Consider the following 112,700-nt stretch of genomic DNA (forward strand, 5'->3'; position numbering starts at 1 on the left):
CGTCAGGGTCTCTGCCTTCGAGTTGTCGTGCTTGCCCGAGGTCGTGGAGACCGTCTGGTTGGCGTTGGTCGCGGTGGAGTACTGGGCAGCGGCTCCGGCGGCCGGTGCGACGAGGAGGCTGATCGCTGCGGTTCCGGTGAGGAGTGCGGTGGCGACTGCAGAGACTCGCACGGTCGCGGCGCGGGAGAACCGCGTGGAGGTGGGCTCGGCAGCTCGGGTGGCCAAAATGGTGCGCACGATGGGGTCCTTTTGTCTGTGGACGGGCCGCGCGGTGACGGGGGGAGATCGTCTCGTCGCGGGTAGCGCTTCGCTAGACATGAACTCTTGCCGGACGGCGAGTCGCAGATTTCACCCGCCCGCATTTTTAACCCTCTGTTTCACCCTCTCCACGGTCTGCAGGGTTCCTCAAGCTGTGCTAGCCGTAACAATCTGGTCACAAGTGCGCAGGTCAGGACATCGCGCGACAGGCCCGCTGCGCTGGTCGTAGAGTCGGTTCGTGCCCTCCAGACGCCTGCGCATTGCACTTCCGGGGTCGACCGTGCCTGAGCGGATCCGGTCCGCCTTCGCCCACCTGCGGGACGAGATGGACATACCGGACGACTTTCCGCCCGGTGTGCTCCTCGAGGCGCAGGGGGCTGCCGACCGTGGTGCGGGTGGCACCGACGCCCACGATCGCGAGCTCCTCGACATCCCCTTCGTGACGATCGACCCACCCGGCTCCATGGACCTCGACCAGGCGGTCCACATCGAGCGCGGGCTCGCACCTCAGGGCGAGGCCGCAGGATTCGTCGTCCGATACGCGATCGCCGACGTCGCGCACTTCGTCGTCGCCGGAGGCGCCGTCGATCAGGAGGCGGGCGCCCGGGGGATGACGTTCTACGCACCGGACGGGCGGACGCCCCTGCACCCGCCGGTCCTCTCTGAAGGCGCAGCGAGCCTCCTCCCGGACGCCGAACGGCCGGCCGTCGTCTGGCGCATCGAGCTCGCCGCAGGAGGAGAGATCTCCTCCGTCCACGTGAGCCGCGGGATGGTCCGCTCCCGCGCCCGCTTCACGTACGACGAGGCGCAGCAGGCGATCGACGGTGGCTCCGCGGGCGAGGTGCTCGACCTCTTGCGCGTCGTCGGGCTCTTGCGCGAGGAGATCGAGCGCGTGCGCGGCGGGGTCTCGCTCGACGTCCCCGAGCAGGACGTCACGGTCGAGTCCGACGGCGCGTACGGGCTCGAGCTGCGCTCGGTCCTGCCTGTCGAGGGGTGGAACGCTCAGATCTCCCTGCTCACCGGCATCGCCGCCGCCCGGGTCATGCGCGCCGGGAAGATGGGCATCTTCCGCACGCTCCCGCAGAGCGACGAGCGAGACGTCGAGCGGCTGCGACGGACCTCCCTCGCCCTGCACATCCCGTGGCCGGCGCGGGAGCCGTACGCCGATCTCCTGGCACGCCTCGACTCGTCTGAGCCGGCGCACGCAGCCTTTCTCAACGAGGCGACCTCGTTGTTCCGTGGCGCCGGCTACCTCCCGTTCGAGGGAGACGTCCCCGAGGGGGCAGAACACGCGGCGATCGCGGCCGAGTACGCCCACGTGACAGCCCCGCTGCGTCGCCTCGTCGACCGGTACGGCACCGAGATCTGCCTGACCCTGTGCGCCGGAGGGTCTGCAGCCGACGTGCCGGACTGGGTCCGCGAGGCGATGGGAGCGCTGCCCAAGACCATGTCTCGCAGCGGCCAGCGCGCGGGCGGCTTCGAACGAGCAGCGATCGACATCGTGGAGGCCGCTCTCCTCGACGGTCGCGTCGGCGAGGTCTTCGCGGGCGTCGTCGTCGACCTCGACGGGAAGGACCCGACCAAGGGACAGGTCGTCATCGACGATCCGACGGTCCGGGGTGTCGTGCGCAGCGCGACCTCGCCGCTCCCGCTCGGGGAGGCCGTCGAGGTGCGCCTCGTCGAAGCCTCGATCGAGCAGCGCAGGATCGTGTTCGACCTGCCCGGGCAGGGCTAGGTGCCGCCGAGGCGCAGAACCGATCCGGCCGACGGGCGGGCGGCACTGGCAGCCTGGAGGTCCGGCGGGGCGAGCCGGGCAGCGGTGACCACAGCGGTCCGGTTCACGCTCGAAGAGCTCGCGGACGTCGCGCCGGGCCACGCCGTCGAGGTCAGGGTGCCGCCGTGGGGGGCCGTGCAGTGCGTGGAAGGACCGCGCCATACACGGGGGACGCCGCCGAACGTCGTCGAGACCGACCCAGAGACGTGGCTCGGCCTCGCTACCGGTGCGATCGGCTGGTCCGGCGCGGTGCACGACGGGCGAGTCAGCGCGTCGGGCGAGCGCTCCGACATCTCTGCGCTCTTGCCGCTCCAGGCGACCCGAGCGCGCTAGCCAGCCGCGGAACGACTCCACGTCAAAGTGGTACGCCCGATTGTTACCGCTTGGTAACTTGTGGCGCTCAAGTGTTCCTTCTGACGAAGTGTGTCATTACCGTCGAGCGAGTTCAATGGGATTTGCCTTGGTTGTCACCAGGCGTTCATGAGCCTCAGGTTGGATGCGAGCGACGGTCAACGGTGACCGGGCAGCTCGTGCCGACTGTGCGCGCTGACGTCGCACCGAAGAAGGAGCAAGCGTGTTATCTGGTATCAAGCTGCACAGCTTACGACGGAGGGGTGCCGTTGCTGCGGCGCTCTCCGGCGTACTCGTCCTCGGCCCGGCGGTGACGGCGCAAGCCCTCGTCCCTGCGGCCCTTCCCGGATCGGTCGCCACGGCGGTCGACGGCTCGTCGGTCGTCATCAACGAGGCCTACCTCAGCGGGGGGAGCGCCAACGCGCTCTTCTCGACGAAGTTCGTCGAGCTCTACAACCCCACGAGCGCACCGATCGACCTGAGCGGCTGGTCGCTCCAGTACCGGTCCGCGACCGGGACCGCAGCGTCGAGCAGCACCGCGGCGCTGTCCGGGACGATCGCTGCCGGCGGGTACTTCCTCGTCTCCGGCGGCTCCAACGGCACGAACGGTGCCGCGCTGCCGACGCCTGACCTCGTCGCGCCGGCACTCAACACCTCGGGCACGACAGGCACGCTCGCGCTCGTCGCGGCTCCTGCCGCCATCACGCTGCCGACCGGGTCGGTCGTCGGTGACGCCCTCGTGGTCGACCTCCTCGGATACGGGACGTCCAACACCTTCGAGACCGCGCCAGCCACGGCGCCGTCCGCGAACAACGTCCCGCTCTCGCTCAACCGCACCGGGTTCGTCGACACCGACGACAACGCGGCGGACTTCACGCTGCTGGAGACCGTCACCCCGCAGAACGCGGCCGGCGTCGACCCCGATCCTGAGCCGACGACAGACCCGACCACCGACCCCACCACGGACCCGACCACGGATCCGACGACAGACCCGACGACGGACCCGACCGTCGAGCCGACCGACCCGCCCGCGGGGACCGTCACACCGATCGCCGACATCCAGGGCGCAGGCGACGCGAGCCCCCTCGTCGGGCAGACGGTGACCACGCGAGGCGTCGTCACCGCGACGTTCCCGACCGGAGGCTACAACGGCCTCTACATCCAGACCCCCGGGACCGGCGGTGACATCGACCTCTCGACGCACGCGCAGTCCGACGGGATCTTCGTCTACTCCGCCGATGCCGCGGCAGGCCTCCAGGTCGGCCAGTATGTCGAGATCACCGGGACCGTGAGCGAGTACTACTCCCTCACGCAGATCTCTGCCACGGCGTTCGCCGTCGTCGACGAGGCCGTCGAGGTCGCGAAGCCTGCGAACGTCGCGTTCCCCGCGGCCGACGCCGAGCGCGAGTCGCTCGAGGGCATGCTCGTCCAGCCCGCCGGCGACTACGTCGTCGCGGACAACTACTCCACGAACTACTACGGCTCGCTCTCCCTCGCGTCCGGGACCACGCCGTTCCTCCAGCCGACCGACGTCGGACGCCCGGGGAGCGCCGAGGCCACCGCCGCAGAGACCGACCGCGACGCACGCGAGGTCGTCCTCGACGACGGTGCGACGACGAACTTCAACTCGACGGCCAACAAGTCGCTGGCCCTCCCGTACCTCACGGGCGGCGCGCCGGTGCGCGTCGGGGCTGCGACCACGTTCGTCACCCCGGTCGTCCTCGACTACCGGTACTCGGCATGGTCCTTCCAGCCGCTCACGCAGCTGACCCCGGACGTGGCCGCATCGGTCCAGCCGACGACCTTCGCCGACACCCGCACCCCCGCGCCGGAAGACGTCGGCGGTGACGTCCGCCTGGGAACGTTCAACGTCCTCAACTACTTCACGACGACCGGCGATGAGCTCACCGGCTGCACCTACTACACCGACCGCTCGGGAGCACCCCTCACGGTCAGCGGTGGCTGCGACGCTCGCGGCGCCGCGACGCAGGAGAACCTCGACCGTCAGGAGACGAAGATCGTCGCGGCGATCAACGCTCTGGACGCCGACGTGGTGTCCCTCGAGGAGATCGAGAACTCGGCCGTCTTCGGCAAGGACCGGGACGACGCGCTCTCTAACCTCGTGACCGCCCTCAACGCGGCCTCCGGCTCCGACGTCTGGGCCTACGTCCCGTCGCCGGCCGTGCTGCCTGCCGACGAGGACGTCATCCGGACCGCGTTCATCTACCGGACCGCTAGTGTGCAGACGCTCGGCGACTCGGAGATCTTCGACGACCCGGCGTTCGTCAACGCCCGCCAGCCGCTCGCGCAGACCTTCACCCCGGTCGGCTCGGACGTCTCGCGTGCCTTCACGGTCATCGCGAACCACTTCAAGTCGAAGGGCTCCGGCACGGGCGACGACGCCGACCAGGGCGACGGCCAGGGAGCGTCCAACGCTTCCCGCGTCGCTCAGGCCACTGCGCTCGTCTCCTTCGCCGACGCCCAGGTCGCGGCCTCCGGCACGGACCGCGTCTTCCTCGTCGGAGACTTCAACTCCTACACCCAGGAGGACCCGCTCGTCGTCCTCGCGGACGCGGGGTATACCAACCTCACGGCCACGACCGGTGAGCACACCTACCTCTTCAGCGGCTATGTCGGATCGCTCGACCACGTCTTCGGGTCAGCAGCCGCGACGGAGGTCGTCACCGGTGTCGACATCTGGAACATCAACTCGGTCGAGCCCATCGCGAACGAGTACAGCCGCTACAACTACAACGCGTCGATCCTCTACGACGAGACGCCGTTCCGGTCGAGCGACCACGACCCCGCGGTCGTCGGCATCGCGACCACCCCGGAGTCGATCGAGCTCAACCTGCTCGGCATCAACGACTTCCACGGCCGGATCGACAGCAACACGGTGAACTTTGCCGGGACCGTCGAAGAGCTCCGCGCAGCAAACCCTGACGGCACGGCGTTCCTCTCGGTCGGCGACAACATCGGCGCATCGGTCTTCGCGTCCGCGTCGCAGGACGACCAGCCGACGATCGACGTGCTCAACGCGCTCGAGCTCGCGTCCTCGGCCGCGGGCAACCACGAGTTCGACAAGGGCTTCGCGGACCTCACCGGTCGCGTCACCGACGCAGCCGACTGGGCTTACCTCGGCGCCAACGTCTACGACAAGGGGACGACGAACGCGGCGCTGCCCGAGTACGACGTCCTCACGGTCGACGGCGTGCGCGTCGGTGTCATCGGTACCCTCACCGAAGAGACCCCCGCGCTCGTGACCCCTGCCGGGATCGCCGACCTCGACTTCGGAGACCCCGTCGAGGCCATCAACCGCGTCACCGCCCAGCTGTCTGACGGTGACGAGAGCAACGGCGAGGCCGAGGTCATCGTCGCGCTCCTCCACGAGGGCGCGTCTCTCGGCACACCGGACGGCGCGACGATCGAGGAAGAGGTCGCCGCAGGCGGCACCTTCGCCCACATCGTCAACGACACCGACGCTCGCGTCGACGCCATCTTCACGGGCCACACCCACAAGCAGTACGCCTGGGACGCACCTGTCCCGGGAGAGCCCGGCGAGACCCGCCCGATCATCCAGACGGGCAGCTACGGCGCGAACATCGGCCAGGTCACCCTGACCGTCGACCCCGAGTCGTTCGACGTCCTCGCCTACACGGTCCAGAACGTCGCCCGCACGGCGACCCCGGCCGCCGACCTCGTCGCCGCGTACCCGCGCGTCGCAGAGGTCAAGACGATCGTCGACCAGGCGATCGCTGACGCGGCCGTCATCGGCAACGAGCCGGTCGGCTCTGTCACCGCGGACATCACCACCGCGTACCTCGACGGCAGCCGTGACGACCGCTCGTCGGAGTCCACCCTCGGCAACCTCGTGGCGAACTCGCTCCGGGACACCCTCGAGCCCGCCGAACGTGGCGGTGCCGAGATCGGCGTGGTGAACCCAGGCGGCCTGCGCGCCGACCTGCTCGAGGGCGACGACGGCGTCATCACGTACGCCGAGGCGAACGCGGTCCTGCCGTTCGTCAACAACCTCTGGTCCCTGACGCTCACGGGTGCGCAGTTCACGACGCTCCTCGAGCAGCAGTGGCAGCCCGAGGGCAGCTCGCGTCCGTTCCTCAACCTCGGGCTCTCCGACAACGTGTCGTACACCTACGACCCGGCGCTGGCGACCGGCGAGCGCATCACGTCGGTCACCGTGAACGGTGAGGCGATCGACCCGGCGCAGGAGTACCGGATCGCGACGTTCTCCTTCCTCGCGACCGGCGGCGACAACTTCACGGCGTTCGTCGACGGCACGGACGCTCGGGACTCTGGTCTCATCGACCGTGACGCGTGGATCTCCTACATCGAGGACAACTCGCCGCTCACGCCGAGCTTTGCTCGCCGTGGCGTGCAGGCTGGTGCTCTCCCGGGCACCGTCGATGCGGGAGCATCGGTCACGGTCGACGTCGCGAAGCTCGACCTCACGTCGCTCGGGGCTCCGGCCAACACCACGCTCTCCGCGTACCTCGTGCCGGCCGGGACGGTGTTCGACCCGACAGCCAACCCCCTTGCCGCCACGGCCGTGAGCGCCGGGGCGGCATCGATCACGGTCACCGTGCCTGCCGGGACCGTTGCCGGCGAGTACGGCGTCTATCTCGTCGGTGCGCCGTCGGGGACGACGGTCCGGGTGCCTCTCACCGTCAACGCGGTGGCACCCGTCCAGGGCGTGAAGATGATCACCCACGCGGTGTCGTTCAAGCTCTTCTCGACGACGCACGTCATCGTGACGGCGACGAACCTCGAGCGGGCGACCGTCAAGGTGGCAGTGAGCACCCCGGTGGGGAACGCGACGTTCAACTCCGTCCGCTCTCGTCAGACGGCTGTCGCGCACTTCACCCAGCGAGGCAGCATCGCAGCGGGCACAGCGACGATCACCGCCACGGCGACGATCAACGAGATGCCTGCGTCGCAGGAGTACCGCTCGAGCTACAGCAAGACGTCCGGGAACTTCTGGCCGTGGTTCTTCTGAGGCCTTGAGGCCTTGAGCACCTGACAGCTCGATCACGCGCCGTCCAGGCTCGCCGGTGATACCGGCAGCCTGGGCGGCGCGTGGCGTCTCAGGACACGATCTGAGCGGTCCGGGCGGCGCGCAGCCAGTCCGGGAACTCCCCGAGCAGCCGGGCATACAGCTCGGCGTCGGACACCGAGTCGATGTCGTCGAGCTCGAAGAAGCCGACGTTGTCGACGACCCGGCCCTCGAGCTCGTCGAGGGCCGTGAGGAGCCCGTAGTTCGCCCGGCCGACGCCGACGAACTGCCAGAACGCGGGCAGGCTCGACGCCTCGCGGACGAGCGCGGTGATCTCCTTGCGCTTGGAGAACCCGCCGTCGGTGAAGAACAGGACGAGCGTGGGCACCGGGTCGCCGTGGCGGAGCGTCCGGAGGATCTCCGAGATGATCGGAGGTTCGTCGTTGCCGTGACCGATCGAGTCGTAGTCCATGCCCCCGTGCGTCCCCGCAAGGTGCAGGTACGTCTGCGGCCAGGTGTCGAGCTCGTCGGCCGTGAGGTCCGGGAGCCGCAGGAAGGACCGCGCGTAGAGGTAGGTCTCGAGCGTGCCGTCGTCATCGAGCTGCAGGGCGACGGGCACCATGCGCTCGACCACCCGGTGGACCACGCGGAGGTTGTACTGCTTGCGCATCGACCCGGTCTTGTCGAGGACGAGCACCACGCGCGCACGGACGCTCTCCGCGCGTTTCGTGAGGAGGACCTTGTGCACCTCCTTCTTGCGGAGGTCGAGCACCTGGCGCTTCTCGAGCGAGAGGCGGCTCCCAGGCACGGGCGCAGCCGCAGCGGCGGCAGGAGCGACGGCAGGAGCGACGGCGGCAGCGGGCGCGGGCTCGTCGTCGACGCTCACCCCGTGCTCCCGCACGAGGTCGTCGAGACCGCCGTCCCAGCCCGCACCGACGTTGCGCACCTTCCAGGCGCCGGCGCGCCGGTAGACCTCGAGCAGCACGACCGCGCGCTCGGTCGTCAGGCCCGCCACGGGGCAGTCGATCGTCGCCTCGCCCACCTGCTCGACCTGCACGCTCAGCGCGCTGATGCCCGCGAGCGGTCCGTCGATCGACGCGTCGAGAGCGACCGCGACGGCGATGGTCGTGACCTCTGGCGGGACGGCGCGCAGGTCGAGCGCGAGCGCGTCCCCGGCAGTGAGCCGGACCCCGCCCTCGACCGACTGCGGCTGGTTGAAGAAGACGAAGTCGTGACCGCCGCGCACCCGCCCGTCGTCGGTGAGCTGGAAGGCCATGAGGTCGACCGTGCCGGTGCGGGCCCCGGACACGGTGATCGTCAGTGCCGGGCTGGTGAGCGGGCCGTTCGCGCCCCGTACGAGCTGCATGTGGTCTCCTCCGTCGTCGTCCCGGCGAATGTAGCGGACACGACGCGGACCGGCTCCGGTGCGGGGTCCTCGGCCCGCCGATAGACTCCGCTCGTGACCATCCCTGAGCCCGACGTCCCAGCGAGCGGCACCGACTCCGTCGCCCCCGCCCCGACCGACGCCCGACCCGCGGACGTCGCAGATCTCGCGGCGCTCGAGTCCAGCGCTCGGCCGGCACGCCTGCGCCGTGCTCCGCGGTACGGGGCATTCTTCTGGACGGGCGCCCTCGTCGGGATCGTCGTGGGCATCGCCCTCGGGGTGTGGGTCTCCGACCCCGGCATGATCAACCGGTGGATCTACGTGCTCGTCGTCGTCCTGAGCACCACGCTCGTCACGACGCTCGTCGCCGGGCTGCTGGCGATCCTCGCGGACCGTCGCTCCACCGGTCGCTCCACCCGCTGATCCTGGCCCCGGCGGCCTGCGCCGCGGGCCGGTGCGTCGCGCGACGTCCGTCCTCCGGATCCCCGCGCGAGCCCCCGGACGCCCTGTGCCACACTTGAGGGGTGGCCCCCCGTGGAGATGGACTTCTCAATCACGACCTCATGGCCGGTGAAAAGGGACCGCAAGACGCCTGTGGCGTCTTCGGTGTCTGGGCACCTGGCGAAGAGGTCGCAAAACTCGCATACTTCGGTCTGTACGCGCTGCAGCACCGAGGTCAAGAATCGGCAGGTATCGCCACCAGCAACGGTGAGCAGATCCTCGTCTACAAGGACATGGGACTCGTCTCCCAGGTCTTCAACGAGACCGCGCTCAACGCCCTCACCGGGCACATCGCGGTCGGGCACTGCCGGTACTCGACGACCGGTGGCGTGACCTGGGAGAACGCTCAGCCGACGCTCGGTGCGACCTCGTCCGGCACCATCGCGCTCGGGCACAACGGCAACCTCGTGAACTCCGCCGAGCTCGTCGACCTCGTCGCCGAGCGGTACGGCGCACAGCGTCGCGGTGAGCTGGCCCGTGGCAACACGACCGACACCGCGCTCGTCACCGCGCTCCTTGCCGGCGACCCGGACCACACGCTCGAGCAGACCGCGATGGAGGTCCTCCCGAAGCTGCGAGGAGCCTTCAGCCTCGTCTTCATGGACGAGCGCACGCTCTACGCCGCACGCGACCCGCAAGGAGTCCGCCCGCTCGTCCTCGGCCGTCTCGACCGCGGCTGGGTCGTCGCGAGCGAGACGCCCGCCCTCGACATCGTCGGTGCGAGCTTCGTCCGTGAGATCGAGCCGGGCGAGCTCGTCGCCATCGATGCCGACGGTCTGCGGTCGCAGAAGTTCGCCGAGCCGAAGCGTGCCGGCTGCGTGTTCGAGTACGTGTATCTCGCGCGCCCCGACACCTCGATCAACGGACGGTCCGTCCACTCCGCACGCCTGGAGATGGGACGCCAGCTCGCCCGCGAGCACCCGGTCGAGGCCGACCTCGTCATCCCGGTCCCGGAGTCAGGCACACCGGCGGCGGTCGGCTTCGCTCAGGAGTCCGGCATCCCGTTCGGCCAGGGGCTCACGAAGAACGCGTACGTCGGTCGGACGTTCATCCAGCCGTCGGACACCTTGCGCCAGCTCGGTATCCGGCTCAAGCTCAACCCGCTCCGCGAGGTCATCAAGGGCAAGCGGCTCGTCGTCGTCGACGACTCGATCGTGCGCGGCAACACGCAGCGCGCGCTCATCCGCATGCTGCGCGAGGCAGGCGCCGCAGAGATCCACGTCCGCATCAGCTCGCCGCCCGTCCGGTGGCCCTGCTACTACGGGATCGACTTCGCGTCGCGCGCCGAGCTCATCGCGAACGGCCTCGGCCCGGACGAGGTCGGCAAGTCGCTCGGAGCAGACTCCCTCGGCTACATCTCCGAGGAGGGCATGATCGCCGCGACGGAGCAGCCAGCGTCTCAGCTGTGCAGCGCCTGCTTCACCGGCGCGTACCCGATCGACCTGCCGGATGCCGACCAGCTCGGCAAGCACCTCCTCGAGCAGGCCGAGCTGCCCCTCGGCGCACCGGAGGACGGACTCACGTCGCTCACGGTGGCGGCCGGCGGCTCGACGGCGCTCGCCCAGCCCTGACCGCACGCCCACCTGCTCGATCTCTCAACCTGGAGTGAACTCACGTGTCTGATGGCCTCACCTACGCCGCCGCTGGAGTGGACACCGCAGCGGGCGACCGTGCCGTCGAGCTCATGAAGACGGCGGTCGCGCGGACGCACGGCCCCAACGTCCTCGGGGGCGTCGGCGGGTTCGCCGGGCTGTTCGACGTGAGCATGCTCAAGGCCTACGAGCGCCCGTTGCTCGCCTCGTCCACCGACGGCGTCGGTACCAAGGTCGCGATCGCCCAGGCGCTCGACATCCACGACACCATCGGGTTCGACCTCGTCGGCATGGTCGTCGACGACATCGTCGTGTGCGGTGCGCAGCCGCTCGTCATGACGGACTACATCGCCACCGGGAAGGTCGTGCCCGAGCGGATCGCGGACATCGTCCGGGGGATCGCTGCAGCGTGCGAGGTCGCAGGGACCGCTCTCGTCGGCGGCGAGACCGCAGAGCACCCTGGCCTTCTTGCGCCGGGCGAGTACGACGTGGCAGGTGCCGCCGTCGGTGTCGTCGAGGCGTCTGCGCTCCTCGGCCCCGACAAGGTGGTCGACGGCGACGTCGTCATCGCGCTGGGATCTTCTGGCCTGCACTCGAACGGGTACTCGCTCGTGCGGGCGGTCGTCGCGCGCGCCGGCTGGGCCCTCGACCGAGACGTGCCGGAGTTCTCGCGCACGCTCGGCGAAGAGCTCCTCGAGCCGACGCGCGTCTATGCGAGCGACTGCCTCGCTCTCGCGCGCGACGAGTCGGCTCAGGTGCACGCCTTCTCGCACGTCACCGGTGGTGGGCTGGCCGCGAACCTCGCACGGGTCCTGCCCGTCGGCCTCAGCGCGACCGTCGATCGTGGCAGCTGGGCCGTCCCGGCCGTCTTCGACGTGGTCAGGGGGCTCGGCGGGGTGCCGTGGAGCGACCTGGAGAACACGCTCAACCTGGGCGTCGGCATGGTGGCTGTCGTCGGTGCGGCCGGTGCGGACGCGGCTCTCGCGCGTCTCGCCGCGCTCGGCCTGCCCGCCTGGGTGCTCGGCACGGTGGCGGTGGACGACGGTGCCCAGGGCGCCGGGATCGTCCGTGGCTCGAAGGGCGTCGACGGGGGAGCAGTCTGCCTCGTCGGCGAGTACCGGGTCTGATCCTGGAGCGTGCGGGGCGCGGTCCGGGTGCCGTGCGGGCGCTGAGAAGCGAGCCGTCCCGCGCACGCTGAAGACTCTTGACCCTTCAGACCAGCTTGCCCTCAGACCTGCTCAGGCTCAGAGGTGCTCGGCCTGACACGACTCAGCGCACCAGACCGGTGGTCGGGTGCGCTGAGTCGTCAGAGAGGTGTCTCAAGAGAGCGTCGGCGAGGACTCGTCAACGCTCGTCGGGCCGGTCCGCATAGCGGTCCCAGTCATCCGTGTCGTCGGATCTGCTCGCAACGTGGCGAGTGTCCGTCACTACATCGGTTTGGCTATGACCAGTGAGCTCTTGCTCGAGAGCCTTGTAGTTCGTGTCAGGACTCCAGTACTTCAGATCCCGAGCGACCTTGGTCTGCTTTGCCTTTTGACGGCCGCGGCCCATGGCTCCGACCCCCCTCAACGTAGAAGCGGGGCGGCAACGTTCTCAGACGCGCGGCCCCGGGGTAAGTTTCGTCTGTTCGTGGGTCAACGGTACATGCTCCGCGCGGCCTAGGACTACTCAGACGGTGCAAGGACTGGTCATCTACGCCCCTTGCGGGGGTGATCTACGTCTCCTGGGCAGAGTCTGGGTGTCCCCTGAGTGAAACATGTGCCGTTTTCACCCGCTTTTCACCCCGGTTTTGGCTGTGTACGAATCGCCCGTACTGGGATAATGGATGAAAGCGCAACGATCTGATCGCACAGTTCCGACCCCCCCGGAACCAGGCAGTTGCCAGAAAGAGGTACATCATGACAGTCAACCGTGGAGAGCCCGAAGTCCTGCTGACCCCCGCAGAGGTGGCCAGCCTGTTCCGCGTGGACCCGAAGACGGTCACCCGCTGGGCCAAGGCCGGGAAGCTCTCCTCCATCCGTACGCTCGGTGGACACCGCCGTTACCGCGAGGTCGAGGTCAAGGGCCTCCTCGCGAACTCCGGTGTCGTCGTCGAGGACGAGCTGAGCGCGCGCCGAGGCGCGTGACCCTCCCGCACGACGCACCACCCCACGACAGAAGGGGCCGACCCGAACGGGTCGGCCCCTTCTGTCGTTCATGACTAGCGGCGCTTGACGATGACCAGGGCGACGATGACGACCACGCCCGCCACCGCCCCCAGGAGGACCTTGGCGTTGCGTGCACGGCTCGCGGGGCCGACGGGGAGCCCGTTGCCCGTGAGGAACGCTCCTGCGTCGTTCGCGGCCTGCTTGGTGGTCGACCTGGCCTCGGCGGCGAGGGCCTTGGGGCTCAGTCGAGCGGCGAGCTCGTCGACGGTCGCTGCGAGCTGTGCTCGTGCGACGGTGATCTCGGCCTCGAGCTCTGAACGGTCGGTCGTGCTCATGAGGAGATCCCCTCCTTGACTGCGGCGATGTCACGCTGGACGCTCTTCACCGCGTGGGTGGGCTGCGGAGGCAGGCCGCGCGCCAGCAGCTTCTTGCCGACGAGCGCGAGCGTCGCCGCAAGGATCATGAGGACCAGGCCCACGATGAGCGCCGCGAGCCACATCGGGACGACGTTCGCCAACCCTTCCATCGCGGAGTGCAGCAGGAACCCGAGCCCGTAGAGGGCCAAGAGGCCCGCGCCGACGAACAGTCCGATGCCGATGCCGGCGTTCTTCGCCTTCTCGGTCATCTCTGCCTTGGCCGACGCGATCTCGGCCTTGATCAGCCGCGTGGCAGAGTCCGTCATCTGGCTGATGAGCGTGCCGATCGACGGCCCGCCCTTCTGGCCGTCAGGGAGCCCTTCGTTCCGGTCGGTCATCCTCATCACACCTTTCCATGGTCGTTGCACACGTCGTCAGATGTGATCCACGTGCAGTGTGCTCGACGGTCCGCGTGATGCGTCCGCCGGCACGGCGTCGATGGTGCGCTGCCCCGTGCCGCACCGTAGGGCTGTTCCTTGTGGTCCCGCGCACGCGGGGCCGGTCCCTGGGGACCACTCAACCGTCAGGAGGCCCAGGTGGCAATCGGAGAGCCCTGTGGTGTGCACTCCGCACCGTCCGTCGGGGGAGCACAAGAGCCCTGTTCGGCTGACCGAACAGGGCTCTTGTGTGGTGAATCATGTGGTGCTGGTGGTGGCTCCGACCGGCGTCGATCCGGTGACCTTTCGATTTTCAGTCGAACGCTCTACCAACTGAGCTACAGAGCCTTGCGACGAACGCCCGGCCAGATTCTGACCGGGCATCCGTTGACAAGCGACCCCGACGGGACTTGAACCCGCGACCTCCGCCGTGACAGGGCGGCGCGCTAACCAACTGCGCTACGGGGCCTTGAGTCACACTGTGACCAAGGATCAAACATTTTCTTCACGATTCAGTCCTTGCGGCGAACCTGGAAGAGCGTACCCCACTTTGTTCGACACCCAGACATCGTCCGGCTGCCCGTACCCCCAACGGGATTCGAACCCGTGCTACCGCCGTGAAAGGGCGGCGTCCTAGGCCGCTAAACGATGGGGGCCCGGTCTAGGACGGATCGAGCTGTCAAAGACCTCGCACATCATATGGTCTGGGCCGCGGAGTTGGCAAAACTCCAGGTCACGCGCCCGTGTGGTGATGCACGAGCAGGGGTGCCGGTAGAGGAGGATGGGCTCATGGTGGACATGTCTCGCGAGGACTTCGAGGACGCGGTGGGCGACGCGCTCGACCGTGTGCCGCCAGAGCTCGCAGCGACGATGGACAACGTCGTGATCCTCGTCGAGGACGACGCACCGGAGGACGACCCGGAGCTCCTCGGCCTCTACGAGGGCGTCCCGCTCACCGAACGTGACGGCGGATGGGCGGCGGGCGCGCTCCCGGACCGCATCACCATCTTCCGCAACCCGACGCTCGCGATCTGCGAGACGACCGACGAGGTGGTCGACGAGGTCGCCGTCACCGTGATCCACGAGATCGCCCACCACTTCGGGATCGACGACGACCGGCTGCACGAGCTCGGCTGGGCCTAGGCCCCTCTCGTCTGGCAGGCCCGCGTGTCGCCCGGCAGCCCGCCCGATCGGTGCGATCCGAGTAGCCTCGGGTCATGACGATTCTTGTGACAGGTGGAGCTGGGTACATCGGTGCGCACGTGGTGCGGTTGCTGCAGCAGCGGGGGGACACGGTCGTCGTCGTCGACGATCTGAGCACGGGAGCAGCGGGCCGGATCGGCGACGCCACGCTCATCGAGCTGGACGTCGCGGGCGAGGGAGCGCAGGCACGGATCGCGGAAGCGCTCCGCGAGCACCAGGTCGACGCGGTGATCCACTTCGCGGCACGCAAGCAGGTGGGCGAGTCGGTCGCACGGCCCGTGTACTACTACCAGCAGAACGTCACCGGGCTCGCGAACGTCGTCGGAGCGATGGAGGACGCGGGCGTCGACCGCCTCGTCTTCTCGTCGTCGGCGGCCACGTACGGCATGCCGCCCGTCTCGGTCGTCGACGAGAAGCTCCATGCCGAGCCGATCAACCCGTACGGCGAGACCAAGCTCATCGGCGAGTGGCTCGGACGCGCAGCCGCCCACGCGTGGGGCCTGAAGTTCGTCGCCCTGCGCTACTTCAACGTCGCGGGCTCGGGATGGGACGACCTCGGTGACCCCGCCGTGCTCAACCTCGTCCCGATGGTCCTCGACCGCATCGAGCGCGGCGACGCACCGAAGATCTTCGGAGACGACTACCCGACCGCCGACGGCACGTGCATCCGCGACTACATCCACGTCCTCGATCTCGCGAAGGCGCACATCGCTGCGCTCGAGTACCTCGTCGGCACCGAGCGCCCGTTCGACGTGTTCAACGTCGGCACCGGGACCGGCTCGTCGGTCAAGGAGGTCCTCGACGGGCTGGCCCGTGTGAGCGGGCTGACGGTCGTGCCCGAGATCGAGGCACGCCGTGCCGGCGACCCGCCCCAGCTCGTCGGGTCCCCCGAGCGGATCAACACCGTCTTCGGATGGCACGCGGAGGCAGGCCTCGACGAGATCCTCCAGTCTGCCTGGGACGCCTGGCAGGCCGGGCCGCGCCGCATCGACGTCTGAGCCGTGCGGACGGCCTGCCCGTCGGAGCGAGCGCCGAGCCGGTGAGCGACGACCGCTCGCGCGGGCGCCTCCGCCACGGTGCGTCGGGTGCGAGCATCGTGGTCCCTCCCGGCTGGCAGGTCGTCGACGACGTCGGTGCCGTCGCCTGCGAGGGGCCTGTCGCGCGCGCCGACGTCACCGGGCGTGCCGTCGCAGCGCGGTTGAGCATCGAGACTGTCGAGCGCCACGGCCTGGTGGCGCACCGCTCGCTCGATGCCGTGGTCCGCGACCTGGTCGCCGACGCGCGCGCCGACGACCCGCACGCGTGGCTCCTCGACTGCGTCCCGTGGGCCTCACGGAATGCGGAGGGGGCGGTCGACGGGATCCGGGTAGACGTCGCGCACCACGACGTGTCGACCCCGCTCGTGGTGTCGACGGTCCTCGTCTCGCTCGGGTCTGGCCTGCTCCGGGTGACCGCGTCCGTCCCGGTCGCGCACCAACAGGCGCTCGGCGCGGACGTGGACGCCGCCCTCGGCTCCTTGACCGCACCCGCGCAGCCTGTGCCAGGCTCCGGGACGGTCGAGCCGCAGCCACCAGACACGGCGTCGCCGCGGGCGACGGCTCGTGCCATGGCTGAGCTCCCGCTCGCCTACGTGCTGCCACGCACGTGGATCGCGGCCGACGTGCTCGACGTGTTCATCACCGGCTCCTACAAGATCGCGGCGCGCTGGCGACCTGAGCCGCTGGCGGCCGGTCTCGTCGACGAGCGCGGGGTGGCGACGCCGCTCGGTGGGTACGTCCGCCGGGCCGTCTCGCGCCCCGACGCCCGCGCAGCGTTGACCGTCTGGCCCGTCGAGACGGTGCAGCACGTCGGCCCGCGGGGTGGCTCTGGGGCGCTCGCGGTGATGACGATCGACAGGCTCGACGGGTGGGCCGTCGTGCGGGCGACCCTGCCGCCGCTGCAGAGCGTGATGTACGGGTCGGCCGAGCACGGCCACGGTCACGTCAGCCTCGAGGTCGTCGATTTCGCTGCGGCACCGGCGCGGGCTGCAGCGTGGCTGGGGACCGGGCCGGGGCGTGCTGCTCGGCTCCCCGAGGGGACGCTCGCGGTGCTCGGGACGGCCCGCTCCGGGGCGCCGGGAGCCCGTGCGGAGCACGCGGGCTCGATCGTCTCCGCGCTCCCAGGGCCGCGCGACGTGTGGGCTCGGCTGCTCGACGCCGTGGGCTGACCGCCCCGTGGGGTCGCCCGGTCGGCGCAGCGTGTCGCTACCGGGCCTGGTCGTGAGCGCTACCGCATGAAGCGGTTCACCGCCCAGCAGGCAAGGACGCCCACCGTGAAGCCCGCGAGGATGAAGAGCCTCTCGGCCCGCGCGAGCGAGAGAGCGAGGCCCGCGGCGGTAGACACGACGAGCAGCGTCCCCCCGAGGAACCAGTTGGCCTGCTGACGTCGTACGTCGTCGTCGTTCACCCACCCAGGGTGCGCCCGGCGCGCCTGCGGGTCAAAGCGAGACTCCGCAGGAGCACCAGGCGCGAGACACGACGGCTCAGCTCGTGCGGTCCAGCGTGAAGGCCGAGAGGCCACCGGTGTTCGTGATGATGTAGTGGTTCCCGGAGACATCGCCGGCCATGGCTTCTCCGGTCGGTCCGGGCTCGAGCGTCTCACCGTCTACGGTGGCGGCCCCGAAGCCGCCGGAGAAGCTCACGTGGGCCCCGGCGTCGGCAGGAAGGTGCACGGCGAACTCCGAGAGGCCGCCGGACTGGGTGATCGCGACCTCGGACTCGGGCTCGGGGAGCGTGAGGTCGAACGTGGCGACACCAGTCTGCAGGTCGATCGAGGCGACGCGGGCGTCCGAGAGGTCAGCCGTGAGCGTGTTGGCACCGCCGCTGAGGTCGAGGTCCCACAGGATGTCGGGGTCGAGGTAGACGGTCACCTCGCTGTCGGTGGCGCTGTCACCGAAGGAGAAGTCGAGGTCGTACCGGCCCGGGCCCAGCTCGGTCGGGGCAGTCTCGAGCCCGTCTGTGGGGGACTCGACGCGGAAGAGCTCGCCCTCGGTGTCACCGGTCAGGATCGTGAGCGCGTAGGCACCACCGGTGATCTCCAGCGAGGCTTCCGTGAGGTCGCCTGCTGCAGCGACACCGGGGTCCGGCTCGTCGGCTGAGCAGGACGTGAGTGCCAGTGCGGCGGCGAACGTGACGACGGTGAGGCGCAGGTGCGCTGGGCGCGGGTGAGTCAGCATGGCGACGACCGTACGGGCAGAGCGGGTGAAGTCCAAGTCCCTAATCGATTCACCCCGTGCCTGCCTGCAGGCATGCCCGAGGGGGAGCCGCGCACGTCGAGCATCTCCCAGGCTCCCGGAGCCTGGGGAGACCTCCCCATGATCTGCCGACCTTCTCCCCCTTCCCGCAGGGGTCTGGCGCGTTATAGTCGGGCCGTTGCCTCATCGCAGCAGACCATCGAAACCGGCGGGAGCGCGAGCTCTCGTCCTGAGCCTATGGAGTACTCGTGGGAGTCAGTCTGACCAAGGGCGGAAACGTCTCGCTCACCAAAGAGGCGCCGGGCCTGACCGCCGTCACCGTCGGCCTCGGGTGGGACATCCGTTCCACGACCGGAGCCGACTTCGACCTCGACGCCAGCGCGATCCTCGCCGGCGCCGACGGACGCGTCCTCTCGGACGGTCACTTCGTCTTCTTCAACAACCTCACCAGCGCCGACGGTTCCGTCCAGCACACGGGTGACAACACGACCGGCGAGGGCGACGGCGACGACGAGCAGATCACCGTCAACCTCGCGGCTGTCCCGGCCGAGGTCGACAAGATCGTCTTCCCCGTCTCGATCTACGACGCGGCCACGCGCCAGCAGAGCTTCGGCCAGGTCCGCAACGCGTTCATCCGCGTCATCAACCAGGCCGGCGGCGCAGAGCTCGCGCGCTACGACCTCAGCGAGGACGCCTCGACCGAGACCGCCATGGTCTTCGGCGAGCTCTACCGCAACGGCGCAGACTGGAAGTTCCGCGCTGTGGGTCAGGGCTATGCAGAGGGTCTCACCGGTATCGCTCGCGACTTCGGCGTGAACGTCTGATCAGTCTCACATCGTCATCGGCGGCCCGGGGGAAGAACGATCACCCCTGGGCCGTCGTGCTGCACCTCTGTTCCGCTCTCCGCCGGCTCAGCATCACCTAGACAAGGAACCGCATGTTTCTCCGCACGTTCGGCTGGTCGCTCGGCGTCACCGCCGTCGCACTGATCACCGCTTTCCTCTATGGCGGATGGACTGCGTTCGTCCTGTGCCTGATCCTCGGGGTCCTCGAGGTCTCGCTCTCCTTCGACAACGCCGTGGTCAACGCCAAGATCCTCGAGAAGATGTCTGCGTACTGGCAGAAGATCTTCCTCACGGTCGGCATCCTCATCGCTGTCTTCGGCATGCGGCTCGTGTTCCCGCTCGTGATCGTCAGCATCACGGCGGACCTCGGCCCGATCGAGGCGCTCCAGCTCGCGATGGAGAAGGGCGACCCTGACGTCCCCGGCACGTACGGCTACGCGCTCACCGCAGCGCACCCGCAGATCGCGGCATTCGGTGGGCTGTTCCTGCTCATGCTGTTCCTCGACTTCATCTTCGAGACGCGTGAGATCAGCTGGCTCTCGTGGATCGAGCGACCGCTCGCCCGCGTGGGCAAGCTCGACAACCTCTCCGTCGTCGTCGCCGGCGTGATGCTCCTGCTCGCTGCCGAGCTGCTCGCAGACGACCCGCACATCGTGCTGCTCTCCGGCGTGCTCGGCATGCTCACCTATATCGCGGTCAACGGGCTGGGCAGCCTCTTCAGCGTGCCCAGCGACGATGACGAGAGCGTCACCGACGGCGTCGCGGCGAAGGCGGGCTCCAGCGGACCGACCGAGCTGGCCAAGGCCACCGGTAAGGCCGGCTTCTTCCTCTTCCTCTACCTCGAGGTCCTCGACGCATCCTTCTCGTTCGACGGAGTGATCGGGGCGTTCGCGATCACGCCGGACCCCGTGATCATCGCGCTCGGCCTCGGCTTCATCGGCGCGATGTTCGTCCGGTCCATCACCGTCTTCCTCGTGAAGAAGGGCACCCTCGCGGAGTACGTCTTCCTCGAGCACGGCGCCCACTGGGCGATCGGTGCGCTGGCCGCGATCCTCCTCGTCTCGATCAGGGTGCACATCGACGAGATCATCACCGGTCTCGTCGGCGTGGTCTTCATCGGCGCGTCGTTCTTGTCGTCGCTGCGCTACCGCAAGCTCCACGGGCTCGACGAGCAGGGAGAGCGCGACGACGCTCTTCCCGCAGGTACGACGGAGACCGTCGAGGTCTGACGCTCGCAGCGCCCCACCATGCACCACCGTGACGCCCGGGCACCGGGCGACGTCGAAAGGACCACCGCATGTCAGTGAACCTGTCCAAGGGTCAGAAGCTCTCTCTCACGAAGTCCAGCGGACCGACGCTCACCCGTGTCCGCATGGGTCTGGGCTGGGACGCGATGAAGAAGAAGGGCTTCTTCGGCAAGAAGGAGCAGGAGATCGACCTCGACGCGTCGGGGCTCCTGTTCGACGCGACCAACGCCCTCGTCGACGTCGTGTGGTTCAACCAGCTGGCGAGCCATGACGGATCGGTGCTGCACACCGGCGACAACCGGACGGGCGCGGGCGACGGCGACGACGAGTCGATCATCGTCGACCTCACCCGGGTCCCGGCAGCGGTGACGACCCTCGTCTTCACGGTGAACTCGTTCACCGGTCAGGACTTCACGCAGATCGAGAGCGCGTTCTGCCGTCTCGTCGACGAGTCGGACAACAGCGAGATCGCTCGCTACGACCTCTCGGGCTCCGGGACGCACAACGCTCAGATCATGGCGAAGGTGACCCGCGAAGGCTCGGGGTGGGCGATGACCGCCATCGGTGCAGCCGCGACGGGCAGGACGTTCGAGCAGCTCCTGCCTGCGGTGCTCCCGCACCTGTAGGCATCGCCGCTCTGCGGTCCGCACGGCCGCACCAAGCGCGACGGCCCGGGCACGAAGGTGACAACCTTCGTGCCCGGGCCGTCGTGCGTCCGGGAGCGGTCAGTAGCCGCCGCTGGACACGAACTGCGCGGAGGAGCCGACCATCGCCTTGACGGTCTTTCCGTCGTGGAACTCGCCGAGCCCCTCCATCTCCCACACGTCGGCGGAGCCGCGACGCAGCACGCACATGAACACTCCGGTGCTCGCCTTCGACTCGGTGAGGTCGAAGCGGACGAGCTCGGCCCCCGTGGTGCTGTCGAGCAGGCGGCAGTACGCGTTCTTCACCTCGGTGAACTTGTGGCCCGCGAACGAGTTGATGGTGAAGACCACGGCAGCGACCGTCTTCGGCATGGCCGAGAGGTCCACCTGGATGACCTCGTCGTCGCCGTCTCCCTGGCCGGTGAGGTTGTCGCCCATGTGGCGGATCGCGCCACCACAGGCCTTCTTGCTCATGAACCAGGCCTTGTCGACATCCTTGCCGTTCGCGCCGAGGGCGATGGCCGACGCGTCGAGGTCGATGTTGCGACCGCCCTGCGCAGGGTCCCACCCGAGGCCGAGCTGCACCCGCGACAGGGCAGGGGCGCCCGTCTTGGCGAGGCTGACCCGCTGACGCTTCTGGAGGCTCACCCGGCCCTTGTCGAGGTTGACCGGCGTGCCGGCGCCTGCCGGGACAGCAGGCGGGCCCGAGGGCGGCGGGGCATAGCCGGGGATCGGGGCCGCGGTCCCGTAGGCCGGGGCAGGCGGAGCCGGAGGCGTGAGCGGGGCGCCGTAGACGGGCGCGGACGGCGGCAGCGAGGGTGGCGGCGTGGCACGGACGTACGACGGCGCAGGAGCAGCAGGAGCAGCAGGAACTGCCGGTGGGGTAGCGCGTGCGGGTCGGACGTAGGACGTCGGGGTGCTCGCGGCGCTGGCGACAGGGGCGGGCGGTGGCGGCGGCGCGGGTGCGTCGTCCACAGTGATGCCGAAGTCGGTCGCGAGGCCGGCGAGCCCGGAGGCGTAGCCCTGGCCCACGGCCCGGAACTTCCACTGCCCTGCCCGGCGGTACAGCTCGCCGGAGAGAAACGCGGTCTCGGTCGTGGCGTCGGTGACGTCGTAGCGGGCGAGCACCTGGTTCGAGGCGAGGTCGGTGAGGACGACGTGCAGCCCGCGCACGGCCCCGAAGGTGCCGCCGTCGGCAGATGCCCCGAGGACGATCCGCTCGATACCGGGCTCCACCCGGGAGAGATCCACCTCGAGCGAGTCGCGCACGCCGCCGGCCGAGGGCTGCTTGGGCAGCTTGCGGACGGCTCCCGAGGCATGGTTCGGTTGGTTGAAGAACACGAAGTCATCGTCGGAGCGGACCGTGCCGTCGGGAGTCAGCAGCAGCGCTGAAGCATCGACGTCCGGGGTCCCTGCGCTGGTGTCCCACACGAGGTCTGCTCGGATATGTGTCGCGGTCAGAGGGATGTTCGAGCCCTTGGTCATCTGCGTCATGGACCCATAGTTCCAGAGCCGTCGCGCCCGGCCGTCTCGACCGGCGTGGCGGGGACAACTACCCATCCGTGCAGTGCACCAAACGGGCACCGTGTCCGTTATCTTGAACTGCGCCCCGACGGAGTGAGCGCCAGGAAGTCTCGTCCCCCACGAGAGTCCTCTTCTGCAGGGAGCCCCGGAAAGATGCGTCATTTCGACTATCTGAGCGACGCCGAGATCGATCGGCTGTTCTTCCGTGCGCCTGAGCACTTCACGGTCGACAGCGATCCGCGTGTGCTCGCGATGGCGCTCGGTGCAACCTTGTACAGCCCCGCGACCCGGCCGAACCTCGCGCAGGACATCGCCAAGCGCGCCGCGCACGGAGTCATCTCGTTCGTCGTCTGCCTCGAGGACTCGATCGCCGACCACGAGGTGCCGTTCGCCGAGCGCAACGCCGTCGCCCAGCTGCGCGCGTACGCCAAGTCCGGCGCCAACGGCCCGCTCGTCTTCGTCCGCGTGCGTAACGCCGGCCAGATCGCCTTCATCACCGAAGGCCTCGGAGAGCACCTGCGCGTGCTCTCCGGCTTCGTCATCCCGAAGTTCCTCGAGGAGACCGCGGTCGAGTACCTCGAGGCGATCGAGGCAGCGAGCGTCCTCGCTGGTCGGCGCCTCTACGCGATGCCCGTGCTCGAGTCGCCGGAGCTCGCGTTCCGCGAGACCCGGACGGGCGCGCTCCAGGGGATCCAGACGGTGCTCCAGAAGTATCGGGAGTCGATCCTCGCGGTCCGGATCGGCGCGACCGACCTCTCCTCCGCGTACGGGCTCCGGCGCACCCGCGAGCTGACGATCTACCACGTCCACGTCATCGCCGAGGTGATCTCGGACATCGTCAACGTCCTCGGACGAGCAGACGAGTCAGGCTTCGTCATCACCGGACCGGTGTGGGAGTACTTCGCCCAGCACGAGCGCATCTTCAAGCCGCAGCTGCGCGAGACGCCCTTCGCGGAGCACGACGAGCGCCCGCTGCGCCTGCGCATGATCGACGCCGACCTCGACGGGCTCATCCGCGAGATCGTCCTCGACCAGGCGAACGGTCTGACCGGCAAGACTGTCATCCACCCGTCGCACGTGACCGCGGTGCACGCGCTGTCTGTCGTGTCCCACGAGGAGTACGTCGACGCGTGCGACATCCTCGAGGCCGAGCGCGGCGGTGCCAAGGCGTCGGGGTACCGGAACAAGATGAACGAGAGCAAGCCGCACCGCGCATGGGCCGAGCAGCTGGTCCGCCGCGCGAAGGTCTTCGGTGTGGCCCGCGAGGAGACGAGCTACGTCGACGTGCTCAGCGCGAGCGACATCGCGTGAGCCCCGCGACACTCGGCACACCGTCTCCCTGGACCGGCACGTGGGTGACCGACAGGCTCGGCGTGAGCGTGCGGACCACCGCCTCGACCATCGGGATCGAGCTCGACGAGCTTGTCGGTCTCGCGATCCGGCGCAACCCCCGTCGCGCGCACCTGCTCGTCTCGACCGTGCTCGGCAAGCACGTGCCGACCGATCCACGGATTGTCTACGGCGCAGGGCTGCTCCTCGGGTTCCTCGTGTCGGACGCGCTCGCAGACGTCCGGTGCGTCGGGACGAGCGCCCGCGCAGCCGGGGTCGCCGACTCCTTGCGTGCGGCGCTGGCAGCCGTCGACGGGGTCGCCCCCGCAGCCTTCCTCGACGCTGTCGGGTCCCTCCGGGCGTCCGCGGACGTGACCGGGCCGTCGACGGTCGTCGTCGGGTACGCCGAGACCGCGACGGCTCTGGGCCACTGCGTCGCCGCTGCGCTCGACGTCCCTTCCCTGCACTCCACGCGCCGTGCTGTCGACGGGGTCGCCCCGGCCGCTGGGTTCGCCGAGGAGCACTCCCACGCGACGGAGCACCTCCTCCTCCCGCAGGACCCGCACTTTCTCGACGACGCCGACACGCTCGTGCTCGTGGACGACGAGATCTCGACAGGCAGGACCGTGCTCAACACCGTCCGGGCCCTCCACGAGGCGCACCCGCGCAGCAGGTACGTCGTCGCCGCGCTCATCGACCTGCGCTCCGACGCCGACCGTGCGCTGTTCGCCGACCTCGCGGTCGAGCTCGGGACGCAGATCGACGTCGTGGCGCTCGCATCGGGGACGATCGCGCTGCCGGACGACGTCCTCGTGCGGGCGGAGCGCGTGCTCACCGAGGTCCCGGTCCTGGTTCCCGCTGCGGCAGGCTCTGAAGCCACGCAGACGCCTGCTGCCGACGACCAGGCCTCGCGTCCCGTGCGGCGTGCCGCCGGGTGGGGAGACGGCGTGCGTGACGGTGCCAGGCACGGTTTCAGCCCGTCCGACGAGGGGCCGCTCGCGGCCGCAGCCGACCGGGTGGCGCTCGACATCGTGCCTGCGCTCCGCGGCGACAACGTCCTCGTGCTCGGCTTCGAAGAGCTCATGTACGCACCGCTGCAGGTCGGGCTCGCGCTCACCGAGCGGCTGCGTCCGGCTGGTGGCGGCGTCGCGAGCGTCCGCTACTCGACGACCACGCGGTCGCCCGTCCTCGCGGTCGACGACCCGGGGTACGCGATCCGGACGACGCTCACGTTCCCGGCCCACGACGCCCCGAGCGACGGTCCAGGGCTGCGTCACGCGCACAACGTCGCGGCCGGGATTGAGGGTTCGCGGCGTTTCACCGATATCGTCGTGGTCATCGACGCGCCCGCCGACACGGCGGAGCTGTCCATGCCCGGCGGCCTTCTCGACCGCGTCGCCGGTGGGTGCGACCAGGTTCACCTGGTCGTCGTCCCCTCGCACATCCCCTAGGAGCCCCCACTGTGACCGTCGACACCGGCACGCTCACCGACCCTGCCCAGGACGACGGGCCCGGCGTCGCCGCAGCCTCTCCTGCGGTCCCGCTCCACGGGCCGACCTTCGGGTCGTACGCGGCCCACGAGGTCGCCTGGTTGCTCAGCGACCTGTCTGACGTCGAGCTCGAGGCCCCGACCGAGGAGCGCGAGGAGGCCATCCAGTCGGGTGGCGCGCACTACGCCGAGTCGCTGCCGGTCGAGTACCAGCCGACCGCGGAGTATCAAGATCTCTTCCACACCGCGCTGCGAGAGTCCGCAGAGCGGCTGGCGCACGCCGTCGGCGTCGTGACCGACCTCGTCGTCGCGGAGCGGGGCGAGCGGGTCGTGCTCGTGTCGCTCGCCCGTGCCGGGACGCCGATCGGCATCCTCATGAAGCGCTGGGCGAGCTACGCCCACGGGCTGAACCTCTCGCACTACGCGGCGAGCATCGTCCGCGGCCGGGGGATCGACCAGGTCGCGCTGCAGTACCTCGCCGAGCACCACGACCCGGCAGACATCGTGTTCGTCGACGGCTGGACCGGCAAGGGTGCGATCGCGCGCGAGCTCACGGTCGCCGTCGAGCAGGCGAACGAGGCGCTGGGACTGGCCGGCCGGACGTCCCGCTTCAACCCGGACCTCGCGGTGCTGGCCGACCCGGGCCACTGCGTGCGTCTCTTCGGCACGCGGGACGACTACCTCATCCCCTCGGCGTGCCTCAACTCGACCGTCTCGGGCCTCGTCTCACGGACGGTCCTCAACGACGACCTCATCAAGCCAGGCATGTTCCACGGGGCGAAGTTCTACGCGGACCTCGCCCCGACCGACGTGTCGGCAGAGTTCCTCGACGTCGTGAGCATGACGTTCTCGCACGTCGCGGACAGCGTGCGCGAGGCGGTCGCCGAGCGCACAGGCCAGCCGGATCCTGAGGTGACGTGGGCCGGGTGGCAGGCCGTGGAGAAGATCAGCACGGAGTACGGGCTCGGTGACGTCAACCTCGTCAAGCCGGGTGTCGGCGAGACGTCTCGCGTGCTGCTGCGCCGCGTCCCGTGGAAGATCCTCGTCCGCACCGACGCCGCCGCCGAACTGGGGCACGTGCGCCTGCTCGCCGAGCAGCGCGGGGTCGAGATCGTCGAGGTCGACGACCTGCCGTACAGCTGCGTCGGACTCATCCACCCTCGGTTCACGCGCGGGGCGACCGGCGCAGACGGGACGGCCGCACGATGAGCGTGACGCCCGGAGACCATCCCGACCGCACCGTCGGCGAGTCCGTCAGTGACCTTCCGGTCATCGCCGCGAGCGACCTGGACCGGACGCTCATCTACTCGGGCAAGGCTGCGCGCCTGGGCCTGGAGCCCGATGCCGACCCGACCGAGCTGCTCCGGAACCTCTCGTGCGTCGAGATCTACGAGAGCAAGCCGCTGTCCCACGTGACGCAGGCAGCACACCGCAGCATCGAGTCCCTGGCCAGGCTGGGCGTCCTCGTCCCGGCGACGACGCGCACGCGCGCACAGTACAAGCGCATCACGCTGCCGGGGCCGCCGGCGCACTTCGCCGTGACGGCGAACGGCGGGTTCATCCTCGTCGACGGCCACGCGGACAAGACGTGGTCGAAGCAGGTCGCCGGGGTGCTCGCGGCCAGCTCCCACCCGTACTCCGAGGTCGAGGGGTACATGGAGTCCGTGTTCAAGCCGGAGTGGACCCGCAAGCTGCGCGGCGCCGAGGGCCTGTTCTGCTACGCCGTGGTGCACCGCAGCGACGTCCCGGACGGGTTCGTGGACGAGGTCACCGGGTGGGCCGAGGCCCGCGGCTGGCGTGCGTCGCTCCAGGGCCGCAAGTTCTATCTCGTCCCGGACGAGCTGCGCAAGGGCTCGGCGGTGGCCGAGGTCGCACGCCGGGTCGGTGCAGAGACGATCCTCGCTGCGGGCGACTCCCTCTTGGACGCGGAGATGCTCGAGTCTGCGACGCACGCGATCCGACCGTCGCACGGTGAGCTGCACGACGTCGGGTGGTCGACGCCAGGCCTCGTGATCACCGAGTCTGCCGGCGCAGCGGGTGGCGAGGAGATCGCGGCGTGGCTCCTAGCGACGGCCACCGAGCACCTGGTCGCCTAGCGGGGCCCAGCACGTTGACGAACGTTCAGGATCGTGTGACGCACGACGACAGAGGGCACGTGAACTTCCTCTCGGACGACATCGACATCGATGTGGCCCAAGCACCGGTCGAGCGGCAGCTCATGCGGCTCGCCTCGATCGGCATGCTCGCGGTCGGCGGGCTCACGTGCCTCATCGGTGTGTGGACCACACAGGCGACGGCTGCGTCGCAGGTCGCGCAAGCAGCGATCGCGCTCGGCTTCCTCGTGCCTGCGCTCGCTCTCGTGCTCGTGAAGCATCCTCGGTGCCTGCTCGTCGAAGGTGGGGCGCTCTGGAGCATCCTCTTGCTCAGCCTCCTGACGGCGCTCTCCGACCCGTTGGGCACGGCACCGTTCTTCTTCGTCTGGCCCGTCATCGTCACGGCCTACTTCTTCCGACCGCGTGAGCTCGCGCTCACGTACGGGTGGATGCTGCTCGGGCTCGCGGTGGGCCTCGGGTTCAACGAGAGCTGTGACCTCAAGGTCGACATGTTCATCGGGACTGCGGCGACGGTCGGGATGCTCGCGGGACTCGTCTCGATGATGACCCATCAGCAGAGACGATTGCGGCGCGCGCTGGCTGAAGCAGCAGAGACCGACCCGCTCACCGGGCTCCTCAACCGCCGTGCCTTCAACCCACGCCTCGACGTCCTCGTCGAGGAGGCCGGCACGAACAGCTCCGGGCTCTCTGTCGTCATGGTCGATCTTGATCGCTTCAAGGACGTCAACGACCAGCACGGCCACCTGGTCGGCGACCGTGCTCTGTCGACAGTTGCCGAGCTGCTGCAGTCCCTCACACGCTCTGGCGACCTCGTCTCTCGATTCGGCGGCGAGGAGTTCGCGGTCGCTCTTCCCGGAGCCGATGCGCGGGCTGCGGTCGCCTTCACGTCGCGGCTGGCGCGCTCTCTGGCGCAGACTCCTGTCGTCGAGGGGCTCGTGCTCGCGGCGAGCGCCGGGATCGCGACGATGAGCCCCGCGCGGGAGTCGAGCCACGTGCTGCTCCAGCGTGCGGACGCTGCGCTGTATGCCGCGAAGGACGGCGGCCGGGGCCGCGCGGCGGTGTGGGGGCCGGAGATCGTCGTGTGTGCGCCGTTCAAAGAGCCTGGCTGATGCGGTGTGCGTGCGTCCAGGTTCACTGCCTAACCTGGGGGCATGCCTGATGCAGAGAACCTCCCGACGACCAACCTGGGGCTGACGCTCCTCGCGATCGTGGGGGCGGCTGTCGTCGCCTTCGTGCTCGGTTCGGTGATCTCGGCGATCGTGCGCCGCACGGGTCGAGGCAACCATTTCATCGCGGACCTCTCTCGCCGGATCAAGCGTCCGCTGCGGGCAGTCCTCGTGGTCGTGGCGGTCTGGATCGCGCTCGGTGTGATCACGGACTCTGAGCTGGGCTGGTGGGGGGTGGCGCAGCACCTGCTGCTCATCGCGCTGATCATCGTGTGCGCCTGGTTCGTCGGCGCGCTCGCCTTCGTCATCGAGGACAGCGCTCTCAAGAGGTTCCGTACCGACATCCCGGACAACCGTCATGCGCGCCGCATCAGGACGCAGATCACGGTCATCCGGCGGCTGACGGTCGCGATCATCGTCATGTGCGCGATCGCGGGCGTGCTGCTCACCTTCCCGTCGGCGCAGGCTGCGGGCACGAGCATCTTCGCGTCGGCGGGCGTCATCTCGCTCGTCGCGGGCCTCGCGGCCCAGTCGTCGTTGGGCAACGTGTTCGCTGGCCTGCAGATCGCGTTCACGGACGCGATCCGGGTCGACGACGTGGTGGTCCTCGAAGGCGAGTGGGGCCGGATCGAGGAGATCACCATGACGTACGTCGTGGTGCACCTGTGGGACGACCGCCGCCTGATCATCCCGTGCATGTACTTCACGAGCACCGTCTTCCAGAACTGGACGCGGCGCGCGGCGGACCTGCTGGGCACGGTCGAGATCGACCTCGACTGGGAGGTGCCGATGCGCCCGATGCGTGCCGAGCTCCAGCGGCTCCTCGAGGCGACGACGCTGTGGGACAAGCGGGTCGGCATCCTCCAGGTGACGGACGCGGTGGGTGGTTTCGTCCGGGTACGTGCTCTGGCGAGCGCGGTCGACGCCGGGACGCTCTTCGACCTCCGGTGCTACATCCGTGAGGGGCTCGTGGACTGGTTGCAGGCCCAGGCGCCGCAGGGCCTGCCGCGGACCCGTCTCGCGCAGTCTGAGGAGGGTGCAGCGCTCGTCGAGGCGGTTCTCGGTGCCGCGGCCGGTAACGGCACCGGAGCCTCACGGTCGAAGGGCCAGGGCAAGGCGACGTCTGCGGGGAAGGGCGGTGCCAAGGTGACGGACGAGCCGCACCTGCCGAAGCGGGTCCCGGTGCGTGTCGCGCGTCCGGGCGTCCGGATGCACCTCTCGGAGCCTGCACGCGGTCTGTACCCGAGCGAGAGCCCCGTGGTCGACGAGCGTGAGGCGGAGGAGACCGTCGTGCTGCCCGCCACCGAGGGTGGTCTCTTCACCGGGAGCCGTGCCGCGATGGAGCGGTCGAAGGCGTTCTCGGGTCCGGGGAAGGACGTCATCGACGAGCGTGAGCGCACTGCCGTGATGCAGAAGGTCACGGACGAGGACGAGGAGAGCTCGCCGATGCGGCCTGCCGAGAGCTCGGACGAGGGCTGATCCGGTGGCTGACGAGGTGGCGCGGCGTCTGCCTGGCACGATGATGGCATGAACGGACTCCAGCAGTGGGAAGCGCAGAGCGAGCGAACCTTGACCGTCGCGGCGCTCGCCTTTCTCGGTGCGCTGGCGGTCCCGATCATCTGGCCTGCGGTGGGGGAGCCGTGGGTCGGCGTGCTGGCGGCGGTCGTGGTCCTCACGTGGCTCATGTTCGGTGTCGACTATGTGATCCGGCTGTGGCTCAGCGAGGATCGCCGCGGCTTCTTCCTCCACAACCTGGTGGACCTTGCGGTCTTGCTCTTGCCGATGCTGCAGCCACTGCGTCTGCTGCGGCTCGTCACGCTCTTGTCGGTGCTCAACAGGACGGGCTCGAGCCGGCTGCGCGGCCGGGTGGTCACGTACGCGGTCGGCGGGACGGGGCTCTTGACCTTCTGCGGTGCGCTGGCGATCACGGATGCTGAGCGAGGTGTCGACGGCGCGACCGTCACGGGGTTCGGCAGCGGCCTGTGGTGGGCGATCACGACCCTCACGACCGTCGGGTACGGCGACACGTACCCGGTGACGGTCACGGGCCGCCTGGTCGCTGCGGTGCTCATGGTCGCGGGCATCGCGCTCCTCGGTATCGTCACCGCGACCCTCGCGTCCTGGCTCGTCGAGCGTGTCTCCGAGTCGGCGGGCGCCGAGCAGGCGGCCACGCGCAGCCAGGTCGACGCGCTGGCCGCAGAAGTGCGGGGCCTGCGCCGGGAGCTGGCCGCACGGGACGGCAGGACCGACGACAGCGGCACCTGACAGGCCACCGTGACGTCGCGGGGAGCGGCTGCCCGTGCCGATGCTGGTGTGCGTGGGACCCTGGAGGCATGACTGACCTCCCGTCGTGCCGGCAGTGCCGGACAGCCGAGCACCTCGAGTACTCCAACTACGTCCCTGCCACGACACGGACCATCACCAGGGGTCGCGTGACCAAGCACGTGCCGCAGCCGCCCGAGGTCGACTGGGTCTGCACAGAGTGCGGGCTGCACGACGGCCGGGCCGTCCCGACCGACTGGCGGCCGACGGGCGCGTAGGGCTGGCCGGCGGCGCGACGGGCGTGAGCCGCGGCGGTGTCGTGCGACGGTGGGCCCCGTGGGGCTCGAACCCACGACCCGCGGATTAAAAGTCCGATGCTCTGCCAACTGAGCTAGGGGCCCTTGAGGCAGCGTCCGGTGGTCCGGTGGCGTTGCCTCGACAAGCGAACAGGGTACGCGGTCTGGGCCCGAGACGAAGACTCGGACCATCAGAGGCGCATCGTGTGCACGATCTTCACAACCCGTTGCATGGCCCGGAAACCCGCGGCAGCCGCGGCGAGATGCGGGCGATCTGGCTCCACAGTCGGGTCAAATCGGGCATCAGGGGTTGCGGTGGGCGCTGATCGTTGTTTCGGTAGAGGGGACCGAATGACTCCCGCACAGGGCTTCAGACGGCGGGCTGGTCCCGCTGCAGGAGCCTGGGAGTGCCCGGCTTCGAGAGGACATCGTCTTGCTTTCTGTGACTGACAACGCCCGACTTGCTGTTCAGGACCTCGCCGACCAGGCGAATCTCCCCTCCGATGGTGGGCTGCGCATCGCGGCCGCCGGTGACGCACCAGGCGACTTCGACCTGGCGCTGGTCGCCGAGCCGACGCCCACCGACGAGGTCATCGACCTCGGTACCACCCACGTCTTCGTCGCGGAGGCCACCGCACCGGTCCTCGCCACCCTCAGCCTCGACGCTGAAGCCACCGGCGAGGCGACGGCGTTCAGCCTCACCCCGCAGGCCTGACACCAGCTCTTTCGACGACGCCCCGGTCACCGTGCTCACGCACGGTGACCGGGGCGTCGTCGTACCCGCACCTGGTGGACGGGCGGGGGACGTCAGAACTTCGGGAGGTCCCCGAACTTCGGGAGGTCCGAGACGGACCAGGCGCCGATCCACCACGACCCGAGGACGAGCGCGCCGAGCGTGACGAGGAGGAACACCCCGACCCAGAAGAGGCCGGGAAAGATGGTGAGCTTTGCGAGGATGTCCGCGTCGGAGGTCTTGGCCTGCCCGGAACGACGAGAGCGCTGCAGCTCGAGCACCGGTCGTGGTGCACCGATGAGCAGGAACCACGTGACGAGGTACGCCGTCGCGGTCTGCCACTCCGTCGGGGCGTACCAGGAGACGAGCACGAGCACGACGCCGCTCACGAGGATCGACAGCAGCCCGAACCAGTTGCGGATCTGCACGAGCATGAGCGCGAGCAGCACGATGAGCAGCCACAGCAGGCCGACGGCATACCCCTGGCGCAGCAGGAAGGCCGCACCGAGCCCGACGAGGCCGGGGCCCACGTAGCCGGCCAGTGCGGTGAGGATCATCCCGAAGCCGCGCGGCTTGCCGTACGAGACAGTGAGGCCAGACGTGTCCGAGTGCAGGCGGATGCCGGAGAGCTTGCGCCCCGTGCACAGCGCGACGAACGCGTGCGCGCCCTCGTGGGCGATCGTCACGACGTGCCGGGACAGGCGCCACGACGGCCCGAACGTGATGAGCACGAGGGCGGCTGCCGCTGTCGCCCACACGACCCACTGCTCTGGCGGGGGGAGCGGTTCGGACGTGCGGGACCAGATCTCGGTGAAGAACTCGGTGATGGGCTGCACGTGTGTCATTCGACCACATCGACGGTCCGAAGCGGTGCAGGCATGGTGCAGGAGTCGAGCATCACAGCGTCCGGTACTGACGCGCGGTCACGTCGGCGTGAGAGACTGGCCGTCAGGAAGCGTGATTTTCGCGCACCGAGCGTCGAGGGAATCGCCCGACGGCGCATAGAGATAAGGCACCCCTTGACGAATTCACAGCGCTCCGGCGCGCCCGCAACTCCCTCAGCAACGACTCCCGCCGCGACCGCGTCGTTCAACGACTTCGCGATCCCCGCACCCGTCGTCGCTCACCTCGCTGCACAGGGCATCGCGAGCCCGTTCCCCATCCAGACGGCGACGCTCCCCGACACCCTCGCAGGACGCGACGTCCTCGGCCGCGGCCGCACAGGCTCCGGCAAGACCCTCGCGTTCTCCATCCCTATGGCCACGCGCCTCGCCCAGACCGGCGGACGCCGCACGCCGAGCCGCCCCCGCGGTCTCGTGCTGTGCCCCACCCGTGAGCTCGCGAACCAGATCAACGCGGTCATGGAGCCCATCGCGAAGGCGCTCAACCTCACGACGACGGTCATCTTCGGTGGCGTCGCCCAGTCCCGCCAGGTCAGCGCGCTGCGCGGCGGCGTCGACATCGTCATCGCCTGCCCCGGCCGGCTCGAGGACCTCATCGGCCAGAAGCACATCTCGCTCGACGCCGTCGAGGTCACCGTCCTCGACGAGGCAGACCACATGGCCGACCTCGGCTTCCTCCCCGGCGTCAAGCGCATCATGGACCGCACGCCCGCCAAGGGGCAGCGTCTCCTGTTCTCCGCGACGCTCGACAACGGCGTGGACCAGTTGGTCAAGCGCTACATGGACGCGCCGACGAGCCACTCCGTCGACAGCGCCGAGTCGCCCGTCTCGACGATGGTCCACCACGTCTTCGAGGTCGCCGACGCCACGGCCAAGCGCGACGTCATCAAGGAGCTCGCGTCCGGCCTCGGCCGTCGGGTCCTCTTCACGCGGACGAAGCACCAGGCGAAGAAGCTCGCGAAGCAGCTGACCGCCGACGGCGTCCCCGCGGTCGACCTCCACGGAAACCTCGGTCAGGGCGCGCGTGAGCGCAACCTCGCCGCGTTCTCCTCCGGCAGCGTGCGCGTCCTCGTCGCGACCGACATCGCGGCTCGCGGCATCCACGTCGACGAGGTCAGCCTCGTCGTCCACGTGGACCCGCCTGCAGAGCACAAGGCGTACCTCCACCGTTCTGGCCGTACGGCTCGCGCCGGCTCGTCCGGCGACGTCGTGACGATCATGCTCCCCGAGCAGCGCGGCGACGTCCGTGACCTCACGCGTCTCGCGAAGATCAGCGTCCAGCCGCGCAAGGTCACGGCAGGCGACGACGCCGTGTCCCGGCTCGTCGGCGAGCACGCTGCGTACGTCAAGCCGTCACCCGTCGTCGAGCAGCCGCAGCAGCAGCGCCAGGGCGGTGGCGGCCGTGGCCGCTCCGGTGGCGGCAGCGGACGGGCAGCCGGAGGCGCACGCAGCGCCTCGTCGGCATCCGGCTCGCGCGGCGCCGGCCGCAGCGCCAGCAGCACCGGTGGGTCGGGTCGTTCTGCCAGCAGCGCGAGCAGCTCGCGCGGTGGCAGCGGCGGTGGCGGGCTCGTCCAGTACTCGTCGAGCGCGTCAGGGTCGGGCTACACCTCTGGCAGCGAAGGCGGTGGCCGTGGCGGCCGCAGCCGTCCCGCAGCCGGTGGACGCCGCGGCGGACAGCGCTGACCTGAGTACCACCCGCGTCACGAGCAGCACCTGAGACGCATCACGGAGCCCGTCGGATGATTCCGACGGGCTCCGTCGTTGTCTGTGACGCACCATTGGACGAACGTCCGTGGACGAACGCACGGATGCACGACGAGAGGGAGAACATGGCTTACGAGGTCGACAAGACAGACGCCGACTGGCGTGCAGAGCTGTCCCGCGAGGAGTATCAGGTCCTGCGTCAGGCAGGGACCGAGCGTGCTGGCACGGGAGCGCTGCTCGACGAGAAGCGCGAAGGCGTCTACAGCTGTCGCGCGTGCGGCAACGAGCTCTTCCGCTCCGACACCAAGTTCGACTCGCACTGCGGGTGGCCCAGCTTCTTCGCCCCGCAAGACTCGACCGCTGTCGAGCTCATCGAAGACCGTGCCCTCGGCATGGTGCGCACCGAGGTGCGCTGCGCGCGCTGCGGGTCCCACCTCGGCCACGTGTTCGACGACGCCCCGCAGACACCGACAGGTGATCGCTACTGCATGAACTCGGTGTCGCTCACGTTCGACGAGCCGAAGGGCTAGTCGCGCGCCGACACGTCCGACTGCGGTTGCGGGGTGCGCCGGCTGATCAGCGATGCCGCGTCTTCGGTGTTCCAGCTGCGGTCGAAGGTGAGCAGCCGGTGCAGGAGGGCTGAGAAGGTGAGGACGTCCTCGCTGTGCCACTCGCTCAGGACGTTGCGCACGAGCGCCGTCCGGGCGTCCCGGGCAGCGACGAGGGCCTCGCGGCCCGCCTCGGTGAGCTCGATCGTCATGCCACGGTTGTCGTTGGGGTCTGGGGTGCGCTGGATGAGCGCTGCCGACTCTGACCTGCTCAGCTGGCGCGACACCGTCCCAGGATCGAGCCGGAACTCCGCAGCCACGTTCTTCGCGAGGCTTCCCGGGTGGCGGTCGATGTACGCGAGGAGCGTGTAGAGCTCGGAGTCGAGCCCCGGGTGCGCGAGCGCCGAGATCTCGGTGGCAGCGCCGTGGGCGCGGCGGAAGAAGCGGCTCAGCTCGCGCTCCAGCGCGACAAAGGGGTCGTCCATCGATCGATCATTGCACCAGTCCCTGGGCAAAGACAGAGAACTGGACGACTGATCGTGGACGACCCCTGTGCGCGGACCTCCGGAACCTACCGTCAGACGGTGACCGTCTCGTCCTGAGCAGGTACGGCCTCGCGTGCCCGGAGGTCGTCGATCTGCTGCTGCACGCCGGACTTGTGGCCGAGCGGCACCTCCTTGAGGAAGAGGATCGCGACGAGCGCGACGACGGAGACCGGCGCCGCGATGAGGAAGATGTCTGCGACGCCCGAGCCGTAGGCGCTCTCGACGATCTCCTTGATCGGGCCAGGGAGAGTGTTGACGTTCGGGATGGTGCCGCTGTTCAGCGCACCGCCCTCGATGCCGAGCCCGGACAGTCCCTGCGACACGTCCGAGCTGATCTTCGAGCCGAGGACGGCGCCGAGCACGGCCACCCCGACGGTCCCGCCGAGGGACCGGAAGAATGCCACCGTCGAGGTCCCGGTGCTCACCTCGTTCACCGACAGGGAGTTCTGCGCAGCGAGGACGAGGTTCTGCATGAGCATGCCCATGCCCGCGCCGAGGATGAAGAGGAACAGCGCGATGAGTGCCATGTTCGTGTGGTAGTCGATGGTGCTCATGAGGGCGAGCCCCGTGGTGAGCGCGACGGCTCCGGTGATCATGTACTTCTTGTACCTCCCGGACCGGGAGATGAGCGCACCCGACACTGTCGACGCGAGGAACTGCCCGGCGATCATCGGGATCGTCAGGACCCCGGACATGGTGGCGGACTTGCCGCGAGCGACCTGCATGTACTGGCTGAGGAACACGGCCGTGCCGAACAGGGCCACACCGACGCCGACGCTCGCGACGACCGTGAGGACGAGCGTGCGGTTGCGGAACAGGGTGAGCGGGATGATCGGAGCGGCGACACGGCTCTCGACGAGCACGGCGATCGCGAGGACGACGAGGGAGCCGCCGACCATGACGGCCGTCTGCCAGGAGACCCAGTCGAAGTTCTTGCCGGCGAACGTCACCCACAGGAGGAGGGTCGCGATGCCTGCAGAGAGGAGCAGCGCGCCCCAGTAGTCGAGAGCGACGCGTGCCCGCGGGAACGTCGGCAGCCTGAGCGTGCGCTGGAGCACGATGATGGCCGCGATCGCGAACGGGATCCCGACGAAGAAGTTCCAGCGCCAGCCCACGGTGTCGGTGAGCAGCCCGCCGAGCAGCGGTCCGCCGACCATCGCGAGGGCCATGATGGCGCCCATGAGGCCCATGTACTTGCCACGCTGGCGCGGGGAGATGATGTCGGCGACGAGGATGGTCGCGAGAGACGTGAGGCCTCCTGCGCCGATGCCCTGGAACGCACGACCAGCGATGAGGATCCCGGTGTTCGGCGCGAAGCCGGCGACAGCGGCGGAGACCACCGTGATGACGAGGGCGATCTGGATGAGCGTCTTGCGGTTGATGATGTCGGCGAGCTTGCCCCAGATGGGCGTGCTGATCGTCGTCGTCAGGAGGGTCGCGGTGACCACCCAGGTGAAGGCGGACTGGTCGCCCTCGAGGTCGGCGATGATCCGGGGGAGGGACGACGAGACGACAGAGGTCGCGAGGATCGAGACGAACATGCCGAGGAGGATGCCGGAGAGAGCCTCGAGCACCTGACGGTGCGACATCTCCTGGGGTTCTCCGACGACGTGGGCGTGCTCGTCGGGCGAGCTCTTCTCCGCGACGTCGCTGGTGGGGGACGGGTGGCTCATGCGTTGTCCTTCGGTGACTGAGAGTTCTGGTGGGTCGCGTCGGGCTGCGTCGGGGTGGACGTCTGCTCGGACGCTGCGTCGTAGGCCGCGACGGTCTCGGCGAGAGCCGAGATGTGGTGGACGGCGGCCTGGATCTGTTCGGTGTCCCACTCGGCGAAGATGTCGCCCAGCAGGTGGGTGATGTGCGTGCGGATCGTGGAGAGCGCCTCGTGGCCTTCCGGCGTGAGGTCGATCGTGCGCGCTCGGCGGTCGCCGTCGTCGATGGTGCGACGGACGAGGCCGGCGTCGACGATCGTGCTGATCTGCCGGCTCGCGACAGAGAGGTCGACGCGCAGGTGGTGTGCGATGCAGCCGATCTGCGCGGAGCCGTTGACGTGGAGGTAGCGCAGGATGCTGATGCTCGCGCGGGGGATGTCGATGCTCCGTGCGAGGAGGCCGCCGATCTCGCGCTGTGCACGACCGAACGCCTCGATCGCCCCGATGAGGTCGGCGACCGCCGGGTCGGTGGGGGGAAGGTCGCTCGTCGCGGCCGTCGTGCTCTGGTCCATGGGTCTCCTCGGGTGCGTCCCGTCCATCCTACGAACTTGCTTGCCGAATGCAAGTGTTGCCGTACGAGAGAGCGCTCACACCGAGCCACCCCACCCCCAGGGTGGCTCGGTGTGGCGCCGCTAGGGGCGGTCCTCCATGTCTTCGAGATCACGAGAGCGCGTCTCTGCAACTTTGGTGAGCACGAAGAAGAAGGACAGCAGGGCGAATGCACCATAGACGGCATAGACGACCTCGAGACCAAGGTTAGCCGCCATCGGGGGGAACGAGACCGTGATCGCGAAGTTCGCCACCCACTGGGCGGTCGCTGCGAGGGCCAGGGCCGATGCCCGGATCCGGTTCGGGAACATCTCGCCCAGGAGCACCCACACCACCGGACCCCACGACGCGCCGAACGAGACGACGAAGACGTTCGCGGCGACCAGGGCGATCGTGCCCCACGGGGCAGGCAGAGAGACGTCCTCACCCGTTCCGACCGCCTGCGTGAACGACACCGCCATCGTCCCCAGCGCGAGCGTCATGCCGGCTGAACCGGCGAGCAGCAGCGGCTTGCGCCCGATCTTGTCGACCAGCGCGATCGCGACGAAGGTCACGAGCACGTTCGTCACCGCGGTGATCGTCGAGAAGGTGAACGAGTCCGAGTCGTCGAACCCGACGGAGCGCCACAACGTCGTGGAGTAGTAGAAGATCACGTTGATGCCGACGAGCTGCTGGAACACCGAGAGCAGGATCCCGACCCAGACGATCGGCAGGAGGCCGAACCGTGGACCGCGCAGCGACGCCTGCTTCTCGAGCTTCGCGTCTCGCTCGACGGTGGCGCGGATCTGCTCGATCTTCACGTCGATGTCGACCGGACCGAGGACCGAGCGCAGCACCGTCGCGGCCTCCTCGATCTTCCCGCGGGCGACGAGGAACCGCGGAGACTCCGGCACCGTGAGAGCGATCCATGCGTACAGGGCCGACGGGACCACCGCCACGAGGAACATCCAGCGCCAGGCGTCCAGACCGAAGAGGCTGTCGCCGAGGGCGATGGGTGCCCCGTCGGCCACCGACCCCGCCGTCGACGCGAAGAGCTGGTCGGAGAGCAGCGCAGCGAAGATGCCGAGCGTGATCGCCAGCTGCTGCAGCGACGCCAGGCGCCCACGGATCGCCGACGGCGAGATCTCCGCGATGTACGCCGGCGTGACCACCGACGCGATACCGATGCCCACGCCACCGACTACCCGCCACAGGACCAGGTCCCAGACCGCGAACGCGAAGCCTGACCCGAGAGACGACACGAGGAACATCACCGCACCGACGAGCATGACGCGAGGCCGCCCCCACCTGTCGGCCAGCCGTCCGGCAGACCAGGCGCCGACCGCACAGCCCAGGAGCGCGATCGCCACAGCGAGGCCGGTGATCGTGGGGCTCAGGTCGAAGTCGGTCTCGATCGCGTCGACCGCTCCGTTGATGACGGAGCTGTCAAAACCGAAGAGGAAACCGCCGACCGCGGCGGCGACGGAGAGCCCGACCGCCCTGCGCTGCGCAGACCGCGCCTCGGGGGACAGCGGTGCTGTGGTGCTCTCGTCCTGAGCAGATCCGACCATCGACGCCTCCTGTACGGGCCGCACACAGGCCCATCAGGTCGGGTGGCGGCAAGGTGAGAGGCCGCCAGATGCGCGCGTGGCGAAAGGCGCCCCCGGTCCTCCACACTGTAATCATGAGCAACTCGATCGGCGCGGGCAGCGGAACGAACCAGGCCTCCAGCGGTGCACGTCCGGGCGGCGCCTCCCGGCCCCGGCGCCCCGCGATGCTCAGCCCTCGTGAGGCAGACGAGATCTCCGGGGACATCGACCCCGGGCTCCGAGGTGAGATCGCCCACACCACGGCCGCCGCGATCGTCGACCGGGCGCGCGCCTCAGAGGACCCCGAGGTGGTCGAACGGCTCGTCCGGCTCGTCGAAGACGAAGGCCTCGACGTGGTCGCAGGCTTGTGGGCCGACAGCCCGGCCGACACGCTGCCCGGCGCGCTGTGGCGCATGTACGTCTTGCGCGAGTGGGTCCGCCGAGACCCCTCCACGGTCGCCGACCGCTACCGGCTCGGCATCGACGCGGCACCGGTCCCCAACGTCGTCGCCGGGGTCGTCACCCCACCGGGGCCCGACGACGTGCGTGCCGTCGCAGACGCGGTGCTCTCCGGCGTCTTCGCAGGCGACCTCGCTGTCGCGCTCGAGCGCGCCGGGGCGTTCTGCCGCGTGCTGGCCACCGGGGCGGCCTTCGACGCTGACCACGTCGAGACCCTCGACGCCCTCTACGCGACCCGCATGACCCGAGGGGCGGCCTCCCTCGTGCGCACCGCAGAGGAGCTGGAGCACGCCGCCGGTCTGTGGCGCGCAGACCGCCTCGACTGAACCGGCGTGCGGGTCGACCTCCTCCAGGGGTCCGCGAGGACGGAGAGCGGCCGGCTGCGCGCATCGGCACGAGATCCCGTAAAGTGTTCAACGACGTCGGGCCACGGTAGCCCCGGGCTCCACATCAAGCCGCCACGAGCGGCCTTCGCGCCGTCAGGCGCTCTGTGGTCCGGCGTCATCACTCCAAGGACGAGCCATCAGGCCCCTTGACAAGTCGCCCAGAACACCCGCCCACCTGTGTGTTGGGCCAGAGTTTGCCTAGAGGACACCCCAGGAGTTGTGTGTTCACCAAAGTGCTGCCCTACTCTGGGAACGATCACTTGATCAACCCTTCGCTGCCCTGCAGTACTCACTGCCAGTGAACGCCGCTTTCCCCCAAACGGAGCCCGCTGTGCGCCTGCGTCTTACCCCGCGCGATACCTCTTTCTTCGACCTTCTCGCTGCGTCGGCCGACCACCTGGTGACCGGTGCGAACCTGCTCAGCGAGCTCTTGGGAGCAGACCGGGCGGGCCGCAAGGCGATCGCCAAGAAGCTGGTGGAGACAGAGCACGCTGCCGACGACGCGACGCACTCGATCATGCGTCGGCTCAACCAGACGTTCGTCACGCCGTTCGACCGTGACGACATCTACGGCCTCGCGTCCGCTCTCGACGACTGCATGGACTACATGGAGGAGGCCGGTGACCTCATCGTGCTCTACAAGCTCGACGAGCTGCCGCCCCGGGTGTCCGACCAGATCCAGGTGCTCCAGCGGTGTGCCGAGCTCACCGCCGCCGCCATGCCGCACCTGCGCTCCATGGGCGACCTCACCGAGTACTGGGTCGAGGTCAACAGCCTCGAGAACCAGGCAGACAAGATCCACCGCAAGCTCCTCGCGCAGCTCTTCGACGAGATCACCGACCCGATCCTCCTCATGAAGCTCAAAGAGGTCGTCGAGACGCTCGAGCTCGCCGCCGACGCGTTCGAGACCGTCGCGAACATGGTCGAGACCATCGCGCTCAAGGAATCCTGACCTCCCGTGGAACTCGCGCTCGTCATACTCGTCGTCGCGCTCGCGCTCGGCTTCGACTACACCAACGGTTTCCATGACGCAGCCAACGCGATCGCGACCTCGGTCTCGACGCGAGCGCTGACGCCCCGGGCCGCGCTCCTCATGGCGGCAGTCATGAACTTCGCGGGTGCGCTCCTCGGGACCGAGGTCGCCGAGACGATCGCCAAGTCGATCGTCAACCTCGACGGCGCACCACCGCACCAGGCGCTCGTGGTCGTGGTCTGCGCCCTCGTCGGGGCGATCACGTGGAACCTCATCACCTGGTGGTTCGGTCTGCCCTCGTCGTCGACCCACGCGCTCATCGGCGGTCTCGTCGGTGCCGGCCTCGTCGCAGGTCTCGGTGTCTACGGCTCGGCGATCGTCGACAAGGTCGTCCTGCCGATGATCATCTCGCCGCTCGTCGGCTTCGTGCTCGCCTTCGCGGTGATGGTCGCGGTCCTGTGGATCTTCCGCAACGCCTCACCGAGCAAGACGACCCGCCGGTTCCGCATCTCGCAGACGGCGTCTGCCGCCGCCATGGCGCTCGGTCACGGGCTCCAGGACGCCCAGAAGACGATGGGGGTCATCTACATGGCGCTCCTGACCGTCGGCTGGGCCGACGCGGACGACGGCATCCCGATCTGGGTCAAGCTCTCCGCCGCGACAGCCATCTCGCTCGGTACGTACTCTGGCGGCTGGCGGATCATGCGGACCCTCGGCCGCAAGATCATCGAGCTCGACCCAGCCCGCGGGTTCGTGGCCGAGTCGGTGTCCGCGATCGTTCTCTACGTCAACGCGTTCGTGCTGCACGCGCCCGTCTCGACGACGCACACCATCACGTCGGCGATCATGGGTGTCGGAGCCACCAAGCGGCTCTCCGCCGTGCGCTGGGGCGTCGCGAAGAACATCGGGATCGCGTGGGTCCTGACGATCCCGGCCGCGGCCGCCGTCGCCGCGCTCATGTACCTCGTGCTGCACCCGATCCTCGGCTGACGGTCTGCGGGCCGGCAGACTGACCTACTCGAACCGGGACGGGTCCCCGAGCCCGCGACGGATGATCTCCGGCGCGCCGCTCGACCAGTCGACGACGGTCGTCGGTTCGGTGCCGCAGTCGCCGCCGTCCACGATCGCGTCGAGGACGTGGTCGAGCTCGTCCTTGATCTGCCACCCGTCCGTCAGCGGTGACTGCGCACCGGGGTGCGCGAGGGTGCTCGACAAGAGCGGACCGCCGAGCTCGCGGACGAGGGCGAGAGCGACGGGATGGTCGGGGATCCGCACGCCCACCGTCTTCTTCTTCGGGTGCGCGAAGCGCCGCGGGACCTCCTTGGTCGCTGGCAGGATGAACGTGTACGCACCCGGGGTCGCGGCCTTGATCGCCCGGAACGCCGAGTTGTCGAGCTGGACGAACTGTCCGAGCTGAGCGAAGTCTGCGCACACCAGCGTGAAGTGGTGCTTGTCGTCGAGGTGCCGGATCGCGCGGATCCGGTCGGCGCCCGTGTGGCTGTCGAGCGAGCACCCCAACGCGTACGACGAGTCGGTCGGGTACGCCACGAGGGCGTCGTCTCGGAGCATCTGGATCACCTGCGTGACGAGACGCGCCTGCGGGTTCTGCGGGTGGACATCGAAGTATCTGGCCATGACTCTGAGCGTAGGCCTCTGACGGGCGCGACGCACCGTCCGTCGTCCGCCCGCTGCCTGGTGCCCGGGCCAGGAGGTCAGGGACGCAGCCTCAGTGCAGCGGAGGGAGCACCCGCTCCACACCGACGACCCGCGGCCCGCGAGAGCTCTGGCTCACGTGCGTGACGAGTGCCTCGCCCGGGCTGAGGAACGGGTCCTTCGTCGGCAGCGCGCTCGCGACCGAACGGCGCGAGTGCTGACCGAGGACGTCGAGAACGGTCGGGAGCACCGGACGATGGGTGCACAGGACGGACGGGGTCCCTGACTCGAGCAGCGCCCGCACCACGGCCGCGACGCGGCTCGGAGACCGCTCGTGCTCGGCCTCCGTCAGGTGGTCGCTCTCGAAGGGCTCGATCTCCGCAGCGTGGGCGTACGGGCTGATCGTGTCGGCGCAGCGCCGCCAGCGGCTCGTGACGACGGCATCGATGCCGAACGCCGCGAGGACGGGAACGAGCGCCACCGACTGGGCATGGCCTGTCGGCGTCAGGGGTCGTCCCTGCTCGTTGCCGTGCCACCCGCTGCGCGCGAGCGCCTTGCCGTGGCGTGCGATGACGAGCGCCTCCGTGACCAGGCGGCCTTTCGCGTACTCCTCGACGAGGGCGTCGAGCGGGACACGGTCGGCCGGGCGCGTGAGCTTGTCCCCCGCCTTCTCGACCGGCAGCCAGCGCATGTCGTCGATCTCGTCCGGTGACACCGGAAGCACGGGGGCCCGGGCGGAGAGAGCGGACGAGCCTGCCGGCAGACGCCGGGCCGCCCAGTAGTGGACGCGCTTCACGCGGCCCTCCGGGGTGAGGTACTGCAGCCCGGGGAGGGGGACGCCGAGCACCACGGCTCGGCCTGTCTCTTCAGCGACCTCGCGGGCGGCAGCGGTCGGCAGCGTCTCCCCAGGATCGAGCTTGCCCTTGGGCCAGGACCAGTCGTCGTAGCGAGGACGGTGGATGAGCTGGACCTCGAGCTCGCCCTTGTGGATGCGCCAGACGACCGCGCCCGCCGACTCGATGACCGGCAGCTCGCTCGCCAGGTCGGCGCTCACCCCTGTGCTGCCGTGCACACGGAAGCCGGTGTCGGCGGGCGGAGAGGCCGTCACCGGCCGAGGGTCAGTCGTCGGCGCTGCCGGGAGATGAGCGCCTCTTGGTGGTCGCTCAGCGGCGTGCCGTCGAGCGCGAGGTGGTGCCGGGTCCACGTGCCGTCGGCGCCGAGGTGCCACGACGAGGTCTCAGGGTCCATGGAGTTGTCGATCAGCATGACGACCCCGGCGATCTGTGTCTCGTCCGACAGTCGGATGAGGGTCTCGACGCGTCGGTCGAGGTTGCGGTGCATGAGGTCCGCTGAACCGATGAAGACCTCGGGCCCGGACTCCGGCCCCTCGCCGATGGCAGGCCCTGACGAGTTGGCGAACGCGAAGATGCGAGAGTGCTCGAGGAACCGTCCGAGGATGGACCGGACACGGATCGTCTCGCTGAGCCCGGGAACTCCCGGGCGCACCGCGCAGATCCCTCGCACGACGAGGTCGACGGGCACGCCGGCCTGCGACGCACGGTAGAGCGCGTCGATGACAGCCTCGTCGACCATCGAGTTGACCTTGAGCTTGATCCAGGACGGCTTGCCCTCGCGAGCTGCCGCGGCCTCGCGGTCGATGCGTTCGATCAGGCCGGAGCGCACGGAGCGCGGTGCCACGAGCAGCCGGTGGAAGCGCGACTGGGGCGCGTACCCGCTCAGCTGGTTGAACAGCCGGGTGAGGTCCTGGCCGACGTCGGGGTCGGAGGTGAGCAGGCCGAGGTCGGTGTAGAGCCGCGCGGTCTTCGGGTTGTAGTTCCCGGTGCCGACGTGGCAGTAGCGCCTCAGGCCGTCCGGCTCCTGGCGCACCACGAGGGAGAGCTTGCAGTGCGTCTTGAGGCCGACGATCCCGTAGACGACGTGCACGCCCGCCTGCTCGAGCTTGCGCGCCCACGAGATGTTGTTCTGCTCGTCGAACCGTGCCTTGATCTCCACGAGCGCGAGCACCTGCTTGCCGGCGTCGGCGGCATCGATGAGGGCGTCGACGATGGGGGAGTTGCCCGAGGTCCGGTAGAGCGTCTGCTTGATCGCCAGGACGGCAGGGTCCGCCGCAGCCTGCTCGAGGAACGTCTGGACGGACGTCGAGAAGGAGTCGTACGGGTGGTGGAGGAGGATGTCGCGCTCACGGATCGCCGCGAAGATGTCCGCTGGGCTCGCACTCTCCACCTCGGCGAGGAACCGGTGGGTCGTCGGGACGAACCGCGGGTAGTGCAGGTCCGCACGGTCGAGGTCCGCGATGAGGTTGAGGCCCGTGAGGTCGAGCGGAGCCGGGAGCGTGTAGACCTCGTCCTCGACCACGCCGAGCTCGCGGACGAGGAGCTGGCGGATGCGCGTGCTGATCCCCTCGTCGAGCTCGAGGCGCACCGGCGGACCGAACCGACGGCGCAGCAGCTCCTTCTCCATCGCCTTGAGGAGGTTCTCCGCGTCGTCCTCCTCGACCTCGACGTCTTCGTTCCTCGTCACACGGAACGTGTGGTGCTCGAGCACCTCCATACCGGGGAAGAGGTGGTCGAGGTGGTGAGAGATGATGTCTTCGAGCGGGACGAACGACGTCGGACCCTTGTCCATCGCCTGGGAGCTCGGCGCGCTCGGACGGCCCTTCGCGTCGACCGCGATGAAGCGGGGCAGCAGGCCGGGCACCTTCACACGGGCGAAGTGCTCCTTGTTCGTCGACGGGTTGAGCACGAGGACCGAGAGGTTGAGCGAGAGCCCCGAGATGTACGGGAACGGGTGAGCAGGGTCCACCGCGAGCGGGGTGAGGACCGGGAAGATCTGCTTGCGGAAGAACTTGTGCAGCCGCTCCTGCTCCTGGGTGGAGAGCTCCTCCCACCGCACGAGCGTGATGCCCTCCGCCGTCAGCGCAGGCTGGACACCGTCCGCGAACGCTCTCGCGTGGCGCTCCATGAGGGTGTGCGCGTGCTTGCTGATCCCCTCGAGCATCTGGCGGGGCGTACGGCCCGACGCCGAGGTCACTGCCAGGCCGGTCGCGATCCGGCGCTTGAGGCCGGCGACCCGGACCATGAAGAACTCGTCGAGGTTCGACGCGAAGATCGCGAGGTAGCGCACACGCTCGAGCAGAGGCTGCGTGCTGTCTTCACCGAGCTCGAGGACCCGCTCGTTGAAGGCGAGCCAGCTGAGCTCGCGGTCGCCGAAGCGGTCCGCGGGGAGCTCCGGGAGGTCGTCGAACGTCGTCGTGACCGCGAGGTCTTCTTCGCCGATGTGCTCGGCGATGTGCGCCGCGAGCTCCGGATCGAGGCGACCGCGAGGGAGGTCGGGCGTGCTCGAGGAGGGGTCGGTGCCGCGGTGGGCGGTCGTGGTCGAATCGCTCATAGGGTCATCGTGACATCACTCGGTGAACTTTGGGTGCGCGCACCGCTGTCGGACATCACCCGACCGGTCCCAGCTGGACGTCCGTGGACGCCACGACGAAGCCTGCGCGCTCGTACGTGCGCACCGCGATCGTGTTCTCTCGCCCCGTGTAGAGGTCGGCGGTCTCCAGGCCGAGCGCCTGGAGGCGGTCGAGGCCCGCTCGGGTGAGGACCGTGCCGAGGCCCGTCCCCTGCGCTGCAGGATCGACCCCCACCGCGTAGATCTCGCCGACGCTCTCGCCGGCCTGCTGCTCGCCTGCCGGGAGGACCTTGAGCCAGCAGAAGCCGACGATCTCCTCGTCACGGACCGCGAGGAGGAAGGACGCCTCGTCGAACCACGTCTCCCGGCGGCGAGCCTGGAGGTCCCCGAGCGTCATCCGGCCCTGCTCGGGGTGGTCGGCGAACGCGCGTGCGTTCACCGCCAGCCAGGCCTCGTCGTCGGAGCCTGGCCGGAACGTGCGCAGCGTGACACCTGCTGGCAGGTCGACGGGCTCCGGGGTCCGCGCGCGGAGATCGAGGGTCATCCGCAGCAGCTCGCGGACCACGCCGTAGCCTGCCCTCTGGGCGAGGCGCTGTGCGGCCGGAAGGTGTCCGTGGGCCCACGGTCGCAGCTCCAGCCCGTGCGCTCGCGCGACGCTCTCGGCGCGCGCGACGAGAGCCGTCCCGACCCCGTGGCACCGGGCGAACGGATGGACGACGAGCTCCGCGGAGGCGACGGCAGGCGACCCCAGGTCGACCTGGGCGTACCCGGCGAGGTCGTCGGCAGCGCGCACGAGCAGGTGCTGGACGGGTGCGTGCGGATCTGTGAGCCACAGCAGCGGCTGCTCGGAGACCGGCGCCGTCCCGTCGACGTGCTCGGCCGCTCGGGCCAGTCGTAAGACCGCCTCGGCGTCAGCCTGCTCCAGGGGTCCGACGACGAGGTCGATCGCTGCATCATCCACGCGACGATTCCATCACGGTTCCTCCGCGCGAGCACCGTCGGCGCGGTCGCACGCGGGTGATCTCGGCCGGTGGCGTCAGCCGCCGACGATGCCGACGACTCCCGACACGATGAACGAGAGACCGATCACCGCACCGATGGCCCAGAGCACCTTGGTCTTGGTGGTGATCCCCTCGGGGGCGTCGTCGTCCTCGAGAGGATCTGTCGCGTCGTCGTCGCGTGCGGTCGGTACGTCAGGAGCCATGCCGTTCATCGTAGGTGTCGGTGCCGGGCACCGGCACCTGCCTGGTCCACAGGCTATGCACAGGCGGGTCCTACGTCCGTGCCAGGTGCGAGGGCCACGGTGTGCGCATGACACGTCGCAGACGCATGTTCATCAACAGCGCCCTCGTGGTGGCACTAGTCCTGACAGCCGGCGGCACCTGGTGGTTCCTCCGGCCCGCCGAAGCCGCGGCGACTCCCGAGGGGCAGAGCGTCCGGTCCTCGACCGCAGGCGTCGGGACCGTCACGACCACCATCGCGGCACAAGGCACCCTCCAGTCGGCGGCCGTCACCGACGTGTCGTTCGGGACGTCCGGCGCCATCGCGAGCGTCGACGTCGCGGTCGGTACCGTCGTCGCAGAAGGCACCCAGCTCGGCACCCTCGACCCGGCGACCGCCGCGGCGACGGCGTCGACGACGCTCCTCTCCCCGGTGGCAGGCACCGTGACCGCGATGAGCGGTGCGGTCGGTGACACGGTGAGCGCCGGGACCTCGTCCAGCGGGTCGGGCGCCTCGGACGCGGGGGCCGGTGCCTCGGACGCGGGGACCGGTGCCTCGACCGGCGCCTCCTCGGCGTTCGTGACGATCTCCTCGACCACGAGCCTGCGGATCACGGCGTCCTTCGACGAGTCGGACGCTGCTCAGCTCGAGGTCGGGCAGAGCGCCGACGTGACCTTCCCGGCGGTCGAGGGTGCCTCCGCCACAGCGACCGTGACGGCGATCGACCCGGTCGGAACCGCCACGAGCTCGGTCGTGACCTTCGGGGCGACCATCACGCTCGACGCTCCACCTGAGGGAGTGCGACTCGGTCAGACCGCGAGCCTGACCGTCACGACAGCCGAGGCCGTCGACGTGCTCACTGTCCCGAGCCAGGCGGTCACCATCGACGTGACACCGACCGTCGATGCCACGACCGGCGAGCAGATCGTCACAGGCACCGTCACGGTCCTCGCCGCAGACGGCACGCAGGCAGAGCAGGCGGTCACCGTGGGCGTCCAGGGCGACGCGACGTCGGAGATCCTCAGCGGTCTCGCCGAGGGCGACACCGTCGTCATCTCGGTCGACACCGCCGTCGGCGCCACAGAGACGACCACCGAGACCAGAGGGTTCGGCAGCAGCGCGCCCTCGGGCGGTACCGGCACCGGGCCGCAACAAGGAGGTGGGAACCGATGACCGCAGTCCTCGACATCCGCGACCTGCGACGCACCTACGGCGACGCCGGTCACGAGGTCCGCGCGGTCGACGGGGTGAGCCTTGTCGTCCAGCCCGGCGACTACGTCGCCCTCATGGGCGCGTCCGGCTCCGGGAAGTCGACCATGATGAACATCCTCGGCTGCCTCGACGTCCCGACCTCCGGGACGTACCTCCTCGACGGGATCGATGTCTCCCACCTCAGCGAGCGGCAGCTCTCGGCGGTCCGCAACCGGCGCATCGGCTTCGTCTTCCAGTCCTTCAACCTCATCCCGCGGATGAGCGCCCGCGCCAACGTCGAGCTGCCGATGGCCTATGCCGGCGTCTCGCCGCGCGAGCGCCGTGCGCGCTCCGACGCCGCGCTCGCGCGCGTCGGCCTCACCGACCGGGCAGACCACGACCCAGACGAGCTCTCGGGCGGGCAGCAGCAGCGCGTCGCCGTCGCTCGGGCGCTCGTCAACGCACCACGCCTCATCCTCGCGGACGAACCGACCGGGAACCTCGACTCGACCGCGACCGGCGAGGTGCTCGACATCTTCGCCGAGCTCAACGCGTCCGGCCGCACGATCGTCCTCATCACCCACGAGGACGAGGTCGCAGCCCACGCGCACCGCACCGTGCGCATGCGCGACGGGGTCATCGTCTCCGACGAGCGCACCGGAGGACCGCTCCGGTGAACCCGGTCGAGATCGTCCGTTCTGCACTGCGCGGGATGGCCGCCAACGCGCTGCGCTCTGTCCTCACGCTGCTCGGTGTCCTCATCGGTGTCGGCTCCGTCATCCTCCTCGTCGGGGTGGGCAACGGCTCCGCCCAGGCGGTCGCCGAGCAGATCGGGTCCCTCGGCACCACGACCCTCACCGTGCGGACGTCCGGCGGCGACTCGCGGGGCGGAGAGGGGGCGATCAGCTCGCAGGCGCTGACCGCCGACGTCGCCGACGCCCTCGCGAGCGACGACGGGACCGAGCACATCGACGTAGTCGTCCCGCAGGTGACCAGCTCCGGCAGCGTGACGTTCGGGAGCGCCACCCTGACCGCCCAGCTCGTCGGCAGCACCTCCGGGTACTTCGAGGCGACGTCGTCCAACATCGCCCAGGGCGTGAGCTTCACAGCGAACGACGAGGCCGAGGCCCGGCGCGTCGTCGTCATCGGCGCAGAGGTCGCCGAGACGCTCTTCGTCGACGTCGACCCCGTCGGCCAGCAGATGATCATCGGCAGCACCCCGTACGTCGTCAACGGAGTCATGGCAGCCAAGGACTCCGCCGGCACGACGAGCACCAACGACCTCGTCGTCATGCCGCTGAGCCGGATGGAGCAGTCCATCACCGGGTACGGCGACCTCACGTCGATCGTCCTCACCGCGACGAGCGCCGACGACGTCGAGACCGCGCAGATCGAGGCCACCCTCGTGCTCGACGCCGCGCTCGGCGTGCAGAGCGGCGACGATGCCCCGTACACGATCAGCAACCAGAGCGAGCTGCTCGCCGCCCAGGACTCCACCACGGAGACGTTCGCCGCGATGCTCGCCGCCGTCGCGGGCCTCTCCCTCGTCGTCGGCGGGATCGGGGTCACCAACATCATGCTCGTCACCGTGACCGAACGGACCCGAGAGATCGGCATCCGCAAGGCGCTCGGAGCGACCCGGGGCGCGATCCTCGGGCAGTTCCTCCTCGAGGCGACGCTCCTCTCGGTGCTCGGAGGCGCCCTCGGGGTCCTCGCCGCCTTCGTCGGCAGCACGGTCACGATCATGGGCGTCGAGCCCGTCATCGTCGGGTCCTCCGTGGTCCTCGCGCTCGCCGTCTCGCTCGGCATCGGCATCGTGTTCGGCGGCTACCCCGCCGCACGCGCAGCGATGATGCGCCCCGTCGACGCCCTGCGTCACGACTGAGGACGGGAGCCGTCCCCTCGACGAGCACCGACCACCGGCTCCGATCTGGACCCCCGAACCGCACGACCTCGCCGCACGACCAAACCCCACGACCTATCTGCACCACCGAAAGGGACACCCCATGGATGAGAGCACCATCCGGCCCACGCCCACGCCCACGCCCACGCCTGCAGACGGCAGCGCGCCGGACCTCCTGGCCACGGAGCCCGCGACATCCTCGGGCGACGGTGCGCTCGTCCTCGCCCCGCGGCGTCGACCGAGCCTGACGATGATCCTTGCCGGGGTCGCCGCCGGGGCCGTCTTGTTCGCTGGAGGGCTCCTCGTCGGCAACGCCACCGGGGGAGACGACACCGTCGCCGCGGGCACCGGTCGTGCAGGGGGCACCGATCGAGCTGCCGGGGCCGGGGCAGACGGCACCACCGAAGCAGGGGCCGCAGCACCGGGCGACGCGGCAGGCGGCGCCGCGCAAGGAGGCAACCGGGCGGCAGGCGCCGCCGGAGGCGTCACCGCGGGCGAGATCACCGCGATCGACGGTGGCGTGATCACCCTCACGGCAGCAGACGGCACCGCGATCACCGTGACGACCTCAGCCGACACCGCCGTCACCGTGACCGACGAGGCCGACGTCACCGCGCTCGCGGTCGGCGACACCGTCACTGTCGCAGGCGAGGCGGCTGACGACGCGTCTGTCGCCGCGACGGCCATCACCGAGGGCTCTGGAGCGCTGGGACTTGCCGGGAGGGCTGACGGCGCGACGGGCGGCGCTGCACCGGCTGTCGGAGGGAACTAGCACGAGGGCCCGCGATCTCGCGGGCCCTCGCAGCTAGACCGTCACCCCTGGTCGGTCGTGCTCAGACCTCGGTTTCCTGTGCCGCCTCGGTGCCTGTCGCGTGCGCGTGCATCTCACGCAGACGGTCCACCGGGGCGAAGAACGACGCGTGCTGCGGGTCGAAGTGGACGATGCGGATCCCGGCGTCCGTGAACTGCTCGAGCGCACCGATCGCCGCCGCGGACGGGATCCCCAGCAGCTTGTCGGTCTCCTCGAGCTCGAGCGACTGGGCGTACTCGGAGGCGCGCTGCGGAGTCGTGAACGCGATGATCGCGGGGCCCGCCGAGGTCTGCTCGGCGTACGGCTTCATCTGCTCGCCCTCGCCCCGGGGGATGAAGAACCAGTGCTCGAGGGCGAAGACAGCCTGCCACAGCGCGGCCTGCGTGGGGACGTCGTCCATGTGCTCGCGAGCACTCACGGCAAGGAGGTCGATCTCGGTCTCGGGCGGGGGAGCAGGCTGCTGGGTCTGCGTCACCGTCGCGGTGAAGTCGCGGGCCAGCGTCCGGACCACGGTGGGTGCCGCGCCGAACGGCACCTGGCCGGGGTTGAAGACGAACAGCTCGATCCCGGAGCTCTCGAGCTGTTCGGTGGCGCTCAGCACGTCCTCAGGAGGTGACGAGAAGACTCTCTCGGCGCCGCCGTGGCCGTCCTGCGCGAACTCCTGCGCGCGGGCCAGGTCGGTGAAGACCGGGATCGCGAGCTGTTCGTTGACGTGGACGGCCACAGGCCGGACCTCGTCCGACGCGTCGCGGACGAAGTACCACTGCTCGAGCGGGAGGATCGTGCGCCAGAGCACTCCCCACAACCGGCTCGCTGTCTCCTCGTCTGGAGCCTCGACGGCCTGGCGGGCGCGGTCGTCGAGCTCCTCCGGCGGGATCGCGGCCGGGTCAGGGCGCACGGGTGCTCTGTCCGCCGGTGGCGGCGAACCGACCTCCGGTGCGTCGAGCGCGAACAGGTCTGGCAGGGCGGTGGGATCAGTCACCCGAGCATCATCCCTCAGCCGGAGGTGTGGGTCTGGTCAGGCCGGTCGCGATGAGATCCATCACGGAGGCGTCGGCGAGCGTGGTCGCGTCTCCGACGGCACGGTGCTCCGCCACGTCTCGCAAGAGACGGCGCATGATCTTTCCTGAGCGTGTCTTGGGCAGCTCGGCGACCACGAGGATCGTCCGCGGCTTCGCGATCGGGCCGATCTGCTTCGCGACGTGGTTGCGCAGCAGCTCTTGCACGTCCTCGTGGACTGCACCGTCGGCGAACTCCGAGCGCAGGATGACGAACGCGACGACCGCCTGACCTGTCGTCTCGTCGGCGGCTCCGACGACCGCCGCCTCCGCGACCATCGGGTGGGACACGAGGGCGGACTCGATCTCGGTCGTCGACAACCGGTGGCCGGAGACGTTCATGACGTCGTCCACCCTGCCGAGGAACCAGATGTCCCCGTCTGCGTCCTTCTTCGCGCCGTCGCCCGCGAAGTAGATGCCACGGAACCGGGACCAGTACGTGTCCTTGAACCGCTCGAGGTCGCCCCAGATCCCTCGCAGCATCGCCGGCCACGGCTGGCTGAGCACGAGGTACCCGCCACCACCGTTCGCGACAGAGCGTGCGTCGTCGTCGACGACGTCCGCCATGATGCCGGGGAGCGGGGTCTGGGCGGAGCCCGGCTTGGCGACAGTCACGCCCGGGAGCGGCGAGATCATGATCGCGCCGGTCTCCGTCTGCCACCACGTGTCGACGATCGGCGTACGGTCCGCGCCGATGACGCGCCGGTACCACAACCAGGCCTCGGGGTTGATGGGCTCCCCGACGGAGCCGAGCAGGCGCAGGCTCGTGAGGTCGAACCTGTTCGGGATGTCTTCGCCCCACTTCATGCACGTGCGGATCGCGGTGGGTGCGGTGTAGAGGATGGTCACCTTGTACTTCTCGACGATCTCCCACCAGCGGCCCTTGTCCGGTGAGTCGGGCGTGCCCTCGTAGATGACCTGGGTCGCTCCGTTGAGGAGCGGACCGTAGACGACATAGCTGTGGCCGGTGACCCAGCCGACGTCCGCCGTGCACCAGTACACGTCTGTCTCGGGCTTGAGGTCGAAGACGAACTTGTGCGTGAAGGCGGTCTGGGTGAGGTACCCGCCCGTCGTGTGGAGGATGCCCTTGGGCTTTCCGGTGGTGCCCGACGTGTAGAGGATGAACAGCGGGTGCTCGGCCTCGACCCACACGGGGGTGTGCAGGACGTCTGCTGCTTCGAGCGCCTCGTGCCACCAGATGTCGCGCCCCTCGGTCCATGCGACGTCCTGGCCGGTGCGCTGCACCACGAGGACGTGCTCGACCGACGTCGCCTCGGCGCCCTCTCTCGCTGCGACGGCCTCGTCGACCGCGGGCTTGAGCGCTGAGGCGGAGCCGCGACGGTACCCGCCGTCGGCGGTGATGACCACCTTGGCCTCGGCGTCGGCGATACGGCTGCGCAGCGCGTCGGCGGAGAACCCGCCGAACACCACGGAGTGCGGTGCACCGACGCGAGCGCACGCGAGCATCGCGACGACGGCCTCGACGATCATCGGCAGGTAGATGACGACGCGGTCCCCGGACTCGACGCCGAGCGAGGCGAGGACGTTCGCGGCACGGGACGTCTCGCGCTGGAGGTCGGCGTACGTCAGGGTGCGCGTGTCGCCGGGCTCGCCCTCGAAGTGGATCGCCACGCGGTCCCCGCGCCCCTCGGCGACGTGGCGGTCGACGGCGTTGTACGCCGCGTTGAGCGTGCCGTCCGCGAACCAGCGGGCCACGGGGGCACCTGACCAGTCGAGCGTCTCGGTGAAGGGCGTCTTCCAGGTCACGAGGTCTCGCGCCTGAGCGGCCCAGAACTCGACGGGGTCCGCTGCCGCCTGGTCGTACATGTCGGCTGTCGCGTTCGCCTGCGCGGCGAACTCCTTGCTCGGCGGGAAGGTCTGGGTCTCGTGGTGCAGGCTCTCGAGATCCGGGGTGTTCCCTGACGCAGCTTCTTCTGGCACGACTACCTCCGGTACGCATCGACTCTGGTGCGGCTGACTGTGTCATCAGCGAGTCTAGTGGCCGGGTGGTCCGGTGCGCCCGAGATGTCGGGTGCCTGTCGCTCGAAAAGCGAGGCGGCTCGCGCGGGGAGGACCGACGAGCCGTGGCTGCGCCCCAGGGGTGGGCACAGCCACGGCTCATCGGCAGGAGGCCGGATCTCGGCTGCTCGGGCCGCTCAGCCGGCGGTGCAGGTGACCACGGGGGCGGTCGTCGGCGCGTTCCCGGTACCGATGAGGCCGAGCGTCGCGGAGCCGCCCGGTGCGAGGGAACCGTTCCATGCCGCGTTGGTCCCGGTGACCTCGGAGCCGGAGGACGCCGCCGTGCCTCCCCAAGACTGCGTGACGCTCGTTCCCGAGGGGTAGGTCCAGGTGATCGTCCACGCGCCGATGGTGGACGGTCCGGCGGTGACCGTCACCTGTCCCTGGAAGCCGCCCTGCCAGGACCCGATGACAGCGTGGGTCGCTGAGCACGCGCCAGCAGGTGGGTCAGTGGGTGTGGGCGTAGGTGTGGGTGTGGGCGTCGGTGTGGAGGTCGGGGTCGGGTCGGGGTCGGGCGTCGTGCCCGTGAAGATCGAGGCCTTCGTCGACGTGGCCTTGATGCCGTCGGCACCGTTGAACAGTCGCTCGCCCCAGGCGCTCAGCCTGTTCTTGTCGAAGCCGGTGGCGAGGTCGAGGTATTCGACACCGCCGCCGTTGCCGCTCCACGACCACCCGAGGTATCCGATCTGCAGGCGCTCGGCCTCGGCCAGGATGGCGTCTTCGTCGACGTCACCGTCGGAGTGGGTGTTGCCGAACTCGCCGACGATGAGCGGGAGGTTCTTGGACCGGAACGCCTCGAGATATGCCGTGACGGTGCTGCCCGCGGAGTAGACCCCGTACATGTGGACGGAGAAGACCGTGTTGCCGAGGGGGTCTGCCGCGGCGATCGTGGCTGCGCTGTCGCGCATCGTGCCTGCCCAGTCCTGACCCCATGCTGGGGCGTCGACGACGATCGCGTGCGTGAACCCTGCGTCGCGCAGGCGTGCGATGGCCGCGATGGTGTCTGTGGCGTACGACGCGTTGGTGGGGGCGTCGTTGCCGTACGGCTCGTTGCCGATGTTCAGCAGGACGTAGTCCTCTTGGCCGACGAGCGCTTCCTTGATGGAGATCCAGTAGTCGACGGCGTCGTCGAGCGTCGCTGCACCGGCCTGCTCGCCGTAGCCCGTGGTGTCGTGGACCTCGAGGACGGAGACGAGGTCCGCCTGCTTGGCGAGGCTGATGACGTTCGTGACGTCCGCGACGTCGTTGCGCGTCCATCGGTCGCCGCTCGAGAGCACGGTGCGGACCGAGTTCGCGCCGAGTGCCGAGATGTCGGCGAAGGACTGGGTCTTGTCGGTGTACCAGGTGTGCGCGTGGTTGACTCCGCGCAGGACGAGCTCGGTGCCGTCCCCTTCGTAGATGCGCCCGTCCTCGACGTGGATGCCGTCGTCGGTGGCGGCCAGGGCCGGACCGGAGAGAGGGAGCAGCAGAGCGGTCGCGGCCAGGGCTGCGACGACTCCCGTCAGTCGTCTGGTGAGGTTCATGGGTGGGCTCCTCGTCGTGGTTCTCAGGGAGGGTCGGTACGTCGGTGTGCCGATCTCGCCCTCAAGATCTAGCAGCCCGGCAGGCGCCAGATCGAGTCCCTAAACGATTCGAGAGCATACTTTGTCAAGTTATCGAAGGAAGTTCGTCGAGGTGTGGGCCTCGTCCGAGACGGTCTCCAGGGCGCTCTAGACCGTGGCGTCCACGCCGACAGTCTCGGTCGCGCGACGGCGCAGCGGGCCAGCGACGACGGCGTAGCCGAGCCCGACGATGAGCCCGCCACCGACGAGGTTCCCCAGCCCGACCACGCTCATGTTGCGGGCGAACTGGCCCCAGGTCGCCTCCGGCAGGCCTCCGACGAGGCCCAGCCCGAAGGTGGTCATGTTGGCGACGACGTGCTCGAACCCGGACGTGATGAACGCGAGCAGGCACCAGAAGATGACGATGAGCTTCGCGACCTCGGATGTGAGCCGGACGGCGGACCAGATCGCGAGGCACACGAGGATGTTGCAGAGGACCGCGCGGAAGAACAGCTCGGTCGTCGGCTCCTCGCCCTTCGCGGCGAGCATCCCGGCGATCATGTCGCCACCGGCAGTGCCCGGCGCGAGCACCCCCGAGAAGTGCACGAGGGTGGCGAAGGCGAACGCTCCGGCGATGTTCGCGACGAAGCAGAACGCGAGCGTCGCGCCTCCCTGCAGCCACGTGATGCTGCCGCGTGCTGCACCTTGGGTGAGCGTCATCATGTTGGACGTGGCCAGCTCGCCGCCCGCCACGAGGACGAGCGTCAGGGCGACACCGAAGACGAGCCCCGAGATCAGCTTGGTCGCGGCAGAGCCTTCCGCCTTGAACGGGCCGGCCGCGCTGACCATGAGGACGACCGCGACCCCGATGTACGCGCCGGCGAGCATGGACTGGATCGCATACGCGACAGGTCGACGGGTCGACGCGACCTTCGCTACGGCAGCGGCGTCCTGATATTCGAGGGCTTCTGGGATCGTGAGCACCCCTCAAGGATCCGGGACACGGCTGTCAGAATCGTGGGACCAATGGCCTCGGGCGGGTCGGCGGAATGCGTGCGCGCCGGACGGCGTTGCTATGACCCGTGGACTCTCCCCTTCTTTTCGCCCCCATCACTCTTCGCGGACTGACCGTCCCCAACCGGATCTGGCTCGCACCGATGTGCCAGTACTCCTCGACCGACGGGCTGCCCGACGCCTGGCACCTCGTCCATCTCGGCGCACGTGCCCAGGGCGGGTTCGGGCTCCTGCTCACCGAAGCGGTCGCGGTCGTCCCCGAAGGGCGGATCACCCCGCAGGACGCCGGGATCTGGTCCGACGCCCACGTCGCGGCCTGGCGCCCGATCGTCGAGTTCGTCCACTCCCAGGGCTCCGTCATCGGGACCCAGCTCGCGCACGCCGGCCGCAAGGCCTCGACGTTCCGCCCCTGGGCCGCGCAGCGCGGCACGGTCCCGCTCGCCGACGGCGGCTGGGAGACGGTCGGGCCGTCCGCCGACGCCTTCCCAGGCTTCGCCGCGCCCCGGGAGATGACGCTCGCAGAGATCGCAGCCGTCCCCGGGATGTTCGCGGAGGCCGCCCGCCGCTCGCACGACGCCGGGTTCGACGTCGTCGAGATCCACGCGGCCCACGGCTACCTCATGCACGAGTTCCTCTCGCCGCTCGCCAACCACCGCACCGACTCGTACGGCGGCACGCTCGAGAACCGCGCCCGGCTGCTCGTCGAGACGGTCGACGCCGTCCGGGCAGCCTGGCCCGACGAGAAGCCGCTCTTCGTCCGGCTCTCCGCGACGGACTGGCGCCCGGACGGCCTGAGCGTCGACGACGTCGCTCGCGTCGCGACGCTCCTCGGCGAGCACGGAGCCGACCTCGTCGACGTCTCGTCCGGGGGAGTGGCACCGGCCGAGATCCCCCTCGCCCCCGGGTACCAGATCCCCGCCGCACGGGATGTCCGCACGACGGCGGGCGTCCCGGTGAGCGCGGTAGGCCTCATCACCGACCCCGCCCAGGCAGAGCAGATCCTCGCCGACGGCTCGGCCGACGCGATCATGCTCGGCCGCGCCGCGCTGCGCGACCCGATGTGGCCGCTGCACGCAGCCCACGAGCTCGGCGTCCCCCCGATGGCGGCAGGCTGGCCGCCCCAGTACGAGCGCGCCGCGCCGCAGACCACCGCACCGCACACGAAGGAGACACCATGAGAGCCACGATCATCCACGGCAACCACGACGTACGCGTAGAGGAGGTCCCGGACCCGGTCCTCGTCGAGCCGACGGACGCGATCGTCCGCGTGCTCCTCTCGTGCATCTGCGGCAGCGACCTCTGGCCGTACCGCAGCACCCGGGAGCGCACGAACGGTCCCTCCCGCATCGGGCACGAGTTCCTCGGGGTCGTCGAAGAGGTCGGCGCCGACGTCCGCACCGTCCGCCCGGGCGACGTCGTCATCGCGCCCTTCATGTGGAGCGACGGCACGTGCCCGCACTGCCTGGCGGGCCTCCAGACCTCCTGCCTGCACGGTGGCGGCTGGGGAGAGAACGGGGTCGACGGCGGACAGGGCGAAGCCGTCCGCTGCCCGCAGGCCGACGGGACCCTCGTCGTGGCGCCCGTCGGCGAGGACGACGAGCGTCTGCCCGCGCTCCTGTCGCTCTCTGACGTCATGGGGACCGGGCACCACGCCGCGCTCGCGGCCGGGGTGACGCAGGGGTCGCACGTCGCGGTCGTCGGGGACGGCGCTGTCGGCCTCTGCGGGGTGCTCGCTGCGCACCGTCTGGGTGCAGAGCGGATCACGCTCCTCGGCGGACACGCTGACCGGGTGGCGGTCGGTCGCACCTTCGGAGCGACCGACGTCGTGAGCGAGCGGGGGGACGCCGCGGTCGCGCGGGTCATGGAGATGACCGACGGGCTCGGCTTCTCGCACGTCATGGAGTGCGTCGGCATGCAGGCGTCGTGGGACACCGCGGTCGCGATCGCACGTCCGGGCGGGACGGTCGGCTACGTGGGGGTTCCTGCGGGGATGACGACGGGGCTGCCGCTCGGGTCGATGTTTGGTCGCAACGTCGGTGTCCGTGGGGGCGTGGCGCCGGTCCGTGCCTATCTGCCGGAGCTCTTGCAGGATGTGCTCGACGGGGTCATCGACCCGTCACCGGTCTTCGATCTCCACCTGTCGCTCGACCAGGCGCCGGAGGGCTACGCGGCGATGGACGAGCGTCGGGCGATCAAGACGCTGCTGCGCCCGTGACGCACTCGGAGGGGCACTGAGCCGCGCTGAACTTCTTCGGGAGCGGCGCCGCGGCGACGGCAAGGAGCGACAAGACCCTGTCGCGCAGCTCGCGCGGCCGGAACGGCTTGCTGAGGTAGGCCTCCGCGCCGCGTGAGCGTGCGCGCTCCATGTCGATGGCGTTCGCGTTCGCGGAGATCATGAGGATGGGGATGTCGCGGGTGGGGGTGAGGTCGCGCAGGAACGCGGCCACGTCGAGGCCGTCGGCGTCGGGCAGGCCGATGTCGATGGTGACGACGTCCGGGATGATCCGCGACGTGAGGGCGATGCCTTCGGCTGCGGTGCTCGCTGTGTGCACCTGCATGCCGGCCCGGACGAGGATCGTCTCGATGAGCGCGCGGATGTCGGCGTCGTCTTCGACGACGACGGCGATCGGTGCGACGAGATGGTAGACACCCGCGTGGTCCGCGGGGGGTGTGTTCGTGTGCTGGTTCATGTGACCTACCCCTGGTATGTGAATTCAGTTTCACCTACTTGGGGTCAGTGAAGGTGGATCGGGCCGGGTGAAGTCGACGGAAGTGACCGCCGTCACAGCCTCGCCGGGGTGCTCAGGCTTCGGCGAGACCGTGGCCGATCGCGGCCAGCAGCTCCTCGACGGACGTGCTCCGCTCCGTCGCCGTGGCGTGCAGCACGATGCTCGCGCCCCGCAAGAAGTAGGCGAGAGCGCCGAGCGTCCGCGTCGTGTCCGAGGCGATCTCGGCGACGAGAGACGCGTCGATGACGCTCGTGCTCGTGAGGGTCAGCGACGCGTCGAGGGACTGGGCGAGGTGCAGGGCTCCGGGCAGGATCGCGAAGTCGGCGTCCGCAGAGCGCCGGCTCTCGGCGAGGGTGCCCTCCAGCGTGCCGTCGTACGCCCCGTGCCGTGCTGCGTCGGCCGCGAGCAGGTGCCAGAGGATGCGGCCCGCTGCGAGGGTGCACACGCGCTCGGCGAGGTCGAGCTCGGTGAACTCGTCCGTGTACCCGTGGTTGGAGTCCGGGAGCAGGACGTACCCGGTGAGCATCCCGAAGACGCGTCGCATGTGGTCAGCGGTGACGTTCAGGTCGAGTTCATCCATGGTCCGAGTATCCCGTCTGCGGGCTCAGGAGGGTGCACCCGCTCGCGCGGCGGCCTCGACAGCGGCCGCGACGACCGTGGTGACCTGCGGGTTGAACACGCTCGGGATGATGTACGTCGGGTTGAGCTCGTCCTCGTGGATGACGGACGCGAGGGCCTGCGCGGCTGCGAGCAGGAGCGTGTCGGTCACCCGGTGGGACTGGGCGTCGAGCAGACCGCGGAACACGCCGGGGAAGGCGAGGACGTTGTTGATCTGGTTGGCGAAGTCGCTGCGCCCCGTGCCGACGACCATCGCGTGCTGGGCCGCGTCGACCGGATCGACCTCCGGGCGAGGGTTCGCGAGCGCGAAGACGATCGACCGGTCAGCCATCGTGGCGACGTCGTCGGCCGTGATGACGTCCGGTGCGGAGACCCCGATGAACACGTCGGCGTCGGCGAGCGCGGCACGCAGCGTCCCCGTCAGGCCGCGCGGGTTCGTGTGCTCGGCGATCCAGCGCAAGGACGGGTCGAGGCCGGGACGCTCGATGCTGACGACGCCGGCGATGTCCGCGACGACGACGTCCTCGGCACCTGCGGCCAGCAGCAGCTTGAGCACGGCGGTGCCTGCCGCGCCGGCGCCCGACAAGACGATCCGTACGGTGCGCAGGTCCTTGCCGACGACCTTGAGCGCGTTGGTCAGGGCCGCCAGCGTGACGATCGCCGTGCCGTGCTGGTCGTCGTGGAAGACCGGGATGTCGAGCATGTCTCGCAGGCGACGCTCCACCTCGAAGCAGCGCGGTGCGGAGATGTCTTCGAGGTTGATCCCGGCGAAGACCGGGGCGATCGCCCGGACGGTCGCGACGATCTCGTCGACGTCGGTGGTGTCCAGGGCGATGGGGAACGCGTCGATGTCGGCGAAGCGCTTGAAGAGCGCGGCCTTGCCCTCCATGACGGGCAGCGACGCGAGCGGGCCGATGTTTCCGAGCCCGAGGACGGCGGTGCCGTCCGTGACCACGGCGATGGTGTTGCGCTTGATCGTGAGGCGGCGGGCGTCGTCGGGGTTCGCGGCGATGGCCTCGCAGACGCGGGCGACTCCCGGCGTGTAGATCATCGAGAGGTCGTCGCGGTTGCGGATGGGGACCTTCGACTCGATCTTCAGCTTGCCGCCGAGGTGGAGGAGGAAGGTGCGGTCGCTCACCGGGCCGACGGTGACGCCGGCCAGCCCGCGCAGCCCGTCGACGATCGTGGCGGCGTGCTCGTCGCCGCGCGTGGCGCACGTGACGTCGACGGTGATGCGCTCGTGCTCGGACGCGGTGACGTCGAGGGCGGTGACGATCCCGCCGGTCGTCTCGATGAGCGTGGTCAGCTCGCTGACGGCGGTGGGTCGGGCCTCGACCTCGAGGCGGACGGTGATCGAGGAGGACACGCTCGGCGTTGAGCTCATGCCGTCACCCTATCGCCGCGGCAGGTGCGCTGCGGGGAGGTGGTCTGCCGGTGAGGCGGTCTGCCGGTGCAGGACCAGCGGGGGCGAACGTGCTGACGGCGCCCCGTGCGGGACGCCGTCAGGTGAGCTGGAGCGACCGGGTATCAAGCGTGCAGGTAGTTTGCTGCAACGGGTCTAGCCCGGTCAACAAGTCCGTGACGTGGACTGTTCGCGCGTGGGTTCCGGTCGCTCTGTGCTGTTGTGTCTTCATTTCTACGCCTTCGCGGGCGCTGTGTGAAGACCTTGCAGGCTCTCGGAGCGGGTGAAGCGTGATCGTCAGGTGGTCGTGCGTGCGGCCCGCCAGGCTCGCCACGCGAGGAGGCCGCCGACGACGAGCGCGACACCGCCGACGATCGCGAGCGCTGACCTGGTGCGGGACACCCTGCTGAGCGCGACGGGACGGTCGAAGGTGAGGATCCCCCAGCCCTTCTCGCCCGCGAGACGCCGGAGCGTCCGGTCAGGGTTCACCGCGAACCCGTGCCCGACGACGCCGAGCATCGGTGCGTCGGTGATGGAGTCGGAGTAGGCGAAGGACCTGTCGAGGTCGTATCCGCGCTCGGTGGCGAGGGCGACGATGGCCTCGGCCTTGTGCTCGCCGTAGGCGTAGAAGTCGATGAGCCCCGTGTAGAGCCCGTCGGCGACCTGCATGTGCGAGGCGATGGCGTGGTCGGCGCCGAGCACCGCGGCGATCGGCTCGACGAGCTCGGAGCCGGAGGCGGAGACGATGACGACGTCGCGCCCGCAGGCGTGGTGCCACGCGATGAGCTCGACCGCCTCGGAGTAGACGTACGGGTCGATGTACTGGTGGAGGGTCTCGGCGACGATCGCGGAGACCTGGTCCACGGGCCAGCCGGTGACCATCGAGCTGAGGTGGGCGCGCATGCGCTCGGTCTGGTCGGCGTCTGCGCTGCCGACCATGTAGAGGAAGTGCGCGTAGGCGCTGCGCAGCACCGCGCCCCGGCTGATGAGGCCGCCCGCATAGAACGGTCGGGAGAAGGCTGCAGCGGACGATGTCGCGATGATCGTCTTGTCCAGGTCGAAGAACGCGGCCGTGGGGCTGTGTGCCGGGTCGTGGTTCACGCGTCGAGCCTAGCCCGCGCGTCCCTGTCGAGGACGGCCCAGCCGTGGGGCGGCAGGACGACCGAGCCGCTGCCGCCCTGGGGGTCGCCGTCCGGCACCGCGCCGTCGCCCGCGAGGAGCGTGCACGGTGCGGGGAGCAGGACCGTGGTCGGGTCGTCGGACGTGCTCAGCGCGGTGACCACGGCGTCCGTCCCCGCACGGGACGACGACGTGTAGACGAGCAGCGTGTTCGTCACGGAGAGCACCTCGGTCCGGGCCGTGTGCAGCCACGCGTGACGCCGGCGCAGCCCGACGAGCTCCTGGTGGAGCCGGAAGACAGGGGAGGCCCCTGGGTCGAGCGCAGCCGGGTCGGCGGGGAACGCCGGGCGGATCGCGTCGTCGCCCCCGGCGCGATCCTCCTTGATGCCCTCGAAGCCGAGCTCGTCGCCGGCGTAGACGCACGGGGTGCCGGCGACGGTGAGCAGGACGGCGAGAGCGTGCGGGAGGTGGCGGGGGTCGTCGAGCCGGCTCGCGATCCGGGTGACGTCGTGGTTGCCGAGGAACGTCAGGGGGACGAACTCGTCGCAGAACGCTGCATGGCGACCGAGCGCGTGCGCCAGCTCGTAGGCGTTCGTGTCGTTGAGCGAGCTCCACACGGCCTTCCACAGCTCGTACTGGGTGACGGAGTCCATCCCTGATGCGTGCACGATGCCGGTGTAGTCGCCGTGGATGACCTCGCCGACGACGTAGACGTCCGGATGTGCTGCGCGCACCCGCGCGAGGACGGGGGCCCAGAAGGCCGGCGGCACGGCGTAGGCCGCGTCGAGGCGCCACCCGTCGGCGCCGCGCTCGAGCCAGTACTCCATGACGGACGCGACGTGGTCGGCGACCGCGGGGTTGTCGTGGTCGAGGGTGACGAGCGCGGAGTGGCCCTCGAAGTCGTCGTGCTCGACGGGGCCTCCGTCGGCGGGCCACCGGAGGTGGAACCATGCGGCGGCCGGGGATCCCGGTCCGTCGGCGAGGGCGGTGGCGAACTGCGCGAAGCCTTGCCCGACGTGGTTGAAGACGCCGTCGAGCACGACCCGCAGGCCGCGGGCGTGCGCGGCGTCGAAGAACGCCACGAGGTCGCTCTCGTCTCCGAGGCGCGCGTCGACCTGGAAGTGGTCGACGGTGTCGTACCCGTGGGTCGACGACGCGAAGACGGGCCCGAGCATCACGGCGGACGCGCCGAGGTCCACCGCGTGGTCGAGCCAGGGGTGGAGGCCCGCGAGCCGGTGGTGGATCCCGTCGTCGACCGCAGACTTCTCTGCCCCGAGGAAGCCGAGCGGGTAGACGTGCCACATGATTGCGTGCTCGATCCACGTCACGAAGACGCCCCTCTCATCGGTTCGTCGGACGTGCTCGACACTACTGGTCATCCACAGGGCGGGCAGCCCCGCTCCTCCTCCACAGCCGTGCGGAGACGGAGCCAGGCGGCGTCTCGCAGCGGGCACCCTCGGCTCATGCTCGGACACTCAGGAGAAGACCACGACGCGACGGTCGTCGGCGTCATCGGTGCGCGCGGCGGCACGGGGGCGTCGGTGCTCGCCGCCGCGATCGCCCGTGTCGCCGCCGCAGGAGGCGCACAGACCGCCCTCGTCGACGCAGACCTCACCGGCGGGGGACTCGACGTCCTGCTCGGCATCGAGGACGAGGGAGGCCTGCGCTGGCCCGACCTCCACGCCGCGCGCGGCGAGGTCGGTGGAGACGAGCTCGCCGCGCTGCTGCCGGCCTGGCGGGGCGCACGCGTGCTCAGCGCCGACCGACGACGTCCCGAAGGCCTGGTCGGCGACGCGCCGGCAGACGTGGTGCGTGCGCTCGCTCGTGCGCACGAGGTCGTCGTCGTCGACCTCTGTCGCCACGACCTCGCACGTCACGGCACTGCCCACCTCGATCCTGCCCGCCGTGACGGCGGGTCTGACGACGGTGCCGGTCAGGCGGTCGGGCTCGCGGTGGCTGCTCGCTGCACCGTGATCGTCGTCGTCGCGACCCGTGACCTCGGGTCTGTTGCCGGAGCGCTCGCCCTCCGCGGCGCGGTCGAGCTGGTGGCACCGGGCGCGCCTGTCGGCATGGTGGTCCGTGGTCCCGCGGTCGGCGGGCTCACCGCCCACGACGTCGCCGGGGCTGCAGGACTGGACCTCTGGGCCGAGATCCGCAGCGACCCGGCGCTCCCAGGGGCGCTGGAGCGCGGCGAGGGGCCCGCCGCACGCGTGCGCCGTGGCCGACGCGGCGACCTCGGGCGATCTGCCGGCGTCATCCTCGACCATGCGCGGGCCGTCCGGCGTGCATCGTCCGACCCGACGACCCGGAGACGACGATGACCGACCAGCGCCTCGTCGCCGGTGTCCGTGAACGCCTCTCTCGCCTGGGCGGACGTCCCACCCACGAGCAGGTCGTCGACGCCCTGCGCGCCGGGGACGTCGTCCTCGGCAGCACGGCGCTCGACGAGATGGTGCGCGAGGTCCGCGCCGAGCTCCTCGGCGCCGGCCCGCTGCAACGGTTCCTCGACGACGCGTCCGTCACGGACGTCCTCGTCAATTCGCCGACAGAGGTCTGGGTCGACGCGGGACGAGGGCTGCACCTCACCGGCGTCACCCTCGAGAACCACGCCGCGGTGCGCGACCTCGCCGTGCGCCTCGCCGCCGCCGGCGGGCAACGGCTCGACGACTCGAGCCCGACCGTCGACGCGAGGCTGCCCGACGGCACCCGGCTCCACGCCGTGCTCGCCCCGATCTGCACCGACGGCGCCGTCATCTCCCTGCGCGTCCTGCGGAGCCAGTCCTTCACGCTCGACGAGCTCGTCGACGCATGGATGATCCCGCCCACCTGGGAACCGGTGCTCCGAGCGATCGTCACCCAGCGCGCCAGCTTCCTCGTCAGCGGAGCGACCGGCACCGGGAAGACGACCCTGCTCGCCGCGCTCCTGTCCGTCGTCGACCCCGCCGAACGGATCGTCACCATCGAAGAAGCACGCGAGCTCGCACCCACCCACCCCCACGTGGTGCCGCTCGCCGTGCGACGCGCGAACGTCGAAGGCACCGGAGCCGTCGACCTCGCCGACCTCGTCCGCAACGCGCTCCGCATGCGACCCGACCGGATCGTCCTCGGCGAGTGCCGCGGGGCCGAGGTCCGCGACGTCCTCACCGCCCTCAACACCGGCCACGCTGGAGGGTGCGCCACGATCCACGCCAACACCGCCGCCGACGTCCCGGCACGGCTCGAGGCGCTCGCCGCGCTCGCGGGCATGAGCCGCGAGAGCCTCGCGGCACAGGCGCTCAGCGCGCTCGACGCCGTCATCCACCTGCGCCGTGTCGCCTCGCCAGACGGGGAACGGCGCCGGTTCGTCGGGGAGATCGGGGTCGTGCGGCGCAGCAGCGGCGGAGAGCTCGTCGTCCGCCCTGCGCTCACGTGGAACGGCGTCGGTGCGCCGGGCGAGCACGCGGACTGGCCGGCCCTCGCTGAGCGGCTGGGAGCCTCAGGATGAGCCCGCACGGGATGGGGACAGCGCTCGAGACCGTCTCTGCCGGGTCGGTCCTCGTCGGCGCGCTCGTCGGGATCGCGGTGCTCGTCGGAGCCGGACCGGTCGGGCGACCGGTCGCTGGTGTCGCCGCGCAGGCGGCCCCGCACCGCAGGCCGGGCACGGTCACGGCCCTCGTCGCGGCCCTCGGGCGACGGCTCCCGTTCGTCGCCGCACGGGGTGGGCAGACGACCTCGATGGCGATGGTCGTGACCCAGGTCGCCGGGCTCCTGCGCAGCGGGCTCGCGCCCAACCGCGCCTGGCCCATGGTCGGGGGTGTCCGCGCCGACCTCCACGGGATCCCCGACGCGGCCGACCTCGCCGCTCTCGTCGGCGGGACGGACGACGAGCAGGCTGCTCGGCAGGCCGCTGCCGTGGTTGCAGCGTGCCGGCTCGCCGCGGTGGTGGGCGCGTCGCTCGCTCCTGTCCTCGAGTCTGTCGTCGCGACCCTCACCGCGGCTGCCGAGGCGGAGTCCGAGCGGTCCGCCGCGCTCGCCGGACCGCAGACGACCGCGCGGGTGCTCCTCTGGCTGCCCCTCGTCGGAGCCGCGCTCGGGACCGCGCTGGGCGCCGACCTGCCGGGGCTGCTCCTCGGCGGGGGCGTCGGCGCGGTCGTGCTCGTCGCCGGGACCGCTCTGCTGCTCGTGGGACGCACGTGGACGCGACGGCTCGTCGCCGGTGCCCGGCGTGCCGGGAGCCCGTCGTGAACGAGGCGCTCCTCGCGGGCCTGACGTCGTCCACCGTGCACGCGGGGCTCCTCGTGACGCTCCTCGCCCGGGTCGCTGTCCTCCCGTGGTCGTCGGCGCGGCGCTGGTCAGTCGACCGGTCGCGCCCCCGGCTGCACCGACGGCGCCGGGGCTCTGGAGCGCCGGTGGCGGACGGTGCGCCGGTGCGCGTCGAGCTCACGGTGGTCCTCGACCTGCTCTCTGCAGCGCTCGGTTCCGGCGCCGGGCTGCCGCGTGCGCTCGAGGCCACCGGGGACGCGCTCGGCGGGCCTGATCGGGCGGTCCTGCGCGGTGCGGCGTCGGCGCTGCTCCTCGGCGCGTCCTGGGACGCGGCGTGGGCCGGGAGCGGCGAACGGTTCGCACACGTCGCGGACGCCCTGCAGCCAGCCTGGGCGCACGGTGCTGCCCCGCGGGACGCGCTGCGCTTGGCCGGTGTGCGCATCGACCAGGACGCCCGGACCCGCGCCCGCACCGCCGCCGCGCGTCTCGGGGTCCACCTCGTGCTGCCGCTCGGGGTCTGCTTCCTTCCCGCGTTCGTGCTCATCGGTCTCGTCCCGGTCCTCGTGTCTCTCGGAGCGGGGGTGCTCGGACCATGACGTCGAGCGCGACGTCGTCCACAGGGCCGCCCTGCAGGTGCCGCTCCCCACCGAGGCCCAGGCCTGCCTCGACGAACGCGTCGAGCGCAGCACGCTCACAGGACTCGCCCGACCGGGCGGGCAGCACACCCGATCGAGAGGAACCTCATGACCACCACGACTACGCACCCCCGACCCTCTACGTCGCTGCCGGCACGATCGCTGTCGGCACGCGTCCGACCATGGGTCACCGGACGTGTGCGCACCGTGCGCGCCATGATCCTGGCCCGCCAGGACGACGGCATGGCGACGGCCGAGTACGCCATCGCGACCATCGCGGCCGTCGGCTTCGCCGGGCTGCTCATCACCGTCCTCAAGAGCGCGACGGTCAAGGGCCTGCTCACCGGGCTCATCACCAGCGCACTGAGCATCGGCTGACGATGGGCGGCCACCGGAGGGAGCAGGACCTCGCTGCCGACCGTGAACGTGGAGCCGTGACGGCCGAGCTCGCCGTCGCGCTCCCTGCGGTGGTCCTCGTGCTCGTCGCCGTCCTCGTCATCGCTGCGGCGGGCATCGTCCAGCTGCGCGTCACCGACGCGGCGCGCGCCGGAGCACGCGCGGCCGCGGCCGGGGAGACTGACGCGCGGGCCGCCGAGATCGCCCAGCGCACAGCCGGGGACGCCGTGTCCGTGTCTGTGCACCGAGCAGACCCCTGGGTCACCGTCACCGTCGCTGCGCCGGTCGCCGGCGGGTGGTTCGGCGGCCGAGGTCTCGCTGCGTCAGCGACGTCGACCGCCTGGCTGGAGTCGGCCGTCGTCGTGGGCGGCACGCAGTGAGCACGGTCGTACGCCGCGTGCGCGGGCGCGATCGCGAGGCGGGCGCGGGGACCGTCCTGCTCGTCGGGGTCGTCGCTGCACTCGTGCTGCTCGCGGCGTTCGTCGGGGTGCTCGGGGGGACCGTCTCGGCGCGCGGCGCTGCGCAAGGTGCAGCGGACCTGGCGGCGCTCTCCGCAGCGGGTGCCGACATGTCGGGGGTGCAGGAGCCGTGCTCGCTCGCCGACGAGGTCGCTCGCCGCAACGGCGGGACGGTGGCGGAGTGTCTCGCCGAGGGGGACGGGATCTACACGGTCGCCGTCACCGTCGGGGCACCCGTCGGCCGGACCGCGTCTGCGAGGGCGCGCGCCGGTCCTGCGTCAGCAGCAGAGGCAAGGTGATCGACGACAGCACCAGCAGCCGTCGCCGCGCAGGATCGCCGCCGCATGACCGCCGATGCGTGATCACTGACGCATGGTCACCGAGGCGTGAGTCCCCACGTCAGTACGAGAATCACAGCCGTATAGGCAGGAGTCATCAGGTAGGCGTGAGCAAGGAGCGCCTCCCCGACGCGACTCTTGGTCATTCTGCTCCCTGGTGCAGTTTCGTCTCCTGGCGTCTGACCGGTGTCTGGGGCGAGGTGTGCAAGCGGTGAGGTGACAGGGTCGTCGTCGACCCCGCTCCGCGAGCGTGTTCGTTGCCAGGCGGCACCTGCCACGAGGACGCCGGCGGAGACGATGAGCACAGGCACGGCAGGCACGGCGACCAGGACGTGCCGGCCGAGTACCGTCACCAGCGTGTACATCCCGACGATCGCCATGGACAGGAAGTATGCGAAGACCGGATGGGCAACGATGAACCGGAGCACCCGTTCGGTGAAGACGACGGCGCTCGCGATGACGCCGAGCATGATGGCTGTCGAGAGCACCATTCCGGTCGTGAACCCCAGCTCGTCCCCGGCGACCCAGGCATCGAAGGCATCGGTCGTCGCGTACATCCCGACGAGCTGGACGACGACCGGTATCACCGCCGCCGCGACCGCTGTGGCGGATTCGTCCGGGCTGCGGGGGAGCCCCAGGCTGCGTGCGTACCCGGTCGCGTCTCCGAACGCGTCCTCGGCGCGCTCGCCGCTCTCGGCGCAGTGCGACTCGACCTCGGTGAGCGCCTCGCCGATCATCGTGCCGCTCACGCCCTGGAGCCGGAGCTCGACGAGGAGCTCTTCAGCCCACAGCCCCTCGACGTGCGGCGCGAGGGTGAGCTCGACCGAGTACTTCCATGCAGTCCAGCGCTCGCGCATCGACGACCTCATGACTCGACCTCCTGCGGGGTGGTGGCCGCGGTGCGCGGTCCCTGGATGATGGATCGCGTGACCTCGGTGAACCGCACCCACCGGCCTCCTGCGTGAGCGAGCTCGTCCTCGCCGGAGCGGGTCAGGTGGTAGTACTTGCGGCCCGGGCCCCCGTCGCCCGCACGCCACTCGGTGGTGACGTACCCGGCATCTTCGAGGCGCTTGAGCAGCGGGTAGAGCGTTCCGCCCTTGAGCGTGCCGAGTCCGCTGTCGGCCAGTGCTGCGCCGATCGCGTACCCGTAGGTGGGGCCGTCGGTCAGGATGCGCAGGATGCAGAGGCCCACGACCCCGCGCAGCCACTCGCTCGGCCACTCGCTGGGGGTGGGGCTCTCCTCGGACATGACTAGAGGGTAACGCAACCTAGGTAGGTTCACTACATAGGTGGGTCGTCAGACGACGAGAGGGGCGGTCGCGACGACCTGACATCGTCGCGACCGCCCCTCGCAGGAGCCCTCGAAGGGGTTGTCAGTCTGTCGACTCGACCGTGACGCCCTTCCAGAACGCATAGAACCCACGGATGTTCGACGCGGCGTCCTTCGGATCGACGTAGCGCCAGGCTGCATCGGGGTTCGTCTGGCCGTCCACGGTGACGTCGAGGTAGCTAGCAGTACCCTTCCACGGGCACACCGACGTGGTGCTGCTCGGAGTGAAGTACTCCTCATGGACGGACTCTGCAGGGAAGTAGTGGTTCCCCTCGACGAGGGCCGTGTCCGCTGACTCAGCGAGAACGGTGCCGTTCCACAGTGCTCGATACATCGTCGTCTTCTCTCGTCCGGTGTGCTGGGTGCGCGTGCGCGCCATGGTCCTCAGGAGATCACGAGCGGGCCTCGGGCGACAGCGGGCGGAAGGTCGCACCCGCCCTCGGGAGAACAGGTTCGCCGTGAGCAGGCAGGACCGTGTGCTCGAAGGGGTTGCGGTGGAGCACGCGCATCCACTTCGCCGACGGCAGCCGCGGGTCGAGGGCGACGAGGCCGGTCCCGTACTTCGAGATCTGCGACGGCCGCTGCCCGCGGCTCCAGAGGAGGCGGTCGACCGCAGAGGCTCCCGCACCCGACTTCGTCTCCACCACGGCGCGCGAGGGAAGCCGCACCACGGCGCTGTCGTCGCGCGAGCACACGAGACCGGTGTCGATCGTCAGACGGCTGTCCGTCGCCGGCGTCGCTCCCGGCACGAGGAGCGTGGCGCGCGAGTAGCGCGTGACGAGCGTCGGACGGAGGGTGGCTGCCTCCTCGGACGACAGCCGCTGCTCGTCGAGCACCGCTCGGACGAACTCGTGCCCCGCCGGGGTGACCCGTCGACGATCAGCCAGGTCGTGAGGCTGTCGTGCTTTGACGGTCCGGCCGCGCCGGTCGCGCGTCTTGATCTCCAGCCAGCACTCGCCGGAGTCCAGGTAGGTCCGGGTCCGGATCTTGAACCGTGCGGGCCGGCGGCGGGCGGCGAGCATGAAGCTGCGGAGCGCCGGGGTGTCGAAGTAGACCGACTCGTAGCCGAAGGTGTGGCTGCCCGCGATCTCCAGGATCTGCGCCCGCTCCCGAAGGTCTTCGAGAAGCCCGATCGTGGCGTCCATGGCAAGCACGTACTTGCGGTCCGTGCGGGTCTGGAGCGCGGCGCGGTTCAGCAGCTCGTCGAGGTAGACCGGAGCGATGCTCCCGAGGACGGTGTCGAGATCCTGCACGGTCGCCTGGGTCGAGGACCTCGACGTTCGCGAGGCCGGCAGGCGCATCGTCGTCGTCATCGGTGCGCTCCAGACACGAGGCTCTCGGCGGGGGCCTGAGGCACGGCAATGGTCTGCGCGGTGCGACGCGACACCCGGGCCAGGGGCGACTTCACGTTCGCGTCGACGTGGTATGTCACGTCCACGAGCGTGGTCTCCACGACGAGGTCGACCTTCCGGACGACGACGGCGTGCACGGTCGCGCCGAGGAGCTGCTCGAGGTGAGCGATCAGCGTGCTCTCGTCCGTGAACGCCGAGTCGAGGACCATCAGCTGGCTCCGGTACCGGTTGAGCAGGCGAGGGTGGTCGCCGACGAACAGGGTGATGAGCACGAGTGCGGCGAGCACGGCCGTGAGCCACAGCGGGGTGACGGCGAGACCAGAGAGGAGACCGATCGCGAGGGCCGCGAAGTAGTAGGCGACCTCCTGCTGCCCCAGCTCGGTAGACCGTAGCCGGATGATCGAGAGCACCCCGAAGAGCCCGAGGCCGAGACCCGCACCGATGGTCGAGGAGGACAGTGCCGTCGCGACGACGAGCACCCCGACGTTGACGCCCAGGTACGCCACGACGAGCTCGCGCCGTCGGTGGCGTGGGAAGTACAGGCCGAAGGTGAGGACCGCGATCGCTACGAGGTCCAGGGTGAAGGTCAGGAAGATGGTCATCGGGGCTCCAGAGTTCTGAGGTATGACGAGAACTCTGACCGACGGCTCTGTGCCGCCCCTACGTGCTTCCTGTGAGCCCGGCATGAGGGCGGGCGAACTGCGACGTTCCACAGGCTGTGCACAGGGAATGCTCAGTGCGTGCAAGGGGTGCGCGCGCGATCATGGATGCATGAGCATCCCGACAGCCCGCACGAAGCCTGACCTTCTCACCCGCCTCGACGGTTCGCCCGTCAGGGCCCTCGTCGTCGACGACGAACCGTCGCTCGGTGAGCTTCTCTCCACCGTGCTGCGCTACGAAGGCTGGTCGGTCGAGACTGCGCTCACCGGACGAGCGGCGGTCAAGGCGGCGCGAGAGACCCCGCCTGACGTCATCGTCCTCGACGTCATGCTGCCCGACCTCACCGGGATCGAGGTGCTCCGCAAGATCCGCGCCGATCTCCCGTCGGTCCCGGTCCTCTTCCTCACGGCCAAGGACGCGGTCGAAGACCGCGTCGCCGGGCTCACCGCCGGCGGCGACGACTACGTGACGAAGCCCTTCAGCCTCGAAGAGGTCGTCGCGCGCCTGCGCGCTCTGCTGCGCCGAGCCGGAGCCAGCACGACCGCCGACGACAGCACCCTGCGGGTCGGCGACCTCGTCATGGACGAGGACAGTCACGAGGTGACGCGCGGGGGCGCCGAGGTTCGGCTCACCGCCACGGAGTTCGAGCTCCTGCGGTTCTTCATGCGCAACCCTCGCCGCGTCCTGTCCAAGGCTCAGATCCTCGACCGCGTCTGGCAGTACGACTTCGGTGGGCAGGCGAACATCGTCGAGCTCTACGTCTCTTACCTGCGCCGCAAGATCGACGCAGGCAGGGCGCCCATGATCCACACCCTGCGCGGAGTCGGCTACGTGCTCAAGCCCGCCGAGGTCGAGGTGCAGACGACGGCTGCCGGATGACCGGGTGGACGCTCCGGAGACGGCTCGTCGTCGTCCTCGTGAGCCTGCTCATCGGAGTTGCTGCAACGATCGGTACCCTCTCGACGCTCGCCCTGCGGGAGTCGCTCGTCGACCAGCTCGACGAACGCCTCGACCAGGCGAGCATCCGCGCTCTGGGGGCCCACGAGGGGCCTCGGGTGGACGCGCAGAACGATGCGACCGCAGCCGGCGAGCCTGCTGCTCGCACGGGAGGCACCCGGGCGCTCGACGTGCCGCCGCCTGGCCTCGACACACCAGGGCAGGGCGCAGGGACAGTCACTCTGTCGATCCGAAACAACATCGAGCTCTCCGGATACATCGACGCTGTCGGCTCCTACCAGTCGCTCACCGACGAGCAGATCGTCGTCCTCGAAGAGGTCGAGCCGGACGGCAGGCCCCGCACGGTCTCGCTCGACGACCTCGGCCCGTATCGCGTCGTGGCAGAGAGGACAGCGGACGGGACGCTCGTCGTCACCGGTCTCTCCAGCCAGGACGTCACCGCGACGGTCAGCCAGTACCTGGCGGTCGAGGTGATCATCGCTGCCCTCGGCATCCTCACGGCCGCCCTTGCCGGCGGAGCGCTCGTGCGGCGTGAGCTGCGCCCGCTCGAACGGGTCGTCGCGACAGCCACGCGTGTCTCCCAGGTCCCGCTGCACCGCGGCGAGGTCGCCGAGCTCGAGCGCGTCCCCGACGCCGACACCGACCCTGGCACCGAGGTGGGGAAGGTCGGCTCGGCCGTCAACCGGCTCCTCGACCACGTCGAGGGCGCGCTCGCGGCGCGTCACGAGAGCGAGACGCAGGTCCGGCAGTTCGTCGCTGACGCCAGCCACGAGCTGCGGACCCCGCTCGCATCCATCCGTGGCTACGCGGAGCTCGTCCGACGGATGCCCGACGAGGTGCCCGACGACGTGCTCCACGCGATGGAGCGCGTCGAGTCGGAGTCGTTGCGGATGACCACCCTCGTCGAGGACATGCTCCTGCTCGCGCGGCTCGACGCGGGCCGCCCGCTCGGCTCGGAGGAGGTGGATCTCACGGCTCTCGCCCTCGATGCGGTGTCGGACGCCCACGCAGCCGGCCCTGACCACCGGTGGCGGCTCGACCTTCCGGAGACGGAGGAGAGCGACGACGACATCGACGATCCTTCTCCGACGATCGTGCTCGGCGACGAGGGGCGGCTGCGTCAGGTGCTCGTCAACCTCTTGGCGAACGCGCGCGTCCACACTCCTGTCGGCACCACGATCGTCACGTCCGTGCGCTCGGACGGCGAGACCGTCGTCCTGACTGTGCGTGACGACGGCCCTGGGATCCCTGAGTCGCTGCGGAACCACCTCTTTCAACGCTTCAGCCGCGGCAACGCCGCCCGCTCCCCGGGCAGCGGCTCGACAGGCCTGGGCCTGGCGATCGTCGATGCCGTGGTGCGCGCTCACCGTGGCCGGATCGACGTGGACGGCACACCGGGCGCGACGACGTTCACGGTCACGCTGCCTGTGGCTGGTGTGACGGCCGAGACCGCCGCGCCTGCGGGGGGTGCTCCCGCGGCCTGATCGTGCGGTCGTCGACCACGGCCTGCCTGTTCCGCGGCTCTCGGGCTAGAGCGGCCCGTCGACCTCGTCGTCGAAACGGCGTCGAGCGTCGTCGATGAGCGGGACGTGCACGGCGGCCCATTCGAGGATCGCGTCGATCGGTGGCCTGAGGGTCTTGCCGAGCGGGCTGATGCGGTACTCCACGGCCACCGGCCGGGTGCTGAGGACGACGCGCTCGACGATGCCGTTGCGCTCGAGACGCCGCAGGGTCGCTGTCAGCGACTTCGGCGTCACCTCGGGGATGGCGCGCTTCAGCTCGCTGAAGCGCGCCGGCCGTTCGCACAGCTCGTTGAGGACGTCGAGGGACCACTTGTCGAGAACCTGGTCGAGGAGCTCGCGGTGCGGTGCGCGGAGCTCGAACCGGTCCGGGGCGGGGCGCACGGTATCGCTCATGAAACCCAGTCTCGTTGAAGTGGCCGCCAGGCACCAGGTATCCATGGGACACCACATCGTCTGATCGAAGGAGCTGATCGTGACCGTCTCTCTGCTGTCCCCCGAAGGCCTGATGCAGCCTGTCCCCTACCATCACGTCGCTGTCGCGACCGGCGCCCGCCACGTGCACGTCTCCGGCCAGGTCGCGCGGCACGCCGACGGCACACCGTCCGCCCCAGGAGATCTCTGCGGGCAGGTCTCGCACGCTCTCCGGAACGCACACCTAGGGCTGCAGGGCGCCGGTGCCGGCTTCGGCGACGTCGTGCGGCTCACGTTCTACGTGACCGGGTGGGAGCCCGCGAAGATCGACGCCTTCATGGCCGGCGTCCGTGCGGTCGCAGAGGAGATCGGGCTGCCGATCCCGATGCCCCCTGCGTCCCTCGTCGGGGTCGACTCGCTGTTCGAGCCTGATGTCCTCGTGGAGGTCGAGGTGACCGCAGTCCTCGACTGACGCGCCCGGGCTCAGGCCCGGCTGTGGAGGGTGATCTGGTAGCCGTCCGGGTCGGCGAAGGTGAAGGTGCGGCCGAACGGTCCGTCGACGGGGGCCGAGGTGATGGGAACCCCGTCGGCGACGAGGGCGTCGTGCACGCCTTGGGCATCGGGGGCGTGCAACCACACGCCGACGCCCAGACCGAGCTGGGGGACCGCGTCGAGGTCGACGCCCGGGAGCGGTGCGCGCACGGCGAACGCCGCCGGGGTGGTGTCGAACACGACCGCGTGGGGCGGCCCTGCCTGCCGGGCGAAGCCGAGGTGCTTCTCGTAGAACGCGGCCGAGGCTGGGAGGTCGCGAACCTGCAGCGAGATGGAGTCCTCGCTGGGGTATCTCCTCAAGGAGGCGTCGAGCGCGCTGCGCGTCTCGATGGAGGCCGTGCTGCGCCCCCTCTCCATGAGCATCACGCACTACTCGTGCCTAGAGCTCTTGGCGCAGCGACCAGGCCTCTCCGGCTCCGAGCTGGCCCGAGGCGCTTTCGTCACCCGGCAGTCGATGAACGTGCTGCTCCAGGCCCTCGAGCGCGACGGCCTCGTGGTGCGACCCGAGCAGCCTGCCGTGGGGCGTGTCCTGCCGACCGAGCTCACCCCGCGAGGGCATCGCCAGCTCGCCGCCGCCAGCGCCGCCGTGAGAGAGGTCGAAGACAGGATGACGTCCACGCTCAGCGCAGACGAGCGGTCGAACCTCAGCGACCTGCTGTCTCGCTGCGTCTCGTCGCTGCACCCGAACGGCCTGCCGTCGGGCCAGGTCGGTCCTCTAGGATCGAGACAGGCCCACAGGGCCTGACGCTCCGCAGTCGTTCCCATCTCGGCGAATGCCGAGGAGAGGTTGCCACAGGATGCCTTCCCAGATCGCGATCGAGTCCCTCAGCCCCGACGAGCTCGTTGCCGAGCACGCGTCGCTCTCCGCGCGCTACGCGGACCTCACGGCGAAGAACCTCACGCTCGATCTCACGCGCGGCAAGCCGTCCCCCGAGCAGCTCGACCTCGCGAACGGGCTCCTCACGCTCCCCGGTGAGGACTTCCGCGACGGCACTGGCCTCGACACCCGCAACTACGGTGGGCTCGACGGTCTCCCCGAGCTGCGGGCGATCTTCTCCGAGCTGCTGAACATCCCGGTGGGCAACCTTCTCGCGGGCAACAACGCGAGCCTCGAGATCATGCACGACCTCGTCGTGTTCGCGCTCCTGCACGGCACCCCGGACTCCGAGCGGCCGTGGTCGGCGGAACCGGTCGTGAAGTTCCTCGCGCCGAGCCCGGGCTACGACCGCCACTTCGCGATCACCGAGTCGTTCGGCATCGAGATGATCCCCGTCCCGCTGAACGACGACGGCCCGGACATGGACGTCGTGCGCGAGCTCGTCGCGAACGACGCGGCCATCAAGGGCATCTGGACCGTCCCGACGTACGCGAACCCGACGGGTGCCGTCTACTCCGAGGAGATCACGCGCGCGCTCGTCTCCATGCCGACTGCCGCCCCCGACTTCCGCATCATCTGGGACAACGCCTACGCCGTGCACGCCCTCGTCGAGCAGGGGGCACCGGCGCTCGACGTCCTGGGGCTCGCCGCCGAGGCGGGGAACCCGAACCGTCCGCTCGCTCTCGCGTCGACCTCGAAGATCACGTTCGCCGGTGCAGGCGTGAGCTTCTTCGGCGCATCGTCCGAGAACATCGCCTGGTACCAGAAGCACTACGGCATCAAGAGCATCGGCCCGGACAAGGTCAACCAGCTCCGGCACCTGCGCTTCTTCGGCGACGCCGACGGGGTCCGGGCGCACATGGCGAAGCACCGCGAGATCCTCGCGCCCAAGTTCGCGCTCGTCCAGGAGATCCTCACCGAGCGTCTCGACGGCACGGGGGTCGCGACATGGACCCGGCCTGAGGGCGGCTACTTCGTCAGCCTCGACGTCGTGCCCGGCACCGCGCGCCGCGTCGTCCAGCTCGCGAGAGAGGCCGGGATCTCGCTCACCGCGGCCGGCTGCGCGTTCCCGTACGGCACGGACCCCGAGGACGCGAACATCCGCCTCGCCCCGAGCTTCCCGTCGCTCGACGACGTCCGCACGTCGATGGACGGCGTCGCGACGTGCGTGCTGCTCGCTGCGACGGAGGCACGGCTGGCCCGCTAGCGGTGGCGGGCGGTCCCGTGCGGTGGGATGGTCGACCTCAGGAGAGTGACGCCATGAATCCTCACCAGGCACCGCAACCGAGCGCGTCGCGGCTGACACCGTTCGTCGGCCACCCCCTCGTCGTCGGGATCGTCCCCCGCCAGCCTGAGCTCGTCGCGCTCACTGCCGAGTCCTGGGCCGTCGCGGCCGGGAACGTGAAGCTGTACTTCGCCTACGTCGACTCCAGCCGGTTCACCGTCGAGGAGCACCCGGACGGGACCGTGCGGCACGCGGAGATCGACCCGGACGTCGTCGACGACTCGTGGATCGGACGGAAGCAGCAGATCGAGGAGTCGCTCAGCGAGGTGCTCGGTCACGGTGGCGTCCCGTGGGAGCTGCGGTATCTCGCTGGGCGGGCGGACCGTGCCCTCACGCACCTGGCCCGTGCCGTCGACGCGGCCGCGTTCGTCGTCGGGACACGTGCGCCCGGGCCAGGTGCTCGGCTGCGCGAGGTCGTCGACGGGTCCGTCGCGGTGCGGCTCGCGCGGCACCAGCACCGCCCGGTGCTCGTCGTCCCGCTCTCCGTCGTGGACTGGGAGACGCCTCTGTGGCGCTGACCCGTGCCCGGCGCCGGGTGCCGGCCCGGCCGGCTATCGGGCGAGACGCACGCCGTTGCGTCCGTTGTGCTTGACCTCGTAGAGCGCTGCGTCCGCGCGGGAGAGCAACGACTCGATCGGCTCGTTCGGCTGGTGCACCGCGACGCCCATGCTCACCGTGAGCCCCGCGCCGGGCGTGAGGTCGTCCCACTCGTGGGCGGCGATCGCCTGACGGATCCGCTCGAGCGCGTCGGTCGCGTTGGCGTCGTTCAGCCCGTCGAGGAGGATCGCGAACTCTTCGCCGCCGTAGCGCGCGGCGACGTCACCGTCGCGCACGAGGTCGTGGAGCAGCGTCCCCAGCCGGGCGAGGACATGGTCCCCGACCTGGTGCGACCACTGGTCGTTGACGCGCTTGAAGTGGTCGATGTCGAGGAGCGCGCACGCGAACCCGCGCCCGGGCTCGGTGGACCAGCGGGCCAGCGCCACGTCGAGCGCCCGACGGTTGGGCAGCCCGGTGAGCACGTCGTGGGTGGCCTCGTGCTCGAGCCGAGAGTTGTGCTCCTCGAGCGCGAGCGCTCGAGACCGTTCCGCCTCGACGTCGAGCCGTGAGCTGAGCAGCTGGGCCCGACGGTCGGCGGTCGCGTCGCCGAGCTCGAGCGTGAGCTCGTGGACCTCGCGCATCGTCGTGAGCGCCGAGCGGAGGTCACCGCGGCCCTCGTACGCGTCGACGAGCGTGGTGAGGAGATCGATCCGCTCGCTCGGCCTGTCGAGCTCGGCGCACAGGTCGAGGCCGTCGACGATCGTCAGCACCGCCTCGTCGAGGCGTCCCACGTGGACGAGCCATCGTCCGCGCAGGCCGTGGTAGGAGAGGTCTTGTCGGGTCGACGGGAACGTCTGGAGCATGGCGGCCGTGCCGTCGAGGGCGAGGCCCGCGGCCTTGAGGTCGCCGGCTAGCACGAGCGCACCGACGACGGCGAGCCGCGCGTCGATGCCTGTGCGGGACAGCCCGGCCGCGTCGGCCTCCTCGACGGACTGGCGCGCGATACCGAGGGCGTGTCGGGCTGCTGCGGCCGCGCCGCGCGGGTTGCTCGCGGCGAGCCGGCCGCTCGTCGCGACGTACGCCTTGGCGAGGTTGGTCTGCGCGATCGAGGCGCGGTCGGTGTCTCCGGCCGCGGTCCAGAGCCGGCGCGCCTCGACGAGCACGCGCGCAGCCTGTGGGGCGAAGTGCGGCATGCTCATGTAGACGGTGCCGAGGCTGTTGAGGACGGAGGCCGTCCCGGAGTCGTCGTCGGTCTGGCGTCGGAGGTCGAGCGCGCGCTCGAGCTGGTCGATGGCGCCCTCGGCGTCACCGATCTCGCGGCGCACGAGGCCTTGGCACACGAGTGCGCGGGACTCCCACACGAGGTCGCCGCGCGTGTGCGCGAGGTGCTCCGCGCGGGATGCGGTCTCGAGCGCGTCCGCGTCGTGGGCGAGGACGTGGTGGGCGTAGGCGGCGCAGCACAGGAGCCGCATCTCGGCGTGCTCGTCGCCGTAGAGGCGAGCGAGGTCGAGGTACTCGTCGGCACGCTCGACACAGACGAGAGCGTCTGAGTCCTGGAGCAGCTCGAGCTCGTCGACGAGCGCGTCCCAGTTCGGTGTGTGCGAGGTGTGCCCGAGGTCGACGACGCGCGTCTCCATGACTGACATGTCGTGACCTCGTCTCGCCGGAGCGGCGCGGTGTGGTCCGCGCTCATCCGTCTTATCGTCGTGGGACGGCGGGATGTAAGAAGTTACGGGCACGCGCCCTGCGGCCGTGCCCTGGGCGGATGCCGTGCGCCGATGCCCTGAGGCGTGCGGGTCTGGGCGGGGTCAGGCGTCGACGGGGTCGAGCACGACGACCGGGATGAGCCGTTTGGTGAATGTCGCATAGGTCGCATACGTCGGGTAGAGGACGACGAGGCGCTCCCACAGCGCCGTGCGCTCGTCTCCCTCGGCGACGCGCGGAACGACCGTCCGCCGTTCTCCGCCGGGCAGCTCCACCTCCGTGCTCACCATCGCCATGAGGTTGTGGAACCAGGCAGGGTGGTCGTCGACGCCGCCCTTCGACGCGACGATGACGAGCCGGGGCGCGTCGTCGAGGTAGAGGAGCGGGGACGTCCGGGCCTGACCCGACCTGCGCCCGACATGGTGGAGCAGCAGCACGGGCGCGCCCATGAGCTTTCCGCCGACCTTGCCGCGTGTCGCGCGGAACACTGCGGTGTTGAGATGGGCGATCTGGCGCAGGAAGATCCAGGCGCGGGACGTCGATGCTGGTGGTTTGGGCATGTCCTATCGTGACATCTGTCGGCTCGCTCGGGATAGGTCCTCAGGCGCCTACGAGGCCAGCTGTCGGCAGGTGTTGCAGGTAGGTCCGGAGTGCTCGTCGTGCTCGGGCCGGAAGATCTCCGCCCACACCGCGTCGAGGGAGAGGCCGAGCACCGCAGCGATCGCTGCGACGGTCTGGAACGCCGGGGTGGCGACCCGGCCTGACTCGATCTTTCGGAGCGTCTCCGGTGAGACGTGGGCCTCGAGCGCGACGTCGAGCATGGAGCGTGCGCCGCGGGCGCGCCGCAGCGCGGCGCCGAGGCGTCGTCCGCGCTCGACCTCGGCGGGAGTGAGCGGCAACCTGACCATGGCTCCGATGATAGCGGGATAGTATGACCGGGATAGTTATTGGTCGTCTGAGGAAGGAACCGCATGATCGAGATCCTGAGCACCCCCGAGCTGGCCCAGGCGAGAACGACCGGAGCGCTCGTCGCCCACGTCCTCCAGACGCTCAGAGAACGCACCACGGTCGGGACGAACCTCCTCGAGATCGACCGGTGGGCCCAGGAGATGATCCTCGAAGCGGGTGCGACCTCTTGCTACGTCGACTACGCGCCCTCCTTCGGCAGCGGGCCGTTCGCCCACTACATCTGCACGTCCGTCAACGACGCCGTGCTCCACGGGCTGCCGCGCGACTACGCGCTCGCGGACGGAGACCTCCTCTCGCTCGACCTTGCGTTCTCCGCCGGCGGGATCGTCGCAGACTCTGCCGTGAGCTTCCTCGTCGGCAGCGCGAAGCCGCGCGAGAGCGTCGCGATGATCGAGGCGACCGAACGGGCGCTGGCTGCAGGGATCGCTGCGGCACGGCCCGGCGCACGCATCGGCGACCTCTCCGCGGCCATCGGTTCGGTGCTGCGCGAGGAGGGGTACCCGATCAACACCGACTTCGGCGGCCACGGTCTCGGGTCGACGATGCACCAGGACCCGCACATCGCGAACACCGGGCGCCCCGGCCGCGGGTACACCCTGCGCCCAGGGCTGCTGCTCGCGCTCGAACCCTGGGTCATGGTGGACACCGACGAGCTCGTCACCGACGCCGACGGGTGGACGCTGCGCAGCGCGACCGGCTGCCGCACCGCGCACAGCGAGCACACGATCGCGATCACCGAGGACGGCGCGGAGATCCTCACCCTGCGGACGCCGACGTCGTGAACCCTGCGGCTCAGGCGAGGTGCTCGCGCACCACGCGAGAGAACTCCTCGGGCTGCTCCACCCACGGGTAGTGCCCGCACCCGGCGATGACCGCCGCGCGGCCTGCCGGGAAGATCTCGGCCAGCGCGACGACGGGGGCGAGCCCCGTCACACCGTCCTGCTCTCCGGCGACGACGAGCACGTCGCCGGACACCGCCGCGAGCCGGGCCCGGAGATCAGCCGCATCGACCGTCGCCGAGAACAGGTCCTGAGCCTCCGCGTTCCAGGCGCCGATCTTCTCGTGCGCTCGAGCGGTGTCGTCCCACCTGGCCCAGCCGATCGGGGCGATCACGGGGAAGAGATCGATGAGGTCGCGGGCGCTCAGCGCATCGGTGAACCGGGTCCGCGCCGTGTCGAAGGCGTCGAACCAGGGTTCGCCGCGGTGAGACTCGACGATCGCGGCAGCGTCGGAGGGCACCGGCACGAGCCAGGTCGCCGGTGGTGTCACGAGGCACAGGCGCTCGGTGCGGTCGGGGTAGCGGGCCGCGTAGGAGAGCGCCACACGGGTGCCCGCCGAGTGCCCGAGGAGCGCGATCCGCTCCAATCCGAGGGCGTCCCGCAGCGCCTCGACGTCTTCCGCCAGCTCGGGCCAGCAGGCGGTCTCGGCCTCGGGCGACGGCTCCGACCGGCCGACGCCGCGCTGGTGCAGCACGACGAGCGAACGGACCGTCGAGAGTCCGGCGAGGTCGCCGAGATACTCGGGGTGCCGGGCAGGACCTCCTGCGAGGACCACGAGCGGCGGCAGGTCCTCGTCACCGATGACGTCGTAGTACAACCTCGTACCGTCGATCGAACCGAAGTAGGGCATGAGCCAGCATACGTTCGGCGGCGTCTGACGTGCAGGTGAACCTCGTCGGCTAGGTCTCGACCGCGGGGCTGTCTGGGCCCGGCAGCCCGATCGGCGCGACGTTGCCGACGAAGGTGGGCATCGGCCGGCCGAGCAGGTAGCCCTGCGCCATGCGGCACCCTGCGTCGCGCAGCATCGAGAGCTGGTGCGGCTCCTCGACGCCTTCGGCGACGACCTCGATGTTCAGCTCGTGAGCGAGGGCGAGCACGCCCCGCACGAGCGCGATCGACCCGCCTTCCTCGAGCGCCATGACGAACGACCGGTCGATCTTGATCTGGTCGACGGGGAGGGTCTGCAACCACGCGAGCGTCGAGAACCCGGTGCCGAAGTCGTCGAGCGAGATCCGCACGCCCATCTGCCGCAGCTCGGCGAGGCGTTCGATCACCCCGCTCACGTCGGTCAGGGAGCGGCTCTCGACCAGCTCGAGGTGCAGCCGCTCGGGGGCGAGGCCGTTGCGGGTGAGCGCAGCGCGCACCGCGGGGACGAGGCGAGGGTCCACGAGCGTGTCGGCTGCCAGGTTGACGGCGACGCGCAGCGGCCCGCGGGGGCACGGTGGGCTGGCTTCCTCCCAGCCCGCGAGGGCGAGGCACGCGGCGTTCAGGGCCCAGAGGTCGAGCTCGGTGATGAGCCCGCAGTCTTCGGCGAGAGGCAGGAACGAGCCAGGGGCGAGCAGCCCGAGGCGCGGGTGCTCCCACCGCAGGAGCGCTTCGGCGCCGAGCACGGTGCAGTGGTCGGTGGCGGACACGTCGACGACCGGCTGGAAGTGCAGGCGCAGCTGGTGTCCCTCGATGGCGCGACGCAGCTCACCCTCGAGGGAGGGGACGGGCAGGAGCGGTTCGGTCTCGCCCGCGACCGCGACCTGGTCCCGTCCACGCTGCTTCGCGACGTACATGGCGTTGTCGGCTGCGCCGAGCATGCGGTCCGCGCGACCTTCGGGGCCGGAGTGCAGGGAGATGCCGATGCTCGACGTGATCCGCAGCTCGCGACCGTCGATCCGCAGCGGCTGGTCGAGACGTGCCACGAGCCGGTGCGCGACGGCGAGGGCCGTGCGGACGTCGTCGGTCGCGCGCAGGATGATGCCGAACTCGTCGCCGCCGAGACGCGCGAGCGTGTCCGACGCACTGATCTCGGAGCGCAGGATGTGCGTCACCTGGCGCAGCACCTCGTCGCCGGCACCGTGGCCCCAACGGTCGTTCACGTGCTTGAAACGGTCGAGGTCGCAGAAGAGGACAGCGGTGCCGAGGTCGTTGGTCCCGCTGCTCAGCTCTCTGTCCAGGAGCCGGTTGAACAGCGTGCGGTTGGGCAGGCCGGTCAGCGCGTCGTGGAGCGCCTGGTGCTCCACGGTCGCGAGCAGCCGGGCGTTCTGGAGGGCGGTGGCGACCTGGTCGGCGACGCCGGCGACCCGGTCGAGGGCCTCGTCGCGCTGCCGCGGGGACAGCGGGCGGGGCCACCCGACCGTCACCACACCCATGAGCTCCTCGCCGGCGACGAGCGGGACGATCGTGACAGAGGTCGCACCGATCGTGCCGATGAGCGTGGCCAGGCTGAGGCTCGCACGGGCAGACTCGATGTGCATGGGCTGGCGGCGGGTGAGGAGCTCGACGAGCTCGGGCGTGCCGTCGGCACGGATCTCCCGTGCGAGGAGCATCGCCCGCTCGGTCGGTGTGTGACCGCTCGCGGCGGCGGCCCGCATGTAGCCTTCGGCCGAGCTCCACAGCATGAGGGACGCCGACCGCGCACCGGTGATCCGTGGCAGCGCGGTGGCCGCGACCTCCGCGACCGCGTCGGCGTCGTGCGCTGCCGTGAGGTCTCGGGCGAGCGTGAGGAGCGCGGTGGCGCGAGTGGTCTCGCGTCGGCTCGTCTCGACAGCACCGACGAGGTCGAGGGCGGCGGCCGCGTGGCGCGCGTAGGACTGCAGGAGGGCGCGCTCGTCGTCGCTCATCGGGACGTTCTCTGGTCGTGCGGCCGCAAGGCGTCCGCGCCGTCCGTGGGCGGAGGCCACCTCGACGACGGCGCAGCTCGTGCTCAGCTGGTCGCCGCGGGACACGGCTGTGACCAGCGCGTCCATCGTGGCACCGGCGGCGCCTCGGGTCCGGACGATCGGCGCCTCGTCGGTGTCGACCACGAGGACGAACGCGGTGGCGGAGACGACCGACGACGCCTGGTCGACGATCCGGTCGAGCACGGTGTCGACGTCGTCGCTCGCCACGAGGCTGGACGCAGACTGCTGGAGGTCGCGGAGCTGGCCGCGCAGCGCGGCCAGCTCGAGGGCTGCGGGGAGCGAGGAGGCAGGCCGGCGCAGGCGCCAGCGTCGGCGCCGCTTCTCCCACACGATCGTGTAGGTGCATGCCGCAAAACCGTCGCACTGGCACTCGTCGTGGACGATCGTCGCGGGAGGGAGACCGAACACGACGGGGATCGCGGAGACGTACCCGCGCGTCAGGGCGCAGTCGAGCCGGTGCGGCTCGTGGTTGCCCGTGGTCCGGACCCGGATCGTGGCCGACGTCCGGGTCGTCGACACGACCTCGACCGCCGTGACGGTCGAGATGTCATGGATGACGTCAGGCATGAGCTGGTAGACGGGGCGCGGCGAGGTGAAGGCCCTCATCATGAGGAGCCGTGCGTGCTCGACTCCGTAGACGATCGCGGACTCACCGGCACGCAGAGCAGCCTGAGGGTCGTCGAGCACCGTGACCATCGCCTCGAGCAGCGCCGTCCGAGTCTCGTAGGTGAACCAGCTCTGCGCGTTCTCGAGCTCCGCGGCGGTGTGGTCGACCCCGGACTCCTCGATGATGTGAGCGACGCCCTCGTCGCCAGCCCGGGCGCGGGCATAGCGGAGCAGCAGAGCCGTCGTCGAACCTGACGTCTCGTGCTCGTCGTGGGGGGTCTCGTCGCGTTGTCTCATCATCGGCCTCGCTCTCCCATCGGTTCGTTCGACGCTCGCATGAGGGCTTGACGTGCGCGGATCGTCGCGAAAGCGCACCCGGCTGGCAGGATGGCGCGGTGCCGTACACACCCGTCCACGCGCTCGTGACCCTGCCGTTCGTCCGCGCGGCCGCGCGCGGTCGAGTGCGCGAGCCGGTCCGCCGGTGGGCGGTCCCTGCGCTCGTGGCCGGCTCGATGGTCCCCGACGTGCCGAACTTCGTCGACGTCGTGTGGCCAGGGGCCTACAGGCTCGGTCTCGTCACGCACGGGCTCCCCGCCGCGTTCAGTCTCGACGTGGTGCTCGCGGTCGGGTTCGCCGCGTTGTGGGTCACGGTCCTCGGACCGGCGTTCCTCGGGGCGCTGCCGCGCCGGAGCCCGGCCCCTCCTGCGGCCACCGTCCAGGTCCGTGACGCCCCGCGAGCCGATCCGTGGCGCGAGTGGGTCTCCGGGGTGGTGATCGTCCTGGGGTCTGCGCTGCTCGGCATCCTCTCCCACCTCGCGTGGGACGACGTCACGCACCGGCCCGGCCGCACCGTCCAGGCATGGGACGTCATGCGTGAGCCGTTCGCCGGCGGCCGGGCGCTCTACGTCTACCTCCAGCACGGCAGCTCGCTGCTGGGGATGCTCCTGCTCGTCGCCCTCGTGGTCTGGTGGTGGCGGCGCGCCGTCCCGGTCGCGGACCCGCAGGGGCTGCGCTCCGCGGTCGTCGCGACGCTCGCCGGAACAGCTGTCGGCCTGGTCGGCGCGGCGGTCCGTCTCCTCTCCGAACCGGGTGGCGTCTACTTCTACGCGCTCGCTCGACGTTCGGCGACGTACCCGGTCCTCGGCGCAGCCCTCGGCCTCGTGGCATGGGCGGTCGTGGTCCGGTCGCGGCGCAGGAGCCAGGACGCCGTACCGGTCGACGCCGGGTGACGGGGCGCGGTTCAGCGGCCCATGGGCGACGCGTCCGAGCCTGGCGAGCCTGTGATCGGTGCGTGCGCGAGCACGGCATCGAGCAGGCGCACCGCGGCAGCCTTGTCGAGCGGGTTGTTGCCGTTGCCGCACTTCGGTGACTGCACGCAGCCTGGGCACCCGTCGGAGCACGCGCACCCGACGATGGCGTCGCGCGTGGCGCTGAGCCACGTCTCGGCGAGCCGGTAGCCGCGCTCCGCGAACCCTGCCCCGCCGGGGAACGCGTCGTAGACGAAGACGGTCGCGCGCTCGGTGTCCACGTGGATCGCGGTCGAGACGCCGCCGAGGTCCCAGCGGTCGCACGTCGCGAGCAGGGGGAGGAGCCCGATCGACGCGTGCTCGGCGGCGTGCAGGGCTCCGGGCGCGTCGTCGGCGTCCACGCCGGCAGACTCGAGGAGCTCGGCAGAGACCGACCACCAGGCTGCGGCGGTCTGCAGGGTGCGGACAGGAAGGTCGAGCGGGTCGGTGCTGAGGACCTCCTGGCCGGGGACACGTCGTCGTTGGAAGGTCACTACCTGCGTGGACACCTCGACGGAGCCGAACCCCCACTCGACCGGTGGGCGGCCGTCGGTCGCGGGCGCGTCCACGGTCGGCCCGGCAGGCTCGGCGCGATCGCCCCAGCCGACGTGCTCCACCTCCTCGACGACGGCGATCGACGTCACCCACCGTGACCACGTCGTGTAGCTGACGGTCTCGCGGGCGACGAGCGCGACCGAGTCCCTGAGGTTGTACTCCTCGACGACGAAGCTCTGGCCCTGGTGGACGTAGACGGCCCCCTCGTGGACGGAGCCGTCCGCGGCTGCGGCGTCGACCGTCCCGAGCAGGCGGCCGGTCGACGACTCGACGACAGCGACGGGCGTGCCGCCCTCGCCACGGATGTTCGTGAACCCCGCGGCTCCCTGGTGGTGCGTCCAGTACCAGCCGGACGTCCTGTGGCGCAGGGTCCCGCGTGCGGTGAGCTGGTCGAGCAGCGTGCGGGCGCCAGCGCCGCCGAAGAGCGGGAGGTCGGCCTCGCGCACGGGCAGCTCGGCCGCCGCCGCGCACAGGTGCCCGGCGAGGACGTACGGGTTGGTCGGGTCGAAGACTGTGGCTTCGATGGGCGTGCGGAAGATCGCGTCGGGATTGTGCACGAGGTACGTGTCGAGCGGGTCCTCGCGCGCGATGAACGCGACGAGCCCGTCCGATCCCGCGCGCCCGGCGCGCCCCGCCTGCTGCCACAAGGACACGCGGGTCCCGGGCCAGCCGATGATGAGCACCGCGTCGAGGCCGGAGATGTCGACGCCGAGCTCGAGCGCGTTCGTCGTGGCGAGCGCCCGGATCTCCCCGCTGCGGACAGCGGCTTCGAGCGCCCGACGTTCTTCGGGCAGGTAGCCGCCGCGGTACGCCGCGACCCGGCCGGGCAGCGACGGGTCGACGGGCCGCAGGTGGTCCTGCGTCGTCGTCGCCACCGACTCTGCGCCTCGCCGGGAGCGCGTGAAGGCCAGGGTCCGTGCGCCGTGCGCCGTGAGGTCCGCGAGGAGGTCTGCAGCCTCGGCAGTCGCTGAACGGCGGGGTCGCGGGTCGCCCGAGGCATCGACCGGGTCGGCGTCGTCGACGAGCCCCAGGCCGTCGTCGCCGTGCTCGTCGATACCGAACGCGCTCGCGGCCTCGTCGCCTGCGAGCCGCCGACGGGTGGTCATCTCGCCCCGCACCGGCGGGATCTCGGGCGGCTCCCACAGTGCGAAGGTCTTGCGGCCGGCCGGGCTCGCGTCCGCGGTGACGGCCCGTACCTGCGACGGGTCGACGCCGATGAGCCGTGCGGCGCTCGTGGCCGGGTCGGCGGTCGTCGCGGAGGCGACGACGAAGGTGGGTCCGCTGCGGCTGCCGGCGGCGGTGCGAGAGTCCGGGGCGTAGTGCTCGGCGAGGCGCTGGAGCCTGCGCAGGACGAGGGAGACGTGCGCGCCGAAGATGCCGCGGAACGCGTGCCCCTCGTCGATCACGACGTACCGCAGCGATCGCAGGAACCGGGCCCACCGGGCATGGTTCGGCAGGAGCGAGAAGTGCAGGTAGTCCGGGTTGGTGAGGATCACGTCGGCGTGGTCCTGGATCCAGCGGCGCGCGTCGAAGGGGGTGTCGCCGTCGCAGGTGTCGACCTGGACGTCACGGATCCCTGACGCCCGCAGCAGGCCTGTGACCGAGCTCAGCTGGTCGGCGGCGAGGGCTTTCGTCGGGCTGAGGTAGAGGACGCTGCCGCGGTTGCGGGCCGACTCGATGCGTCCAGGGTCGAACGCCTCGTCGGCGCGGTCGCCGCGCACGGCGGAGAGGGCGGGCAACCAGAACGCAAGCGACTTTCCGGAGCCGGTCGAGGTGGCGAGGATCGTGTGCGTCCGGCCCCACGCGGAGTCGGCGGCCTCGACCTGGTGCAGCCACGGGAGCTCGACGCCCATGCTCCGGTACCCGGCGACGAGCGACGGGTCGGCCCACGCGGGCCAGTCGCCCTGCGTCCCGGGACGCGCCGGCAGGTTCTCGACGTGCGTGAGCCGGTCCTCGCGACGGCCCCCGGCCAGCAGGACCGTCAGGAGTTCGTCGACGCGGGCCACACCGGCGATTCTCCCACCCGGGGGAGCAGACGCGCAGGCCGGGGGCGGTGCGGGCTCGTCCGGTCAGTGTCCGTGCGGCTCCGAGCGGTCGGCGGGCGTCCAGCGCAGGATGTCTCCGGGCTGGCACTCGAGGACGCGGCAGATCGCGTCGAGGGTCGAGAACCTCACGGCACGTGCACGACCGTTCTTGAGGACCGCGATGTTGGCAGGCGTGATGCCCACCGCCTCGGCAAAGTCGCCGACCGACATCTTGCGGCGGGCGAGCATGACGTCGAGCTCGACGGTGACGGGCATCAGATGACCGTGTCGAGCTCGCCGCGGTGGGCGATCGCTGCCACGAGCAGGCTACGCATCACGACCATGAGGAGCGTGAGCGCCAGCCCGAGGACGACGCACCCGATCAGGGCCAGCGCGACACCTGGACCGCCGGTCTGGACGATCCCGACGAGGTGGACAGTCACTCCTGCCGCCGTCGCGGTCGCGATGCCGATGCAGATCGTGATGACGTCGACCCAGCGCAGGGCGCGGACGGTGAAGATCGCGTCTGCCCGGACGAGCGACAGCAGGCGCCAGATCATCAGCAGGGCGACCTCGGCACACGTGATCGCGAGGACGGCAGCGACGGAGTAGGGGACGACGAGGTGCTCCACCTCGGCGTACTGGTCTCCGAGCGCCGTCGCGGTGATCGGGACGAGGACCTGGGCCAGGACCGCGCCGAGGAGCACGACCACCAGGACTGTGCGGAGCGACACGACCGTTAGGGTTCTCATCTATCGATGATCGATTGTTTTCTATCGAAGGTCAAGAGGCAGAGAGCGCCGTGGACTGTCGCGGGGACTCCTCCACCCGGGCTGGCACCCGCAACGACGAGCGACGTGACCGAGGAGCCGGCGGGGTCCGCAGCAGGCGCATCGCGTTGGCGATGACGACGAGCACCGACGCCTCGTGGACGAGCATCCCGATCGCCATCGTCACCCCGCCGGTCAAGACGCCCACCAGGAGGAGCGTGACCGTGAGCATCGCGACGACGATGTTCTGGCGCATGACGCCGACGGTCCGCCGCGCGAGCCAGATCGCCTCGGGGATGCGCAGCAGGTTGTCCGCCATGAGAGCGATGTCAGCAGTCTCGACGGCGACGGCCGATCCTGCGGCGCCCATCGCGACCCCGACGTCGGCGGTGGCCAGAGCGGGGGCGTCGTTGACACCGTCGCCCACCATCGCGACCACGAATCCGTCGCGCTGCAGCTCTCGGACAGCCTCGAGCTTGGCCTCCGGCAGGAGGCCCGCCCGGACCTCGTCCACGCCGGTCGCCTGAGCGATCGAGCTCGCGACGAGGAGCGCGTCGCCGGTGAGCATGACGACCTTCTTGACGCCCGCGGCGTGCAGGTCAGCGACCATCTGCGCGGCGTCGGGGCGGACCTGGTCGGCGACGGCGATCACTCCGACCACCTTCTCGTCCACGGCCACGATCATCGGAGTCTTGCCCGCTGCGGCGAGCTCCTCAGCGGTCTGGCCTGCTCGGCCAGGGTTCTCGACGCCGCGGTCTCGCACGAGCGTGAGGTTCCCGACGAGGACGCGGTGCCCGTCGACGGTCGCGACGATGCCCTGGCCGGGTACAGGCTCGGTCGACTCGGGAAGGTCAGACACGTCGAGCCCCTCCCGGACGGCTGCGTCGAGGACCGGCCGGGCGAGGGGATGCTCGGAGCCGGCTTCTGCGCGCGCGGCCCAGGTGAGGACCTGCCCACGATCGAGAGCAGGATCGAGGACGACCACGTCTGTGAGGAGCGGGCGTCCCTCGGTCAGCGTGCCGGTCTTGTCGACGGCGACGGCGTCGATCCTGGCGGAGAGCTCCAAGAACTCGCCGCCCTTGATGAGGATGCCGTCCTGTGCGGCACGGCCGATACCGGCGACGATCGCGACAGGGATCGAGACCACGAGCGCACCCGGGCAGCCCACGACGAGCAGCGTCAGCCCCAGGACCACGTCGTGGCTGAGCACGGCGGCGACCAGTGCGACGAGCATGATCGCGGGGGTGTACCAGGTGGAGAAACGGTCGATGAACGTCTGGGTCCGCGCCCTCGCGTCCTGTGCCTCTTCGACGCGGTGGACGATCCGGGCGAGCGTGGTGTCCGCCCCGATCCCTGTGGCCCTGACCTGCAAGAACCCGCCACGTGAGAGGGTGCCGGCGAAGACCTGGTCGCCCGTCGTCTTCTCCGTCGGCATCGACTCGCCGGTGATGCTGGCCTCGTCCAGCGCGCCGCTCCCACCGACGACGACCCCGTCGACCGGGACCTTGGCGCCGTTCTTCACGAGCACGGTCTCGTCGGTGGCCACGGCGCCGGCCGGGACCTCGATCTGGCGGCCGTCGCGCACGACGACGGCGACGTCGGGCGCGACAGCGACGAGCTCCGCCAGCGCCGAGCGGGTCCTGTTCATCGTGCGGGCCTCGAGAGCGTGCCCCAGGGCGAACAGGAACGTGACGGCTGCGGCCTCCCAGTACTCACCGATGATCACCGCGCCGATCGCGGCCACCGACACCAGAAGATCGATGCTGATGTCCTTTGCGACCAGCGCGCGTCCGGCTCGCACAGCCACCGGGAGCCCTGCCACCGCGGCCGCGGCCACCATGGTGACGTCGTCGACAGCGCTCGCGCCATGCACCTGCGTGGCGAGCAACGACAGGCTGATGAGCGTGCCTGAAGCTGTCGGTATCGACCACGGGCCGTGCATCCACCGCTGCAGCGTGTTCATCGTCTCGGTCCTCTGCGTCTGGTCGCGAGATCAGAAGGCGACGGGACGGGCGTCGTACCCGGCCTTGGAGATGACGGCGACGAGGTCGTCGACGCTGGTCCTGTCCGGATCGTGGTCGACCTCGATCTTGGCAGAGGCGAAGTGGACCGTGACGGCGCTGACGCCGTCCAGCCGACCGACCTGCTTCTCGATCTTTGCGACGCACGACGGGCACGAGAAGCCCTCAGCACGCAGGAGCGTGTGCGTGGTGGTCGGTGCAGCGCTGGTGGGTGTGGAGCTGGTCATGGTGCGCATCCTTCGTCGTCGTGTCACCACCTCGTCTGAGGCGATGGCTCGACGCTACGAGGCTGCCTGCCGACCGACCATGACCTGGATCAGTCAACCGCAGGACGGGGCAGAGCGGCCGAGACTGCCCCGCCTGCGTCGGCGGCTGCAGCGACCTCCGTGAGGCGCTCGCGGTCGAGGATCGCGGTCCATCGTCGGCCGGAGGCGATGACTCCGTCTTTGCGGAGCCTGCTCATCACACGGGAGACAGACTCGGGCGTCGAACCGGTCATCCCGGCCAGGTCCTTGCGGGACAGCGGGACCTGGATGAGGGTGCTCCCGTCGGCACGCTCCTGTCCGAGCCTGTCTGCCAGCCGGAGCAGGGTGGTCGCGACACGCTGGGCGATCGTCGCGGTGGACTGCTGAGTGACGTCCGAGCGCGCCTGGACGAGGAGCGCGTTCGTGTCGTCGAGCAGTCGCAGGGCGATGCTCGGGTGCGCGGTGAGGACGTCGCGGAACGCGGAGCTCTCGATCCGCAGCGCACACGTGGTCGTGAGTGCTTGGACCGTCTCGGTCCGGGTCGGCTGGCCGAGCGTGCGCAGCCCGCCGAAGAGGTCGCCCGGAACGAGGAGAGCCACGACGACGTCGTGGCCGGCCGGTGTCGGCTGGAAGGCTTTCGCACGGCCTGCTGCCAGGAGGTACAGGTGTTCCGCAGGCTCGCCCGCCGTGTACAGGACGTCGTCGTGCGCCCACGAGAGGGAGACCATGCGCTCGTCGATCCCCGCGAGCTCGTCTGTCGACAGCCCGGTGAACAGCGGGACCTGGGCCAGCACCCGCATCCGCACCTCGCGCGAGCAGCGGTGAGGGTGTGCGCACGTGGAGCGCAGGGGGACGAGTCGTCTGCCTTCGGGTGCGGTGCTCACGGACGCTCTCCGGACCGGTGGGGGACTGGGTCGCCTGCTGGGGCCCTGGGCACGAGTCTCCCACCTGAGGTCGGGCGTCCACCCGCGGAGCAGGCCGTCGAGCCCGCTGTGCCCGCTGCCCGCTGCCCGCTGTGCCTGCTGTGCCCGCACGTCGGCGGCGCGGTCGTCGTCAGCGCGACAGCCCGGCGACGAGCGTCGCGACGAGCCGCCGCGCGTCATAGCTGACGCCACCGTCGCCCTCGCTGCCGATGCAGAGGTTTCCGACACCGCGGCTGCCGAGATCGGGCGATCGTCTCGAGCTCGGGCGTAGAAGTGCCCGAGGTCGAGACGATCGCCCGAGGTCGCCGAGCGTGGCCGGGTCTAGCGCCCGAGCACGAAGGACTGGATCGCGACGACCGCCGCCCCGCGCGCCCACCGGGCGAGCTCGGGGCTCTGCAGGGCGATCTCGGGGTCGCGGGTGCGCGGGTCGCGGTCACCGTGCAGGCCGTCCTGCACCGCGGCTGCGGCGACCTGCGCGAGGCGCACGCCCTCGCCGCCGAGGACGATGCGCTCGGGCATCGTGAGGTTCGTGACGGCTGCGAGCATCCGACCGAGCGCGCGCCCCGCACGCTGCACCACGGCCTCTGCGACGGGATCGCCCGCGGCGGCGAGGTCGAGGAGCTGGTCGTAGCTGACCTCTCGACCGAGCGCAGACGAGCCCTGCGCGACGAGGGCGCTGATCGTGAGCATCGCCGTCGCGCAGCCCGTGTGGCCGCAGGCGCCGAGCGGCCCCTGCGGGTCGAGCGGGAAGTGGGACAGCAGGCTGAGCCCGGCCTCGGGGCTGGTCACGGCCTCGCCGTGCACGACGAGGCCGTAGCCGATCCCGGCGCCGATCGTGAAGAGCGCGAAGCGGTCGCACCCGTGCCCCTCACCGAACCAGTGGGTGGCCTCGGTGACGGCGACGATGTCGTTCTCGACGACGGTGCGCAGACCGGTCCGCTCGGCGAGCAGCTCGCCCAAGGGCACGTCGAGCCAGCCGAGGTGCGGGGCGTCGGTAACGACGGACCGGCCGGCGACGTGGCCGCCGACGCTCACGCCGAGTCCCGTGACTCCCGCGCCGGGGCTCAGCGCGGCGAGCCGTGCGACCAGCCGGTCAGCGAGCGTGGCGACGACCTCGAGCACGTCCTGCGGCCCGTGGCCCGGCAGGGGCGCGTCGTCGGCGGCGAGGATCTCCGCGCGCAGGTCGGTGAGCGCCGCGTAGGCGTGGTCGCCGGTGAGCTTGACCCCGATGAAGTGGTGCGACCCGGGGACCACCGCGAGCGGCTGGGCCGGGCGCCCGAGGCGAGGCGTGGCGCCTGCGCCTGTCGTCGCGGCGGAGGCGTCTGGAGGGCCTGCTTCGACGTCGTCGGCCTCGACGAGCAGACCCGAGTCGAGCAGCGGGCGCGTCAGGCGCGTGAGGCTGCCGGGGGAGAGCGCCATGCGTCGGCTGAGGTCGCGCCGGCTGAGCGGTCCGTCGAGGAGGACCTCGAGGGCGATCCGCCGCGCGGCGCCGGTGAGCGGCTCCCAGGCGCGGTAGCCGGATGAGCGTGTCGTGTCGAGGACCATGGTGGAGGCAGTTTATTCGCTCAGGGAACTAAAAGCCATGCCTGTGCTGCGCTCTGTTCTCCGGTGCTGAAACTCGGCAGTGCACGATCGATTCTCATGATTGACACCCCTTAAGTTCTGCACTAGAACTAAGTGCGTGGGGCCTGTGCGCGCCGCGACCACCAGACGAAGGAGTCATCGACCGTGTCAGCACCTGACCTCCTGCACCTGCGAGCGTCCGGCGTGAGCCTCGTGCTCGACTGCGCCGGCCACCTCCTGCCGCGCGTGCTCCACTGGGGCGCCGACCTCGGTGACGTCCCCGGTATCGAGCTCGAAGCCCTGCGCCGCGCGAGCGTGCCTCAGGTCGCCGGCGGCGCGATCGACGTCCCGGTGCCGCTGTCCGTCCTGCCCGAGCAGTCTGTCGGCTGGCTCGGCACCCCCGGCATCGCGGGCCACCGCGCCGGGTCCGACTTCTCCACGGCGTTCCGGGTCGAAGGCATCGAGGTCACCGCGCGCGAGACCGGCCCGGCGGCGGCGCCCACGCAGCGCGTCACCGTCCGCGCCGCCGACTCCGCCGCCGCGCTCGGGCTCGTCCTCGACATCGAGCTCACGCCGTCCGGGCTGGTCCGCCAGCGCGCCGTCCTGACGAACACCGCCGAGGCCTCCGCGCCGCGGCCCGAGTACACGCTCGCGTCGATGGACCTCTCCCTGCCGGTGCCCACCGAGGCGGACGAGATCCTCGACTTCACCGGCCGCTGGATCCGCGAGCGCGCCGCACAGCGCAAGCCCTTCACGTTCGGCACGCACGTCCGCGAGGTCCGCAAGGGCCGTGGCCACGACGCGACGCTTCTCGTCGTCGCTGGTCGTGCCGGCTTCGGGTACCGCTCGGGCGAGGTGTGGGGCGTGCACGTCGCGTGGTCGGGCAACTCGCGCATCGTCGCGGAGAAGATCCAGGGTGGCGACCGCCACCTCGCCGCGGGCGAGCTGCTCCTCGCCGGCGAGATCATCCTCGGCGCGGGCGAGTGCTACGAGTCGCCGTGGGTGTTCGCGTCCTACGGTGACGGCCTCGACGAGCTCTCTGCTCGCTTCCACGAGTACCTGCGTGGGCGTCCGCACCACCCGAGCACCGCGAACGGTCGTCCGGAGCGGCCGGTGCACATCAACGTGTGGGAGGCCGTGTACTTCGACCATCGTCTCGACAAGCTCAAGGCCCTTGCCGACGAGGCCGCTGCGATCGGGGTCGAGCGCTATGTTCTCGACGACGGCTGGTTCCGTCACCGTCGTGACCCGAGCGCGGGCCTCGGCGACTGGTACGTCGACGAGGACGTGTGGCCGGACGGCCTGAGCCCGCTCGTGGACCACGTGCGCGCTCTCGGCATGCAGTTCGGTCTGTGGTTCGAGCCGGAGATGGTCAACCCGGACTCTGACCTCGCTCGCGCGCACCCGGAGTGGATCATGGCGACGGGGGACCGTCTGCCGCCGGAGTCGCGCCAGCAGCAGGTCCTCGACCTCGGGCACGAGGGCGCGTTCGACCATGTCCTCGAGCGCATCGATGCGATCCTCACGGAGTACCCGATCGGCTACATCAAGTGGGATCACAACCGTGATCTCGTCGACGCTGGTCACTCTCCGACGGGTCGTGCGGGTGTCCACGACCAGGCTGCGGCGCTCTACCGTCTGCTCGACGAGATCCGCCGGCGCCATCCTCAGGTGGAGATCGAGAGCTGCTCTGGCGGCGGTGGACGGGCCGACCTCGGGATCCTCGAGCGCACGGACCGCGTCTGGGCGTCGGACTGCATCGATGCTCTGGAGCGGCAGAGCATCGAGGCAGGGACGGGCTTGCTCGTGCCGCCGGAGATGATGGGGTCGCACATCGGCTCGCCGCACAGCCATACGACCGGGCGTCGCCACGACCTCGACTTCCGGGCGGGGACGGCGTTCTTCAGCCACATGGGCATCGAGTGGGACCTCACGGAGACCAGCGCCGAGGACACGGCCGAGCTGGCCCGGTGGATCGCGCTGCACAAGGAGCACCGGGGTCTCCTGCACACCGGGACCGTCGTGCACGCGGACCACCCGGACGCATCTGTGTGGGTCCACGGCGTCGTCGCGCCGGGCGCGGACGAGGCGATCTTCACGGTCGTCCAGCTGACGACCGGCCCGAACGAGATGCCCGGCCGCGTGCGTCTGCCGGGGCTCGACGCGGCGACGACGTACCGCGTGCACCATCTCGACCCGGGCGCGGGCACCACCGACCACGAGGGCGGCCGCCGTCTGCGCTGGTGGGACGACGGCGTCGAGCTGTCGGGCCGGGTCCTTGCTGCCGTCGGTGTCCAGGCGCCGGTCCAGCACCCTGAGCACTGTGTCCTCCTGCACGTCACTGCTGTCCGAGAGGTTCTCTGATGACCACCACCGACGCTGCGCACGTGCGCCGCACCGCCACGACGCTCGCGGACGGACGTGACCTGTTCTACTTCGACGACTCTGAGCCGTACGTCTCGGGCGCCGCGACCCGTCGTCTCGACGACCCGCGCCCGCTGGCGGGCCGCTACGACCCGGTCGTCGCGGTCGACGAGGACGGCGTCGAGACGAGCGCGCCCGTGACGGGGCCGACCATGCGCTACGACGTCCTCACCGGCGAGTGGATCCCGCACGCGGCCCACCGCATGAACCGCACGCACCTGCCCCCGGCGGACGCGAACCCGCTCGCTCCGGCGAAGCCGGGCGCGGCGTACTCCGACGGCGAGATCCCTGCCGAGGACTACGACGTCGTCGTGTTCGAGAACCGGTTCGCGTCGCTCATGCGCATCCCGGGCGCTCCGGACGAGGTGACGGCGCTCGACGGCGAGGAGCTGTGGAAGGTGCGTCCCGCCGTGGGTCGCTGCGAGGTCATCTGCTTCTCTCCGGACTCGTCGCAGTCGCTCGCGACCGTCGGGCCGCTGCGGATGCGGACGATCATCGAGGCGTGGGCAGACCGCACCACGGAGCTCGGTGCGCTCGACGGGATCGAGCAGGTCTTCTGCTTCGAGAACCGTGGCCGCGAGATCGGTGTGACGCTCTCGCACCCGCACGGCCAGATCTACGCCTACCCGTACGTCACACCGAAGACGGAGGTCATGCTCCGTCAGGCGCGTGCGCACCGCGAGAGCACTGGCCGCAACCTCCTCAAGGACGTGCTCGAGGCCGAGCTGCGCTCGGGGCGTCGCGTGGTGCTCGAGTCCGAGCACTGGGTCGCGTACGTGCCGGCGGCGGCCCGCTGGCCCATCGAGGTCCACCTGGCGCCGCGTCGCGACGTCCCGGACCTGCCTGCGCTCACGGACGCGGAACGGGCCGACCTCGCGGACGTCTACCTCGAGCTCCTTGCCCGCATGGACCGCTTCTTCCCGGCCGACGAGACCGGTGAGCCGACGATCGCGCCGTACATCGCCGCCTGGCACCAGGCGCCGGTGCGCGAGGGCCGCGACGACCTGCGCCTGCACCTGCAGCTCTTCTCGATCCTGCGTGCACCGGGAAAGCTCAAGTACCTCGCAGGCTCCGAGTCTGGTGCGGGCGCATGGATCAGCGACACGACACCGGAGCGCATCGCGGACCGCCTCGTCGAGGTCGCGTCGGACGTGACCGCATGAGCCGCGCACCGCACTACGCGCTCGAGTGGCTCGATGCCTGGACCGTCGAGGACGGCAGCGCCCGTGCCGCGCAGCTCTTCGCCGAGGCGTTCGACGCGCAGCCGGACGGCACGTGGTCGGCGCCCGGCCGCGGCAACCTCATCGGCGAGCACACCGACTACAACGGCGGCCTCGTGCTGCCGTTCGCGCTCCCGCACCGCACGTACGCGGCGATGCGCCGTCGCGACGACGGGCTCGTGCGTCTCGTCTCCGCGCAGGAGCAGGGCGTGGTCCGCACGGTCGCGCTCGCCGACGTGGCGCCCGGGGCGGTCGACGGGTGGGCGGCCTATGTCGTCGGCGTCGCGTGGGCCCTGGCGCAGGACGGCTGCGCGGTCGGTGGCTTCGACCTCGCGATCACGTCGTGCGTCCCGTACGGGGCGGGGCTCTCGTCCTCGGCCGCGCTCGAAGGCTCGGTCGCGATGGGTCTCGACGCGCTCTACGGACTGGGTCTCTCGGCTGACGACGCGGGTCGTCAGCGTCTCGTCGCCGCGTGCATCCGGGCGGAGAACGAGATCGCCGGTGCTCCGACGGGCGGCATGGACCAGGCGGCTGCGCTGCGGACCCGTGCAGGTCAGGCGCTGCTGCTCGACTGCCGCAGCCTCGAGGTCGAGCACATCCCTTTCGACCTGGCCGCCGACGGTCTCGCGCTGCTCGTCGTCGACACCCGGGCAGCGCACCAGCTCGTCGACGGCCAGTACGCGGCGCGGCGCACCACGTGCGAGGCGGCGGCCGCGGTGCTCGGCGTCGAGACGCTGCGTGAGGTGACCGACCTCGAGGCCGCGCTCGGCCGCCTCGGCGCGCCCGGTGCGTTCGACGCGAGCGGCCAGGACCCGGAGGTCGCCGTCCGTCGTGTGCGCCACGTCGTCACGGAGATCGCCCGTGTCGAGGAGGTGCACGCGCTCCTCGAGGAGGGGTGGACCGCGGAGGTCGGCCCGGTGCTCACGGCGGCGCACGCGTCGTTGCGCGACGACTACGAGGTGAGCTGTGCCGAGCTCGACGTGGCTGTCGGTGCTGCGCTGAACGCGGGTGCGATCGGTGGCCGGATGATCGGTGGTGGCTTCGGCGGCTCGGCGATCGCCCTGGTGCGCACGGAGGACGTCGAGGCCGTCGCCGTGGCCGTCGCGCAGGCGTTCGCGACCGAGAACTTCACGCCGCCGGCGTTCCTCGTCGCTGTCGCGTCCGGTCCTGCGGCCTGAGGGACCGCCTCTCGTCGTGCGGGAAGCTCGCCGGTTGTCACCGGTCGCAGGACCTACGTCCCGTGGCCGGTGATAACTGAGGCGGAAAGATCTACATCTGGTAGTTCACGCAATCCACGCGACTAGATGTAGGGGTATTACGGGCGATGGTCGAAGCAGCGCGCAACCAGGTCGATGTTCGGTCCACCATGAAGGAATACCTCGACCGCACCGACTGGCGCGTCAACGCGAACGCCAACCAGGGATACTCCCTCGGCGGGCTCATCCTCAACACCGCGGGCAAGGTCACCGCCAACTACTGGCTCTCCGAGATCTACCCCGGCGCGGTCGGCGACGCACACCGCTCGGGCGACCTCCACATCCACGACCTTGACGTCTTCGGCGGCTACTGCGCCGGCTGGTCGCTGCGCATGCTCCTCACGGAGGGCTTCAACGGCGTCCCCGGCAAGGTCGAGTCGAACCCGCCGGAGCACCTCACCTCTGCGGTCGGGCAGATCGTCAACTTTCTCGGGACCATGCAGAACGAGTGGGCCGGTGCGCAGGCGTTCAGCTCTTTCGACACGTACATGGCGCCGTACGTCCGCAAAGACGGGCTCGGCTACGAGACCGTGCTCCAGTGCATCCAGGAGCTCGTCTTCAACCTCAACGTCCCGTCCCGCTGGGGTACCCAGACCCCCTTCACCAACCTCACCTTCGACTGGACGTGCCCCGCAGACCTCAAGGACGACGTCCCGGTCGTCGGCGACCAGACCATGGGCTTCACCTATGGCGACCTCCAGGCCGAGATGGACATGATCAACCGCGCCTACATCGAGGTCATGACCACCGGGGACGCGTCGGGCCGCGTCTTCACCTTCCCCATCCCCACGTACAACATCACCGAGGACTTCCCGTGGGAGTCCGAGAACGCCACCCGCCTCTTCGAGATGACCGCCAAGTACGGTCTCCCGTACTTCCAGAACTTCATCAGCTCCGACCTCGAGCCCGGCATGGTTCGCTCCATGTGCTGCCGCCTGCAGCTCGACCTCCGGGAGCTGCTCAAGCGGGGCAACGGACTCTTCGGCTCGGCCGAGCAGACCGGCTCGATCGGCGTCGTCACCATCAACTGCGCCCGCCTCGGGTATCTGCACCGTGGCGACGAGGCCGGGCTCTTCGCTGCGCTCGACACCCTCCTGGACCTGGCCCGCGACTCCCTCGAGATCAAGCGCGAGGTCGTCCAGCACTACATCGACGAGGGGCTGTTCCCCTATACCCGCCGGTACCTCGGCACCCTTGACAACCACTTCTCGACCATCGGCGTCAACGGCATCAACGAGATGATCCGCAACTTCACCGCTGACCCGTGCGACCGCGACTGCGACCACGCGAAAGACGACATCACCACCCCGGCAGGCCATGCGCTCGCGCTGCGCCTGCTCGATCACGTCCGTGGCCGGATGGTCGAGCACCAGGAGGCCACGGGGCACCTCTACAACCTCGAGGCGACCCCGGCCGAGGGCACCACGTACCGCTTCGCCAAGGAAGATCGTGCGCGGTTCCCTGGGATCATCCAGGCAGGCACGATCGCCAACCCGTACTACACGAACTCGTCCCAGCTGCCTGTCGGATTCACCGCGGACCCGTACGAGGCGCTCCAGCGGCAGGACGCGCTGCAGCGCAAGTACACCGGTGGCACCGTCCTGCACCTGTACATGTCAGAGCGGATGTCGTCGGCGGACGCCGCCCGCGAGCTCGTGCGACGGTCCTTGTCGAACTTTCGGCTCCCCTACATCACGGTGACACCGACCTTCTCGATCTGCCCGAAGCACGGGTACCTCGCCGGTGAGCACCCCACGTGCCCGCGCTGTGCCGCCGAGAAGCCGCTCGCCGAGCCGACGGTGTGCGAGGTGTGGACCCGCGTCATGGGGTACCACCGACCGGTGAGCTCGTTCAACATCGGCAAGAAGGGCGAGCACGCGGAGCGGCTCATGTTCGAGGAGCGTCGCGCGGTCGCCTCTCGCGTCGTGCCCGTCCTGGCATGACGGGGGTCGGTGCTGCTCGCAGCGTGCAGCGGGCGACGGCTGACCACCTCGTCATCGCCGGTCTCGAACCCTTCTCGAGCTGCGACTGGCCGGGCCGGCTCGTCTCGACGCTCTTCCTCCAGGGGTGCCCGTGGCGGTGCACGTACTGCCACAACGTCTCGATCCTCGACCCGCGGGCTCCGGGCGAGACGACGTGGGCCGAGGTCCTCGGTCTGCTCTCGCAGCGTGACGGACTGCTCGACGGCGTCGTCTTCTCCGGTGGAGAACCCACTCGTCAGGCCGGCCTCGCCGACGCGATGCGCCAGGTCAGGGCGATGGGCTTCGGCGTCGGGCTACACACCGGTGGGGCGTACCCGCGACGCCTCGCGGCCGTGCTCGGCCTCGTGGACTGGGTGGGGTTCGACATCAAGGCGACCCCGGAGAAGTATGCGGCGATCACCGGGATCGACAGCAGCGCGGGCCAGGCGTCCCGCTCGCTGCGTCTCGTGCTCGACGCGGGCGTGCCCGTCCAGGTGCGCACGACGGTCGACCCGACGGTCCTCACCGACTCCGACGTCGAAGAGATCGCGGAGAGCCTCGCCAGGCTCGGTGTCACCGACCACGTCGTCCAGGAGGTGCGGACCGAGGGCGCGAGCGCCGCGTTCGCCGAGCGGCTCGCCGCGCACCGCCGGGCGCAGCCGCTCGGCTGAGCGGCGTCCGGCGGGTCGGCGGTCGCGCGCGCTGCTCGCGCCGGTCTGGGGCAACCATCGTGCTGTATGGGCGTTTCGTGCGTAGACTTCCGGCAACGCACATCCTGTGACCGGCGTCACATCTATCGAGGTGCAGGTCAGGGGTCCGCAGTCGTCAAGGAGGACGAATGCTCGAACTGGGTTCTGCCAGCATCACGATCGTCAGCGTGATCGCCGTCATCGGTCTCGCGTGTCTCGTCGTCGCGTTCGTCCTGCGACGGCAGGTCCTCGCCGCAGACGACGGCACCGCGAAGATGCAAGACATCGCGCGCGCCATCCAAGAAGGTGCGTCCGCCTACCTCAGCCGTCAGTTCCGCACCCTCGCGCTGTTCGCGGTGGTCGTGTTCGGGCTGCTCTTCCTCCTGCCGGGAGACACCGGGATCCGCATCGGGCGGTCCGTCGCGTTCCTCGTCGGCGCCGGGTTCTCTGCCTCGATCGGGTACCTCGGCATGTCGCTCGCGGTCCGCGCGAACGTGCGCGTCGCCGCAGCCGCCATGCGCCCAGGGGCACGCGCCGAGGGCGCCAGGATCGCGATCCGCACCGGCGGCGTCGTCGGCATGTCGGTCGTCGGGCTCGGCCTCCTCGGCGCAGCCGGGGTCGTCCTCGTCTACCGCGGCGACGCCCCCTCCGTCCTCGAAGGATTCGGCTTCGGCGCAGCGCTGCTCGCGATGTTCATGCGCGTCGGCGGCGGCATCTTCACCAAGGCGGCCGACGTCGGAGCGGACCTCGTCGGCAAGGTCGAGCAGGGCATCCCCGAAGACGACCCGCGCAACGCCGCGACCATCGCCGACAACGTGGGCGACAACGTCGGCGACTGCGCCGGGATGGCCGCAGACCTCTTCGAGTCCTATGCCGTCATGCTCGTCGCAGCCCTCATCCTCGGCAAGGCGACCATGGGCGAGGCAGGGCTCGTCTTCCCGCTCGTCGTCACCGCGATGGGCGCGTTCGTCGCCCTCGTCGGCATCGTCATCACCAAGGTCCGTGGCAGCGAGAGCGGGCTGCGAGCCATCTACCGCGGGTTCTACGTCTCCGCGTTCCTCGGCGCCGTGCTCGCCGCGATCGCCGCGTTCGTCTACCTCCCGTCCTCCTTCGCAGCCTCCCCGGCGAGCGCCGGGCTGGCCGACGTCACGAGCGACCCCCGGCTCCTCGCGAGCCTCGCCGTCCTCATCGGCGTCGTCCTCGCCGGCATCATCCTCTGGGTCACCGGCTACTTCACCGGCACCACGTCCAAGCCGACGCTGCACGTCGCCGCGACCTCCCGCACGGGCGCCGCGACCGTCGTGCTCTCGGGCATCGGCGTCGGCTTCGAGTCGGCCGTCTACACCTCAGGCATCATCGCGGCCGCGATCTGCGGGGCGTTCCTCCTTGCGGGCGGCTCCGTCGGCCTGTCCCTCTACCTCATCGCGCTCGCGGGCTGCGGGCTCCTCACCACCGTGGGCGTCATCGTCGCGATGGACACGTTCGGTCCCGTCTCGGACAACGCCCAGGGCATCGCGGAGATGTCCGGCGACGTCGACGAGGCCGGCGCGCAGGTGCTCACGGACCTCGACGCGGTCGGCAACACGACGAAGGCCATCACCAAGGGCATCGCGATCGCGACGGCGGTGCTCGCCGCTACCGCGCTGTTCGGCTCGTACCGCGACGCCGTCACCACGGCGATGGCGACCATCACGACCGAGGCGAGCGGCGGCATCGTCGCCTCGATGCTCAACTACGAGATCACCTCGCCGGTCACGCTCGTCGGAGTGATCCTCGGCGCGGCGACGGTGTTCCTCTTCTCCGGCCTCGCGATCGACGCCGTGACCCGTGCCGCCGGGGCGATCGTCTTCGAGGTCCGCCGCCAGTTCCGCGAGCACCCCGGCATCATGACGTACGACGAGCGCCCCGAGTACGGCAAGGTCGTCGACATCTGCACCCGCGACTCCCTGCGCGAGCTCGCCACACCCGGGCTGCTCGCGGCCTTCGCGCCCATCGCGGTCGGTTTCGGACTCGGCGTCGGGCCGCTCGCCGGGTTCCTCGCCGGTGCGATCGGCGCCGGCGTCCTCATGGCCGTGTTCCTCGCCAACTCGGGGGGTGCGTGGGACAACGCGAAGAAGATCATCGAGGACGGCCACTACGGCGGCAAGGGGTCGCCGGCGCACGAGGCCGTCGTCATCGGCGACACCGTCGGCGACCCGTTCAAGGACACCGCCGGCCCGGCGATCAACCCGCTCATCAAGGTGATGAACCTCGTCGCGCTCCTCATCGCTCCCGCGGTCGTCGCCATGAGCGTTCCGGCCGACGCCAACCACGTCCTGCGCATCGGCGTGGCCGTCGTCGCGACGGCGATCGCCTTCGGCGCGATCATCGCGTCCCGCCTGCGGGTGGCGAGGATCGACGCCGAGACCGTGGACGAGGGCCCGGCGCCGGGGCACGACCCGTCGCACCGTGCCTCGCACCTCGCCCCGCCGACGCCGGACGAGGCACAGCAGGCGAGGTCCTCGGAGGGGGCCGCCGAGCACCGCTGAGCCCGCAGCGCGGGCAGCGCCAGCAGGATCTAGCCTGGTGCGCATGGTGGCAGACGTCCGGGTCCTCAGCTACAACATCAAGGAGCTCTCGCTCGACGAAGAGGCGGTCGTCGAGGTCCTGCGCGAGACGCACGCCGACGTCGTCGCGCTCCAAGAAGCGACCCGGCACCCCACGGGCCGGTGGCGCATGCACCGTCTCGCACGGCGTGCAGGGATGACCTGCGTCGTGGCCGGCGGCGGTCCGTGCGGGTCCTTCACGACAGCCCTCTTCGTCCGCGCAGACCTCGCCGGGCGCGTCGTGAGGGCGAGCGGACGGCCGCTGCGCTGGAAGTGGTGGTACCGCAGGGCGCGGCTCGCCTGGCCGACGCGGCGCGGCTACGCGGTCGTCGATCTCGGAGACGTCGTCGTGGTCTCGGTCCACCTCGGGCTCGACCCTCGAGAGCGTGCCGACCACTGCCGGCAGCTCCAGACCGTCGTCGACCGGCTCGGCGCGGACCGCTGCGTGGTCGTCGGGGACCTCAACGAGACGCCGGACGGTCCGAGCTGGGCTGCGCTGGGACCGCAGCTGCGTGACGCGGCCCTTGAGTCGAGCGCGCCCGGAGCGCAGGACGCGACCTTCTCCGTCGCGCACCCGCGCAAGCGCATCGACGCCGTGCTCGTGGGCAGGGACATCGAGGTCGTGCAGGTCGAGACGCTCCGCTCCCCGGCCGCGCTGCGCGGCAGCGACCACTTTCCGGTGCTCGCAGAGCTGCGTCGGCACTGACAGCAAGGCCAGGAGCAGCCGTTTCAGCGGACGCATGGGGAGTTGTACCCCGGTACGTGGCTTGCACCGGCCTCCTGGCAGCACCCACTATTGCCGCATGACAACTCACATGAACCGAAAGTCTCTCGTGGCTGCGTCCGGCGCCACGCTGCTCCTCGCCACGCTCCTCACCGGGTGCGGGAGCAGCGGAGGAGACGTCGAGGCGTTCTGCGACGACGCAGGAGCCATCGTGGACGGTTCGTTCCTCGACGACGTCGACGCCAACAGCACCGACGACCCCGCGGCCGTCTACGACACCGCGCTCGAGCGCGTCGACAAGGTCGACCCGCCCAGCGACATCGAAGAGGACTGGACGATGACCACCGAGGCGATGCACACCTACCTCGAGGGCATGGCCGACCTCGACCCGGAGTCGGACACCTACTCGGACGACATGGACACGCTCATGGGCACTGTGGACCAGGAGTCGCTCCAGACGGCGAGCGACAACATCGAGACGTACCTCAGCGAGAACTGCGAAGCCTGACCTCAGGCGTGGCTGGCAGCTGCCCGGCCATCGAAAGACGCGCATCGAGAGACCTCCCGACGGGGTGGTCTCTCGTGCGTTCTTCCTCTGATCTGAGAGCTGCCCAGTGAGAGCAACGCCGCTCGATGCACGTGCCGCGACCGCCGTCGTCCTGAGCCTCGCCGTCCTCGGCACCGCCGCGTGCGGCTCGACGCAGGACTCCGACGAGGCGGCAGCATTCTGCACGAGCGTGACGTCTCTCGCGGACGGATCCCTTCTCGAGGGCCTCGACCTCACCACCGTGGAGACGCTCTCGGCCGACGACCCCGCGCTCGTCGCAGCGCAGGACGCGCTCGCGGAGCTCGAGGCCGTGAGCGCACCACCCGAGGTCGCCGACGAGTGGCGCACGGTGCTCACGCCGTTGGCAGGCTTCCTCGATGCCCTGGGCGCCACGGGCGCGGACGGGACGCTGGACGACCTGGCTGACGCGCTCGTCGCGCCCGAGGTCGTCGAGGCAGGCACCGCGGTGGACGCGTACGCCTCCGAGCACTGCTGACCTGAGCCCGCCCACCGACCTGCCGGCCGACCGGCCGGTCACGGTGAGGAATCATGGACGCATGACTGTGCCTGCTCCCGACCGTGTCCGTCCTCGCCCGGCTCCCGCGTCCGACGCGCTCGTGGGGGCTGACGCGCCTGTGGTCGACCGGCGTCTGGTCGATGCGCTGCGCGCCGACCTCGGCACGAGCGACTTCACCGTCGACGGCATCGAGGCAGAGCTCGGCCCGGTCGCGGCGGCGGCTCTGCACCGTGAGCAGACCCTTCCCGCCCTGCGGGCCACGACCGGCGAGCAGGGCGGCCGAGCGGTGCTCACCCGGCTGTTCGTCCTCGGGGTCGAGGTCACCTCGGCTGCGCTCGACGCCGCGCTCCCGACCCTCGGGTCCGAGGGTGCAGCGCGGCTCGGTCTCGTCGAGCGGGCAGGCCACGCGCCCGGCGACAGCGTCCGGGCGCGCGTCGACCTGCGGCCCTACGCAGCCATGGACGCGGGCGGGCCGGTGAACTGGTGGCTCGCGTCAGACCTCGGCGAGACCACGACGGGGCGCAGGCTCTCGGCCGACCACGTGCTCGGCGCCGGAGGAGCGTCGACGACGCTCGCCCAGGTGACCGTCCGCACCTACCGCGACCGGGTGCTCGACCTCGGGACGGGGTGCGGGGTCCAGGCGCTGCACGCGTCGCGACACGCACGCGAGGTGGTGGGCACAGACATCTCTGCGCGCGCACTGCGTTTCGCAGCGCTCAACGCGGCCCTCGACGGGGTCGCGCTCGACCTGCGGCTCGGGTCGATGCTCGAGCCGGTCGCGGGCGAGGCCTTCGACCTCGTCGTCTCCAACCCGCCCTTCGTCATCACGCCTCGTCACCTCGGTGCCGGCGCGACCACCATCCCTACCTACGAGTACCGCGACGGCGGTCGCGCCGGCGACGACCTGGTCCGTGACCTCGTCACGAGCGTCGGGCAGGTCCTCGCCCCGGGCGGGGTCGCCCAGCTCCTGGGCAACTGGGAGCACCGTCGCGGCGAGGCTTGGACGGAGCGCGTCGGGGAGTGGCTCGACGCGTCGGGTCTCGACGGGTGGGTCATCCAGCGCGAGGTCCAGGACCCGGCCGAGTACGCGGAGCTGTGGATCCGCGACGGCGGGACCACCCCCGAGCGCGAGCCTGGCCCGTGGGCCGAGGCGTACTCGGCGTGGCTGGAGGACTTCGCGTCCCGGGACGTCGAGGGCATCGGCTTCGGCTTCATCACGCTGCGGCGCCCGCTCGACGGCGCACGGCCGACGCTCCGACGTCTCGAAGAGCACAGCGGCGCGCTCGAGCAGCCGCTCGGGACGTTCCTCGCGCACAGCCTCGACGCTCACGACTGGCTCGTCGCACGCAGCGACACAGCCCTGGCCGACGAGCGGCTCGTCGTGGCGGGCGACGTGTCCGAGGAGCGCTTCTACACCCCGGGGGCGAACGACCCGAGTGTCGTCGTCCTCCGGCAGGGTGGCGGGACCGGGCGAGCGATCCACGCGTCGACGTCGCTCGCGGCGCTCGTCGGCGCGTGCGACGGCGAGCTGTCGGTCGGTCAGATCGTCGGCGCCATCGCCTCGATCTTCGACGTCTCGGTCGACGACCTGGCTGCCGAGCTTCTCCCGGCTGTCCGTGGGCTCGTCCGGGACGGGTTGCTCGTGCGTGCTGACACCATGTGATATCCCGTCCGTCCAGCACGTCGACGCGCCCTGCCCAGAATCGTCACACGCCTGGCATAACGTTGCACCGTGAGTCTCGACCCTTCGCCGCGCCCCGCAACACCGCACGACGACGCACCGTCCCAGCCTGACGGGACACCTGTGCCCCGGGTCGTCCCGCGTGCCCTGCGCGTCTGGGCGGTGTTCCTCGCGGCCACGGCCGCAGCCGGCACCCTCGCCGTGTGGCGCTACTTCGTCGGGTCGACCACCGGACAGGCTCTCGACCAGATGGCCTTCGACGGCGCGACCTACGGGCGCGGCACGCTCTGGGTGGTCGCCGAGCCCGTGCTCGACGTCGTCTCCATCTCGTTCGTCGTCGTCGGCATGACCGTCGCCATGGGGATCGCTCTCGTGCGTCGGCGCTGGAACCTTGCCGCCCAGGTCGTCGTCCTCGTCGTCGGGGCGAACCTCACCACGCAGGTCCTCAAGAAGTTCGTGCTCGACCGCCCCGACCTCGGCTACGACTCGTGGGGCAACAGCCTTCCGAGCGGGCACACCACCGTCGCTGCGTCGGTGTCCGTGGCGCTGGTGCTCGCCGTCCCGCGCGGGGCACGCCCGCTCGTCGCGCTCTTCGGTGCCACGTACACGGTCGCGACCGGCATCTCGACGCTCGTCGGCCAGTGGCACCGGCCGAGCGACGTCATCGCCGCGATGCTCGTCGTGCTCGCGTGGGGCGCTCTCGTGTGCGCCTTCTCGTCCGAGTCCGCGCTCGATCCCCTGTCGGAACGCCCGGTGGTCCTCGAGAGCCCTCGTGACTACCAGATGCACTCGTCGTCGACCACGCTCGCCGTCGCGCTCCTTGCCGTCGTGGGTGTCGCAGCCGGTGCGATCGCCGGGTGGGCGCTCCTCGAGACTGCCTCCATCGTGTCCGGCGAGACGGCAGCCAGGGGGCGCTCCGGGTTCATCGCGTACGTCGGCGGAGCCGGCGGTGTCGCTGCGGTGACGGCCCTCGTGTTCGCCCTTCTGCTCGGCCTGCGGCAGGGGGTCGCCCGCCCCTGGCGTCGCCCGTCCCGGTGTGACGGGCATTCACAGAGGCCGTAGGCTGCCGAAGAACCCTTCGTCGTGCTCAGCTCGACCTCGTCATGGAAGCAGGCCTTGAATGTCCGCTGGTCGCAAACTCGTCATCGTGGAGTCGCCCGCCAAGGCGCGCACGATCGCCGGCTACCTCGGCGACGACTACGAGGTCGAGGCGAGCGTCGGGCACATCCGGGACCTCCCTCAGCCTTCCGACATGCCTGCGGAGATGAAGAAGGGCCCCTTCGGCAAGTTCGCGGTCAACGTGGACGACGGGTTCGAGCCGTACTACGAGGTCTACGCGGACAAGAAGAAGAAGGTCGCAGAGCTGAAAAAGGCGCTGAAGAGCGCCGACGAGCTCTACCTGGCCACTGATGAGGACCGCGAGGGCGAGGCCATCGCGTGGCACCTCCTCCAGGAGCTCAAGCCCAAGGTCCCCGTCAAGCGCATGGTCTTCCACGAGATCACCCGTGAAGCGATCCACCGCGCCTTGGAGAACACCCGAGAGCTCGACGAACGCCTCGTCGACGCCCAGGAGACCCGCCGCATCCTCGACCGCCTCTACGGCTACGAGGTGTCCCCGGTCCTGTGGCGCAAGGTCCGCCAGGGCCTGTCCGCCGGCCGGGTGCAGTCCGTCGCGACGCGCCTCGTCGTCGAGCGCGAGCGCGAGCGGATGGCCTTCGTCACGGCAGGCTACTGGGACGTGTCGGGTGAATTTACGACCGCCGCCGGACCCGACTCGGGGGAGTGGTTCACGGCCAAGCTCGTCCAGGTCGACGGCGCACGCGTCGCCTCCGGACGGGACTTCTCGGACGCCGGCGAGCTGAAGTCGCCGAAGGGCGTCGTCCACCTCGACGAGTCCGCCGCGCTCGCGCTCGTCACGGCGCTCGCGGACCAGCCGACGACGGTCCGCAGCCTCGAGACGAAGCCGTACACGCGTCGTCCTGCTGCCCCCTTCACCACCTCGACCTTGCAGCAGGAGGCGTCGCGCAAGCTGCGCATGTCCTCGCGCCAGGCGATGCGCACCGCGCAGTCCTTGTACGAGAACGGCTACATCACGTACATGCGTACGGACTCGCCGTCCTTGTCCGCTCAGGCGACGGACGCCGCACGCCGTCAGGCCGCCGAGCTCTACGGGCCCGAGTACGTCCCGGACTCGCCGCGCGTCTACTCGGCCAAGAACAAGGGCGCGCAGGAGGCCCACGAGGCGATCCGCCCCGCCGGAGACTCGTTCCGCACGCCGGCCCAGGTGTCGCGCGAGATCAGCGGCGACCAGTTCAAGCTCTACGAGCTCATCTGGAAGCGCACGGTCGCGTCGCAGATGGGTGACGCCCGGGGCTCGACCGCGTCGGTCCGCCTGGCCGTCCAGGCAGCGGCCGCCAGCGAGACCACCGAGGCCGTCTTCGCGGCGTCGGGAACGGTCATCACCTTCCGTGGCTTCCTCGCCGCGTACGAGGAAGGCCGCGACACGGAGCGCTACGGCGACGACACGAGCGCTGCCGACGAGGCCAAGGCGAAGAAGACCGAGGACGCACGCCTGCCCCAGATGTCCGAGGGCGACGCGCTGGACAGCCGCGACCTCGCAGCCGACGGTCACTCGACCTCGGCACCACCGCGATTCACCGAGGCGAGCCTCGTCAAGGCGCTCGAGGAGCGTGGCATCGGCCGACCGTCGACGTACGCGTCGACGATCTCGGTCATCCAGGACCGCGGCTACGTGCTCAACCGTGGGCAGGCGCTCGTCCCGAGCTGGCTCGCGTTCGCTGTCGTCCGGCTCCTCGAGGAGCACTTCAGCCAGCTCGTCGACTACGACTTCACCGCAGGGATGGAAGCGGACCTCGACGCGATCGCGGCGGGCGACAAGGAGCGCGTCGCCTGGCTCACGAACTTCTACTTCGGCGACCCGGCCGCAGGCGCGGACGGCGAAGGGCTCCACCAGCTCGTCGAAGACCTCGGTGACATCGACGCACGCGAGATCAACTCGATCGCGATCGGTGAAGGCATCACGCTGCGCGTCGGACGCTACGGGCCCTACATCGAGGACACGGCAGCCGAGGTCAAGGAGGGTGAGACCCCGCCGCGCGCCTCGGTGCCCGACGAGGTCGCTCCGGACGAGCTGACCGTCGCGAAGGCGCGGGAGCTCCTCGCGACGCAGGGCGACGGCGACACCGTGCTCGGTGAGGACCCAGCGACAGGGACGACGATCGTCGCGAAGGCCGGACGCTACGGCCCGTACGTCACGGAGGTGCTGCCCGAGCCCGAGTTCGAGGCCGGGCTCTCGGCGGCTGCGCTCAAGCGCGCCAAGGCTGCGCTGCCCAAGCCGCGGACCGCGTCGCTGCTCAAGACGATGGCTGTGCAGACGGTGACGCTCGACGACGCGCTCATGCTGCTCTCGCTCCCGCGCGTCGTGGGGACCGACCCGGAGTCGGGGGTCGAGATCACAGCCCAGAACGGTCGCTACGGCCCGTACCTCAAGCGGGGGACCGACTCGCGCACGCTCCCGAGCGAAGAGTCGATGTTCACCGTGACGCTCGCTGAGGCGCTCGAGATCTACGCGCAGCCCAAGCGTGGCCGCGGTGCGACCGCTGCGCCCCCGCTCAAGGAGCTGGGCGAGGACCCGACGTCCGGCAAGCCCATCGTCATCAAGGAGGGCCGCTTCGGCGCGTACGTCACTGACGGCACGACGAACCGCACGCTCCCGAAGGACGTGACGATCGAGGGGATGACGCACGAGCAGGCCGTGGACCTCCTGGCGGAGAAGCGTGCCAAGGGCCCGGTGAAGCGGACGACGACGAAGGCTGCCGCGAAGAAGGCACCAGCGAAGAAGGCCCCGGCGAAGGCGACGGCTGCGAAGACCACCGCGGCCAAGACCACCGCAACCACGACGACTGCGGCCAAGACGACCGCCGCGAAGAAGCCCGCTGCCAAGAAGCCTGCGGCGAAGAAGCCGGCTCCGGAGAAGCCCTCGGCCTAGCTCCCAGCACGCAGCCGTGGTCTCCCGTGACGGCTCGTCGGCGACATCGGCTAGCGTGGATGCATGACTGAGAGCAGCGTCGCCCAGAATGCCCAGAACGTCCCCGCGTCACCTGCCCCGCTCGAGGCTCCGTCCATCCGGTGGGGCATCCTCGGGGCGGGGGGCATCGCCAGCTCCTTCGCGCACGCGGTGACCACCGAGACCTCGTCCCACGTCGTCGCGATCGGGTCGCGCGATCCTCAGCGCGCTCGCACGTTC

General features: G+C 70.3%; 107 protein-coding genes and 4 tRNA genes (2 of these 111 only partly in view). 61 read left to right on the forward strand and 50 right to left on the reverse strand.

The window, feature by feature from the left end; all coding sequences use genetic code 11:
- Positions 1–237, reverse strand: partial view of a hypothetical protein gene (locus ATL42_RS16590; RefSeq protein ID WP_211281835.1) — the 5' portion only. It extends 663 nt beyond the left edge of the window; the window shows 237 of its 900 coding nt (coding positions 1–237); the start codon lies at positions 235–237; its stop codon lies off the left edge, out of view.
- A 259-nt stretch (positions 238–496) separates the two neighbouring features.
- Here ATL42_RS16590 and ATL42_RS14905 point away from each other — a divergent pair, with 259 nt between their 5' ends.
- The 3 genes from ATL42_RS14905 to ATL42_RS14915 all read left to right on the forward strand — a co-directional run bounded on the left by ATL42_RS14905 (position 497) and on the right by ATL42_RS14915 (position 7,394).
- A complete protein-coding gene (locus ATL42_RS14905) occupies positions 497–1,993 on the forward strand; it encodes an RNB domain-containing ribonuclease (RefSeq protein WP_098456034.1) in 1,497 nt (498 codons plus the stop codon).
- Positions 1,994–2,365 (forward strand): sterol carrier family protein, encoded by a 372-nt coding sequence (locus tag ATL42_RS14910; RefSeq protein ID WP_098456035.1) that lies wholly within the window; start codon positions 1,994–1,996, stop codon positions 2,363–2,365.
- A gap of 241 nt (positions 2,366–2,606) precedes the next feature.
- Positions 2,607–7,394, forward strand: coding sequence for an ExeM/NucH family extracellular endonuclease (locus ATL42_RS14915; protein WP_245862615.1), 4,788 nt, complete (start codon positions 2,607–2,609; stop codon positions 7,392–7,394).
- Positions 7,395–7,482: 88 nt separating this feature from the next.
- Here the strand turns inward: ATL42_RS14915 and ATL42_RS14920 are convergent, their stop codons facing one another.
- A complete protein-coding gene (locus ATL42_RS14920; protein WP_098456037.1) occupies positions 7,483–8,757 on the reverse strand; it encodes a VWA domain-containing protein in 1,275 nt (424 codons plus the stop codon).
- Positions 8,758–8,850: 93 nt separating this feature from the next.
- Between ATL42_RS14920 and ATL42_RS14925 the strand changes: the two genes are divergently transcribed.
- From ATL42_RS14925 to purM, 3 genes are all read left to right on the forward strand, one after another.
- Positions 8,851–9,198, forward strand: a complete 348-nt coding sequence (locus ATL42_RS14925; RefSeq protein ID WP_098456038.1) for a hypothetical protein — start codon at positions 8,851–8,853, stop codon at positions 9,196–9,198.
- A 101-nt stretch (positions 9,199–9,299) separates the two neighbouring features.
- On the forward strand, positions 9,300–10,847 hold the full coding sequence (gene purF / locus ATL42_RS14930) for an amidophosphoribosyltransferase (RefSeq protein ID WP_098456039.1): 1,548 nt from the start codon (positions 9,300–9,302) through the stop codon (positions 10,845–10,847).
- 44 nt (positions 10,848–10,891) lie between these two features.
- Positions 10,892–11,995: a phosphoribosylformylglycinamidine cyclo-ligase gene (purM, locus tag ATL42_RS14935; protein ID WP_098456040.1), complete on the forward strand. Its 1,104-nt coding sequence runs from the start codon at positions 10,892–10,894 to the stop codon at positions 11,993–11,995.
- A gap of 217 nt (positions 11,996–12,212) precedes the next feature.
- Here purM and ATL42_RS14940 read toward each other — a convergent pair whose 3' ends face one another.
- Positions 12,213–12,419: a DUF3073 domain-containing protein gene (locus ATL42_RS14940; RefSeq protein ID WP_098456041.1), complete on the reverse strand. Its 207-nt coding sequence runs from the start codon at positions 12,417–12,419 to the stop codon at positions 12,213–12,215.
- A gap of 347 nt (positions 12,420–12,766) precedes the next feature.
- Here ATL42_RS14940 and ATL42_RS14945 point away from each other — a divergent pair, with 347 nt between their 5' ends.
- Positions 12,767–12,994: a BldC family transcriptional regulator gene (locus tag ATL42_RS14945; protein WP_098456042.1), complete on the forward strand. Its 228-nt coding sequence runs from the start codon at positions 12,767–12,769 to the stop codon at positions 12,992–12,994.
- 74 nt (positions 12,995–13,068) lie between these two features.
- Here the strand turns inward: ATL42_RS14945 and ATL42_RS14950 are convergent, their stop codons facing one another.
- The 5 genes from ATL42_RS14950 to ATL42_RS14970 form a co-directional block, all read right to left on the reverse strand.
- A complete protein-coding gene (locus tag ATL42_RS14950) occupies positions 13,069–13,350 on the reverse strand; it encodes a DUF3618 domain-containing protein (RefSeq protein WP_098456043.1) in 282 nt (93 codons plus the stop codon).
- The gene (locus tag ATL42_RS14955) at positions 13,347–13,769 is read right to left on the reverse strand and encodes a phage holin family protein (RefSeq protein ID WP_098456044.1); all 423 of its coding nucleotides are present in this window, start codon (positions 13,767–13,769) and stop codon (positions 13,347–13,349) included. Before ATL42_RS14955 ends, ATL42_RS14950 begins: the two co-directional genes overlap by 4 nt.
- 311 nt (positions 13,770–14,080) lie before the next feature.
- A tRNA-Phe gene (locus ATL42_RS14960) sits at positions 14,081–14,156 on the reverse strand.
- 47 nt (positions 14,157–14,203) lie between these two features.
- Positions 14,204–14,277 (reverse strand) — tRNA-Asp (locus ATL42_RS14965).
- Between the two features lie 114 nt (positions 14,278–14,391).
- Positions 14,392–14,464, reverse strand: a tRNA-Glu gene (locus ATL42_RS14970).
- Positions 14,465–14,597: 133 nt separating this feature from the next.
- Between ATL42_RS14970 and ATL42_RS14975 the strand changes: the two genes are divergently transcribed.
- The 3 genes from ATL42_RS14975 (at position 14,598) to ATL42_RS14985 (ending at position 17,217) form a co-directional block, all read left to right on the forward strand.
- The gene (locus tag ATL42_RS14975) at positions 14,598–14,951 is read left to right on the forward strand and encodes a metallopeptidase family protein (protein ID WP_098456045.1); all 354 of its coding nucleotides are present in this window, start codon (positions 14,598–14,600) and stop codon (positions 14,949–14,951) included.
- Between the two features lie 74 nt (positions 14,952–15,025).
- Positions 15,026–16,009, forward strand: coding sequence for a UDP-glucose 4-epimerase GalE (galE, locus tag ATL42_RS14980; RefSeq protein WP_098456046.1), 984 nt, complete (start codon positions 15,026–15,028; stop codon positions 16,007–16,009).
- Between the two features lie 41 nt (positions 16,010–16,050).
- Positions 16,051–17,217 carry a hypothetical protein gene (locus ATL42_RS14985; protein ID WP_098456047.1) on the forward strand — a complete coding sequence of 389 codons (1,167 nt, stop codon included), beginning with the start codon at positions 16,051–16,053 and terminating at the stop codon, positions 17,215–17,217.
- Positions 17,218–17,276: 59 nt separating this feature from the next.
- Here the strand turns inward: ATL42_RS14985 and ATL42_RS14990 are convergent, their stop codons facing one another.
- Both ATL42_RS14990 and ATL42_RS14995 read right to left on the reverse strand, forming a co-directional pair.
- Complete coding sequence (locus ATL42_RS14990) at positions 17,277–17,456, reverse strand: hypothetical protein (RefSeq protein WP_098456048.1); 180 nt, start codon at positions 17,454–17,456, stop codon at positions 17,277–17,279.
- Positions 17,457–17,532: 76 nt separating this feature from the next.
- The gene (locus tag ATL42_RS14995; RefSeq protein WP_143556786.1) at positions 17,533–18,225 is read right to left on the reverse strand and encodes a hypothetical protein; all 693 of its coding nucleotides are present in this window, start codon (positions 18,223–18,225) and stop codon (positions 17,533–17,535) included.
- 266 nt (positions 18,226–18,491) lie between these two features.
- Here ATL42_RS14995 and ATL42_RS15000 point away from each other — a divergent pair, with 266 nt between their 5' ends.
- The 3 genes from ATL42_RS15000 (at position 18,492) to ATL42_RS15010 (ending at position 20,961) form a co-directional block, all read left to right on the forward strand.
- A complete protein-coding gene (locus ATL42_RS15000) occupies positions 18,492–19,067 on the forward strand; it encodes a TerD family protein (protein ID WP_098456050.1) in 576 nt (191 codons plus the stop codon).
- Positions 19,068–19,180: 113 nt separating this feature from the next.
- Positions 19,181–20,317 carry a DUF475 domain-containing protein gene (locus ATL42_RS15005; protein WP_098456051.1) on the forward strand — a complete coding sequence of 379 codons (1,137 nt, stop codon included), beginning with the start codon at positions 19,181–19,183 and terminating at the stop codon, positions 20,315–20,317.
- 68 nt (positions 20,318–20,385) lie between these two features.
- Positions 20,386–20,961 carry a TerD family protein gene (locus ATL42_RS15010; RefSeq protein ID WP_098456052.1) on the forward strand — a complete coding sequence of 192 codons (576 nt, stop codon included), beginning with the start codon at positions 20,386–20,388 and terminating at the stop codon, positions 20,959–20,961.
- 99 nt (positions 20,962–21,060) lie between these two features.
- On the opposite strand, the gene ATL42_RS15015 is transcribed toward ATL42_RS15010, so the two are convergent.
- Positions 21,061–22,473 carry a TerD family protein gene (locus tag ATL42_RS15015; RefSeq protein WP_211281837.1) on the reverse strand — a complete coding sequence of 471 codons (1,413 nt, stop codon included), beginning with the start codon at positions 22,471–22,473 and terminating at the stop codon, positions 21,061–21,063.
- 183 nt (positions 22,474–22,656) lie between these two features.
- Between ATL42_RS15015 and ATL42_RS15020 the strand changes: the two genes are divergently transcribed.
- The 8 genes from ATL42_RS15020 (at position 22,657) to ATL42_RS15050 (ending at position 31,141) form a co-directional block, all read left to right on the forward strand.
- Entirely contained in the window at positions 22,657–23,814 is a 1,158-nt protein-coding gene (locus ATL42_RS15020) for an HpcH/HpaI aldolase/citrate lyase family protein (RefSeq protein WP_098456053.1), read from the forward strand.
- Positions 23,811–25,283, forward strand: coding sequence for a phosphoribosyltransferase family protein (locus ATL42_RS16290; RefSeq protein WP_169925448.1), 1,473 nt, complete (start codon positions 23,811–23,813; stop codon positions 25,281–25,283). The genes ATL42_RS15020 and ATL42_RS16290 overlap by 4 nt, the downstream gene beginning before the upstream one ends.
- 11 nt (positions 25,284–25,294) lie before the next feature.
- Positions 25,295–26,530 carry a cysteine protease StiP family protein gene (locus ATL42_RS16295; protein ID WP_143556788.1) on the forward strand — a complete coding sequence of 412 codons (1,236 nt, stop codon included), beginning with the start codon at positions 25,295–25,297 and terminating at the stop codon, positions 26,528–26,530.
- Positions 26,527–27,417 (forward strand): HAD family hydrolase, encoded by an 891-nt coding sequence (locus tag ATL42_RS15030; RefSeq protein WP_098456054.1) that lies wholly within the window; start codon positions 26,527–26,529, stop codon positions 27,415–27,417. Before ATL42_RS16295 ends, ATL42_RS15030 begins: the two co-directional genes overlap by 4 nt.
- A gap of 59 nt (positions 27,418–27,476) precedes the next feature.
- Positions 27,477–28,544, forward strand: a complete 1,068-nt coding sequence (locus tag ATL42_RS15035) for a GGDEF domain-containing protein (protein ID WP_143556789.1) — start codon at positions 27,477–27,479, stop codon at positions 28,542–28,544.
- A 42-nt stretch (positions 28,545–28,586) separates the two neighbouring features.
- Complete coding sequence (locus ATL42_RS15040; protein WP_098456056.1) at positions 28,587–30,080, forward strand: mechanosensitive ion channel family protein; 1,494 nt, start codon at positions 28,587–28,589, stop codon at positions 30,078–30,080.
- Positions 30,081–30,128: 48 nt separating this feature from the next.
- The gene (locus ATL42_RS15045) at positions 30,129–30,866 is read left to right on the forward strand and encodes a potassium channel family protein (protein ID WP_098456057.1); all 738 of its coding nucleotides are present in this window, start codon (positions 30,129–30,131) and stop codon (positions 30,864–30,866) included.
- Between the two features lie 68 nt (positions 30,867–30,934).
- Positions 30,935–31,141 carry a hypothetical protein gene (locus ATL42_RS15050; protein WP_098456058.1) on the forward strand — a complete coding sequence of 69 codons (207 nt, stop codon included), beginning with the start codon at positions 30,935–30,937 and terminating at the stop codon, positions 31,139–31,141.
- 50 nt (positions 31,142–31,191) lie between these two features.
- On the opposite strand, the gene ATL42_RS15055 is transcribed toward ATL42_RS15050, so the two are convergent.
- Positions 31,192–31,264, reverse strand: a tRNA-Lys gene (locus ATL42_RS15055).
- Between the two features lie 337 nt (positions 31,265–31,601).
- Here ATL42_RS15055 and ATL42_RS15060 point away from each other — a divergent pair.
- Entirely contained in the window at positions 31,602–31,874 is a 273-nt protein-coding gene (locus ATL42_RS15060) for a Fe-S cluster assembly protein HesB (protein ID WP_245862800.1), read from the forward strand.
- A 92-nt stretch (positions 31,875–31,966) separates the two neighbouring features.
- Here ATL42_RS15060 and ATL42_RS15065 read toward each other — a convergent pair whose 3' ends face one another.
- On the reverse strand, positions 31,967–32,737 hold the full coding sequence (locus tag ATL42_RS15065; RefSeq protein WP_098456060.1) for a M50 family metallopeptidase: 771 nt from the start codon (positions 32,735–32,737) through the stop codon (positions 31,967–31,969).
- A 174-nt stretch (positions 32,738–32,911) separates the two neighbouring features.
- On the opposite strand from ATL42_RS15065, the gene ATL42_RS15070 reads away from it, so the two are divergent.
- Both ATL42_RS15070 and msrB read left to right on the forward strand, forming a co-directional pair.
- Positions 32,912–34,477 (forward strand): DEAD/DEAH box helicase, encoded by a 1,566-nt coding sequence (locus ATL42_RS15070; RefSeq protein ID WP_425443206.1) that lies wholly within the window; start codon positions 32,912–32,914, stop codon positions 34,475–34,477.
- A gap of 146 nt (positions 34,478–34,623) precedes the next feature.
- Positions 34,624–35,028 carry a peptide-methionine (R)-S-oxide reductase MsrB gene (msrB, locus tag ATL42_RS15075; RefSeq protein WP_098456614.1) on the forward strand — a complete coding sequence of 135 codons (405 nt, stop codon included), beginning with the start codon at positions 34,624–34,626 and terminating at the stop codon, positions 35,026–35,028.
- Here msrB and ATL42_RS15080 read toward each other — a convergent pair.
- The 4 genes from ATL42_RS15080 to ATL42_RS15095 form a co-directional block, all read right to left on the reverse strand.
- Complete coding sequence (locus ATL42_RS15080) at positions 35,025–35,531, reverse strand: MarR family winged helix-turn-helix transcriptional regulator (RefSeq protein WP_098456062.1); 507 nt, start codon at positions 35,529–35,531, stop codon at positions 35,025–35,027. The genes msrB and ATL42_RS15080 overlap by 4 nt on opposite strands.
- Before the next feature lie 92 nt (positions 35,532–35,623).
- Complete coding sequence (locus tag ATL42_RS15085) at positions 35,624–37,264, reverse strand: MFS transporter (protein WP_098456063.1); 1,641 nt, start codon at positions 37,262–37,264, stop codon at positions 35,624–35,626.
- Positions 37,261–37,812 carry a MarR family winged helix-turn-helix transcriptional regulator gene (locus ATL42_RS15090; RefSeq protein WP_169925449.1) on the reverse strand — a complete coding sequence of 184 codons (552 nt, stop codon included), beginning with the start codon at positions 37,810–37,812 and terminating at the stop codon, positions 37,261–37,263. The genes ATL42_RS15085 and ATL42_RS15090 overlap by 4 nt, the downstream gene beginning before the upstream one ends.
- A gap of 120 nt (positions 37,813–37,932) precedes the next feature.
- A complete protein-coding gene (locus ATL42_RS15095) occupies positions 37,933–39,399 on the reverse strand; it encodes a sugar porter family MFS transporter (protein ID WP_098456065.1) in 1,467 nt (488 codons plus the stop codon).
- Positions 39,400–39,602: 203 nt separating this feature from the next.
- On the opposite strand from ATL42_RS15095, the gene ATL42_RS15100 reads away from it, so the two are divergent.
- The 3 genes from ATL42_RS15100 to ATL42_RS15110 all read left to right on the forward strand — a co-directional run bounded on the left by ATL42_RS15100 (position 39,603) and on the right by ATL42_RS15110 (position 42,225).
- Positions 39,603–40,202 (forward strand): hypothetical protein, encoded by a 600-nt coding sequence (locus ATL42_RS15100; protein ID WP_098456066.1) that lies wholly within the window; start codon positions 39,603–39,605, stop codon positions 40,200–40,202.
- Positions 40,203–40,593: 391 nt separating this feature from the next.
- Positions 40,594–41,214, forward strand: coding sequence for a DUF47 domain-containing protein (locus ATL42_RS15105; protein WP_098456067.1), 621 nt, complete (start codon positions 40,594–40,596; stop codon positions 41,212–41,214).
- 6 nt (positions 41,215–41,220) lie between these two features.
- The gene (locus tag ATL42_RS15110) at positions 41,221–42,225 is read left to right on the forward strand and encodes an inorganic phosphate transporter (protein ID WP_098456068.1); all 1,005 of its coding nucleotides are present in this window, start codon (positions 41,221–41,223) and stop codon (positions 42,223–42,225) included.
- Between the two features lie 24 nt (positions 42,226–42,249).
- Here the strand turns inward: ATL42_RS15110 and ATL42_RS15115 are convergent, their stop codons facing one another.
- The 5 genes from ATL42_RS15115 to ATL42_RS16510 all read right to left on the reverse strand — a co-directional run bounded on the left by ATL42_RS15115 (position 42,250) and on the right by ATL42_RS16510 (position 47,518).
- The gene (locus ATL42_RS15115; protein ID WP_098456069.1) at positions 42,250–42,870 is read right to left on the reverse strand and encodes an L-threonylcarbamoyladenylate synthase; all 621 of its coding nucleotides are present in this window, start codon (positions 42,868–42,870) and stop codon (positions 42,250–42,252) included.
- A gap of 91 nt (positions 42,871–42,961) precedes the next feature.
- On the reverse strand, positions 42,962–43,996 hold the full coding sequence (locus tag ATL42_RS15120; RefSeq protein ID WP_342748139.1) for an NUDIX hydrolase: 1,035 nt from the start codon (positions 43,994–43,996) through the stop codon (positions 42,962–42,964).
- Positions 43,993–46,296, reverse strand: a complete 2,304-nt coding sequence (locus tag ATL42_RS15125) for an RNA degradosome polyphosphate kinase (RefSeq protein ID WP_098456070.1) — start codon at positions 46,294–46,296, stop codon at positions 43,993–43,995. The genes ATL42_RS15120 and ATL42_RS15125 overlap by 4 nt, the downstream gene beginning before the upstream one ends.
- Positions 46,297–46,351: 55 nt before the next feature.
- On the reverse strand, positions 46,352–47,275 hold the full coding sequence (gene mshD, locus ATL42_RS15130) for a mycothiol synthase (protein WP_098456071.1): 924 nt from the start codon (positions 47,273–47,275) through the stop codon (positions 46,352–46,354).
- Positions 47,276–47,350: 75 nt separating this feature from the next.
- Positions 47,351–47,518 (reverse strand): hypothetical protein, encoded by a 168-nt coding sequence (locus tag ATL42_RS16510; protein ID WP_169925450.1) that lies wholly within the window; start codon positions 47,516–47,518, stop codon positions 47,351–47,353.
- Positions 47,519–47,625: 107 nt separating this feature from the next.
- Here ATL42_RS16510 and ATL42_RS15135 point away from each other — a divergent pair, with 107 nt between their 5' ends.
- The 4 genes from ATL42_RS15135 to ATL42_RS15150 all read left to right on the forward strand — a co-directional run bounded on the left by ATL42_RS15135 (position 47,626) and on the right by ATL42_RS15150 (position 51,401).
- The gene (locus ATL42_RS15135; RefSeq protein ID WP_098456072.1) at positions 47,626–48,708 is read left to right on the forward strand and encodes an efflux RND transporter periplasmic adaptor subunit; all 1,083 of its coding nucleotides are present in this window, start codon (positions 47,626–47,628) and stop codon (positions 48,706–48,708) included.
- Positions 48,705–49,403 (forward strand): ABC transporter ATP-binding protein, encoded by a 699-nt coding sequence (locus ATL42_RS15140; protein WP_098456073.1) that lies wholly within the window; start codon positions 48,705–48,707, stop codon positions 49,401–49,403. The genes ATL42_RS15135 and ATL42_RS15140 overlap by 4 nt, the downstream gene beginning before the upstream one ends.
- Complete coding sequence (locus ATL42_RS15145) at positions 49,400–50,611, forward strand: ABC transporter permease (protein ID WP_098456074.1); 1,212 nt, start codon at positions 49,400–49,402, stop codon at positions 50,609–50,611. Before ATL42_RS15140 ends, ATL42_RS15145 begins: the two co-directional genes overlap by 4 nt.
- A gap of 121 nt (positions 50,612–50,732) precedes the next feature.
- Positions 50,733–51,401 (forward strand): hypothetical protein, encoded by a 669-nt coding sequence (locus tag ATL42_RS15150; RefSeq protein ID WP_098456075.1) that lies wholly within the window; start codon positions 50,733–50,735, stop codon positions 51,399–51,401.
- Between the two features lie 61 nt (positions 51,402–51,462).
- Here ATL42_RS15150 and ATL42_RS15155 read toward each other — a convergent pair whose 3' ends face one another.
- The 4 genes from ATL42_RS15155 to ATL42_RS15170 all read right to left on the reverse strand — a co-directional run bounded on the left by ATL42_RS15155 (position 51,463) and on the right by ATL42_RS15170 (position 57,042).
- Positions 51,463–52,422, reverse strand: a complete 960-nt coding sequence (locus ATL42_RS15155) for a hypothetical protein (protein WP_098456076.1) — start codon at positions 52,420–52,422, stop codon at positions 51,463–51,465.
- Between the two features lie 7 nt (positions 52,423–52,429).
- Positions 52,430–54,439: an acetate--CoA ligase gene (gene acs / locus ATL42_RS15160; RefSeq protein WP_098456077.1), complete on the reverse strand. Its 2,010-nt coding sequence runs from the start codon at positions 54,437–54,439 to the stop codon at positions 52,430–52,432.
- Positions 54,440–54,654: 215 nt separating this feature from the next.
- Positions 54,655–56,040, reverse strand: a complete 1,386-nt coding sequence (locus ATL42_RS15165) for a cellulase family glycosylhydrolase (protein ID WP_098456078.1) — start codon at positions 56,038–56,040, stop codon at positions 54,655–54,657.
- Positions 56,041–56,226: 186 nt separating this feature from the next.
- A complete protein-coding gene (locus tag ATL42_RS15170) occupies positions 56,227–57,042 on the reverse strand; it encodes a formate/nitrite transporter family protein (protein WP_098456079.1) in 816 nt (271 codons plus the stop codon).
- Between the two features lie 98 nt (positions 57,043–57,140).
- Between ATL42_RS15170 and ATL42_RS15175 the strand changes: the two genes are divergently transcribed.
- Together ATL42_RS15175 and ATL42_RS15180 are read left to right on the forward strand one after the other, a co-directional pair.
- Positions 57,141–58,250, forward strand: a complete 1,110-nt coding sequence (locus ATL42_RS15175) for an NADH:flavin oxidoreductase/NADH oxidase (RefSeq protein WP_098456080.1) — start codon at positions 57,141–57,143, stop codon at positions 58,248–58,250.
- A complete protein-coding gene (locus tag ATL42_RS15180; RefSeq protein WP_098456081.1) occupies positions 58,247–59,287 on the forward strand; it encodes a zinc-dependent alcohol dehydrogenase family protein in 1,041 nt (346 codons plus the stop codon). Before ATL42_RS15175 ends, ATL42_RS15180 begins: the two co-directional genes overlap by 4 nt.
- Here the strand turns inward: ATL42_RS15180 and ATL42_RS15185 are convergent.
- The 5 genes from ATL42_RS15185 to ATL42_RS15205 all read right to left on the reverse strand — a co-directional run bounded on the left by ATL42_RS15185 (position 59,265) and on the right by ATL42_RS15205 (position 64,244).
- A complete protein-coding gene (locus ATL42_RS15185; protein ID WP_098456082.1) occupies positions 59,265–59,762 on the reverse strand; it encodes a response regulator in 498 nt (165 codons plus the stop codon). The genes ATL42_RS15180 and ATL42_RS15185 overlap by 23 nt on opposite strands.
- A 112-nt stretch (positions 59,763–59,874) precedes the next feature.
- The gene (locus tag ATL42_RS15190) at positions 59,875–60,381 is read right to left on the reverse strand and encodes a hypothetical protein (RefSeq protein ID WP_098456083.1); all 507 of its coding nucleotides are present in this window, start codon (positions 60,379–60,381) and stop codon (positions 59,875–59,877) included.
- A gap of 24 nt (positions 60,382–60,405) precedes the next feature.
- Positions 60,406–61,803 carry an NAD-dependent malic enzyme gene (locus ATL42_RS15195; protein ID WP_098456084.1) on the reverse strand — a complete coding sequence of 466 codons (1,398 nt, stop codon included), beginning with the start codon at positions 61,801–61,803 and terminating at the stop codon, positions 60,406–60,408.
- 315 nt (positions 61,804–62,118) lie between these two features.
- Positions 62,119–62,922: an HAD family hydrolase gene (locus ATL42_RS15200; RefSeq protein WP_098456085.1), complete on the reverse strand. Its 804-nt coding sequence runs from the start codon at positions 62,920–62,922 to the stop codon at positions 62,119–62,121.
- A complete protein-coding gene (locus ATL42_RS15205) occupies positions 62,919–64,244 on the reverse strand; it encodes an alpha-amylase family protein (RefSeq protein ID WP_245862804.1) in 1,326 nt (441 codons plus the stop codon). Before ATL42_RS15205 ends, ATL42_RS15200 begins: the two co-directional genes overlap by 4 nt.
- A 159-nt stretch (positions 64,245–64,403) precedes the next feature.
- On the opposite strand from ATL42_RS15205, the gene ssd reads away from it, so the two are divergent.
- From ssd to ATL42_RS15240, 7 genes are all read left to right on the forward strand, one after another.
- On the forward strand, positions 64,404–65,261 hold the full coding sequence (ssd, locus tag ATL42_RS15210; RefSeq protein WP_098456087.1) for a septum site-determining protein Ssd: 858 nt from the start codon (positions 64,404–64,406) through the stop codon (positions 65,259–65,261).
- On the forward strand, positions 65,258–66,424 hold the full coding sequence (locus tag ATL42_RS15215; protein ID WP_098456088.1) for a TadA family conjugal transfer-associated ATPase: 1,167 nt from the start codon (positions 65,258–65,260) through the stop codon (positions 66,422–66,424). The genes ssd and ATL42_RS15215 overlap by 4 nt, the downstream gene beginning before the upstream one ends.
- Entirely contained in the window at positions 66,421–67,164 is a 744-nt protein-coding gene (locus ATL42_RS15220) for a hypothetical protein (RefSeq protein WP_245862617.1), read from the forward strand. The genes ATL42_RS15215 and ATL42_RS15220 overlap by 4 nt, the downstream gene beginning before the upstream one ends.
- Positions 67,161–67,778 (forward strand): type II secretion system F family protein, encoded by a 618-nt coding sequence (locus ATL42_RS15225; RefSeq protein ID WP_245862620.1) that lies wholly within the window; start codon positions 67,161–67,163, stop codon positions 67,776–67,778. The genes ATL42_RS15220 and ATL42_RS15225 overlap by 4 nt, the downstream gene beginning before the upstream one ends.
- A 147-nt stretch (positions 67,779–67,925) precedes the next feature.
- A complete protein-coding gene (locus tag ATL42_RS15230; RefSeq protein ID WP_098456090.1) occupies positions 67,926–68,195 on the forward strand; it encodes a DUF4244 domain-containing protein in 270 nt (89 codons plus the stop codon).
- A gap of 56 nt (positions 68,196–68,251) precedes the next feature.
- Entirely contained in the window at positions 68,252–68,593 is a 342-nt protein-coding gene (locus tag ATL42_RS15235) for a TadE family type IV pilus minor pilin (protein WP_245862623.1), read from the forward strand.
- A complete protein-coding gene (locus tag ATL42_RS15240) occupies positions 68,590–68,970 on the forward strand; it encodes an Rv3654c family TadE-like protein (protein ID WP_211281838.1) in 381 nt (126 codons plus the stop codon). Before ATL42_RS15235 ends, ATL42_RS15240 begins: the two co-directional genes overlap by 4 nt.
- Positions 68,971–69,047: 77 nt before the next feature.
- On the opposite strand, the gene ATL42_RS15245 is transcribed toward ATL42_RS15240, so the two are convergent.
- The 5 genes from ATL42_RS15245 to ATL42_RS15265 all read right to left on the reverse strand — a co-directional run bounded on the left by ATL42_RS15245 (position 69,048) and on the right by ATL42_RS15265 (position 72,293).
- On the reverse strand, positions 69,048–69,878 hold the full coding sequence (locus ATL42_RS15245) for a hypothetical protein (RefSeq protein ID WP_098456092.1): 831 nt from the start codon (positions 69,876–69,878) through the stop codon (positions 69,048–69,050).
- Complete coding sequence (locus ATL42_RS15250) at positions 69,875–70,258, reverse strand: PadR family transcriptional regulator (RefSeq protein ID WP_098456093.1); 384 nt, start codon at positions 70,256–70,258, stop codon at positions 69,875–69,877. The genes ATL42_RS15245 and ATL42_RS15250 overlap by 4 nt, the downstream gene beginning before the upstream one ends.
- A gap of 124 nt (positions 70,259–70,382) precedes the next feature.
- The gene (locus tag ATL42_RS15255; protein WP_245862626.1) at positions 70,383–70,718 is read right to left on the reverse strand and encodes a DUF427 domain-containing protein; all 336 of its coding nucleotides are present in this window, start codon (positions 70,716–70,718) and stop codon (positions 70,383–70,385) included.
- A gap of 13 nt (positions 70,719–70,731) precedes the next feature.
- Complete coding sequence (locus tag ATL42_RS15260; protein ID WP_245862629.1) at positions 70,732–71,652, reverse strand: polyphosphate polymerase domain-containing protein; 921 nt, start codon at positions 71,650–71,652, stop codon at positions 70,732–70,734.
- Positions 71,649–72,293 (reverse strand): DUF4956 domain-containing protein, encoded by a 645-nt coding sequence (locus tag ATL42_RS15265; protein WP_098456094.1) that lies wholly within the window; start codon positions 72,291–72,293, stop codon positions 71,649–71,651. Before ATL42_RS15265 ends, ATL42_RS15260 begins: the two co-directional genes overlap by 4 nt.
- A 169-nt stretch (positions 72,294–72,462) precedes the next feature.
- Between ATL42_RS15265 and ATL42_RS15270 the strand changes: the two genes are divergently transcribed.
- Together ATL42_RS15270 and ATL42_RS15275 are read left to right on the forward strand one after the other, a co-directional pair.
- Entirely contained in the window at positions 72,463–73,230 is a 768-nt protein-coding gene (locus ATL42_RS15270; protein ID WP_098456095.1) for a response regulator transcription factor, read from the forward strand.
- A complete protein-coding gene (locus tag ATL42_RS15275; protein WP_098456096.1) occupies positions 73,227–74,792 on the forward strand; it encodes a sensor histidine kinase in 1,566 nt (521 codons plus the stop codon). The genes ATL42_RS15270 and ATL42_RS15275 overlap by 4 nt, the downstream gene beginning before the upstream one ends.
- Before the next feature lie 45 nt (positions 74,793–74,837).
- Here the strand turns inward: ATL42_RS15275 and ATL42_RS15280 are convergent, their stop codons facing one another.
- Entirely contained in the window at positions 74,838–75,224 is a 387-nt protein-coding gene (locus ATL42_RS15280; RefSeq protein ID WP_098456097.1) for a winged helix-turn-helix transcriptional regulator, read from the reverse strand.
- 79 nt (positions 75,225–75,303) lie between these two features.
- On the opposite strand from ATL42_RS15280, the gene ATL42_RS15285 reads away from it, so the two are divergent.
- Complete coding sequence (locus ATL42_RS15285; RefSeq protein WP_098456098.1) at positions 75,304–75,714, forward strand: RidA family protein; 411 nt, start codon at positions 75,304–75,306, stop codon at positions 75,712–75,714.
- 11 nt (positions 75,715–75,725) lie between these two features.
- Here ATL42_RS15285 and ATL42_RS15290 read toward each other — a convergent pair whose 3' ends face one another.
- Positions 75,726–76,094 (reverse strand): VOC family protein, encoded by a 369-nt coding sequence (locus ATL42_RS15290; RefSeq protein WP_245862632.1) that lies wholly within the window; start codon positions 76,092–76,094, stop codon positions 75,726–75,728.
- Between ATL42_RS15290 and ATL42_RS15295 the strand changes: the two genes are divergently transcribed.
- Genes ATL42_RS15295 through ATL42_RS15305 form a run of 3 tightly spaced genes read left to right on the forward strand, consistent with a single transcriptional unit; the run spans position 76,066 to position 78,474 of the window.
- Positions 76,066–76,539, forward strand: coding sequence for a MarR family winged helix-turn-helix transcriptional regulator (locus ATL42_RS15295; protein WP_098456620.1), 474 nt, complete (start codon positions 76,066–76,068; stop codon positions 76,537–76,539). The genes ATL42_RS15290 and ATL42_RS15295 overlap by 29 nt on opposite strands.
- Before the next feature lie 52 nt (positions 76,540–76,591).
- A complete protein-coding gene (locus tag ATL42_RS15300) occupies positions 76,592–77,878 on the forward strand; it encodes an aspartate aminotransferase type Ic (RefSeq protein WP_098456099.1) in 1,287 nt (428 codons plus the stop codon).
- A 53-nt stretch (positions 77,879–77,931) separates the two neighbouring features.
- Positions 77,932–78,474 carry a universal stress protein gene (locus ATL42_RS15305; protein ID WP_098456100.1) on the forward strand — a complete coding sequence of 181 codons (543 nt, stop codon included), beginning with the start codon at positions 77,932–77,934 and terminating at the stop codon, positions 78,472–78,474.
- Positions 78,475–78,507: 33 nt separating this feature from the next.
- Here the strand turns inward: ATL42_RS15305 and ATL42_RS15310 are convergent, their stop codons facing one another.
- From ATL42_RS15310 to ATL42_RS15320, 3 genes are all read right to left on the reverse strand, one after another.
- Positions 78,508–80,139 carry a GGDEF domain-containing protein gene (locus ATL42_RS15310; protein ID WP_143556790.1) on the reverse strand — a complete coding sequence of 544 codons (1,632 nt, stop codon included), beginning with the start codon at positions 80,137–80,139 and terminating at the stop codon, positions 78,508–78,510.
- A gap of 162 nt (positions 80,140–80,301) precedes the next feature.
- Entirely contained in the window at positions 80,302–80,757 is a 456-nt protein-coding gene (locus ATL42_RS15315; protein WP_098456102.1) for a nitroreductase family deazaflavin-dependent oxidoreductase, read from the reverse strand.
- 48 nt (positions 80,758–80,805) lie between these two features.
- Positions 80,806–81,105 (reverse strand): helix-turn-helix transcriptional regulator, encoded by a 300-nt coding sequence (locus tag ATL42_RS15320; RefSeq protein WP_098456103.1) that lies wholly within the window; start codon positions 81,103–81,105, stop codon positions 80,806–80,808.
- Between the two features lie 63 nt (positions 81,106–81,168).
- On the opposite strand from ATL42_RS15320, the gene map reads away from it, so the two are divergent.
- Positions 81,169–81,948 (forward strand): type I methionyl aminopeptidase, encoded by a 780-nt coding sequence (gene map / locus ATL42_RS15325; RefSeq protein ID WP_098456104.1) that lies wholly within the window; start codon positions 81,169–81,171, stop codon positions 81,946–81,948.
- A gap of 10 nt (positions 81,949–81,958) precedes the next feature.
- Here the strand turns inward: map and ATL42_RS15330 are convergent, their stop codons facing one another.
- Both ATL42_RS15330 and ATL42_RS15335 read right to left on the reverse strand, forming a co-directional pair.
- Entirely contained in the window at positions 81,959–82,795 is an 837-nt protein-coding gene (locus ATL42_RS15330) for an alpha/beta fold hydrolase (protein ID WP_098456105.1), read from the reverse strand.
- Between the two features lie 49 nt (positions 82,796–82,844).
- On the reverse strand, positions 82,845–85,742 hold the full coding sequence (locus tag ATL42_RS15335) for a putative bifunctional diguanylate cyclase/phosphodiesterase (RefSeq protein ID WP_098456106.1): 2,898 nt from the start codon (positions 85,740–85,742) through the stop codon (positions 82,845–82,847).
- 95 nt (positions 85,743–85,837) lie between these two features.
- Here ATL42_RS15335 and ATL42_RS15340 point away from each other — a divergent pair, with 95 nt between their 5' ends.
- The gene (locus tag ATL42_RS15340) at positions 85,838–86,671 is read left to right on the forward strand and encodes a DUF4184 family protein (RefSeq protein WP_169925451.1); all 834 of its coding nucleotides are present in this window, start codon (positions 85,838–85,840) and stop codon (positions 86,669–86,671) included.
- A gap of 11 nt (positions 86,672–86,682) precedes the next feature.
- Here the strand turns inward: ATL42_RS15340 and ATL42_RS15345 are convergent, their stop codons facing one another.
- The 7 genes from ATL42_RS15345 to ATL42_RS15375 form a co-directional block, all read right to left on the reverse strand.
- Complete coding sequence (locus tag ATL42_RS15345) at positions 86,683–89,289, reverse strand: DEAD/DEAH box helicase (RefSeq protein ID WP_098456108.1); 2,607 nt, start codon at positions 89,287–89,289, stop codon at positions 86,683–86,685.
- Positions 89,290–89,352: 63 nt separating this feature from the next.
- Positions 89,353–89,583: a helix-turn-helix domain-containing protein gene (locus tag ATL42_RS15350; protein ID WP_098456109.1), complete on the reverse strand. Its 231-nt coding sequence runs from the start codon at positions 89,581–89,583 to the stop codon at positions 89,353–89,355.
- Entirely contained in the window at positions 89,583–90,059 is a 477-nt protein-coding gene (locus ATL42_RS15355) for a DUF2975 domain-containing protein (RefSeq protein WP_098456110.1), read from the reverse strand. The genes ATL42_RS15350 and ATL42_RS15355 overlap by 1 nt, the downstream gene beginning before the upstream one ends.
- Positions 90,060–90,090: 31 nt before the next feature.
- A complete protein-coding gene (locus ATL42_RS15360) occupies positions 90,091–92,040 on the reverse strand; it encodes a heavy metal translocating P-type ATPase (protein ID WP_098456111.1) in 1,950 nt (649 codons plus the stop codon).
- Positions 92,041–92,070: 30 nt separating this feature from the next.
- Complete coding sequence (locus ATL42_RS15365) at positions 92,071–92,325, reverse strand: heavy-metal-associated domain-containing protein (RefSeq protein ID WP_098456622.1); 255 nt, start codon at positions 92,323–92,325, stop codon at positions 92,071–92,073.
- 89 nt (positions 92,326–92,414) lie between these two features.
- Positions 92,415–93,227, reverse strand: a complete 813-nt coding sequence (locus ATL42_RS15370) for a Crp/Fnr family transcriptional regulator (RefSeq protein WP_245862635.1) — start codon at positions 93,225–93,227, stop codon at positions 92,415–92,417.
- Between the two features lie 360 nt (positions 93,228–93,587).
- Complete coding sequence (locus ATL42_RS15375) at positions 93,588–94,811, reverse strand: ROK family transcriptional regulator (protein WP_098456113.1); 1,224 nt, start codon at positions 94,809–94,811, stop codon at positions 93,588–93,590.
- 183 nt (positions 94,812–94,994) lie between these two features.
- On the opposite strand from ATL42_RS15375, the gene ATL42_RS15380 reads away from it, so the two are divergent.
- The 13 genes from ATL42_RS15380 to ATL42_RS15440 form a co-directional block, all read left to right on the forward strand.
- On the forward strand, positions 94,995–97,193 hold the full coding sequence (locus ATL42_RS15380) for an alpha-galactosidase (RefSeq protein WP_211281839.1): 2,199 nt from the start codon (positions 94,995–94,997) through the stop codon (positions 97,191–97,193).
- A complete protein-coding gene (galT, locus tag ATL42_RS15385) occupies positions 97,193–98,416 on the forward strand; it encodes a galactose-1-phosphate uridylyltransferase (RefSeq protein ID WP_098456114.1) in 1,224 nt (407 codons plus the stop codon). Before ATL42_RS15380 ends, galT begins: the two co-directional genes overlap by 1 nt.
- On the forward strand, positions 98,413–99,651 hold the full coding sequence (galK, locus tag ATL42_RS15390) for a galactokinase (RefSeq protein WP_098456115.1): 1,239 nt from the start codon (positions 98,413–98,415) through the stop codon (positions 99,649–99,651). Before galT ends, galK begins: the two co-directional genes overlap by 4 nt.
- Before the next feature lie 146 nt (positions 99,652–99,797).
- The gene (locus tag ATL42_RS15395) at positions 99,798–101,672 is read left to right on the forward strand and encodes a ribonucleoside triphosphate reductase (protein ID WP_098456116.1); all 1,875 of its coding nucleotides are present in this window, start codon (positions 99,798–99,800) and stop codon (positions 101,670–101,672) included.
- Complete coding sequence (locus ATL42_RS15400; RefSeq protein ID WP_098456117.1) at positions 101,669–102,361, forward strand: anaerobic ribonucleoside-triphosphate reductase activating protein; 693 nt, start codon at positions 101,669–101,671, stop codon at positions 102,359–102,361. Before ATL42_RS15395 ends, ATL42_RS15400 begins: the two co-directional genes overlap by 4 nt.
- Positions 102,362–102,528: 167 nt before the next feature.
- Entirely contained in the window at positions 102,529–104,907 is a 2,379-nt protein-coding gene (locus tag ATL42_RS15405; protein ID WP_098456118.1) for a sodium-translocating pyrophosphatase, read from the forward strand.
- A 43-nt stretch (positions 104,908–104,950) separates the two neighbouring features.
- Positions 104,951–105,670, forward strand: a complete 720-nt coding sequence (locus tag ATL42_RS15410; RefSeq protein ID WP_098456119.1) for an endonuclease/exonuclease/phosphatase family protein — start codon at positions 104,951–104,953, stop codon at positions 105,668–105,670.
- A gap of 97 nt (positions 105,671–105,767) precedes the next feature.
- Positions 105,768–106,196: a hypothetical protein gene (locus ATL42_RS15415; protein WP_143556791.1), complete on the forward strand. Its 429-nt coding sequence runs from the start codon at positions 105,768–105,770 to the stop codon at positions 106,194–106,196.
- A 106-nt stretch (positions 106,197–106,302) separates the two neighbouring features.
- On the forward strand, positions 106,303–106,731 hold the full coding sequence (locus ATL42_RS16515) for a hypothetical protein (protein ID WP_098456121.1): 429 nt from the start codon (positions 106,303–106,305) through the stop codon (positions 106,729–106,731).
- Positions 106,732–106,792: 61 nt separating this feature from the next.
- Positions 106,793–108,415 (forward strand): DUF7059 domain-containing protein, encoded by a 1,623-nt coding sequence (locus tag ATL42_RS15425; RefSeq protein WP_098456122.1) that lies wholly within the window; start codon positions 106,793–106,795, stop codon positions 108,413–108,415.
- Positions 108,416–108,484: 69 nt separating this feature from the next.
- Positions 108,485–109,495 carry a phosphatase PAP2 family protein gene (locus ATL42_RS15430; RefSeq protein ID WP_245862639.1) on the forward strand — a complete coding sequence of 337 codons (1,011 nt, stop codon included), beginning with the start codon at positions 108,485–108,487 and terminating at the stop codon, positions 109,493–109,495.
- Between the two features lie 58 nt (positions 109,496–109,553).
- Positions 109,554–112,442: a type I DNA topoisomerase gene (topA, locus tag ATL42_RS15435; RefSeq protein WP_098456123.1), complete on the forward strand. Its 2,889-nt coding sequence runs from the start codon at positions 109,554–109,556 to the stop codon at positions 112,440–112,442.
- 63 nt (positions 112,443–112,505) lie between these two features.
- Positions 112,506–112,700: the 5' portion of a Gfo/Idh/MocA family protein gene (locus ATL42_RS15440; protein ID WP_098456124.1), read on the forward strand. It continues 873 nt past the right edge of the window; the window shows 195 of its 1,068 coding nt (coding positions 1–195); it begins with the start codon at positions 112,506–112,508; its stop codon lies beyond the right edge, outside the window.

It is taken from the genome of Sanguibacter antarcticus (assembly GCF_002564005.1).
GTDB lineage: Bacteria > Actinomycetota > Actinomycetes > Actinomycetales > Cellulomonadaceae > Sanguibacter > Sanguibacter antarcticus.

Excerpts from the sequence above, each read along its gene's own strand:
- ATL42_RS14920 (WP_098456037.1), bottom strand. The coding sequence starts at position 8,757 with ATGCAGCTCGTACGGGGCGCGAACGGCCCGCTCACCAGCCCGGCACTG.
- ATL42_RS14940 (WP_098456041.1), bottom strand. The coding sequence starts at position 12,419 with ATGGGCCGCGGCCGTCAAAAGGCAAAGCAGACCAAGGTCGCTCGGGAT.
- ATL42_RS14945 (WP_098456042.1), top strand. The coding sequence starts at position 12,767 with ATGACAGTCAACCGTGGAGAGCCCGAAGTCCTGCTGACCCCCGCAGAG.
- ATL42_RS14950 (WP_098456043.1), bottom strand. The coding sequence starts at position 13,350 with ATGAGCACGACCGACCGTTCAGAGCTCGAGGCCGAGATCACCGTCGCA.
- ATL42_RS14955 (WP_098456044.1), bottom strand. The coding sequence starts at position 13,769 with ATGACCGACCGGAACGAAGGGCTCCCTGACGGCCAGAAGGGCGGGCCG.
- ATL42_RS14975 (WP_098456045.1), top strand. The coding sequence starts at position 14,598 with ATGGTGGACATGTCTCGCGAGGACTTCGAGGACGCGGTGGGCGACGCG.
- galE (WP_098456046.1), top strand. The coding sequence starts at position 15,026 with ATGACGATTCTTGTGACAGGTGGAGCTGGGTACATCGGTGCGCACGTG.
- ATL42_RS14995 (WP_143556786.1), bottom strand. The coding sequence starts at position 18,225 with ATGCTGACTCACCCGCGCCCAGCGCACCTGCGCCTCACCGTCGTCACG.
- ATL42_RS15005 (WP_098456051.1), top strand. The coding sequence starts at position 19,181 with ATGTTTCTCCGCACGTTCGGCTGGTCGCTCGGCGTCACCGCCGTCGCA.
- ATL42_RS15010 (WP_098456052.1), top strand. The coding sequence starts at position 20,386 with ATGTCAGTGAACCTGTCCAAGGGTCAGAAGCTCTCTCTCACGAAGTCC.
- ATL42_RS15015 (WP_211281837.1), bottom strand. The coding sequence starts at position 22,473 with ATGACGCAGATGACCAAGGGCTCGAACATCCCTCTGACCGCGACACAT.
- ATL42_RS15020 (WP_098456053.1), top strand. The coding sequence starts at position 22,657 with ATGCGTCATTTCGACTATCTGAGCGACGCCGAGATCGATCGGCTGTTC.
- ATL42_RS15030 (WP_098456054.1), top strand. The coding sequence starts at position 26,527 with ATGAGCGTGACGCCCGGAGACCATCCCGACCGCACCGTCGGCGAGTCC.
- ATL42_RS15040 (WP_098456056.1), top strand. The coding sequence starts at position 28,587 with ATGCCTGATGCAGAGAACCTCCCGACGACCAACCTGGGGCTGACGCTC.
- ATL42_RS15045 (WP_098456057.1), top strand. The coding sequence starts at position 30,129 with ATGAACGGACTCCAGCAGTGGGAAGCGCAGAGCGAGCGAACCTTGACC.
- ATL42_RS15050 (WP_098456058.1), top strand. The coding sequence starts at position 30,935 with ATGACTGACCTCCCGTCGTGCCGGCAGTGCCGGACAGCCGAGCACCTC.
- ATL42_RS15065 (WP_098456060.1), bottom strand. The coding sequence starts at position 32,737 with ATGACACACGTGCAGCCCATCACCGAGTTCTTCACCGAGATCTGGTCC.
- msrB (WP_098456614.1), top strand. The coding sequence starts at position 34,624 with ATGGCTTACGAGGTCGACAAGACAGACGCCGACTGGCGTGCAGAGCTG.
- ATL42_RS15080 (WP_098456062.1), bottom strand. The coding sequence starts at position 35,531 with ATGGACGACCCCTTTGTCGCGCTGGAGCGCGAGCTGAGCCGCTTCTTC.
- ATL42_RS15085 (WP_098456063.1), bottom strand. The coding sequence starts at position 37,264 with ATGAGCCACCCGTCCCCCACCAGCGACGTCGCGGAGAAGAGCTCGCCC.
- ATL42_RS15090 (WP_169925449.1), bottom strand. The coding sequence starts at position 37,812 with ATGGACCAGAGCACGACGGCCGCGACGAGCGACCTTCCCCCCACCGAC.
- ATL42_RS15095 (WP_098456065.1), bottom strand. The coding sequence starts at position 39,399 with ATGGTCGGATCTGCTCAGGACGAGAGCACCACAGCACCGCTGTCCCCC.
- ATL42_RS15100 (WP_098456066.1), top strand. The coding sequence starts at position 39,603 with ATGCTCAGCCCTCGTGAGGCAGACGAGATCTCCGGGGACATCGACCCC.
- ATL42_RS15115 (WP_098456069.1), bottom strand. The coding sequence starts at position 42,870 with ATGGCCAGATACTTCGATGTCCACCCGCAGAACCCGCAGGCGCGTCTC.
- ATL42_RS15125 (WP_098456070.1), bottom strand. The coding sequence starts at position 46,296 with ATGAGCGATTCGACCACGACCGCCCACCGCGGCACCGACCCCTCCTCG.
- ATL42_RS16510 (WP_169925450.1), bottom strand. The coding sequence starts at position 47,518 with ATGGCTCCTGACGTACCGACCGCACGCGACGACGACGCGACAGATCCT.
- ATL42_RS15135 (WP_098456072.1), top strand. The coding sequence starts at position 47,626 with ATGACACGTCGCAGACGCATGTTCATCAACAGCGCCCTCGTGGTGGCA.
- ATL42_RS15140 (WP_098456073.1), top strand. The coding sequence starts at position 48,705 with ATGACCGCAGTCCTCGACATCCGCGACCTGCGACGCACCTACGGCGAC.
- ATL42_RS15150 (WP_098456075.1), top strand. The coding sequence starts at position 50,733 with ATGGATGAGAGCACCATCCGGCCCACGCCCACGCCCACGCCCACGCCT.
- ATL42_RS15165 (WP_098456078.1), bottom strand. The coding sequence starts at position 56,040 with ATGAACCTCACCAGACGACTGACGGGAGTCGTCGCAGCCCTGGCCGCG.
- ATL42_RS15180 (WP_098456081.1), top strand. The coding sequence starts at position 58,247 with ATGAGAGCCACGATCATCCACGGCAACCACGACGTACGCGTAGAGGAG.
- ATL42_RS15185 (WP_098456082.1), bottom strand. The coding sequence starts at position 59,762 with ATGAACCAGCACACGAACACACCCCCCGCGGACCACGCGGGTGTCTAC.
- ATL42_RS15190 (WP_098456083.1), bottom strand. The coding sequence starts at position 60,381 with ATGGATGAACTCGACCTGAACGTCACCGCTGACCACATGCGACGCGTC.
- ATL42_RS15195 (WP_098456084.1), bottom strand. The coding sequence starts at position 61,803 with ATGAGCTCAACGCCGAGCGTGTCCTCCTCGATCACCGTCCGCCTCGAG.
- ATL42_RS15205 (WP_245862804.1), bottom strand. The coding sequence starts at position 64,244 with ATGTGGCACGTCTACCCGCTCGGCTTCCTCGGGGCAGAGAAGTCTGCG.
- ssd (WP_098456087.1), top strand. The coding sequence starts at position 64,404 with ATGCTCGGACACTCAGGAGAAGACCACGACGCGACGGTCGTCGGCGTC.
- ATL42_RS15215 (WP_098456088.1), top strand. The coding sequence starts at position 65,258 with ATGACCGACCAGCGCCTCGTCGCCGGTGTCCGTGAACGCCTCTCTCGC.
- ATL42_RS15220 (WP_245862617.1), top strand. The coding sequence starts at position 66,421 with ATGAGCCCGCACGGGATGGGGACAGCGCTCGAGACCGTCTCTGCCGGG.
- ATL42_RS15230 (WP_098456090.1), top strand. The coding sequence starts at position 67,926 with ATGACCACCACGACTACGCACCCCCGACCCTCTACGTCGCTGCCGGCA.
- ATL42_RS15245 (WP_098456092.1), bottom strand. The coding sequence starts at position 69,878 with ATGAGGTCGTCGATGCGCGAGCGCTGGACTGCATGGAAGTACTCGGTC.
- ATL42_RS15250 (WP_098456093.1), bottom strand. The coding sequence starts at position 70,258 with ATGTCCGAGGAGAGCCCCACCCCCAGCGAGTGGCCGAGCGAGTGGCTG.
- ATL42_RS15255 (WP_245862626.1), bottom strand. The coding sequence starts at position 70,718 with ATGGCGCGCACGCGCACCCAGCACACCGGACGAGAGAAGACGACGATG.
- ATL42_RS15260 (WP_245862629.1), bottom strand. The coding sequence starts at position 71,652 with ATGACGACGACGATGCGCCTGCCGGCCTCGCGAACGTCGAGGTCCTCG.
- ATL42_RS15265 (WP_098456094.1), bottom strand. The coding sequence starts at position 72,293 with ATGACCATCTTCCTGACCTTCACCCTGGACCTCGTAGCGATCGCGGTC.
- ATL42_RS15270 (WP_098456095.1), top strand. The coding sequence starts at position 72,463 with ATGAGCATCCCGACAGCCCGCACGAAGCCTGACCTTCTCACCCGCCTC.
- ATL42_RS15275 (WP_098456096.1), top strand. The coding sequence starts at position 73,227 with ATGACCGGGTGGACGCTCCGGAGACGGCTCGTCGTCGTCCTCGTGAGC.
- ATL42_RS15280 (WP_098456097.1), bottom strand. The coding sequence starts at position 75,224 with ATGAGCGATACCGTGCGCCCCGCCCCGGACCGGTTCGAGCTCCGCGCA.
- ATL42_RS15295 (WP_098456620.1), top strand. The coding sequence starts at position 76,066 with ATGGAGTCCTCGCTGGGGTATCTCCTCAAGGAGGCGTCGAGCGCGCTG.
- ATL42_RS15300 (WP_098456099.1), top strand. The coding sequence starts at position 76,592 with ATGCCTTCCCAGATCGCGATCGAGTCCCTCAGCCCCGACGAGCTCGTT.
- ATL42_RS15305 (WP_098456100.1), top strand. The coding sequence starts at position 77,932 with ATGAATCCTCACCAGGCACCGCAACCGAGCGCGTCGCGGCTGACACCG.
- ATL42_RS15310 (WP_143556790.1), bottom strand. The coding sequence starts at position 80,139 with ATGTCAGTCATGGAGACGCGCGTCGTCGACCTCGGGCACACCTCGCAC.
- ATL42_RS15315 (WP_098456102.1), bottom strand. The coding sequence starts at position 80,757 with ATGCCCAAACCACCAGCATCGACGTCCCGCGCCTGGATCTTCCTGCGC.
- ATL42_RS15320 (WP_098456103.1), bottom strand. The coding sequence starts at position 81,105 with ATGGTCAGGTTGCCGCTCACTCCCGCCGAGGTCGAGCGCGGACGACGC.
- map (WP_098456104.1), top strand. The coding sequence starts at position 81,169 with ATGATCGAGATCCTGAGCACCCCCGAGCTGGCCCAGGCGAGAACGACC.
- ATL42_RS15330 (WP_098456105.1), bottom strand. The coding sequence starts at position 82,795 with ATGCCCTACTTCGGTTCGATCGACGGTACGAGGTTGTACTACGACGTC.
- ATL42_RS15335 (WP_098456106.1), bottom strand. The coding sequence starts at position 85,742 with ATGATGAGACAACGCGACGAGACCCCCCACGACGAGCACGAGACGTCA.
- ATL42_RS15350 (WP_098456109.1), bottom strand. The coding sequence starts at position 89,583 with ATGCCCGTCACCGTCGAGCTCGACGTCATGCTCGCCCGCCGCAAGATG.
- ATL42_RS15355 (WP_098456110.1), bottom strand. The coding sequence starts at position 90,059 with ATGAGAACCCTAACGGTCGTGTCGCTCCGCACAGTCCTGGTGGTCGTG.
- ATL42_RS15360 (WP_098456111.1), bottom strand. The coding sequence starts at position 92,040 with ATGAACACGCTGCAGCGGTGGATGCACGGCCCGTGGTCGATACCGACA.
- ATL42_RS15365 (WP_098456622.1), bottom strand. The coding sequence starts at position 92,325 with ATGACCAGCTCCACACCCACCAGCGCTGCACCGACCACCACGCACACG.
- ATL42_RS15375 (WP_098456113.1), bottom strand. The coding sequence starts at position 94,811 with ATGGTCCTCGACACGACACGCTCATCCGGCTACCGCGCCTGGGAGCCG.
- galT (WP_098456114.1), top strand. The coding sequence starts at position 97,193 with ATGACCACCACCGACGCTGCGCACGTGCGCCGCACCGCCACGACGCTC.
- galK (WP_098456115.1), top strand. The coding sequence starts at position 98,413 with ATGAGCCGCGCACCGCACTACGCGCTCGAGTGGCTCGATGCCTGGACC.
- ATL42_RS15395 (WP_098456116.1), top strand. The coding sequence starts at position 99,798 with ATGGTCGAAGCAGCGCGCAACCAGGTCGATGTTCGGTCCACCATGAAG.
- ATL42_RS15400 (WP_098456117.1), top strand. The coding sequence starts at position 101,669 with ATGACGGGGGTCGGTGCTGCTCGCAGCGTGCAGCGGGCGACGGCTGAC.
- ATL42_RS15405 (WP_098456118.1), top strand. The coding sequence starts at position 102,529 with ATGCTCGAACTGGGTTCTGCCAGCATCACGATCGTCAGCGTGATCGCC.
- ATL42_RS15410 (WP_098456119.1), top strand. The coding sequence starts at position 104,951 with ATGGTGGCAGACGTCCGGGTCCTCAGCTACAACATCAAGGAGCTCTCG.
- ATL42_RS15415 (WP_143556791.1), top strand. The coding sequence starts at position 105,768 with ATGACAACTCACATGAACCGAAAGTCTCTCGTGGCTGCGTCCGGCGCC.
- ATL42_RS15425 (WP_098456122.1), top strand. The coding sequence starts at position 106,793 with ATGACTGTGCCTGCTCCCGACCGTGTCCGTCCTCGCCCGGCTCCCGCG.
- topA (WP_098456123.1), top strand. The coding sequence starts at position 109,554 with ATGTCCGCTGGTCGCAAACTCGTCATCGTGGAGTCGCCCGCCAAGGCG.